The organism is Geodermatophilus tzadiensis (assembly GCF_003002915.1).
Taxonomy (GTDB): domain Bacteria; phylum Actinomycetota; class Actinomycetes; order Mycobacteriales; family Geodermatophilaceae; genus Geodermatophilus; species Geodermatophilus tzadiensis.
Genome location: NZ_PVTG01000005.1, coordinates 172611 through 273651, shown reverse-complemented (window position 1 = coordinate 273651; position 101041 = coordinate 172611). Strand labels below are relative to the sequence as shown.

Genomic DNA, 101041 nt, shown 5'->3' with positions numbered 1-101041 from the left:
ATCTGCGTCACCAGGCGCTGGGTGAACGCCCGCCCGAACAGCGAGAAGTGGATGTGCGCCGGCCGCCACGCGTTGTGGTGGTTGCCCCACGGATACGCCCCCGGCTTGATCGTCAGGAACTCGTACCGGCCCAGGCTGTCGGTGACCACCCGGCCCAACCCGTCGAAGTGCGCATCCAACGGCGCCGGCCAGTTGTCCACCACGTGCCGGTACCGCCCCGCCGCATTCGCCTGCCACACCTCCACCAGCGCACCGGGCACCGGCCGCCCGCCACTGTCGAGCACCCGCCCGTGCACCAGGATCCGCTGGCCGACCGCCTCACCGCCGTTGCGCCACGTGAGGTCGGCGTCGGTGGGCAGCACCCGGTCCTCCCCCAGCACCGGACCGGTCACCTCGGTCAACCGGTGCGGCAGGTCCACCGGCGTGCGCAGCGGCGCCCGCAACCCGGTGCTCCGGTACTCCGGGAAGCCGACGGGGGTCCGCGTGGCGTCGGGTTCGCGGAGGTAGCGCGGTAGCAGCTGCCTGCCCTCGGACGTGGTCCCGGTCATGTCCGGGACCGTACGTGCGGCACACTGACGCCCCAAGCTCCGCTTTCCGTCCAGAGGAAGGACCGCCGTGGCCGGAGGCAGCGCCGGCGCCGGGCGCTCGGTGACCTCGCGTGCGCTGGCCGTCCTCGGGGCCTTCGACGCGAGCTCGCCCCGGCTGACCCTCACCGAGATCGCCGAGCGTTCCGGCACCCCGCTGACCACCGCCCACCGGCTGCTCGCCGAGCTGACCGCCTGGGGCGCGCTGTCCCGGCGGGCCGACGGCCGCTACGAGATCGGCCGGAGGCTCTGGGACCTCGGCCTGCTCGCCCCCGTGCAGCTCGAGCTGCGCCAGCTGGCCGCGCCCTTCCTGCTCGACGTGCACACCGCGACCCGCGACACGGTGCACCTGGCCGTCCGGGAGGGGGCGCACGCGCTCTACGTCGAGCGGATCTCCGGCCGCGAGTCGGTGCCGGTGGTCAGCCAGGTGGGCAGCCGGCTGCCGCTGCACGCCACCGGCGTGGGCAAGGTGCTGCTGGCGGCGGCGCCCGACGAGGTGGTCGCCCAGGTGCTCGCCGCGCCGGAGCGGGCCACCCGGCACACCGTCGTCGACCCGGCACTGCTCTCCCGCGAACTGGCCGAGATCCGCCGCCGCGGCTGGGCGCGCACCGCCGAGGAGATGTCGCTGGGCACCGCGTCGGTCGCCGTCCCGGTGCGGGTGGAGCGGGCCGGCGGGCCGGTGGTGGCCGCGGCGCTGGGCATCGTCGTCCCCAGTCACCGGCGTGACCTCGCGCGGCTGGCGCCGGTGCTGGAGGTGGCCGCCCGCGGCATCGGCCGGGCGCTGGCCCGCACCGAGCCCTTCCGCTGAGCGGGAGCCCGCGGTGTCCGGCTCGGCGTACCCGGGGTCACACTCGGCGGCATGCGCACCCAGGTGGGGATCATCGGCGCCGGCCCGGCGGGCCTGCTGCTCTCGCGGCTGCTGGCCCTGCGGGGCATCGACTCGGTGGTGCTGGAGAACCGGTCCCGCGAGTACGTCGAGGCCCGCATCCGCGCCGGCATCCTCGAGCAGAACACCGTCGACGTGCTGACCGAGGCCGGCATGGGCGAGCGGCTGCACCGCGAGGGGCTCGAGCACCGCGGCGTGTACCTGCAGTACCCGGGCGTGCGCCACCAGCTCGACTTCCCCGAGCTGTGCGGCCGCCGGGTGTGGGTCTACGGCCAGACCGAGGTGGTCAAGGACCTCGTCGCCGCCCAGCTCGCCGGCGGCCCGCCGCTGCTGTTCGACGTCTCCGACGTGGCGATCGAGGACGTCGACAGCGACAGCCCGCGCATCCGGTTCACCGACGCCGACGGCACCGCCCAGGTGCTCGAGTGCGACGTCGTCGCCGGCACCGACGGCTTCCACGGCCCCTCGCGGGCCGTCGTCGCCGAGGGCACCGGCCAGCAGCTGTGGGAGCGCACCTACCCCTACGCGTGGCTCGGGATCCTGGCCGACGCCGCCCCGGCCACCGACGAGCTGATCTACGCCTGGCACCCCGACGGGTTCGCCCTCTACTCGATGCGCTCGCCGTCGGTGTCGCGGCTGTACCTGCAGGTCGACCCGTCGGAGCGGATCGAGGACTGGTCCGACGACCGGATCTGGGAGGGACTGGCGACCCGGTTCGCGCTCGACGGCTGGGAGATCAGCACGGGGGCGATCACCGAGAAGTCGATCCTGCCGATGCGCTCGTTCGTCAGCGCGCCGATGCGCCGCGGCCGGCTGTTCCTCGCCGGCGACGCCGCGCACATCGTGCCGCCCACCGGCGCCAAGGGCCTCAACCTCGCCGTGGCCGACGTCGTCCTGCTCTCCCGGGCGCTGGTGCGGCTGCTGCAGGACAAGGAGTCCGACCTCGCCGACGCCTACTCCGACACCGCGCTGGCCCGGGTGTGGCGGGCCACCCACTTCTCCTGGTGGATGACCTCGATGCTGCACACCACCGGCGACCCCTTCGACGCCCAGCTGCAGCTCTCCCAGCTGCGCCGGGTCTGCTCGTCGGAGGCCGCGGCCCGCGAGCTCGCCGAGAACTACACCGGCCTCCCCTTCTGACCGTCCGCCAGCAGCACGGCGACGCGGTCGGCGGTGCCCGGCGCGAGGTCCAGGTGCGCCAGCACGCCGGTGACCTCGTCGGGCTCGAGGCCCTGCCCGGCCAGCGCGTCGAGCAGCCGGGGGGCGTCGTCCGCCGGCACCGGCGCGGGCAGGCCGGCCTCCCGGACGGCGGCCAGCGCCAGGAACAGCGCGCCGGCGAGGTCCTCGGGCTCGGGCGCGGGGAGGGGGGCGGCGGCGCGGGCGGTGGCCTCCGCGGCGCGCACCAGTGACAGCGGCAACCCCTCGGCCTCCACCTCCAGCAGCGGCGCGGTGCCCAGCGCGGCCAGCACGAGGTGCTCGGCGTCGGTGCGCAGCGGCTGCTCCCACTCCCCCGCGCGGACGACGTCACCGAGCTGCGCCCCGTCCTCGCCGAGGTCGTCGAGCAGCTCGGCCCACTGCCCGGGGCGGGTGCGGCGGGCGCGGTCGGCGGCGAGCACGCAGGTCTCGTGCACGAACGGCTCGATCACCTCGCGGTCGAACCGGTCGGCGAAGACGGTGCCGTCGGCGTCCACGGCGTTGAGCGCGTCCTGGAAGCTGCCGGGGCGGGCGTCGCCGAGCTCGAGCCGGCCGTCCTCCTCCCCCGACAGCGCCTGGCCGGTGGCGGCGCGGTCGCCGATGGTGGAGCCGGTGGCCACCAGCCGGCCGCGCAGCCGCAGGTGGTGCGGCCGGTCGGACAGGCCCACGCTCCACGCGCAGGCCTCGGCGATGAGCGCGGCGCGCCGCTCCCGCAGCACCTCCCGGCCCAGCAGGCCGAACCAGTCGGGCTCGAATCCCAGGCTGTCGAACACCCTCCCCGCCTACCCCCGGCGGGCGGGCACCGGAACCCGCTGCAGGTCCGCGGCGACGACGAGGTCGCCGTCGTACTCGGCACGGGCCTCGTCCTCGAGGCGGCGCGGGTCGCGATAGCGCTGGGAGAAGTGGCTGAGCACCAGCCGCCGCACCCCGCACTCGGCGGCCACCCGCGCGGCCTGCCGGGCGGTCAGGTGGCCGTGGCGCTCGGCCAGGGCGGCGTCCTCGGCGAGGAACGTCGCCTCGACCACCAGCAGGTCGGCGCCCTCGGCCAGCGCCGGGACGCCGTCGCACAGGCGGGTGTCCATGACGAAGGCGAACCGCTGGCCGGGCCGCGGCTCGCTCACGTCCTCGAGCCGCACCGTCCGCTCCCCTCCCCGCAGCACGCCGTCGCGCTGCAGCCGGCCGACGTCGGGCCCGGCGACGCCGGCCGCGGCCAGCCGGTCGGGCAGCATCCGCCGCCCGCCGGGCTCCACCAGCCGGTAGCCGAAGGACTCGACCGGGTGCTCGAGCCGGCGGGCCTCCCAGGTGCCCACCGGGTCCTCGGCGAGCACCCCCTCCCCGGTCACCGGCGCGGCCCGGACGTCGGCGCGGTCGGCGAAGACGCTCGCGTGCCGCAGCCGGTCGTAGAACTCCTGCCCCGACGCCGGGTAGTGGGTGACCACGGGGTGCGCGACGCCGTCGAGCGACATCCGCTGCAGCACCCCGGGCAGGCCCAGGCAGTGGTCGCCGTGGAAGTGGCTGACGAACACCCGGTGGACGGCGCTGCTGGGGACGCCGGCCAGCAGCATCTGCCGCTGGGTGCCCTCGCCGGGGTCGAAGAGGAAGCCGCGGCCGTCCCAGCGCAGCAGGTAGCCGTTGTGGTTGCGGGTGCGGGTGGGCACCTGGCTGGCGGTGCCGAGCACGACCAGCTCCCGCGCCGCAGGTGACGTGCCGGCACGGCCCGGCTGCAGGGGCCCGCCGCGCGCGTGCGAGCGGTGGGGAGCAGCCGGGTCCCTCACCCGAACAGGTCGGAGAGGAAGGACTCCTTGCGCTTCCTGTGCCCGGAGGAGCCGTGCGAGGAGCCGTGGCCGCTGCCGCGCACCGCGCCGAGCACCTCGTTGACCACCGCGCCCAGCCCCGCACCGCCGGCGGCCGGGTACTGCGCGGCGTGCGACTGGCCGTAGGCGGGCTGCCCGTGCTGCTGGTGCTGCGGCGGGGTGCCGTGCTGCTGGTGCTGCGGCTGGGGGCGCGACGGCGCGCCGTGCCACGAGTTCTCCGCGTCGATCAGCCGCTCGAGCTCCCCGCGGTCGAGGAAGATGCCCCGGCACTCGGTGCACTGGTCGACGTGCACGCCGTTGCGCTCGTAGGTGCGCATGACGCCCTGGCACTTGGGGCAGACGAGGTCCATACCGCACGGTACGACGCACGGATGCCTCCCGGCCCGGCGCCGGCCGTGCCACAGTGCCCGCCCGTGACGACCCGCACGGCAACGCCGACCCGCACGGTGACCCTCCGCTTCGGCAGCGCCGCTCGGCGGAGTGCCACCCACACCAACCTCTCCGCGGTGCGCAGCGACGGCCCGGTGCTGTGGGTGGCCGGCGACGAGACCGCCACCATCGAGCGGCTCGTCGCCGACGACCCGGCCGCCCCCACCCGCTACGGCGACCAGACCAGCTCCTCCCTGGCCGACCTCGTCCCCCTGCCCGGCGGCACCGGCCCCGGCGTCGAGGAGGAGGCCGACATCGAGGGCCTCGCCCGCGCCGGCGACGCGCTCTGGGCGGTCGGCTCGCACAGCCTGCGGCGTCGCCGGATCCGCGACGAGCACGACGGCGAGCGGGCGCTGCGCCGGCTGGCGCGGGTCACCGGCCAGCCGCGCCGGCAGGTGCTGGTGCGCATCCCGGTGGTCGACGTCGACGGGCTGCCCACCCTGGTGGCGGACGACGGCACGCACCGCGCGGCCGTCTTCGGCACGCGCGGCAAGGACCTGCGCGACCTGCTCGCCGACGACGAGCACCTGGCGCCGTTCCTGCCCATCCCCGGCAAGGACAACGGCCTCGACGTGGAGGGCATCGCCGTCTCCGGCGACCGCGTCTACCTCGGCCTGCGCGGCCCGGTGCTGCGCGGCTGGGCGGTGGTGCTCGAGCTGCGCCCCGAGGTCGACGCCCACGACCCCACCCGGTTGCGCCTGCGCCGCTTCCCCGACGGGTGCCGCTACCGCAAGCACGTGCTGCGGATGGCCGGACTCGGGGTGCGCGACCTGTGCCCGCAGGGCGAGGACCTGCTCGTGCTCGCCGGCCCGACCATGGACCTCGACGGGCCGGTGCACGTCTACCGGTGGCACGGCGCGTGCGCGGTGGAGGAGCCGACCGTCGTCCGCGGCGACCTGCTCACCCGCGAGCTGGTCCTCCCCTACGGCGACGGCGACGACCACGCCGAGGGCATCGGCCTGCTGGGCCCGCCCGCCGACGGCCGGCTGCTCGTCGTCTACGACAGCCCGGCGCCGGGGCGGCTGACCGCCGACGGCGGCGTGCTGGCCGACGTCGTCGAGCTGCCCCGCACGCCGGTCAGCCGATCCGCACCGGCCGTGCCGCCACTGCCCCGGCCAGCGCCAGACCGAGCGTCACGGCGGCCAGGAGCAGCAGCGGCGCCGTCCAGCCGCCGGTGAGCCCGGACAGCGCGCCGACGGCCACCGGCCCCGCGGCACCGACGGAGTAGCCCACCAGCTGGCTCATGCCCGACAGCCGGCCGGCGACCTCCGCGTCGGCGGCGCGCAGCACCACCAGGGTGACCGCCAGGGCGATGCCCGCGCCCTGCGCCAGCCCGGCGACCACGGCCCACGCCGGCCACGCCACGGGCAGGAGGAGCAGCCCGGCCACCGGCACGACCCACAGCCCGGCGACGCCGAGGGCCAGCCCGGTCTGCCCCGGCCGGCGGGCCAGGACGGCGGGCACCAGCAGGCTCCCCGCGATCCCGGAGGCCTGGTAGACGGAGGCGGCCAGGGAGCCGGCGGCCAGGTCGGTGCCGGCGCGGTCGGCCAGCAGCGTGGGCAGCCACGCGGTCAGCGAGAAGTACAGCGTCGAGTGCAGCGCCTGCACGGCGGTCACCGCCCAGGCCACCGGCGACCGCCACAGGCGGGGGCCGGTCCCGGCCGGGCGGGCACCGGGGACCGCCGCGGCCGCGAGGGCCCCGGCCCGCCGGGCGGCCACGGCCCAGACGGCGGCGGCCAGGACGGCCAGCGCCCCCTCGGCCGCCAGGGCACCGCGCCAGCCCAGGACGCCGGCCAGCGGGGCGGTGAGGGCGGCCGTCGCCGCGGCCCCGGCCACCAGCGCCGCGGTGTAGAGGCCGGTGACCGGGCCCGCCCGCCGTCCGAAGCCGGCCTTGACCACCGACGGCAGCAGCACGTTGCCCACCGTCATGCCGGCGCCGGCCAGGAACGTCCCGGCCAGCAGCACCGGGGCGCCGTCGAGGACGCGCAGCACCTGCGCCGCGGCCAGGAGGACCAGCGAGGCCAGCACGGCCGGCCCGGGGCCGACCCGGCGGCCGGCCGCGGCACAGGCCGGGGCGAGCAGCGCGAAGCAGAGCACCGGCAGGGTCGTCAGCAGCCCGGCGGTGGCCGCGGACAGGTCCAGGTCGGCCCGGACGTCGCCCAGCACCGGCCCCACCGCGGCGATGGCCCCGCGCAGGTTGAGCGCGGCGAGCAGGACGGCGGCCAGCAGCAGCCGGGTGCCCGGCGGTGCGGCGACCGGGCCGGGGTCGGGGCCGGACGCGGGGACCACCTCCTGTCGGGACCGGGACCTGGACCGGGACCTGGACCGGCCCGGCGGCACATCCTGCCGCCGGCGGCCGGAGAGGCGTGCTTACTGACCGGTAACCGGTGTGGGATCGTCGGGGGCACACGTCGAGACGGCACCGCTGCCGTCAGGAGAGAGGTCCCATGCGGTTGCAGCTTTCCCCGGAGATGGAGGCGTTCCGGGATGAGATGCGCACCTTCTTCACCACCCAGGTGCCCGCGGAGATCCGCGACACCCTCGCGGCCCGCCGGCACCTGAGCCGCGAGCAGTACGTGCAGGCCCAGCGGATCCTCAACGCCGCGGGCCTGGCCGTGCCGCACTGGCCGGTCGAGTGGGGCGGCCGGGACTGGACGCCGCTGCAGCGCCACATCTGGCGCGAGGAGATGCAGCTGGCCAACGTCCCCGAGCCGCTCGCGTTCAACACGAGCATGATCGGCCCGGTCATCGCCGCGTTCGGCAACCAGGAGCAGAAGGAGCGCTTCCTGGCGAGGACGGCGAACCTCGACATCTGGTGGTGCCAGGGCTTCTCCGAGCCCGACGCCGGCTCCGACCTCGCGTCGCTGCGCACCACCGCCGTCCGCGACGGCGACGACTGGGTGGTCAACGGGCAGAAGACCTGGACCACCCTCGGCCAGCACGCCGACTGGATCTTCTGCCTGGTCCGCACCGACCCGGCGGCGGAGAAGAAGCAGCGCGGCATCTCGATGCTGGTCTTCCCGATGGACAGCCCCGGCGTGACGCTGCGGCCCATCCAGCTGCTCGACGGCGGCCACGAGGTCAACGAGGTCTTCTTCGAGGACGTCCGCGTCCCGGCCGAGAACCTCGTCGGCGAGGAGAACCGCGGCTGGGACTACGCCAAGTTCCTGCTCGGCAACGAGCGCGTGGGCATCGCCCGCGTCGGCGCCACCAAGAAGCTGATCAGCCAGGCTAAGCAGCACGCCCGCGAGATCACCGTCGACGGCACCCCGCTGTCGCAGGACCCGCGGCTGACCGCGCGGATCGCCGAGCTCGAGAACGACCTGGTGGCACTGGAGCTGACCGCCCTGCGCGTGGTGGCCAACTCCGCCGACGGCAAGCCGCACCCGGCCTCCTCGGTGCTCAAGCTGCGCGGCTCGGAGCTGCAGCAGGCGGCCACCGAGCTGATCGTCGACATCGCCGGCCCGCTCTCGCTCGCCTCGTTCGCCGACGGCGGCTCCGAGGTGCCCGACTGGGCCCGGGTGGCCACGCCGGAGTACCTGAACTACCGCAAGGTCTCCATCTACGGGGGCAGCAACGAGGTCCAGCGGACCATCATCGCCGGCACGATCCTGGGGCTGTGAGGTAACCCGTGGACTTCCAGTACGACAGCGAGCAGAACGACCTGCGCGAGGCCGTCCGCGGCCTGCTGCAGCGGGCCTACGGCGACCCCGAGGTGCGCCGCCGGACGGTCGCCACCGATCCGGGTTTCGACGAGAAGACCTGGGCCCGGCTGGCCGAGATGGGCGTGCTCGGCCTGCCCTTCGCCGAGGAGGACGGCGGCATGGGCGCCGGCCCGATCGAGGTCGGCATCGTCGCCGAGGAGATGGGCCGGGTCATCGCGCCCGAGCCGTTCGTCGAGTCCGTGGTCCTGGCCGGCGGCCTGGTCGCGGCCGTGGGCACCGCCGCCCAGCGGCAGGCGGTCCTCGGGCCGCTGTCCGAGGGCGCGACCGTGCTCGCGTTCGCGCACGCCGAGCCCGGCACCCGGTGGAGCACCACCGCGCGCGGCGTGACCGCCACCGAGGACGGCGGCACCTGGCGGCTGACCGGCGTCAAGGAGCCGGTGCTGCACGGCGCCCGCGCCGACGTCCTGGTGGTCAGCGCGGCCGTCGACGGCGGCACCGCGCTGTTCCTCGTGCAGGGCGACGCCGAGGGGCTCAGCCGCACCGGCTACCGCACCCACGACGGCACCCGCGCGGCGAACGTCACCCTCGCCGGCACCCCCGGCGAGCTGCTCGGGGACGGGACCGCCGACCGCAGCGCCGACGTCGAGCGGGCGCAGGCGCTGGCCCGCATCGCCTACGGCAACGAGGCGGTCGGGGCGATGGACACCGCGCTGACGACCACCGCGGAGTACCTCAAGACCCGCAAGCAGTTCGGCGTCACGCTCAACCGGTTCCAGGCGCTGACCTTCCGCGCGGCGGACATGTACGTGTCCCTGGAGCTGGCCCGCAGCACCGCGCTGTGGGCGAGCATGGTCGCCGACAGCGGGGGCGACGTCGTCGCCGCCGCCGACCGCGCCCGGCTGCAGACCAGCCGCGCCGGCCGGCACATCGGCAAGGAGGCCATCCAGCTGCACGGCGGCATCGGGGTCACCGCGGAGTACTCGGTCGGGCACTACACCAGCCGGCTGACCGCGATCGACCACGTGCTCGGCGACGGCGACTGGGCCGCCGGCCGGCTCGCCGCGACGGTCGACAGCTACCCGACGGTCGACCCGCTGGGCGCCCCCTACACGGGCTGACCCCAGCACGACCGCGGCCGGCGTCCCCTCGGGGCGCCGGCCGCGGCCGTTCCCGGCGGCGCCGAGCCGGACCGGGGTGCGATCCGCGTCACGTTCCGGTACCGGTGGGCGGCGCGGTCGCGGTGGCCTGCCACGATGCAGCCCCGGGGTCGGGCCGCCCGCCTCCCCCGGTGCACCACGCCAGGCCCCGCCGGCGCAGTCCGCCGGCCCCGAGCTGGAAGGGAGTGCGCGTGCTGATCGGTGTGCCCGCGGAGACCCGACGGAACGAGACGCGCGTCGCCGCGACACCCACCAGCGTCGGCCGGCTGTGCGCGCTGGGCCACGAGGTGCTCGTCGAGGCCGGCGCCGGCAGCCGCGCGGACTCCCCCGACGAGGCCTACGTCGCGGCCGGGGCGCGGATCGGCTCGGCGGCGCAGGCGTGGGGTGCCGACGTCGTCCTGCACGTCAACGCCCCCACCCTCGACGAGGTCGCCCTGCTGCGCCCGGACGCGGTGCTGATCAGCCTGCTCGCCCCCGCGCTGGCGCCCGAGCTGCTCGACGCGCTGGTCGCCCGCGGGGTCACCGCGCTGGCGATGGACGCCGTCCCCCGCATCTCCCGCGCCCAGTCGCTCGACGTGCTCAGCTCCATGGCCAACATCGCCGGCTACCGCGCGGTGGTGGAGGCCGCGCACGCCTTCGGCCGGTTCTTCACCGGCCAGGTGACCGCCGCGGGCAAGGTGCCACCGGCCAAGGTGTTCGTCGCCGGCGCCGGCGTCGCGGGGCTGGCCGCGATCGGCGCGGCCAGCAGCCTCGGCGCGATCGTGCGGGCCACCGACGTCCGCCCCGAGGTGGCCGAGCAGGTGCGCTCGCTGGGCGGGGAGTACGTCGGCGTCCCGGCCGACGAGGGCGAGCAGGCCGGCAGCGGCACCGGCTACGCGTCGGTCACCAGCGAGGACTTCAACGCCCGGGCCGCCGTCATGTACGCCGAGCAGGCCCGCGACGTCGACGTCGTCATCACCACCGCGCTGATCCCCGGCCGGCCGGCACCCCGGCTGCTCACCGAGGAGATGGTGGCCGGCATGAAGCCGGGCTCGGTGGTGGTGGACATGGCCGCCGCCCAAGGCGGCAACGTGGCCGGTTCGGTGCCCGACGAGGTGGTCACCACGCCCAACGGCGTGACGATCATCGGCTACACCGACCTGCCCGCCCGGCTGCCGGCCCAGGCCAGCCAGCTGTTCGCCACCAACCTGGTCAACCTGCTCACGCTGCTCACCCCGGGCAAGGACGGGCAGCTGGTGCTCGACCTCGACGACGTCGTCGTGCGCGGCATGACCGTGGCGCGGGCCGGGGAGAAGCTCTGGCCCCCGCCGCCGGTGCAGGTCTCCGCCGCCCCCGTGGCCGCCGCGCCCCCACCGGCGCCGCTGCCCCCACCGGCGAAGGCACCCGCGCCCGGGCGGCGGGCCGCGCTGGTCGGCCTGGCCGCCGCGCTGCTGTTCCTGCTCGCGGCCTTCTCCCCCGACCAGCTGATCGGCAACCTGACCGTGTTCGCCCTCGCCGTCGTCGTCGGCTTCTACGTCATCGGGCACGTGCACCACGCGCTGCACACGCCGCTGATGAGCGTCACCAACGCGATCTCCGGGATCATCGTGGTCGGCGCCCTGCTGCAGCTCGGGCACGTCAGCACGGTGGTGACGGTCCTGGCCTTCCTCGCCGTGCTGCTCGCCAGCATCAACGTCTTCGGTGGCTTCGCGGTGACCCGCCGCATGCTCGGCATGTTCCGGAGGGCCTGACCATGAGCGCCAGCACCGCCGCGTCCGCGGCGTACATCGTCGCCGGCCTGCTGTTCGTCCTGAGCCTCGCCGGGCTGTCGAAGCACGAGACGGCCAAGGCGGGCAACGCCTACGGCATCGCCGGCATGGCCATCGCGCTCGTCGCGACCGTCGGGCTGGCCTGGCGGGACGGCGACGCGCTCGCCGTCGGGCTGATCGCCGTCGCGATGGTGATCGGCGCGGCGATCGGCCTCTGGCGGGCGCGCATCGTCGAGATGACCGGCATGCCCGAGCTCATCGCGCTGCTGCACAGCTTCGTCGGCCTGGCCGCGGTGCTCGTCGGGTGGAACGGCTACCTGTCGGTGGAGGGCGCTGGGAGGGCGGGCGGCAGCGGAGCCGAGGCCGAGGAGCTGGGCCTGCCGGTGGGCATCCACTCCGCCGAGGTCGCGATCGGTGTGTTCATCGGCGCGGTCACCTTCACCGGCTCGATCGTCGCGTTCCTCAAGCTGTCCGGCCGGATCAAGAGCAACCCGGTGGTGCTGCCGGGCAAGAACGCGCTCAACGTCGGCGCGCTGGTCGCCTTCGCCGTCCTCACCGTCGTCTTCGTCGTCTCGCCGGGCCTGGCGGTGCTGTCGGGGCTGACCGTGCTGGCACTGGCGCTGGGCTGGCACCTGGTCGCCTCGATCGGCGGCGGCGACATGCCGGTGGTCGTCTCGATGCTCAACAGCTACTCGGGCTGGGCGGCCGCCGCGTCGGGCTTCCTGCTCGACAACGACCTGCTGATCATCACCGGCGCGCTGGTCGGCTCCTCGGGTGCCTACCTCTCCTACATCATGTGCCAGGCGATGAACCGCTCCTTCCTGTCGGTCATCGCCGGCGGGTTCGGCAACGAGGGCGCCACCGCGGCCTCCGGGGACGTCGAGGGCGAGCACACCGAGGTCACCGCCGAGGAGGTCGCGCAGATGCTGCGCGACGCCGACTCGGTGGTCATCACCCCCGGCTACGGGATGGCGGTGGCGCACGCGCAGAACGCCGTCGCCGAGCTCACCCGCACGCTCACCGACAAGGGCGTCCAGGTCCGCTTCGGCATCCACCCGGTCGCCGGTCGCCTGCCCGGGCACATGAACGTGCTGCTGGCCGAGGCGCGGGTGCCCTACGACGTCGTCCTGGAGATGGACGAGATCAACGACGACCTCGCCGCGACCGACGTCGTCCTGGTCATCGGGGCCAACGACACGGTGAACCCGGCCGCCGCCGAGGACCCGGCCAGCCCGATCGCCGGCATGCCGGTGCTGCACGTGTGGGAGGCCGGGCACGTCGTGGTGTTCAAGCGGTCGATGAGCACCGGCTACGCCGGCGTGCAGAACCCGCTGTTCTTCCGGGAGAACACCCGGATGCTCTTCGGCGACGCCCGGGAGCGGGTCGAGGACATCCTCCGCGCGCTGTAGCCCAGCGGTTGCGCTCCCGGCGGCGGGGGCGCGACGGTTGCCGTCGTGGACCCCTTCCGCCTCGGCATGCCGAAGATCCCCGGCTTCACGGAGCTGCTGACCGCGCTGCAGGCGCAGACCGAGGCGCTGGCGCAGCTGCCGCGCACGCTCACCGAGCTCAACGGCGCGGTCCGCGAGCTGATCGCCGCCACCTCGACGGCGACGTCGGCGATCTCCTCGGCGCAGCGCACCGCCGAGCGGCTGGAGACCCTGGTCGGGGAGCTGGAGGAGCCGGTGCGGGCGCTCAAGCCCGGGCTGGAGCGGGTGGGCCGGGTGCTCGACGACCCGGCGGTGGACGCGGTGCCGGACATCATCCGCACCATCGACGAGGACCTCATGCCGATGATCGCGACCCTGCGCCAGGCCCAGTCACGGGTCGCCGGCGTCACCGGCCTGCTGCGCCGCCGCGGCCGCCCGGAGGACGAGGGGGACCTACCCGCCTGACCGCCTGGGGTGCGGCTCCCCGCCCCGTTCCGCGAGTCCGTTCCGCACGCACCGGACGCGATCGGGCCCGGGAGCTGCGGAACCGTCCCGCGGAGCGCCGCGCGCGGCTCGGCCGCGGGTCACCGCGGGTCCCAGTGCGCCGGGTGCTCGAGGCCGGGCGGGAGGCGGGTGGTGGCGTCGCCGCGGGCGGCGGCCAGCTGGGGCCGGGTGACGAACAGCGCCTCGGAGAGGTCGGCGCCGCGCAGGTCGGCGGCCCGGAGGTCCGCGCCGAGCAGGTCGGTGCGGTACAGGTCCGCGCCGCGGAGGTCGGCACCGATCAGGTAGGCGCCGCGCAGGCCGGCGGCCCGCAGCCGGGTGCGGCGCAGGTCGGCGCCGACGAGGTCGGCCCCCCGCCGGTCCCTGCCCCGCGGCCGCACGCCTGAACGGGCCAGCTCGCTGACCGAGGTCAGCAGTGCGCCGGCCCGCTGACGCAGCGCGGCGGCGTCGACGGCGGCGAGCTCCTGCGCGGTGGCAGCGGTGAGCGCCGCGGTGCGGTCGCGTGCGGCGGCGAGCTCCCCGTGCAGCGGCGCGGCGGCGTCGAGGGCCAGCGCCTCGGTGAGGTACCAGAGCAGCTCGTGCAGCTGCCGCTGGACGCCGAAGGCAGCGAACACCGCCGTCGCCCGGTCCGGGTCCGCCCGCCAGTCCGCGGTGCCGGCGAAGGTCACCTGCACCGTCTGCTGGCCGGCGCCGAAGCAGTCGAACACCGCGCAGCCGGGGAAGCCGCGCTCGCGCAGCTGCGCGTGGATGCCGCAGCGGTCGTCCCCGGCCAGGTTCGGGCAGGCGCGGCCGGCCGGCTTGTCGATCGCGAAGTCGGCCGAGGCGGCGAAGGCCGGGGCCACGCAGCACAGCGCCGCGCAGCGGGCGCAGTCGGCGCGCAGCCCCGCGCGGGCGTCGGCAGCGGCGGCGGTCACGGGAGCCCATGATGCCCGGGTGGACGTGCTCAGCAGCCGGGTCCTGCTCCGCACCGCCGACCCCGTGCGGTCGCAGGCGTTCTACCGCGACGTCCTCGGCCTGGCCGTGTACCGCGAGTTCGGGCCGCCGGAGCACCCGGGCGTCGTCTTCTTCCTGGGCAACGGCCTGCTCGAGGTCTCCGGCTCCGCCGCCGGGCCGCCGCGCGGGCTGGCCCTGTGGGTGCAGGTGCGCGACCTCGCCGCGGAGCTCGCCCGGCTCGCGGCGGCCGGCGTGCCTGTCCTCGAGGAGCCCCGGCGGCAGCCGTGGGGGCTGCTGGAGGCCACCGTCGTCGACCCCGACGGCGTGCACCTCGTGCTGGTCGAGGTGCCCGCGGACCACCCGCTGCGCCGCGACCAGCGCTAGGCGGTGCCGGCCGGCGGCGGGTCGGTGGGCGAGCGGCGCAGCACGTCGCCGAAGGACTGCTCCAGCCGGGCCCAGGTCCGGCTCCACTCCTCCACCGGCTCGAGCACCCGCTCGAAGACGGCGAGCTGCTCGTCGAAGGCCTGCAGCTGCCCGATCAGACCGGCGATGAGCTGCCGCTGACCGCGCACCTGCGAGGCGACCGCCCCCACCTGCGCCGCCGACATCGCCCCGGGCGGGGAGGGCAGCCGCGGCAGCGACAGCCCCGACGGGACCGCGCCGGAGGCCAGCCCCCGCGCCCGGTCGGTGAAGCCGCGCAGCTGCGCGACGAACTCCTCGACGGTCCGGGTGACCCGCGCCTGCGCCCCGCCGTCCCGCGGGCTCTCCGATTCGCTCACCCGCCCAGTCTCGCCGAGTCCGGGCGCCGGCGTGCGGCCGGCGCCGCTCCCGTCCGCGGCGGCGCTCAGTCCAGGCAGTACGTCGTCACCGACGCCGAGCCGACGTCCTGGCGGTCGTAGACGGCGACGAACTCCTGCGCCCGGGCGGCGCTGTCGAAGTACACGGCCACCCGGTGGTCCTGCGGGTCGAAGCCCAGCTGCTCGGCCGCGCCCACGTCGCACGCGACCTCGCCGACGCCCGAGCCGGTGTAGCCGAAGGAGGCGTGCACGTAGTCGGCGGTCTCGGCCAGCATGTGCCGCCCCCACTCGTCGTCGGGGTCGCCGACCGCGAGGTAGACGGCCCACACCTGGCCGCCGTGCACGGGCACGGCCTCGTCGGGGAGGACCGACCCGTCCGGCGCGGGCGCCGGGGACGGGGTGGGTGCGGGCGTGGTCGGCGCGGGCGCGGTGGGCCGGGCGGTGGTCGGGCGGGCCGTGGTCGTCGGCGCGGGGGTCGTCGGCGCGACGGTGGCGGGGGCGGGCGTGGAGGGTGCGGCCGTCGTCGTGGGCGCGTCCGGCGCGGACCTCGTCGTCCCGGCCGGCTGGGACGACACGGCCGGGCGGTCGCGGGCGGCCGTGGCGGTGTCGTCCTCACCCTCACAGCCGGTGAGCAGCACGGCGGTGGTGAGCAGCGACGACACGAGCGCGGAGCGGTACATCAGTGACCTCCTGTGGTGTGGGAGGCACGAGGATCGACCAGCGACGGGTGCTCCGCCAGGGGTCAGAGGTGCACGAATCAGCCCAACTATCCCGCAGGAGTGGGCATAACCTGACCAAGAACCGGGCCGAATCGCGACGCGCCCTCGGCAAGATCACCGCGTGCGGGACGCCGGACACGCTGCGTCACGTCAGGGCAGCCGCCACACCGTCGTCCGGCGGGTGCCCGGGCCCTCCGTCTCGGGGACGTCGAGCGCGGTGACCGGCTCGAGCCGCTGGTGCGGGAGGTAGGGCCGGCCCGGGTCGCCGACGAGGACCTCGCAGCCACGCGCCCGCGCCCGGTCGAGGAAGGGCAGCACCCGCTCGGTCATCTCGCGGTCGTAGCAGACGTCACCGGCGAGGACGACGTCGACCGCGGGCGGGTCCCGGTCGAGCACGTCGCCGGTCACGCTGATGCCGGCGACACCGTTGAGCCCGGCGTTGACGCCGATCGCCGTCCGGGAGAACGGGTCGACGTCGCTGGCCAGCACCCACCGGGCACCGGCGAGGACCGCCGCGACGGCCACCAGCCCGCTCCCGGAGCCGAGGTCGAGCACGGTGCGGCCGGCCACCAGGCCGGGGTCGTCGAGGACGGCGCGGGCCAGCGCCTGACCGCCGGGCCAGGCGGCGGCCCAGAACGGCGGGGCCTCGCCCGCCCCGCCGGCGTCGTCCTCCATCGCCTCCCACAGGGCGACGACGTCGTCGGCGACGTGCAGCCGCACCTCGGGGACGAGAGAGGGCCGGCGCACCTGCGTGTGCGCGCGGACGAAGCCCGCGGGCACCACGCGAGTGGCCGGCCCTCCCGGTGTCATCACGCCCCCAGTGTCACGCGGCGTGCTGGAACGGCGCCGCTACAGGGGCCCGCGACGAGCTGGTGACGTGCTGGAACGGCCCCGGTGCAGGGGCCCGCGCCGAGCGGAGCGAGGCGTGGGGGGCACCGGGGTCCTTCTAGTACCAGCCGGTGGCCTGCGAGTGCGCCCAGGCGTCGCAGGGCGAGCCGTAGCGGCTCTCGATGTAGATCAGGCCCGCGTCGATCTGCCGGTAGCCGTCGGAGGTCTTGGCGATGCCGGTGCTGGCCCAGGTGGAGTCGAGGAACTGCGGGATGCCGTAGGCGGTGCTGGTGGGGTTCTGCGCGTTGGGGTTCCAGCCGCTCTCCTTTCCCCACAGCTTCTCCAGGCAGCCGAACTGCTCGGCGCTGCCGACCTTGGCCAGCGCGTAGTCCTTGAAGGAGCCCTGGCTCGCCGGCGCCGCGGCGGGCGCGGGCTCGGAGCTCTCCTCGGCCGCGGCGGCCTCGGCGGCGGCCCGCTCGGCCTCCTCGGCGGCGGCCTGCTCGGCGGCGACGCGCGCGGCCTCCTGCTCGGCGGCGACACGGGCGGCCTCCTGCTCGGCGGCCACGCGGGCGGCCTCCTCGGCGGCGCGGCGGTCGAGCTCGGCCTGGTCGGCGGCGGCCTGGGCCTGCGCGGCGCTGGCCTCCTCGGCGCTGCGCTCGCTGCGGGAGGCGGCGAGGTCCTCCAGCGGCGCGAGGTCACCGGCCTGCGGGGCGGCCTCGGTGCCGGCGGCCTGCTGGTCGACGATGCCGAGCTGCGCGGCCACGCTCACCGAGGTGCCGGCCGTCTCGGTGCCGGCCTCGGCGGCCGGGCCGCTGGTGGTGACCACCCCGACGACGAGGGCACCGGCCGCGGCGGTGGCCAGCAGGAGGGCCGGGCGGCGGGGACCCAGCGGCGGGCTGCTGCGGCGGGCCCGGGTGCGGGCGGGACGGCCGAACCGGCGGCGGGCGGGCGCCTCGGCGGGGTGCTCGGCGGCCGGGAGCTCGAGCGTCGCGGGCTGCGAGCCGGTCGCCTCGGCGGCGGCGGCCTCGGCGGTCGCCGGGGCGGAGGCAGGCGTGTTCGGGGTGTGGCTGGGCATGAGGGAGGAGGGCTCCGAGGGAGAGTGCGCGCGGCGGCCCGGGTCGCGGGCGTGCGTCGGCGTGCGGCGGTCTACGGGTCCCCGGCGGCGCGGGTCAGCGGCGCCGGGTCAGCGGGGCAGGTGTCGGCCGGGGTCAGGAGGCGCGGGGCGCGCGCCGGCGGCACCTGCGGGCCGCGGGGGCCCGGAGGCGGGGCATGCGGAGACTCTCCGTTCCTTCCGTGAGCCGCCTACCGAGTTAGCTGACGGGTTCGGGCGGGAAGAAGCCCTACGCACTGCGCTCGGCAGGCGATTCACCCCAGGACTGCGGTGGGTCCCCGGCTCGCGCCCGCGGCAGCGGACACGACTCGGCGGCGCCCGGCCAGGCTCCCCGGACGGGGACGAGACGACCAGCCGGACGTCGGCCACCGTACGGGCCGTTATCCGTCCGTGACAACACCCCGACGGCAGGGACCACCGTGACGGCTGTTACGGGCGGGGCGTCCCCAGCGGCCCGCCCGGCGTGTCGGCGCTGTTCAGGACGCCGCGGCGACCGTTCCCCGGCCGGTCCCGTGCAGCGCCGTGACGTCGGTCGCACCCTCGGCGGGAGCGGCGTCCCCACCGGTGCGCCCGTCGGCCTCCTCGCGCGCGGCCTCCCGCCGCTCCGCCAGCACCGGCACCTCGTCGGGCAGGTCGGTGCGGCCGGGCAGGGCCGCGTCGTCGGGCAGCGCGCCGGCGACCAGCTGCAGCGCGTCGCCGATCTGGTGCCCCAGCCGGTGCAGCGACTCGCGGGCCTGGTCGCGCTGGGCGCGCAGCGCGGCGAGCTCCGCCTCGACGGCGGCCCGCTGCTCCTCCGCCCGGGCGGTGATCTGGGCCGTGGCGCGGGCCTGCTCGGCGGCCGTCCTCCGGCGCAGCTCCTCGGCCTCGCCGCGGGCTGCCCCGACCAGCGCGGCGGCCTCCGCCCGCGCCTGCTCGCGCAGCGCGGTCACCGCCTGGCGCATCTCGGCGACCTTGGCCAGCCGGGCCTCGGCCTCCGTGCGGGCGTCCTCGCGGATCCGCTCGGCGTCGGCCTCGGCGCGCTGGATCATCGCGGCGGCGTCCTCCGGTGAGGGCAGCGACTGCCGCTCGCGCACCAGCTGGGCCAGCCGGCGGCGCGCGTTCTGCAGCTCGGCCGACGCCGCGGCGTAGCGGCTGAGCAGGTGGTCGTTCTCCCGGCGCAGCACGTGCAGCTCGGTCTCGGCCCAGGCGACGTAGTCGTCGACCTGCAGGCGGTCGTAGCCCCGGACGGCGTGGGTGAACACCGGGCCGGTGCCCAGCAGGCCGTCGAGCTCGCCCGGCCGGGCGTCGTCGCTGGTCCGGTTGCCCGAGAAGCGGGTGCGCCGCCGGCCCTCGTCACCCGCCGCGTCCGGAGCGCTCTGGTGCGTGTGCTGCGACATCCCGTGCCCCCTCGGTCAGTCGTGCTCCCCCGCGCCTCGTCGAGGTCGACGGGTGGTGAGCGCCAGGTTCCCAGTGCGGCCGGTCCGGTCGTGCACCGCCCAGATCACGGGACGGTCACCGACGGAGTGGTCCGCCGCGCCGTGGCCGGACCGTCACACCGCGCAGTCGGCCACAACGGGAACAGCCGGCCCCTCCGGCCCGTTGCGCAGACCGGTAGTTGTACGCTCAACAAGAGGAGCGGAGATGCAGTTCGGCGTCTTCTCGGTCAGTGACGTCACGACCGACCCCACCACCGGCCGCACGCCCAGCGAGGCGGAGCGGATCCAGGCGATCGTCCGCATCGCGGAGAAGGTCGAGGAGGTCGGGCTCGACGTCTTCGCCCTCGGCGAGCACCACAACCCGCCGTTCTTCTCCTCCTCGCCGACGACCACGCTCGCCTACGTCGCGGCGCGGACCACCCGGCTGCAGCTGTCGACGGCGACCACGCTGATCACCACCAACGACCCGGTGAAGATCGCCGAGGACTACGCGATGCTGCAGCACCTCGCCGGCGGCCGCGTCGACCTCATGATGGGCCGCGGCAACACCGGCCCGGTCTACCCCTGGTTCGGGCAGGACATCCGCAACGGCATCCCGCTGGCGGTCGAGAACTACGCGCTGCTGCGCCGGCTGTGGGACTCCGACGTCGTCGACTGGTCGGGCCGGTTCCGCACGCCGCTGCAGGGCTTCACCTCGACGCCGCGGCCGCTCGACGGCGTCGCGCCCTTCGTCTGGCACGGCTCGATCCGCAGCCCGCAGATCGCCGAGCAGGCCGCCTACTACGGCGACGGCTTCTTCTCCAACCACATCTTCTGGCCCAAGGAGCACACCCAGCGGATGGTGGAGTTCTACCGGCAGCGCTTCGAGCACCACGGTCACGGCTCGGCCGACCAGGCGATCGTCGGCCTGGGCGGGCAGGTGTTCGTGCGGAGGAACAGCCAGGACGCCGTCGCCGAGTTCCGGCCCTACTTCGACGAGGCGCCGGTCTACGGCCACGGTCCCTCGCTGGAGGAGTTCTCCCGGGAGACGCCGCTGACCGTGGGCAGCCCTCAGCAGGTCATCGAGCGCACCCTCGGCTTCCGCGACTACGTGGGCGACTACCAGCGGCAGCTGTTCCTCATCGACCACGCCGGCCTGCCGCTGAAGACCGTGCTCGAGCAGCTGGACCTCCTGGGCGAGGAGGTCGTGCCGGTGCTGCGCCGCGAGTTCGCCGCGCTGAAGCCCGCGCACGTGCCCGACGCCCCCACCCACGCCTCGCGGGTCGCCGCCCGCCGGGCCGCCGAGCAGACCACGCCCGAGGCCACGCCCGAGGAGGTCTCCGCATGACCACACGCACCCTCGCCGTGGTCAGCGCCGGGCTGTCGACGCCGTCGTCGACCCGGCTGCTGGCCGACCGGCTGGCCGCCGCGACCGTGGCCGCCCTGCGCGAGCGGGGCGAGGACGCCACCGTGGAGGTCGTCGAGCTGCGTGAGCACGCCCGCGACCTGGCCGACGCCTTCGTCACCGGCTTCCCGAACGCGGCGCTGCGCGCGGCGGTGGAGACGGTGACCGGCGCCGACGCGGTCCTCGCCGTGACGCCGGTGTTCACCGCGTCCTACAGCGGGCTGTTCAAGTCCTTCGTCGACGTGCTGGAGGAGGACGCGCTGACCGGCAAGCCGGTGCTGCTCGCCGCCACCGCGGGGACCGCCCGGCACTCGCTGGTGCTCGAGCACGCGATGCGCCCGCTGTTCTCCTTCCTGCGGGCGGTCACCGTGCCGACCGCGGTGTTCGCCGCGAGCGAGGACTGGGCCGGCGGCGACGGCGGTGAGCTGGGCCGGCGGATCACCCGGGCCGCCGGCGAGCTGGCCGACGTCGTCACCGGGCGCCCTGCGTCGGCGCGCCCGGCCGACCCGTTCGCCGACGTCCCCTCCTTCGAGGACCTGCTCCGCGGCCAGGCATAGGAGGCTTTCCCCACGTCCGGGCCACCCCGGACGTGGGGAGAGCCTCCTATGCCTGGGCGTCCTCGGACGGGGGCGCGGAGCCGCCCTGGGGTGCCCCGGCCGTCATGAGCTCCACGATCGCGGCGCGGTCGGCGGCCGAGGGCATCCCCCAGCCGGGCTCGTAGCCGTACACCTCCGCCAGCGGCGTGGACGCGCTGCGCCCGGTGAGCACCTCCACCGACTCCGTGCCGATCAGCCCGGGGTGCTCCACGCCGCAGGCCTCCGCCACCTTGAGCAGGTCGCGGCGCAGCGTGGCGAGGTAGCCGGCCAGCCGCACCGACTTCAGCGCCGGGTCCAGGCCGTGCGCCAGCCAGGCGTTCTGGGTGGCGACGCCGGTCGGGCAGGTGTCGGTGTGGCACTTCTGCGCCTGGATGCAGCCGATCGCCAGCATCGCCTCGCGGGCGACGTTGACCGTGTCGCAGCCCAGCGCGAACGCCACGACCGCGTTGTCGGGCAGGCCGAGCTTGCCGGCGCCGACGAAGGTGACCTGCTCGGCCAGACCGCGCCGGGCGAAGACCGAGTAGACGCGGGCGAAGCCGAGCTGGAAGGGCAGCGACACCGAGTCGGTGAAGATCAGCGGCGCGGCGCCGGTGCCGCCCTCGCCGCCGTCGATGGTCACGAAGTCCACGCCGCGGCCGGTGGTGGCCATGAGCTCGGTCAGCTCGTCCCAGAAGGCCATGTCGCCGACGGCGGACTTGATGCCCACCGGCAGCCCGGTCTCGGCGGCGAGCAGCTCCACCCAGTCGAGCAGGCTGTCGGCGTCGGTGAACTCCGCGTGCCGTGACGGGCTGACGCAGTCGACGCCCTCGGGCACCCCGCGGGCCGCGGCGATCTCGGCCGAGACCTTCGCCGCCGGCAGCACCCCGCCGAGGCCGGGCTTGGCGCCCTGGCTCAGCTTGATCTCCAGCGCCCGCACCGGGGCGCCCGCCACCAGGTCGCACAGCCGTTGCAGGTCGAAGCGGCCCTGCTCGTCCCGGCAGCCGAAGTAGGCGGTGCCGATCTGGAACACCAGCTCGCCGCCGTGCCGGTGGTGCACCGACAGGCCGCCCTCGCCGGTGTTGTGCAGGCACCCGGCCAGCGCGGCCCCGCGGTTGAGCGCCTCGACGGCCGCGCCCGACAGCGAGCCGAAGCTCATCGCCGACACGTTGACCACCGACGCCGGCCGGAAGGCGTGCCGCCGCCCGCGCGGGCCGCCGAGCACCTTGGCCGCGGGCAGCCGGACGTCGGCGGCCGACGCCGGGTGCGAGGGCGGGACGGCGCGGCCGAACGTGCGGTGGTTGATCACCGGGTAGCCGGCGGTGTACTCGAGGTCGTTGTCGGTGCCGAACCCGAAGTAGTTGTTCTCGCCCTTGGCCGAGGCGTAGACCCACCGGCGCTGGTCGCGGGTGAAGGGCCGCTCCTCGTTGTTGCCGGCCACCAGGTACTGCCGCAGCTCCGGCCCGATCGACTCCAGCAGGTACCGGGCGTGCCCGAGCACCGGGAAGTTGCGCAGCAGGGTGTGCTCCCGCTGCAGCAGGTCCCGCGCGGCCACCGCCGCCACCGCGCCCACGCCGGCCACCGCCGCCCGCGCCACACCCCTCATGTCGCCCCTCCGCTCGCCGCCAGGGCGTCATCCTGGCGCGGAACGGCCCCGACCGGACCGGTTCGGGTCCCGGGAGGCACGGCACCGCGCCCGGGTCAGGCGGGGGTGTGCGACGGGCTGTCGTCGAGGGCGTCGAGGGTGGTGAGGACGCCGGTGAGCGCCTGCGTGGACTGCTCCACCAGCGGGCGCACCCGCGCGTACAGGGCGGCGGCGGCCGCGTCGGGCACCACCGGGTCGGAGACGCCGACCAGGCCGGTGGCGGCGTCGAGGTCGGGCAGCGCCCCCAGCGTGTGCAGCCCCAGCAGGCAGGCGCCCAGGCCCGTGCCCTCGGGCGAGTCGGCCACCCGCACCGGCAGGTCGAGGGCGGCGGCCAGCGTCCGCACCCACAGCGAGGAGGCCACCGCCCCGCCGGTGGCGCGCACCTCCCGCACCGGCAGGCCGGTGGCCGAGAACGCGTCGCGGACCAGCGCCAGCTGCTGGCACACGCCCTCGACGGCGGCCCGGACCAGGTGCGGGCGGCGGTGCTCGCGGCGCAGCCCGACGTAGGCGCCGCGCAGCCCCGAGCGCCACCACGGCGCGCGCTCGCCGAGCAGGTAGGGCAGGCACAGCAGCCCGTCGCTGCCGGGCGGCACCTCGGCCGCCTCGGCCAGCAGCCGGGCGTCGAGGGCGTCGGCCGCCTCGCCCTCCGGCGGCGGCCCCTCCCCCGCGGCCAGCGCCTGCGCCGCCCAGCGCACGACCGAGCCGCCGTTGTTGACCGCGCCGCCCACCACCCAGTGCTCGTCGGTGAGCGCGTAGCAGAACAGCCGGTGCGCGGGGTCGACCGTCGGCGACGGGACGACGACCCGCATCGCGCCGCTGGTGCCCAGCGACACCGCGGCGACCTCGGGGCGGACCGCGCCGATGCCGAGGTTGGCCAGCACGCCGTCGGCGGCGCCGAGCACCAGCGGCGTGTCCGCGGGCAGGCCGGTCGCGGCGGCCACCTCCGGGCGCAGGCCGCGCAGCACCGCCGTGGTGGGCAGCACCTCGCCGAGCTGGCCCGCGCGGACGCCGGCGACCTCGAGGGCCTCGGTGTCCCAGGCGCCCGAGGCGAGGCCGTAGAGGCCGGTGGCCGACGCGCAGGAGCGGTCGAGCACCTGCGGCCCGCCGCGCAGCGCCGAGACGACGAGCTCCTTGACCCCGCCCCAGCGCGGCACCGCGGCCAGCCGGTCGGGGTCGTCGGCGCGCAGCGCCGCCAGCTTGAGCAGCGGCGACATCGGGTGCACCGGGGTGCCGGTGCGGGCGTGCAGCCCGCCGGCCCGTCCGTCGGCGCGCAGGGCCTCGGCGAACCCGGCGGCGCGGTCGTCGGCCCAGGTCACCACCGGGCCCAGCGGCCGGCCGTCGTCGTCCATCGGCACCAGGCCGTGCATCGCTGCCGACAGGCAGACGCCGACCACCCGGTCGCCGCGGTCGCGGGCTCGGGCGGTGACCGCGGCCAGCGCCTCCACGGCGGCGTCGGCCAGGCGCCGGGCGTCGAGCTCGGCGCGGCCGGGCGCGGGCACCGACAGCGGGTAGCCGACGCTGACCAGGTCGCGGACCCGCCCGTCCACCCCGGCGGTGACCGCCTTGGTGGCCGTCGTCCCGGAGTCCAGCCCGACCACGACCTCCATGCGGGCGATCCTGCCCGCAGCCGTGGAGACCGCGCGAGGTCAGCGCTGGATCTCCACCAGGAGCACCCACGCGGTCAGGCAGGACGCCGCGATCCCGCCGACCAGCGCCCCCACCAGCCAGTAGAGACCACCCCCGGCCCCGAGGGCCAGCGACAGCGCGGCCGCCAGCAGCGCAGCGGCCGGCAGCAGCACCGGGACCGCCGCGCGGACCCGGGGGGCGCGCGGGGCGTCCCCCTCCGCCCGGGCCCGCACCAGCTCGGCCGCGCCGGCGGCGCCGAGCAGCACGCCGGTGCCGGCGAGCTCGGCGGCGAGGGCGGACACCGGCTGACCGGGGACGAGGACGAAGACACCTGCGGCCAGCAGCGCCACCAGCAGCCCCAGTGTGGTCGCGGCCCGGCGGGGGAGCACCGGGAACGCGAGGACCCGGTCGAGGTTGATGGAGACCGCGACGAACAGCAGTCCGGTCAGCGCCGCGGTGGCACCGACGGTCGCCACGGCGAGGTCGTGCCACGCCTCGGGCCGGTAGGCGTCCGGGCTCTCGGCTCCCACGCCCCCCGATCCTGGCGCAGGGGCCGGCGGGACGGCGCCCGGCGGCCCGTCAGCGGTAGGCCGACCCCCCGCGCAGGCGGGCGCCCACGGCCACGTGCAGCGGCGCGAGGACGACGCCGTCGCGGGCCAGCCGTGCCCGCAGCGCCCGCCGGTGCCGCAGCAGGCCGACCAGCCCGACCGCCCAGAACACGTACTGGACGGCGAACGCGGCCCGGAAGGCGCCGAGGTCGTAGGCCGTCGAGGCCCCGGGCGTGAGCAGGTCGAGCACCGCGCCGATGGCCAGGACGGTCAGCAGCGAGGCGACGAAGCCGCCGACGTTGACCACGCCGCTGGCGCTGCCCTGCCGCTCGGCCGGGTTCCAGGTGCGGGCGAAGTCGAAGCCGATCATCGAGCCCGGGCCGTTGGTGCCCAGCACCAGCACCAGCACGACGAGCAGCCACACCGGCGCCCGCCCGGGCCACAGCAGCACGACGGTCCACACGGTCACGGTGGCGGCGAGGATGCCGAGCACGAGCACTGAGCGACGCAGCGGCCAGCGCCCGCACAGCCGGCCGAGCAGCGGGCCCACGCCCATGCCGACGACCACCAGCAGGGTCAGCAGGCCCGCCGCCGTCCCCGGGGCGAGCCCCTGGCCGACGACGAGGAACGGGTACCCCCACAGCAGCGCGAACACGGTGCCGGAGAACTGGGTGACCAGGTGCGTGTAGAGGCCGACGCGGGTGCCCGGCTCGTGCCAGGTCAGCGCCAGGCTGCGACGCACCTCGGCCAGCCCGGCGGGACGGGTGGTCTCCGCGCCCGGTGGCGCGTCGCGCAGCGCGACCAGCACCAGGACGGCGGTGAGCACGCCCACCGCCGCGGCGCCGAGGAAGGTGCTGCGCCAGCCCACGCCGTGCAGCAGCGCGACCAGCGGGTACGCGGCCACGATCTGCCCGACCTGGCCCAGGATGCCGGTGAGCTGGGTGATCACCGGGACGGTGGGCCCCGGGAACCAGAAACCGATCACCCGCAGCACGCTGATGAACGTCATCGCGTCGCCGGCGCCGACGAGCACCCGCGCGGCGACGGCGGTGGGCACGTCGGTGGCCAGGGCGAGCACCAACTGCCCGGCGGCCATGGTCAGCGCGCCCACCAGCACCAGCCGGCGCGAGCCGAACCGGTCCAGCGCCACCCCCACCGGCACCTGCAGCCCGGCGTAGACCGCCAGCTGCAGCACGAGGAACAGCGAGACCGCCGACGCCCCGGCCGAGAAGCGCTCCTGCGCCTCGACGCCGGCCACACCGAGCGAGGCGCGGTGGAACACCGCGACGGCGTAGGCGGCCAGCGCCGTGAGCCAGACGGCGTAGGCGCGCGCGGGAGCGCGGACGGGCGTCGTGGAGGTCACCCAGGTAGCGACAGCACCGCCCCGGCGGTTGTTCCCCCGAGCAGCGGTGAACCCGCTCACCGGCGACCGGACCCCGGCGTCCCTGCGGCGGCGCCTCCCCCGCCCGTGCCTAGGATCGGCCAGGTGAGCGCCACGGTCGTGCCCGAGGACACGACCCAGGACGACGCCGCCCGGCGGGTGCGCATCCTGCTCGCGCTGGCCACCTGCATGGCCCAGAAGGGCTACCGCGCCACGACGATCTCCGACATCGCCCGGGCGGGCCGGGTGTCCAAGACCGTCGTCTACACGCACTTCCGGGACAAGGAGCACTGCCTCCTCGAGCTCTACACCCGCGCCTCGGACACGATGCTGGCCGCGGTCCGGGCCGCGCAGGAGGACGCCGCGGCCGCGGGCCTGCCCTGGCGCGACCGGCTGCGCGCGGCGGTGCGGGCCTACGTGGAGCTGCTGGCCGCCAACCCCGAGGTGGCCTGGGCCGCCCTCGTCGAGGTGCAGGCCGCCGGCCGCCCGGCTCTCACCCTGCGGCGCCGGGTGATCGACCGCTACGTCGAGCTGCTCTGCGGCGTGGCCGCCGAGCTGGCCGGGCGGCACCCCGACGAGGTGCGCCCGGTGGACCGGGCCCTGGTGCTGGCGGCCGTCGGCGGGCTCAACGAGCTGATGCTGGCCCGCGTCGAGCGCGGCGAGGTCACCTGCCTGGCCGACGACACCGACGTCGCCACCGAGGTGCTCGTCCAGCTGGTCGCCCGCCGCTCCTGAGCCGGCGGCTCAGGCGGTCGGACGGGCCGGCCGCAGCGCCAGCACGGCCAGCGCCCCGGCGACGCTCAGCCCCGCCGCGGCCAGCGCCGCGGCGTCCCAGCCGTCCAGCAGCGCGGTGGCCGCGCCCGCGCCGGCCGGTGCCGCGGCGGTGACCAGCAGGACCACCAGGGTCGCTCCGACGGCGGCGCCCAGGTAGCGGGCGGTGTTGTTGGCCCCGCTGCCCATGGCCGCCCGCTCGGCGGGCACGTGCGCGACCGCCTCCCGGCCCAGCGCCGCGTTGGCCGCGCCGTAGCCGACGCCCAGGACGAGCAGCCCGGGCAGCACCGCGGTGCCCCGGTCGCCGACGTCGAGGACGGCGAGCGCGGCCAGCCCCGCCGCCGACACCGCCAGGCCGCCGGCCAGCAGCAGCCGCCCGTCGACGGCCGGCACCCAGCGCAGCCCCCAGGAGGTGGCGGTGGCGACCGCCGACCAGACGACCACCGGCACCGTCGTGGCCAGCAGGCTCTCCCCCAGCCCGCGCTGCAGCACGGTGGCCAGGTAGGACATCAGCCCGACCGTGGCCGCGCCGGTCACCAGCGCCCCGACGTTGGCCGCGACGAAGCCGCGGACACGGAACAGCGCGAGGTCCACCATCGGCGCCCGCACCCGCGCCTCGGCCAGCACGAAGCCCGCGGCGAGCAGCACGCCGGCGACCAGCAGCGCCACCCCGGTCGCCGTCCCCGCGCCGGTGCGCGGCGCCACCAGCCCGACCAGCAGGCAGCACACCGCCGACACCAGCAGCACCGGGCCCACGACGTCCACCCGCGGCCGGCGCGGGCGCGGCGACTCCGGCAGCAGCAGCCGCGCAGCCAGGGCCAGCACGAGGGTCAGGACGGCGGTGACCACGTGGGTGGCCCGCCAGCCGGTGTCGCCGTCCAGGACCACTGCGGCCAGCCCGCCGACCCCGGTGCCCGCGCCGAGGCTGGCACCCCACACGGCCGCCGCCCGCGCCCGCGGCGGGCCGAGCGGGAACACCTGTGCCAGCAGGCCGAGCGAGCAGGCCAGCACGGCCGCGCCGCCGACGCCCTGCACCAGCCGCCCCGCGACGAAGACGCCGGTGGACCCGGCGGCGGCGGTCAGCGCGGCGCCCGCGGCCAGCAGCACCAGCCCGGCGGTGAACACGCGGCGGCGGCCGACGTCGTCGGCACCGGCACCGGCGACCAGCAGGGCGGCGGCCAGCCCGACGCTCATCGCCGAGAGCAGCCACGCCTGCCCGCCGGGCCCGGCGCCGAGGTCGCGGGCGGTGGCGACGGCGGTCGCCAGCGGGGTCACGAAGGCGGCGAGCACGACGAGCGTGCTGGTGGCGACGACGGCGAGCGTGCGGCGCTGCACGGTGCGCGGCGCGGCCGCCGTCGACGCGGGCGCTGCCGGGGCGGTCCGGGTCACCGGCGCCTCCTGCCGGTCGAGTCAGTTCGACTCTCGAACCGACGGTGGGGCGACCGTAGCAGCACCCGGCGCCCCCGATCCACCTCCGCCGGACACGGGGAGGTCGGCGCATGGCCGGGACGGGTCGCGGGCAGGAGGACCGGCGAGAGGGCACCGACCGGGTGCCGAGCGACCAGGGAGGAGCAGCGCCGATGGCGTCCGTCATCCACTTCACCATCGCGACGACCGCGGAGGAGAGCCCCGACTTCCGCCGCGTCCTGTGGACCGGCACGAACACCCAGCTGGTGATCATGACCATCCCACCGGGCGGCGAGATCGGCGAGGAGGTCCACGAGGACATCGACCAGATCCTCACCTTCGTCAGCGGCGTCGGGGAGGCGAAGGTCGGCGGGGCCACCAAGAAGGTGGCGCAGGGCGACCTCGTCGTCGTCCCGGCCGGGACGAAGCACAACTTCCTCAACACCGGCCAGCTGCCGCTGGTGCTCTACACCGTCTACGGCCCGCCGGAGCACGCCGACGGCGCGGTGCACCACACCAAGGAGGAGGCCGACGCGGCCGAGGAGTCGGGCGAGGACGAGCCGCCGACCGAGAGCTGACCCCCGCCCCGGTGCCGTCCACGCCCGGACGGCACCGGGACGCCCTGGGGGACACTGCCCGGGTGACCCTCGTCGACTCCCCGGCCTCGCAGGACACCCCCTCGCAGGACACCGCCGCCCTCACCGCCGCGCTCCGCCGGGCCGGCATCGGGGACGTCGACGACTCGGGCCTGGCCCGGGCGCTGTACTCCTCCGACGGCTCGCTGTACCGGGTGCTGCCGCGGGCGGTCGTCCGGCCGCGGCACGCCGACGAGGTGGTCGCCGCGCTCGAGGTGTGCCGTGACCTCCGCGTGCCGCTGACCATGCGCGGGGCGGGCACCTCCATCGCCGGCAACGCGGTGGGCACCGGGGTCGTCGTCGACACCAGCCGGTACCTCAACCGCGTGCACGCCATCGACCCGGAGGCAGGCACCGCCGTCGTCGACCCCGGTGTCGTGCAGGCCGCGCTGCAGACCGCCGCCCGCCCGCACGGCCTGCGCTTCGGTCCCGACCCGAGCACGAGCAACCGCTGCACCGTGGGCGGGATGATCGGCAACAACGCCTGCGGCTCCCGGGCGCTGGGCTACGGCCGGACGTCGGACAACGTGGCCGGCCTCGACGTCGTCACCGGGACCGGGCAGCGGCTGCGGCTGGCCTCCGGGTCGGCACCGGGCGGCCTCGACGAGCTGCAGGCGCTGGTCGGACGCGAGCTCGCGACCATCCGCACCGAGCTCGGCCGCTTCGGCCGCCAGGTGTCGGGCTACTCGCTGGAGCACCTGCTGCCCGAGCACGGCTTCGACGTCGCCCGCGCGCTGGTGGGCAGCGAGGGCACGCTGGCCGTCGTCCTCGGCGCCACGGTGGAGCTCGTCGCCGACGCCCCGGCCCGCGGGCTGGTCGTGCTCGGCTACCCGTCGATGGCCGACGCCGCCGACGCGACCCCGGGGCTGCTGCGGCACGGGCCGACCGCGGTCGAGGGCCTCGACGAGCGGATCGTGCAGCGGCTGCGGGACGTGCCGGCCGCCGTCGTCCCCGACCTGCCGCGCGGCGCGGGCTGGCTGATCGTGGAGCTGACCGGCGACAGCGTCGCCGAGGTCGAGGCCAAGGCGGCCGGGGTGCTGGCCGACGCCGGTGCCGTGGACACGATGGTGGTCACCGACGTGGCGCAGGCGGCGGCGATCTGGCGGATCCGGGAGGACGGCGCCGGGCTGGCCGCGCGCACCTCCGACGGGCGGCCCGCGCACGCCGGCTGGGAGGACGCCGCGGTGCCGGTGACCTCGCTGGGCGGCTACCTGCGCGAGTTCGAGGCGCTGCTGGAGCAGCACGGGCTGCAGGGCGTCCCGTACGGGCACTTCGGCGACGGCTGCGTGCACGTGCGCATCGACTTCCCGTTCGGCCGCGAGCCCGACCGCGGGCGCGCGGCCTACCGGGCGTTCGTGCAGGACGCCGCCCGGCTGGTGGCCCGCTACGGCGGGTCGGTGTCGGGCGAGCACGGCGACGGCCGGGCCCGCAGCGAGCTGCTCGACACCATGTACTCCCCCGCCGCGCTCGACCTGTTCGCCCAGGTCAAGGCGCTGTTCGACCCCGCCGACGTGCTCAACCCCGGGGTGCTGGTGCGCCCCGCCCGGCTCGACGACGACATCCGGGTGGCCGCCGCGCCCCGCCGCCGTGAGGGCCTGGCGCTGGCCTACCCGCACGACGGCGGCGACCTGTCCAACGCGGTGCACCGCTGCACCGGCGTCGGCAAGTGCCGGGCCGACCCCTCGGGCGTGGCGGTGATGTGCCCGTCGTACCCGGCCACCCGCGAGGAGAAGGACTCCACGCGCGGCCGCGCACGGGTGCTGCAGGAGATGCTGGCGCCCGGCGGCCCGGTGCGGGACTGGCGCTCGCCGGAGGTGCACGAGGCGCTGGACCTCTGCCTGTCGTGCAAGGGCTGCTCGCGCGACTGCCCCACCGGCGTGGACATGGCCTCCTACAAGGCCGAGGTGCTGCACCAGAGCTACCGGCGGCGGCTGCGCCCGCGCTCGCACTACCTGCTCGGCCGGCTGCCGATGTGGGCCGACCTCGCCGCCCGGGCGCCCCGGCTGGTCAACGCGGTGACCCGCTCGCGGCTGGGCGGGCGGCTGGCCCGGTGGAGCGCCGGCGTCGACCAGCGGCGCGACCTGCCCGCCTTCGCCCGGCGCACCTTCCGCCAGGAGTTCACCCCGCGGCCCGGCGGGGGCGCCCCGGTGGCGCTGTGGGTGGACTCCTTCACCGACCACTTCGCGCCGGAGGTGGCGCACGCGGCGGTGCGGGTGCTGGAGGCGGCCGGCTACTCGGTGCAGGTGCCCGGCGACGACACCTGCTGCGGGCTGACCTGGATCACCACCGGCCAGCTCGACACGGCCAGGCGGGTGCTCGGCGACACGGTGCGGCGGCTGGCACCGCTGGTGGACGCCGGGGTGCCGGTCGTCGGCCTGGAGCCGTCGTGCACCGCCGCGCTGCGGGGAGACGCCGTCGACCTGGTGGACGACCCGGCCGCGGGGCGCGTCGCCGCGGGCACCCGGACGCTCGCCGAGCTGCTCACCGCGACCGAGGGCTGGACGTCGCCGTCGCTGGCCGGCGTCGAGGTGGTCGCGCAGCCGCACTGCCACCACCACGCGGTGATGGGCTGGGCGGCCGACGAGCGGCTGCTGCGGCAGGCCGGCGCCACGGTCACCCGGCTGGGGGGCTGCTGCGGGCTGGCCGGCAACTGGGGCGTCGAGCGCGGGCACCACGACGTGTCGGTCGCGATCGCCGAGCAGCAGCTGCTGCCCGCCGTCCGCGGGGCCGGGCCGGACGCCGTCGTCCTGGCCGACGGCTTCTCCTGCCGCACCCAGCTCGACCACCTCGCCGACCGCCCCGGCCGGCACCTCGCCGAACTGCTCGCCGACGCCCTGGACCAGGCATAGGAGGCTCCCCCCACGTCTCCGGGGCCCCGGACGTGGGGGGAGCCTCCTGTGCCTGGCGCGCGGGAATGGGCGGGCCGGCGGCGCGTTGGCGCGAGGCATGACGACTCTCGGCATCATCGGCGCCGGCCACATCGGCACGGCGCTCGCCCAGGCAGCCACCGACACCGGCTACGACGTCGTGCTCTCCAACTCCCGCGGTCCCGAGACCCTCGCCGACCTCGTCGACGCCCTCGCCGACCGCCCGTCGCGCAGGGGCACCGTCCGCGCGGCCACCGCCGCCGAGGCCGGCGCCGCCGGCGACCTGGTCGTCGTCACCGTGCCGCTCAAGGCGGTCGACGACGTCCCGGTCGAGCCGCTGGCCGGCAAGGTCGTCATCGACACCAACAACTACTACCCGGAGCGAGACGGGCACGTCGCCGCGCTGGACGACGAGACGACGACCACCTCGGAGCTGCTGCAGGAGCACCTGCCGACCTCGCGGGTGGTCAAGGCGTTCAACCACGTCCTCGCCGCCGACATCACCGCCCGCCGCACCCCGCCGGGCACGCCGAACCGGCGCGCCCTGGCCATCGCCGGGGACGACGCCTCGGCCCGGGAGACGGTGGCGTCGTTCATCGACGAGCTCGGCTTCGACGTCGTCGACCTGGGGCCGCTGGCCGAGGGCTGGCGCATCCAGCGCGACACCCCCGGCTACGGCGCCGACCTCGACGCCGGCCGGCTGACCGAGGCCCTGGCGGCGGCGAAGCGCTACCGCGAGATGTGAGCCGGCGGTCCGCCGGGCGGGCTCAGGCCGCCCGGCGGGCCCGGCGGGCGCGGGCGGCGGCGAGCACGGTCGGGGCGACGGCGGCGGCGATGCGGGCGTAGCCGGCGGAGGACGGGTGGAACCGGTCGGCGGAGAACAGCGCCGGGTCGTCGGTGAAGGCCCGGCCGACCTCGGCGGACACCGCGGCGACCGTGGCACCCCGGGCCTCGGCCACGGCGGCCTGCTGCCGCTGCAGCAGCGCGCAGGCGGCCTGCACGGCGGGGCGGAACGCCGGCGGGACGAACGGCACGCTGGACATGTCCGGCGCCGGGACGACGACGACGTCGGTGCCCGCGGCGCGCAGGTCGGCCACCGCGGCGCCCAGCGCGGCCGCGGCCTGGTCGGCGGGCAGGAAGCGGGCGAGGTCGTTGGCGCCGATGACGACGACGGCGAGGTCGGCGCCCAGCGGGGCGGCGCGGCGGACCTGGGCGGCGAGGTCGCGGGACACGGCGCCGGGGACGGCGAGGACGGTGAGCTCCACGTCGGTGCCCTCGCTGCGCAGCACCTGCGCCAGCCGCGGGCCGAGGCCGTCCTCGATCCGCGCGGCACCGGTGCCGAAGGCGATGGAGTCCCCGAGGAGGACGAGACGGAACGGTGCGGTCACGATCGGTGCAACGCCGCCGGGGGCGCCGATCTGCCCTCCGGCGACGTGCCGGGGCCCACGGACGGCACGAGGCCGCCCGCCCCGCACGGGGGACGGACGGCCTCGCGGTGGTGCGGTGGCCTCCCTGCAGGGTCCCGCCCCGAGCGGAGCGAGGGGTGGGGGCAGGGAGGTCCTTTCCTCAGGCCTTGGGGCCGCCGGCGGCGTAGACGACTTGGCCGGACACGAAGCCGGCGCCCTCGCTGACGAAGAACGACACGAGGTGGGCGATGTCCTCGGGCTGGCCCACCCGCTGCACCGGGATCTCCTTGGCGGCGTAGGAGATGAAGTCCTCGAACGCGACACCCATGCGCTCGGCGGTCGACTTGGTCATCTCGGTCTGGATGAAGCCGGGTGCGATCGCGTTGGCGGTCACGCCGAACTTGCCCAGCTCGATGGCGAGGGTCTTGGTGAAGCCCTGCAGGCCGGCCTTGGCCGTCGAGTAGTTGGCCTGGCCGCGGTTGCCCAGCGCCGAGGTCGAGGACAGGTTGACCACCCGGCCCCACTTGGCCTCGACCATGTACTTCTGCACGGCGCGGGCCATGAGGAAGGCGCCGCGCAGGTGCACGTTCATGACCAGGTCCCAGTCGACCTCGGTCATCTTGAACAGCATGTTGTCGCGGATGACGCCCGCGTTGTTGACCAGCACGACCGGTGCGCCCAGCTCGGCGGCGATCCGCTCGACGGCGGCCTGCACCTGCTCGGCGTCGCTGACGTCGGCACCCACCCCGAGGGCGCGACCACCGGCGCCCTCGATGGCCTGCACGGTCTCCTTGGTGGCGGTCTCCTCGAGGTCGAGCACGGCCACGGCGAAGCCGTCGGCGGCCAGCCGCTGTGCGGTCGCGGCCCCGATGCCCCGGGCGGCGCCGGTCACGATCGCGACGCGGGGGGTTCCCTCGCTCATTGCGGTTCCTCTCATGCTGGTGGCGGCGTCGTCGCCGGCCTCTCCGGGCACAGGGCGCGACGGGGAGCCCCGCCGTGCGCCCGCGCGCTGCGCCCGACACGTTACGGGTGAGTAGGTTCCCCACCCTCGTGGGCCCGGCGGCGCGTCGCGCGCCGCGGGCTCAGGGCCAGATGGAGGCGACGATGATCGCGGCCACCGACAGCTGGGCCGCGGCGCTGACCAGGCTGGCCGGGTGGAACCCGACCTCGGTGACCAGCGCGCCCAGCTTCCCGGGGGTGAGCAGGTCGAGCAGGACGAAGGCGCCCGCCTGCAGCAGCACGCCCAGCACGCCGAAGACGACGGTGTAGAGCAGCGCCTGCCCGAAGCCGGAGGTGGCGTTGGTCCAGATGGTGGTGAAGGTGATCGCGCCCTGGGCGAGGAAGCCCGCGGCCAGCACGACCGCCGCGCTCACCGACCGCTCCTCGTAGATGCGCCGGCCGAGGTGGCCGGGCGTGAGCAGGTCGAGGGCGAGGTAGCCCAGCGCCAGCAGCACGAGACCGACGGCGGTGTAGGCGACGGCGTAGCCGATGCTGGCCAGCACGAGGGAGACCTCCGGGGTGGGCGGGAACGGGCCTGCAAGGTCTACCGCACCGCTCCCCCGCGCCGCACGCGACGGTCCGCCGGTCAGCTCCCGGGACGGACGACGTCGACGCGGTCGAAGCCCTCGTCCTCCGACGGCGGGCGCAACCGCGCCCGGGCGGCCAGGACGCCGACCAGCGGCACCCGGGCCCGGCCCTCGCGGGCGTCGTTGCGGGACAGGCACTCCTCCACCGGCGTGTCGATCCAGACCGCCCGGACCGGCACGCCGGCGGCCCGGGCCGCGGCGACCAGGGGCGCCCGCTCCGCCGGCGACGGGGAGGTGTTGTCGACGACGACGCTGCGCCCGGCCGCGAGCAGCTCGGCGACCACCCGCTGCTGCCGGGCCTCGCGCCGGCGCGCCCGCGGCCAGTGGTCCTTGCTGACGACGACGTGGGTGGCGGCCAGGTGCCGCGCCACCCACGTCGACTTGCCCGCCCCCTGCAGGCCGACCATCACGACGAGTTCCTGTGTCACCTCAGGCCGACCGGCCGTCGGCCCCGGGCCCCGCCGCGAGGCTGCGCGGGGTGGGGGCAGGTGAGGTGCTGGAACGGCCCGCCTGCAGGGTCCCGCCCCGAGCGGAGCGAGGGGTGGGGGGCCGAGGAACGCTCCTCTCGGCCCCGCTGCAGGGCCCCACCGCGAGCCTGCGAGTGGTGGGGGGCAGCGGGGTCCTTCCTCAGGCGGTGCGCCGCAGCGGGGTCACCGGCTCGTCGTCCTCGAGCACCGGCCGGGCGGCCGGGTGCTCGACGAGGGCGAGCACCCGCCCGGACATGAACCGCGCGGTGCGCACGGGGGTGCCGCCGCGGGTGCTCTCGGTGACCTCCACGACGCCGCGGCCGTGGGTCACGTCCACCCGGCGTCCGGCGCGGGTGGCCTCGATCTCGTAGGTGCGGGTGTCGCCACCGGCGTCGATGACGACCTCGACACGATCGCCCTTCACGGGTCCTCCTCGAAGGTCTCGCCGGACGCGTCGTCCGACACGGGGACAACGTCCCGCAGACCCCTGACATTCCGCGAAAGCGCAGCTCAGCCGCCGGATCCCCGCCGTCCGGGCCAGTGCGGGTGCAGCGCCCGCACCGAGGCCAGCGCCGCCCTCCGGTCGTGCGCGCGCTTGCGGGCGCGGCTGGTCCGCGGCGGCCGCGGCTCCTCGCGCAGCAGCGCGTCGAGCCAGTGCCCGCGCGGGTCGACGTCGACCAGCAGGGCCTTGACCAGGAGGGTCAGCGGGATGGCCAGCAGCGCGCCCAGCGCCCCGAGCACCCAGCCCCAGAACAGCAGCGCGAGGAAGGTGACCGTCATCGACAGGCCCACCGAGTCGCCGACGAAGCGGGGCTGGATGAGGGTCTGGACGACGAAGTTGAGCAGTGCGTAGACGATGATGACGACCCAGAACTCGGTCCAGCCGGCGTCGAGCAGCGCGAGCAGGGCCGGCGGGATGACGCCGAGGACGAACCCGATGTTGGGCACGTAGTTGGTGATGAACGACAGCAGCCCCCACAGCAGGGGCAGCGGCACGCCGAGGATCTCCAGGGCGATGGTGTCGCCGACGGCGACGATCGCGCCGAACACGGTGCTGACCAGCAGGTAGCTGCGGGTGCCGCGGGCGAACAGCCCCAGGGCGATCGGCAGGTGCGGGCGCTCCTCGGCGACCAGCGCCAGCCGCCGGCCGAACCCCCCGGACTCGATGGCGAGGAACACCATGGCCGAGAGCAGCAGCACCAGCGTGGTGGCGGTGTCGGTGACCCGGGCGAGCAGCCCGGTGGCCAGGCCGACGAGCTGCCCGTAGTCGAAGCGGTCGACCAGCCCGGCGATCTGCGACGAGGACATGCCGGCCTCGTCCAGCCGCCGGACGGCGTCGTCGAGCAGGATCTGGAACTGCGGCGCGTAGTCGGGCAGCAGCAGGGCGAACTGGGCGATGGCCACGACCAGCATCGACCCGAGGGCGAGCAGCACCCCCCACACCAGCACCAGGAGCACGGTCGCGGCCATCCACCGGGGCACGTGGTGCCGCAGCAGCCAGCGCTGCACCGGCATGAGCGCGATGACGACCACCAGCGCGAGCATCACCGGCGCCAGCAGCCAGGCGATCTCGCGGACGCCGGCGACGGCGATGGTGGCGGCCGCCCCGCCGACCAGCAGCACCAGCCACCGGGGCAGCCCCGGCCCGCCCGGCAGCTCGGGTGGGGCGCCCGCGACCAGCGGATCGGCTCCCGGCCCGTCGCCGTCCAGCACGTCGACGGCGGGGCCGGCGGTCCCGGGCACGGTCAGGGGCTGGGCGGCCGCGCCGAGAGGGACCTGCAGGTCGCCGGCGTCGGGTGGCGTCAGCCGGGTGGCCCCGGTGTCGGCGCGGTCGCTGCCGGGGTGCGGCAGGTGCTGCTGCGCGGCCATGGTCTGGGTGGGTCCTCCTCCGCCGCCGCCGTGGGTCCTCAGGGTGACACGCCGAGGCCTCCTCCGGGGGGAGGCCTCAGCGGGGAGGCCCCTGCAGCAGGGCCGACATCTCCGGCAGCTCGAAGAAGGCCGCCGTCTCGCGGGCGCTGGGGCTGCCGGCGTCGGGGTCGGCACCGGCGTCGAGCAGAGCGCGGACGATGGGCTCCGAGCGGCGGAACACGGCCGCGGCCAGCGCCGTCTGCCCGCGGTCGTTGGCCCGGCCGTGCTCAGCGCCGCGGGCCAGCAGCGCGGCCACCGTCGCGGGGTGGGCGTGGTAGGCCGCGAGGACCAGCAGCGTGTCGCCCCTGTCGTTGGTGAGCTCCACCGGGACGCCGGCGTCGAGGTAGGCCTCCAGCTCCTCGGTGGAGCCGGAGCGGGCCAGGTCGAACACGCGCGCCGCCAGCGCGATGACGCCGGGGTCGACCGGCTCGCTCACGACGCGGCACCCCCGGCCCGGTCCACGAGCGCGAGCAGCCGCCGCCAGGCGTCCTGGCAGGCGTCGGCCCACTCCGGGGCGGCACGGTCGAAGAAGGAGTGCGGCGCCCCGTCGTAGACGGCGGTCTCGACGTCGGCGCCGGCCGCGCGCATCCGCTCGGCCAGCGCGAGCTGCTCCTCCACCGGGGTGGCCGCGTCGGCGCCGGCCACCAGCATCAGGGTGGGGCGGGTGGCGCGGTCGGCGGTGTCGCCGACCATGGCCGGCCGGCCGTAGAAGCCGGCGCACGCGGCGACGTCGAGGTCCCCGCCCGACTGCCGCCACGAGTGGCTGCCGCCGAAGCAGAACCCGACGGTGACGACCGGCAGGTCCGGCCGGGTGCGGGCGCGCAGCTCGGTGATCGCCGCGGCGAGGTCGGCGTCGACGCCCTCGGGCGTGGTCTGCGGGACGTGCGTCTGCCAGTCGAAGTCGCCGGCGCGGGTGCCGCCGTCGGCCGGGCCCGCGGTGCGGCCGAACCAGTCGATCGCCAGCGCCGGGACGCCGGCCTCGGCGAACCGCTCGGCCAGCGCCACGTAGTAGGGGTGCAGGCCGCGGATGTCGGGGAGGACGACGACACCGGCGGTCGCGGCGGCGGGGTCGGCCGGCCCGGCGAACGCCGCCGAGAACCGCGTGCCGTCGGCCGCCGTCAGGACGGTCAGGTCAGTCGCGCCGACCTCCCCGCCGGTGCGGGGCGGCGCGGGCGGGCGGCTGCTGGGGTCGTGGCACACGGCGACGTTGCTACCAGCCGCCGGCCCCGCCTGCTCAGTGGCCCCGGTCAGTGGCCCCGGTCAGTGGCCCCCGGTGCGCTCCGCCGCCGCCGGCCGGCCGCCGAAGGTCGCCGCGGCGACGTCGCGGCGGGCGTCGGTGAGCCACTCGTACTGCCGGTGCGCCTGGTCGATGAGCCGGTCGAGCTCCGCCGCGTCGATGCGGTCGTCGACCTCGGCGACGATGCGCAGCGTCTCGAACCCGCTGCGCTTGCCGCGCACCGCCGAGGCGAGGAACTCGAACTCGACGAGGTCCGACAGCGGGGACCGCGACAGCAGCCGCCCGTTGAGCTTGGCCCGGGTGACCTTCTCGGCCACCCACACGCCCAGCTGCTTGTACTGGCGCACCGGGATGCCCAGCGCCTGGGTGACCGCCAGCAGCGAGGCCTTCTCGTCGCGCAGCTCGTCGAGCAGCTGCCGCAGCGGGGCCTCCCACCGGGAGCCGGCGTGCACCCGGAGCATGCGGCACACCAGCTCGATGCCGCCGGTGGCCGCCGCCAGGTGGTCGTTGACGTAGATGCCGAGGAGCTCGGCGTTCCGCTGCGGGTGCGCGGGAGCGCTCATGACGGACCTCCGGGAGACGGCGTCGTGCCATTCTCCGGGTGCGGTGATCACCGCGCGCGCCGGGCGCCCTCCGGGGTGACCCCGTCCGTGCGGGCGAGCAGCCGGACGGCGGTGGGCCGCAGCTCCTGCTCGAGGTCCCACAGCCCCGCGGCGAGCCGCTGCGCCACCGCCTGCCGGGACACGCCCAGCGCGGCGGCCGCGGCGGCGCGGGTGTGCCCGGCCGCGACCAGGTCCACGGCGGCCCAGGCCGCCGGGGTGCGCCGGGCGAGCAGCACCGCCAGCGCCGTGAGCACCGCCTGCGCGTCGGCGGCCGCGGCCGGGTCGGGACCGCGGACGGCGAGCCGGGCCGGCCGGCGCGCGGCGGCGGCCAGGGCCCGGCGGGCGGCGAGCAGCACCTCGGCGTCCCCGGCGGGGTCCGGCGCCGCACCGACGCCGACCCGCCAGCCGCCCTGCCGGGCCAGCGTGAGGACGGCGTCCACGGCCGGGGCGGCGTCGTCGAGCAGCGCCGTCCACCCCTCCCCCGCCGGGGCGACCGGCAGCCCGGCCGGCGGCGACCGCGGGGGTCCGCCCGGCGCCCGGGGGACGGCAGCGAGCGCGAGCACCTGCGCAGCGTCGCGCCGGAGCGCCGGGCGGGCAAGCTCCTGGCCTTGCCCGGCGCGTCAGCCGACGGCGAGCCCGGGCGGGAAGCCGCCGGTGGCCACCGGGCCCCAGCGCTCGATGGTGACCCGCAGCAGCGACTTGCCCTGCCGGGCCATCGCGGCGCGGTACTCGTCCCAGTCGGGGTGCTCGCCGCTGATCGAGCGGAAGTACTCGACCAGCGGCTCGAGGGCCTCGGGCAGGTCGAGCACCTCGGCGCTGCCGTCGAGCTGCACCCAGGGGCCGTCGAAGTCGTCGGAGAGCACGCACAGCGAGACGGCCGGCTCGCGGCGGGCGTTGCGCACCTTCGCGCGCTGCGGGTAGGTCGAGACCACGACCCGCCCCTCGGCGTCCACGCCGAAGGTCACCGGCGACAGCTGCGGGCCGCCCTCGCGGCGGCGGGTGAGCAGCACGGCACGGTGCCGGGGGCGGAGGAACTCCAGCAGGGCTTCGCGGTCGACACGGTCGGCGGTGGCGGTCCGGGGCACGGCCCCGACGCTAGCCGCGCCCCCCGGGAGGGGCAGCGCAGTCGGCGCGCCGGGGCCGTGCGGCCGGTCAGGAGCCGGTCTTGGTGACGCCGAACATCAGCACCCGGCGGTCGATGTCGTAGTGCACCGTCTCGGTGTTGGCCAGCAGGTCCTGCAGGTTGTCCGCGTCGTCGGGGTCGAGGGTGAGGATCTCCTCCCACGCACCCTGGTCGAGCACCAGCTGCAGGGTGTAGGTGCCGGGCTTGCCGGGCTCGCCGGCGATCCAGCTGAACTGGTAGTGCGACAGCTGCCGCACCTTGACGCTGTTGTCGGTGACCGGCTGCGGGACGTCGGACATGGCGCTCCTCCGGGACGGGCCGGGGCGGGGTCCCCGGCTCGTCGGTGACTACCCGCTCGGGCCGCCGTCGACCTCGCCCACGGCGGGGAACGGGCCCGTGCGGTGCGCCCTGTCGATCTGTGGTGCGATCGGGGCCATGAAGTTCCGCCTGCCCGGACGCCGGGACGACGTCCCCGCCGCGCGGGCCGGCAGCTCGTCGGCCGCCGCCGGTGCCGGCCGGGCCGACGCCGGGCGCGAGCAGCCGACCCCCGCCCTCACCGGCGAGGGCGGCACCGGCGACCCGCGATCGGGCGACCACGAGGCCACCGCGGCCCCAGCGCCCACCTGGCAGCGCGGTGAGCGCGCCCGCGCCGCGACCCGCGCGCTGGCGATCGGCTCGGCGCAGCTGCTGCTGATCGCCGCCGCGCTGGTGGTGGTCGGCTGGGTGCTCGGCAGGCTGTGGGTGGTCCTGCTGCCGATCATCCTCGGACTGCTCTTCGCCACGGTCCTGTGGCCGCCCACCCGCTTCCTGCGCCGCCACGGCTGGCCGCCGGCCCTGGCCGCCGCGGTCGTGCTGCTGGTCTTCCTCGCGCTCATCGCCGGGCTGATCGCGGTGATCGCGCCGCAGGTGGCCGACCAGGTCACCGAGCTCGCCGACCAGGCCGCCGACGGCCTCGAGCAGGTCCAGCAGTGGCTGCAGGGCCCGCCGTTCAACATCGACGAGGAGCAGATCGGCCAGTACGTCGACCAGGCGATCGACTCGGTCCAGTCCAACGCCTCCAACATCGCCGGCTACGCCGCCACCGGCGCCTCCGCCGTCGGCAACGGCCTGATCAACCTGGTGCTCGCGCTGCTGCTGGCGTTCTTCTTCATCAAGGACGGGCCCCGCTGGGTGCCCTGGCTGGCCGCCCAGACCGGGCCGCGCGCCGCGCCGCACGTGGCCGCGCTGTCGCAGAAGACGTGGTCCACGCTGTCGGAGTTCATCAAGCAGCAGGCGCTCGTCGGCTTCGTCGACGCCCTGTTCATCGGCCTGGGGCTGTGGATCCTCGACGTGCCGCTGGTGGTCCCGCTGGCGGTGCTGACCTTCTTCGGCGCGTTCATCCCGATCATCGGCGCCTTCGTCGCGGGCGCCTTCGCCGTGCTCATCGCCCTCGTGGACGAGGGGTTCACCGTCGCGCTCATCGTCTTCGGCATCGTGCTGCTCGTGCAGCAGATCGAGGGCAACGTGCTGCAGCCGATCATCCAGGGCCGCGGCTTCAACCTGCACGCCGCGGTGGTCATCCTCGCCGTCACCGCGGGCAGCAGCCTGGCCGGCATCATCGGCGCGTTCCTCGGCGTGCCGGTGGCCGCGCTGATCGCCGTGGTCTACCGGTACACCCGCGACGTCCTCGACGGCCGGCACCCCGAGGTGGCCGGCGACGGCACGCACGCCCGGGTCGCCGGGGACGACGACGGCGCGGTGCTCACCCGGGGACCGGCGGCGCAGGCTCCCCCCGCCGGCTGAGCCGGGAATGCGGGGGTCCCCGCCGCCGCTGAGAGGAGGAGACGCCGGACACGGCGCCGTCCACCAGCAGGAGGTCCCCCGTGGCGCAGCGACCGGAGGAGCTCGTCGAGCTGCTCCCCGAGGCCGAGCCGTTCCTCGTCGCCGAGGCGGCCGTCGACCGGCCGGAGCAGCGCCGCGGCCTGGTGCTGGTGCACGCGCTGTCCGGCGACTTCGACTCCGCCTCCTCCGCCGCCCTGGCCGGGGCGCACCTGCTCGCCACGCTGCCGCACCGCACCGTCGCCCGCTTCGACGCCGACGCGCTGGTCGACTACCGCGCCCGCCGGCCGCGGATGACCTTCTCCGGCGACCGCTACGAGTCCTTCGACGCGCCGGAGATCGTGCTGACGGCCCTGGAGGACGACGCCGGCGAGCCCTTCCTCCTGCTGACCGGCCCGGAGCCGGACTACCGCTGGGAGGCGTTCACCGCGGCGGTCGCGCACCTCGTCGAGCGGCTCGGCGTCACCTCGGCGGTGGCGCTGCAGGCCATCCCGATGCCCGTGCCGCACACCCGGCCGGTCACCGTCACCGCGCACGCCACCCGTCGCCAGCTCATCGACGGCTACCCCGTCTACTGGAGCGAGATGCGCATCCCCGGCAGCGCCGCCGCGCTGCTGGAGCTGCGGCTGGGCGAGGCCGGCGTGGACGCGCTCGGCGTGGCCGCGCACGTGCCGCACTACCTCGCCCAGGCCGCCTGGCCGGCCGCGTCCCTGGGGCTGCTCGAGCACCTGGGCCGGCTCACCGGCCTGCTGCTGCCCACCGAGACGCTGCGCGAGGCCGCCCAGGCCAACCGCACCGAGATCGACGAGCAGATCGCCCGCTCGTCGGACAACACCGCGGTGGTGGCCGCCCTGGAGCAGCAGTACGACCAGTTCGCCGCCGCCCGCGAGGGCTCGGACCTGCTCAGCGACGCCGGCGAGGTGCCCAGCGGCGACGAGCTCGGTGCGGAGTTCGAGCGCTTCCTGGCCGAGCAGGACCGCCGCCGCGGCGACTGACGGAGGCACCGCTGCCCCCACCGCTGTCGAGCGGTGGGGGCAGCGGGACCCCGCTCAGGCGAGGACGACGCGCTCGTTCGGCACCGTGTGCGTCATCGTGAGGCCGGTGACGTCGCGCGGGCCGTTCTTGCCGAGGTTGGCGGCGCGCTGCAGCTCGTCCTCGGACAGCGTCTGCGACTGCAGCGGCTCCAGGCCGCGGACGTCGTCCGCGGTGATCCCGAGGCCGTCGCCGACCCGCTGGCCGAGCTCGTCGTCGCACATGAAGAAGTGCCAGACCATCCGCTCCTGCACCTCGCGGACCGCCTCGGAGACGTTGTCGACCAGGTTCTCCACCAGGTCGTCCTTCTCCCACTGGTCCATGAGCTGGTAGCGCTGCCCGGCCTGGGTGTAGTCGTTCGTCCGGGGGATGCGCTTGCGGGTCAGCCGGCCGGTGATCTCCGGGCCCTGCTCGTCGTGGGTCGGGTACTGCGCCTCGCGCAGGCCGCCCATGACCGACGGCTCGTAGTTCACGTGCGGGTTCTGGCCGGGGCCGAGGTCCACGCCGAAGGACATCTGGCCGCCGCGCTGGTTGGTGTGCACCGTCGCGCCCTGCGCCGAGTTGACCGGCAGCTGCAGGTAGTTCGGGCCCACCCGGTAGCGCTGGGTGTCGGAGTAGGAGAACGTCCGGCCGACCAGCATCTTGTCGTCGGAGAAGTCCAGGCCGTCGACCAGCACGCCGGTGCCGAACGCGCTCTGCTCGTTCTCGTTGTGGTGGTCGGTGACGTTCCGGTTCAGCGTCATCGTCCCGACGAGCTTGGGCTCGAAGTCGTTCTCCGGCCAGACCTTGGTGTCGTCGAGCGGGTCGAAGTCGAGCTCGGGGTGCTCGTCGTCGCTCATGAGCTGGACGTAGAGGTCCCACTGCGGGTACTCGCCCCGCTCGATCGCGTCGAAGAGGTCCTTGGAGGCGTGGCCCAGGTCGTTGGCCTGGATGGCGGCGGCGTCGGCCGCCGTCAGCGACCTCACGCCCTGCCTCGGCAGCCAGTGGTACTTGACCAGGTGGGTCCCGCCCTCGGCGTTGACCCACTTGTAGGTGTTCACGCCGAAGCCCTGCATGTGCCGGTAGTCCGACGGGATGCCGCGCGGCGAGAACAGGTTGACCAGCATGTGCATGGCCTCGGGCGTCTGCGACATGAAGTCGAAGATCCGGGCCGGCTCCTGCCGGAAGGTGATCGGGTCCGGCTTGAGCGAGTGGATGACGTCGGGGAACTTGATGGCGTCGCGGATGAAGAAGACCGCGAGGTTGTTGCCGACGAGGTCCCAGTTGCCGTCCTCGGTGTAGAGCTTCACCGCGAAGCCGCGCGGGTCACGGGCGGCCTCGGAGGAGTCCCGGCCGCCGATGACGGTGGAGAACCGGATGGCCAGCGGCGTCTTCTTGCCCGGGGCGTTCAGGAACTTGGCGCGGGTGTAGCGCTCGATCGGCTCGTCGCCCCACCGGCCGGTGGCCTCGAACTCGCCGTAGGCGAGGAAGCCGCGGGCGTGCACCACGCGCTCGGGGATCCGCTCCCGGTCGAAGTGGCTGATCTTCTCGAGGAACTGGTAGTTCTCCAGGGTCGCCGGGCCGCGAGCGCCCACCGTCCGCGAGTTCTGGTTGTCGTAGACCGGGTGGCCCTGACGGTTGGTCAGGACCGGGCGGTCGGCCTCGCTCGGTGCGGGGCCCTGCGATGCGACGTCGGTCATGCTCCTGCTCCTCCTGGGGTCTGGGCGGTCCGGCGCGCTGCCGGGAACGCGCGGACGGATCGGGACCGGCGGCAGGCCGGGCGCCGGGGCCGCTGCTGGGCCGGCGCCGTCCGCGTCGTGTCCCGGGCTCCTACCCGGCCCGGCTCTTCCTGAACCGGTCAAGTCAACGGGGACGTTCCGCCGTCCGGTGCCCTACCCAGCCCGGCCCGCGCCATGGGTCCACCCGGGGTGGGAGTCCGGGAAGACCTCGACCCGAGGTCGAGGCCCACCGCGGCCGGCCCCGGCGGGGTGGGGTCCGTGCGCAGTCGTGCTCTGCCCCCACCTCGTGGGCAGAGCACGACTCCCGGCGGAGGAACCTGTCGTCCGCCGTCCGCGGCGGCCGCCCGTCGCCCCACAGGGCTCTCCTGCGCCCGGGCTAGGCGAAGACGATGGTGCGGTCGCCCTCGACGACGACCCGGTCCTCGACGTGCCAGGTCACCGCCTGCGCGAGCACCTGGCGCTCGACGTAGCGGCCGACCCGGCGCATGTCCTCGACCGTGGCGCGGTGGTCGACCCGGGCCACCTCCTGCTCGATGATCGGGCCGGCGTCGAGGTCGGGGGTCACGTAGTGCGCCGTCGCCCCGATGAGCTTCACGCCGCGGTCGTGCGCCGCCCGGTAGGGGTTGGCGCCCACGAAGGCCGGCAGGAAGCTGTGGTGGATGTTGATCAGCCGCTCGGGGAAGCGGGCGCAGAAGTCGGCCGAGACGATCTGCATGTAGCGCGCGAGCACCACCAGGTCGACGTCGCCGACCAGCTCCAGGGCCCGCGCCTCGGCCTGGGCCCTGGTCCCCGGCGTCACCGGCACGTGGTGGAAGGGCACCCCGGCCCCGCGCGCCACCGGCTCGAGGTCGGGGTGGTTGGAGACGACGGCGGCGATGTCGGCGCGCAGGTCACCGGCCCGCACCCGGTAGAGCAGCTCCTGCAGCACGTGGTCGGTCCGCGACACGAACACCGCCAGCCGCGGACGGCGAGCGGCCTCCGACAGCCGCCAGGTCAGCTGCCACTGCGCGGCGAGAAGCTCCAGCGCGCCCTCCAGCTGCGGCCGGCGCGCGGCCAGCCCGGGCAGCACGAACTCCAGCCGCAGCGGGAACGTGCCGCCCACCGGGTCGGAGGAGTGCTGCTGCGACTCGGTGATGTTCGCCCCGACGTCGGCCAGCAGCCGGGAGAGCACCGCGACGATGCCCGGCCGGTCGGGGCAGCGGACCACCAGCCGCCCTCCGTCGGTGGAGACGGGGTCGTGCGCGAGCGGTGCGGCGGACACGGGCGCATGGTGTCAGGCGCATGGTGTCAAAGGCGCGCGGGAGGCCGCCCGTGCGGGCCGGTCAGACGGCGGGGAGCCGGCCGCGGGTGCGGTCGGCGACGTCGAACAGATCGCCGTACTCCGCCACCCGCGCCAGCACCTCCTCGGTGTGGAACCGCAGCTCGCCGGGGTCGGCGCCGCCCCGGACCGCGTCCACCTCGTCCCAGCCGATCGGCGCCGACACCGTCGCGTCGGGGCGGGCGCGCAGCGAGTAGGGCGCGACCGTGGTCTTGGCCGGGTTGTTCTGGCTCCAGTCGATGAGCACCTTGCCCGGGCGCAGCACCTTCTCCATCCGCCACACCACCCGGTCGGGCGTCTCGGCCGACAGCTCCTGCGCCAGCGCCTTGGCGTAGCGGGAGGGGTGCTCGCGGTCGGTGACCCGGATCGGCGCGTACACCTGCACCCCCTTGGACCCCGACGTCTTGACCACCGGGTCCAGCCCGTCGTCGTCGAGGCGCACGCGCAGCCGCTCGGCGACCTCGCAGCACTCCCGGATGCCGGCGTCCGGGCCCGGGTCGAGGTCCAGCACCAGCAGGTCGGGCAGCGCCGGCTGCAGCTTGCTGCCCACCTGCCACTGCGGCACGTGCAGCTCCAGCGCGGCCAGGTTCGCCGCCCAGGCCAGGTCGGCGACGGTCTCCAGGATCACCATCTCCAGCACCTCGCGGTCCCGGGAGCTCCCGGGGCTGGGCACGGTCACCGTGCGCACCCAGTCCGGCGCGTGCCGGGCGCTGTTCTTCTCGAAGAAGGCCTGCCCCTCGACGCCGTCGGGCCAGCGGGTGAAGGTCACCGGCCGGCCCGACAGGTGCGGCAGCAGCACCGGCGCGATCCGCACGTAGTAGTCGATGACCTGGGCCTTGGTGAAGGAGACCTCGGGGAAGAGCACCTTCTCCAGGTTCGAGACCGACATCTGCCGGCCGTCCACGCGCACCCGCTGCCGGCTCACGGGCTCCACTCCACCACGACGTCGTCCACGTCGAGGTCCTCGCGCAGCCCGCGCCAGGCCGGGTGGCGCAGCCGGCCCTCGGCGGTCCAGGCGGCGAAGGCCACCTCGCCGACCAGGCCGGGCTCCACCCACCGCGCGTCGCGGGCCACCTCGCGCGGGATGGCGTCGGCGAACGGCGACGTCCGCCGCGGGGCGAGCAGCGCGCCGAGCTCGCGCAGCGCCGCGTCGGTGAAGCCGGTGCCCACGTGCCCGGCGTAGACCAGCCGGCCCTCGTCGTCGTGCACGCCGACCAGCAGCGAGCCCACTCCCCCGGCCCGCCGCCCCCTGCCCGGCCGCCACCCGCCGACGACGACGCTCTGCATCCGCAGGTGCTTGACCTTGATCCACTCCTGCGCCCGGACGCCGGGCCGGTAGGGCGAGTCCAGCCGCTTGGCGACCACGCCCTCCAGGCCGTTGTCCCGGCTGGCCGCGTGCACGTCGGTGCCGCCGCCGCGGAACCACGGCGTGGTCGCCCACCTCCGGCCGGCCGCGCCGAGGGCGTCGAGCCGGTCGCGCCGCTCGGCGTAGGGCCGGTCGAGCAGGCTCTCCCCGCCGACGGTGAGCAGGTCGAACACGAGGTAGGTGACCGGCGCGTCCGCGGCCAGCCGGGCGACCTCGCCTCCGCCGGTGCGGTGCATGCGGTTCTGCAGCAGGCCGAAGTCCGGCCGCCCGAGCCGGTCGAGGGCCACCACCTCGCCGTCGACGACGACGTCGACGGCGGCCAGCGCCTCCGGTAGCCGACCCAGTTCGGGATAACGGGCGGTGACGTCGGTGCCGCTGCGCGCCCACAGCCCCACCCTGCCGTCGCGGACCACGGCCAGCGCGCGGACGCCGTCCCACTTGAACTCGTAGCCCCAGGCGGCGTCCTGCCCGCGCGGCGGGAGCTCCCCGGCGACGGCGAGCATCGGCGCCGGCACCGGCGGCGGGTCGGGCAGCGGCACGGGTCAGGCGCTGCGCCGCGAGGTGCGCTTGGCCGGCTCCTTCTTCGCCGGTGCCTTCGTCGCCGCTGCCTTCGTCGCCGGTGTCTTCGCCGCGGTGACCTTGCGCGCCCGGGGGCGGGCCGGCTCCTCCTCCGCGGCGGCCGCCGGCTTCTCCGCGGCGGCCTTCCTCGCCGGGGCCTTGGCGGCCGGCGTCCGCTTCGCCGGTGCCGCCTCCTCGGTGCGGCCGGCCCGGCGGGCGCGCGGCGCGGGCGCCTCGTCCTCCTCCGCGGCTCCTCCGCGCGCGCGCTCGACGCTGCGCCGCAGCGCGCTCATCAGGTCGACGACGGCCGCGCCGGGGTCGGCGGTCTCGGGTACCGGCTGCACCTCGCCGCCGGTCTGCTTGGCCTCCAGCAGCGCGGTCATCGCCTCGCGGTAGTCGTCGGTGAACTCGCCGGGGTCGAAGTCGCCGGCCATCGAGGTGATCAGCGCCTCGGCCATCTGCAGCTCCTGCGGGCGCACCGACACGTCCTCGTCGAGGAAGCCGAAGTCGGGACGGCGGATCTCGTCGGGCCAGCGCATCGTGTGCAGCACCAGCACGCCGTCGCGCACGCGCATCGCGGCCAGCGACTCACGCTGCCGCAGGGCGATCTTGGTGATCGCCACCCGGCCGGTGTTCTCCAGCGCGTCGCGCAGGAGCACGTAGGGGCGGGTGGCCGGGCCGTCGGGCTCGAGGTAGTAGGTCTTCTCGAAGTGGACCGGGTCGATCTCGGCCTGGTCGACGAACTGCAGGACCTCGATCTCCCGCCGCGTCGACAGCGGCAGCTCGGCGAGGTCGTCGTCGGTGAGGACCACCAGCTGGCCGTCGGGCAGCTCGTAGCCCTTGGCGATGTCGCCGTACTCGACCTCCTCGCCGTCGATCGAGCAGACCCGCCGGTACTTCACCCGGCCCCCGTCGGCGGCGTGCACCTGGTGGAAGCGGACGTCCTTGTCCTCGGTCGCCGAGTAGAGCTTCACCCCGATGCTGACCAGGCCGAACGAGACCGCGCCGCGCCAGATCGAGCGCATGTCCACTCCCCTTCCCCGGGCTCCGGGCCGCCGGCCGGCCGGTCCCGCAGGATAGGTGCGGGCCCCGGCCGCCGGCACGCGCTGGGCCGACGGTCTCCTCCGCCCGGGGGAAGCGGGCTGTGCTGCTGGACGGTGCTGCTGGACGGTGCTGCTGGACGGTGCTGCTGGATGGTGCTGCCGGACGCGTCTCAGGCCGACTCGGCGTGCCGGCCGGCGACGTCGGCGTCCTCGCCGTCGCCGGCTCCATCGTCCTCCTCCTCGCCGCCGGTGACGCTGCTCTGCAGCGCGTCGTAGGCGAACTGCAGGACGTCGGACCCGGCCACCATCGTCATGGTCAGCGCGGCCAGGCGGGTGGCCCGCGGCGCGGCGACGTAGCTGAAGACGAACGCGGTGCCGACCCACTGCGCCAGGCAGAACGGGCAGGTGACCAGCTCGCCGACGGCGTGCTTCCAACCGTGCTCGGCGCGCACCTGCTCGGCCAGCTCCGCCTCGCCGGAGGCGCCGTCGAAGCGGGCGAAGGGGGCGCGCAGCGGGCTGGTCACGGGGTCCTTGGCGATCCGCCGGGCCAGCCGGAAGGTGCCGACGGTGAGCAGGACGGCGTCGCCGAGCGGGATGCGGGTGGGCAGCTCCCGGCCCGACGCCCGGACGACGGCGGCGCCGGTGGCCACGGCGGCGCTGTAGACGCTCATCGCGCCCAGGAAGCCGCCCAGCGGCCGGTCCTGGCCGCCGTCGTAGGCCCGCCCCTGCTCCTCCGCCCAGCGGCGCACCGGCCCACTGATCCGCTGCACCTCGTCTGGAATCGCCATGCGCAGCCCGCTACCCGGCGGTGCCCCACCTCATGCCGCCGGCGGGCGTGGTGCACGTCCCCGCATGGGCGGCCGGGTGTCGGGTAGGCGGAGGGCAGTCCGCCGCCGCGACCCCGGTCCCGGCGGCCCGAGAGGAAGGGAACCCGTGAGCGAGGACCAGAGCGGTGCGCTGCACTCCGCCCAGAACGACGCCGACTTCCCCGACGACGAGCGCGGCCTGACCGGCGTCGCCGACGACGCCGGGACCCCGCGCCCGGAGGGCCAGACCGCCCGGGACGTGTTCCCCGAGGACGAGGGCATCCCGGAGGTGGCGCAGGACGACTCGCCCACCATGCAGTCCGCGGAGGACCCGGAGTTCGCGCCGATGCCCGGCGAGGACCCCGGCGCGGTGACCGACTTCGGCACCACCGCCCGCGAGCAGTCCGACGGCGAGTCGCTCAGCGGCCGGCTCGACCGCGAGGTGCCCGACGTGCAGCCCGGTGTCCGCGTGGCCGAGGACCCGCAGGCCGCGCAGATGCAGCTCGAGCAGGACACCTCGACGTCCTTCGACACCGACTCGGGCACCAACAAGACCGCCGACGACGTCGAGGCGACCGCCGACCGGCGCGCCGGCGGGGAGGGCCCCGAGGAGGCCGCCGTCCACGCGATCGACCCCTGACCCGGGTCGCACCCACCGCCGGCCGGCCCGGCGGGACGCCCCGGTGGCGCCCCGCCGGGCCGGTCGCACGTCCGTGGCGCCGGTTGGCGGACCGCCATCCGGTTGTCTACGTTGGGGCACGCGGTTGAGCAGGCAGCCGTGCGCCCGGCCGGCCGACCGCCGCCGGAGCGCCTTCGACCACACCGCGCCGCCGGGGGCCAGACGGCCCCGCGGGTGCGCGGCGGTAGATTGACCGGTGGCCGCGCCGCTCGGCGCGACCACTGAGAGGAGCTCCGTCCGTGACCGCATCCGACCTGCCCGCCGGCGGTCAGCCCGACGTGTCGACCGACGGCACGGAGGCACCCTTCGACGACGTGATCACGCTCTCGACCTCCACCGGTGAGGACGGCGCGGTCACGGTGACGGTCGTCGGCGAGGTCGACACGTTCACCGCCCCGGTGCTGCGTTCCTCGCTCGACACCCAGCTCGAGCAGCAGCCTCGCGAGCTGGTCATCGACCTGTCCGGTGTCCAGTTCCTGGGCTCGGCCGGGCTGGCCGTCCTCGTCGAGACCCAGAAGTCGGCCCGCGCGCGCGACGTCGACCTGCGACTGGTCGCCACCACCCGGGCGGTCACCCGCCCGCTGGAGGTCACCGGCCTGATCGACCTGTTCACCATCGTGGACAGCAGCGCGCGCTGACCCCGGCCGCGACCGCGCCGTGAGGCCCCGCCCTGGCGGGGCCTCACGGCGTTGCGGCGCCGCTCAGGCGGAGAGCAGCCGGCACACCGCCTGCTCGAGGGCCTTCTGGGCCTCCCGGTCGTCGTCGGCCTGCGCCACCGCGCCCAGCGCGTCGGCGACGGTCTCCCCGTGCTCGTACCGGTCGACCACCCGCGGGTCGACGTAGCTGGCCTTGCACACCGCCGGGGTGTTGCCCAGCTGCTCCGACACCCGCACGTAGGCCGCCCGGATCGTCTTGTTCCGCGCCGTCTTGTTCCGCGGCGGGGGCTGCTCGGCCAGCGTGGCCGCCATCAGCACCGTCGCGTTCCAGGTCCGGAAGTCCTTCGCGGTGATCTCCGCGCCGCTGACCTCCTTGAGGTAGGCGTTGATCTCGTCGCTGGTGACGTCGCGCCAGGTGCCGTCGGCCAGCTGGTAGGCCAGCAGCTCGTCGCCGGTGTCGTCGGGCCGCTCGAGCAGGTGCCGGACGACGGTGGCCGTCGGCCGGTCGGTGATCTCCACCTCGCGCTCGATGCCGCCCTTGGCGGTGTAGCGGAAGTACGTCCGCTCCCCGCGCACCGTGACGTGCTCCCGCCGCAGCGTGGCCAGGCCGTAGGTGCCGTTCTCCTCGGCGTACTCCTCGCTGCCGATCCGGAACGTGCCCAGGTCCAGCAGGCGCAGCGCGCAGGCCAGCACCCGCTCCCGGTTGAGCCCGCGGGTGCGCAGCGCCGCCGCCACCTGGTCGCGGACGTCGGGCAGCTCCTGCGCGATGGCCAGCACCCGCTCGTGCTTCTCCGCGTCCCGCCGCGCCCGCCAGGCGTCGTGGTAGCGGTACTGGCGGCGGCCGGCCGCGTCGAGACCGGTGGCCTGGATGTGGCCGTTGGGCCACGGGCAGATCCAGACGTCCTTCCAGGCGGGCGGGATGGCGATCGACCGGATGCGGTCGAGCCGGTCGGCGTCCCTGATCAGCTCCCCGCGCTCGTCGCGGTAGGAGAAGCCACGGCCGACCCGGCGACGGGTCCAGCCGGGCCCGTGGACGTCGCTGCGCCTCAGTCTCACGCCCTGTGGATGCGCACCGGGCGGGTCCGCCAAACGGTGTGGTCACCCTCCCGGGCGCTCAGCGCAGCTCGACCAGCCGCTCCAGCCCGCTGACCTCGAGGATGTGCCGGGTCACCCCGCCGTCGGGGGCGTGCACCACGAGCCGCCAGCCCTCGGCCTCGGCGATCGCGGCCACCGCCAGGACCACCCGCACGGCGGCGCTGCTGAACAGGGTGACCGAGGTGAGGTCGAGCTCCACGCGGACCGTGCCGCCGTGGCTGGCCTCCAGCAGCCGGATCCGCAGCTGGTCGGCGCTGACCATGTCGACGTCGCCGGAGGCGCGCACCACCGGGCTGCCGCCCTCCCGGTCGACGACGACGGTCGCGCTGGTGCCGCCCGTGGGGTGCTCGGGCTCCTCGTCGGGCGACTGACGCAGCCGGGTGCGCAGGGTGACCGTGGTGCCGTGCTCGCCGCGCACCACCATGCCGTCGACGAGCTGCCGCATGATCAGCAGCCCGCGGCCGCGGTCGCCGGGGTCGCGGTCGGGTGGGCGCCAGGTGCCCTCGTCGTGCACGGTCACGGTCAGCACGCCGTCGACGTCGACCGCCGCGGTCACCTGCACGGGCCCGGGCTCGGTGTCGCGGTAGGCGTGCTCGGCGGCGTTGGCGCAGGCCTCCCCGACGGCGACCATGACGCCGACCCGGTCCTCCTCCCCCATCCCGAGGGCGGTGAGCCACGCGCCGAGCCGCCGGCGCACCGCCGGCAGGGACGCCGGGACGGCGAGCAGGTCCATCTGCAGCGGCTGGACCGAGTGCGCGCGGCGGTGCGCGACCAGGACGGCGATGTCGTCGGGCTGGGCCCCGCCGGTGAGCAGCCCGCCGGCGATCACGCCCGCGAGGCCGGCCATCGCCTCGCCGTCGAGGGCGGCAGGGTCGGCCAGCGCGGCGCTCGCCGCCTCCACGAGCCGGGCCATGCCCTGGGCCGGCGGGGGGCCGGGGGCGGCGACCGCGCCGTCGGAGTAGAGGACGAGCGTGGCGCCGGGTTCCAGCTCGGCCCGGGCCACCGGTGTCGGGGCGCCGGGCATCGTGCCCAGCGGCGGGCGGGCGGTGACCGGCAGGTAGCCGCTGCTGCCGTCGGCGTGCACCAGCAGCGGCGCGGGGTGCCCGGCGGCGGCGTAGCTGATCGCGCCGGTGGCGGCGTCGAGCACGGCGTAGAACACCGAGGCGCCTTGCACGTCCTCCATCTGGGCGGCGAAGTCGTCGAGGGCGGCGAGCACCGCCGCGGGCGCCGGGTCGCGCAGCGCGCTGGAGCGCAGCGCGCCGCGCAGCCGGCTCATCGCCGCCGCCGCGGGCACGCCGTGGCCGACGGCGTCCCCGATGACCAGCGCCAGCCGGCCGTGGCCGATCGGCACCGCGTCGTACCAGTCCCCGCCGGCCGCCCGGACCGAGCTGGCCGGGTGGTAGCTGCCCGACAGCCGCACGTCGGGCAGCAGCGGCAGCGACGGCGGGAGCAGGGAGTGCTGCACCGGGTCGACGACGACGCCGCCCGTCGCTCCCTGGGTCACCGGGGCCGGCCGGTCGTCGGCACCCTCCACGACCAGCACGACGCCGGGGTCCCCCGCGGCCGGCAGGGGGCTGAGCGTGACGGTGACCGAGGGGCCGTCGGCGTCGAGGACGCCGGTGAGCGTCTCGGGGCGGCCCGACCGGAGCACCGCGGCGACGACGTCGGCGACCGCCCGCCCGCCCACGACCGGGAGGGCCGCGGGGTCACCGCCCAGCTCCCGGGCCCGGGCGTTGGCCCACAGCGTGCGCGGGCCGGGCCCGGAGAGGAACCACAGCGCCGAGGGAGCGTGCTCCAGAGCCGCGACGAGTGCGGCCGGGCCCGCGTCCTCGACGGGACGGGGCCCCGGCGGCAGGCTGCCCTGGCTGGCGTTCATCCGGGCCTAGCAGACAACAGGGCGGTGCCCTCGGCAACCGCGCGCGGGCGGGTCGGCGGCGGGCCACCGGGACGGGGAGCCGCGGAGTTTGGCGACCCGCCCAGGCCGGGTATGGCGGCTCGCTGGCACGGATCCGGTCGGGGGTCTGCACCCACGCGCGGCCCGGGTCGCGCGACGGGGCAGACTGGAGTCCGGACACCGGGCCCACAGGCGAGGCCGGTACCGAGCCGGCCCCCGGAGGGGGACCCCCGCGGGCAGCCGGCGCGACGGACCTGAGGAGCAGACGACGGATGGCGGACCCGAGGAGTGCCCACGCCCAGGTCGGGCGGCGCGCCGAGCGACTGGAGCTGCGCGTGCCCACCACGCCGAGCCAGCTCCCGGCGGTGCGCGCGATGGCCGGTGACCTGGCGATCCGCATGGACTACGACCTCGACTCGGTCGAGGACCTGCGCCTGGCCGTGGACGAGGCCTGCGCGACGCTCTCGGCGATCGCCGACGGCGACTCCCCGCTGACGGTGGTCTTCGAGACCACCCGCGCCGGGCTGCACATCGACGCCTGGGTGCCGGTCGCGGAGGGCACCGCGGTGCCCCGCGACGGCTTCGGCTGGGCGGTGCTGCAGACGCTGGCCGACAACGTCGACGGGCGCACGGCGACGCAGGCCGACGTCCCCGCCGGCGACGGCGGCGGCGACCCGGTGGGCGTCATCTCCATGGACAAGTACCTGCCCGGCCAGCGGCCGGGCGAGCTCGTCGGCGGCGCGGGCCAGAACCGCTCGGTCGCCCCGTGACCCCGGCGGCCGCCAGCCGACGGGCCGTCGAGGAGGACCCCCTGCACGACGACACGTCCGGGACCCCGGAGGGTCCGGTCGAGGAGACGCCCGCGCCCGCGGCCCGTTCCGCCACGACCGGCAGCAGTGCCGACGCCGACACCGAGGACAGCGCCGCCGAGGACACCGACGCCGAGGACACCGACGCCGAGGACACCGGCACCGAGGACACCGGCACCGAGGAAACCGGCACCGAGGACACCGGCACCGAGGACACCGGCACCGCTCGCGAGCCCGACGCCGCGCCGGTGTCGGACAACCGGCGCCGGGCCGAGCGGACCGCCCCGCTGTTCGCCGAGCTCGCGACGCTGGAGAAGACCGACCCCCGCCGCGAGCGGCTGCGCGAGATCCTGGTCGAGGAGCACCTGCCCCTCGTCCGGCACTTCGCCCGCCGCTTCAGCAACCGCGGCGAGCCCTTCGACGACCTGCTGCAGGTGGGCACGCTCGGCCTGATCGCGGCCATCGACCGGTTCGACCCGACCCGCGGGGTGGAGTTCCTCTCCTTCGCCGTCCCCACCATCACCGGGGAGATCAAGCGGCACTTCCGCGACCAGGGCTGGTCGGTGCGTGTGCCGCGGCGGCTGCAGGAGCTGCACCTGTCGCTGAACTCCGCCGTCGGCGAGCTGGCGCAGAAGAACGGCCGCGCGCCGACGCCCTCGGAGCTGGCTGAGCACCTGGGCATCCCGCGCGAGGAGGTGCTCGAGGGCCTGGCGGTGGCCAACGCCTACCGCAGCAGCTCCCTCGACGAGCGGCTCTCCGGCGAGGACGACTCCCCCACGCTGGCGGCCACGCTCGGCGAGGAGGACGCGGCGCTGGAGGGCGTGGAGTACCGCGAGTCGCTGCAGCCGCTGCTGGCCACCATCCCGGCCCGCGAGCGCCGCATCCTCATCCTGCGGTTCTTCGGCAACATGACCCAGTCGCAGATCGCCGCCGACATCGGCATCTCGCAGATGCACGTGTCGCGGCTGCTGTCCCAGACCCTGGCCAAGCTCCGCGAGGGCCTGCTCAAGGACTAGCTCGTCAGGCCGGCGCGGGGTTGCCGTTCTGGTGCTGCACCTCGGCGGCGATCTGGGGCAGCGGCGGCGGGGTCGGCAGCGCCGGGTCGTCGTCGGCGATGCTGCGCAGCTCGATCTTCGCCTCGGGCTGCTCGGCGGCCGGCGGCAGCTGCGACTCGAACCAGCCGCTGGTGTCGATCGGGCGGGCCGGCGCGGCGCCGTCGCCCGGGGCCGGGACGTCGAGGAAGGACCGCTCGCCGTCGGCCCCGCCGAGCCTGCCCAGGCCCTCGAGCGCCCGGCTGAACTCGCTGGGGACGATCCACATCTTGTTGGCGTCGCCCTGCGCGATCTGCGGCAGCGTCTGCAGGTACTGGTAGGCCAGCAGCCCCTGGTCGGGCCGGCCGTCGTGGATGGCCTGGAAGACCGTCTCGATCGACTTGGCCTGCCCCTGCGCCTGGAGGAACAGCGCCGCGCGCTCGCCCTCGGCCCGCAGGATGCGGCTCTGCCGCTCGGCCTCCGCCTGCAGGATCGCCGCCTGCTTCTCACCCTCGGCGGACAGGATCGCCGCGGCCTTCTGCCCCTCGGCCGAGGTGATCGCGGCCTGCCGCTGACCCTCGGCGGTGAGGATGATCGCCCGCTTGTCGCGGTCGGCGCGCAGCTGCTTCTCCATCGAGTCGCGGATCGACGGCGGCGGCTCGATCGCCTTGATCTCCACCCGCGCCACGCGCAGCCCCCACGGGCCGGTGGTGCCGTCGAGCACCTCGCGCAGCTGGCTGTTGATGCCGTCGCGGCCGGTCAGCGACTGCTCGAGGTTCAGCCCGCCGACGACGTTGCGCAGCGTCGTGGTGGTCAGCTGCTCCATGCCGGTGATGTAGTTCGCGATGCCGTAGACGGCCAGTCGCGGGTCGGTGACCTGGAAGTAGACGACGGTGTCGATGCCCACCTGCAGGTTGTCGGCGGTGATCACCGGCTGCGGCGGGAAGGAGACCACCTGCTCGCGCAGGTCCACCGTCGCGCGCACGCGGTCGATGAACGGCACGAGCAGCGAGAGGCCCGGCGAGAGCGTGCGGCTGTAGCGACCGAGCCGTTCGACCACCTTGGCCTGGGCCTGCGGGACGATCGTGACCGCCTTGACCACGACCAGCACGAACACCAGCGCCACGACGACGAGGGCGATGAGGGCGGCGTCCACGGGGTTCCTCCTGAGCTGGTCGGTGGTGCTCGCCCCCGATCCTCCCGTGCGCGGGGCCGCCGGTCACGCCCCTGCGGCGCGGGTCACCCCAGTTCGAGGGCCTCGCCGACGACGGCGGTGGCGCCGTCGACGTGGAGGATGCGCACGGTGCTGCCGACGTCGAAGACCTCGTCGCCGAACTGGGTGCGGGCGCTCCACTCGTCGGCGCCCACCTGGATGCGGCCACTGGAGCGACCGACCGGCCGGGTGACCGTGGCGGTGCGGCCGACCAGGGCCTGCACGCCGTCGACGTGCCCGGGCACCCGGCTGTCGAGGCGGGCCCGGGCGGCGGGCCGGGCGACGGCCAGCAGGATCGCCGACACCACGATGAAGGCCACCACCTGGACCGCCAGCCCGGCCCCGAGCAGCGCGACGGCGCCGCCGCCGAGCGCGCCGCCGGCGAGCATCAGCAGCACCAGGTCGCCGCTGGCCACCTCACCGGCGACCAGCAAGCCCGAGGCGACCAGCCAGAGCACCCACGCAGCCATGCCCCCAGTCTCCCAGGTCGGCCCGCGGCGGCGGGGTCCCGCTCGCGCCGACGTAACCTCGCCGGGTGCACGACCTCCCCGCCGGCCGGTTCGCGGTCTGGGCGACCGCCTGGCTCTCCGGCCGCACGCCCTACGACACCGCGCTCGACGCGCTGACCGACGACCGCGCGCACCGGGTCACCGGGCTGCCCGGCACGTCGGACGCCGTCCCCCTCGGGTGGGCGCTGAGCGCGCTGCGCGGACTCGGCGAGCGGCGCGTCCGGCTGGTGCTGCCGGTGCCCGGCGACGTCCGCGGGCTGCCGCGCGCGCCGGGGCTGGCCGCGCTGGCCACCGAGGCCGGGCAGGCCGCCGTCGGCGAGCACGTGGCGCTGGTGCCCGAGGAGCTCGGCCCGGAGGTCACCGCCTGGACGGCGTTCCCGCTGGACGGCGTCCCGCCCGCGCCGCCGCCGGTGGAGGGCTCGCTGCGCGCGGTGTCCGGCGCGCTCGACCTCGCCGTCGGCGACGCGGCGCGCACGCTGGCCGCCCTGGACCTCGCCCGCTGGAACCCCGAGGTGCCGGCGCTGCTGGCCGGGCTGGGCAGCGCGCAGGCGCCGGGCCTCCCCCCGGACACCGACCCGCTGGCGCTGTCGGTGCTGGCCCGCGCGCGGCGGCTGGCGCGGGTGCTCGACCTGGCGACGGCCGACGCGCCGGGCGCCGCGGTCACCCACGCCCAGGCCGCCGCCCGCGACGACGCGCTGCGCCCGCTGGCCACCGCCGTCCGCGAGGCCACGGTCGCCGCCTGCAACGCCGTCCCCCGCTGACCGCCCCCTCCTCAGGGACGGCGGGCGGTGACCAGCCAGGCCGCGGAGCCGAGCTCGACGCCGTCCGGGCCGGTGTGGGCCTCGAGCCGCCGCCGCAGGTCGGCCACCGCACGCTCCCGGGCGGCGTCGTCCAGGCCCTCGAGCAGCCAGCCGGCCAGGCCGAGCACGAACGTCAGCGCGTCGTCGGCGTCGGTCCCGAACCACTCCGGCTCGCGCAGACCCTCGACCTCCACCTGACGGTGACCCGCGGCGGCCAGCACCTCCCGCACCCGCCCGGGGTCGGCGAGGGAGAACGGGCCCGGGGCGCCCGGGGGCGGCGCCGGCAGCGGGCGCCCGGCGGCCAGGGCGCCCAGGATCTCGGTCATCCACTCGTTGGCCTCGAGCGCCTGCCACACCAGCAGCACGAGCCGGCCGCCGGGCACCAGCGCCCGGCCGACGTTGGCCAGCGCGGCGACCGGGTCGGCGAAGAACATCGCGCCGGTGCGGCTGATGGCCACGTCGAAGGCGGCCGGCGGGAAGGCGGCCACCTGGGCGTCGGCCTGCTCGAACCGGACGCCGGTCAGCCCCTCGTCGGCGGCGCGCCGGCGGGCGACCTCGAGCATCGCCGAGGACAGGTCGACGCCGAGCGCGTCCCCGGTGCGGCGCGCCGCCTCCCGGGTCGTGCGGCCGGTGCCGCAGCCGACGTCGAGGACCCGCTCCCCCGGCCGCAGGTCGGCCGCGGCGAGGAAGGCGGCGTCGTAGCGGGCCACGGCCCGGTCGAAGCGGTCGGCCTGGGCGGCCCAGTACGCCCCCTGCGCGCCGTCCCAGGCGCCCAGCTGTGCGGCGTTGGCGGGGTGGACGTCGACCACGGCTCACCGTCCTCGGCAGGCCCCCGGTCTACTCGCGGCACGGACCCGCGTCAACGCGCCGCGGCGCGGCGGCTCAGGCGGGGCGGGCCGCCGGGCGCTGGACGAAGCAGCACGCGGCGGGGCAGTTCGTGCCCAGGCGCGGCTCGGCGCCCGCGCGCCGCTCCTCGAGCAGCTCGCGCACCATCGCCACGAACGCCGGGTGGGTGCCCGCGGTGCCGGCCCGGACGAAGACCAGCCCGAGCTCCCCGGCGGTCTCCTCCGCCTCGTGGTCGAGGTCCCAGACCACCTCGAGGTGGTCGCTGACGAACCCGACCGGGAACAGCACGACCGCCGTCTCGCCGTTCTCGTGCAGCGCCCGCAGGTGGTCGTTGACGTCGGGCTCGAGCCACGGCACCGAGGGCGGGCCGCTGCGGCTCTGCCACACCAGGTCGACGGGCCGGCCGGGCTCGACGGCGTCGACGACGGCGCGCGCGGCGGCCTGCAGCTCGGCCTCGTAGGCGTGCCCGTCGGGCCCGGCGACGGCGGCCATCGAGACGGGGATGGAGTGCGCCGTCGCCACCAGCCGCGCCGTCGCGCGGTGCTCCTCGGGCAGCTGCGCCAGCGCGGCGGCCAGGGCGTCGGCGTTGGCCCGCACGAAGCCCGGGGCGTCGGAGTAGTGCGGCAGCTTCTCCGCCGTCGGCCCTCCCCCGGTGGCGATCCGGGCCCGGGCGACGTCCTCGTGGTACTGCCGGCAGCCGGAGTACGAGGCGTAGGCGGAGGTGGCCAGCACGTAGACGTGCTCGATGCCGTCGTCGGTCATCTGCTGCCAGACGTCCTCGACGTAGGGGTCCCAGTTGCGGTTGCCCCAGTAGACGGGCAGGTCGACGCCGTGCGCGGCCAGGTCGGCCGCGACGGCGGCGACGAGCGCCTCGTTCTGCTCGTTGATCGGGCTGACGCCGCCGAAGTGGTGGTAGTGCTCGGCGACGTCGAGCAGCCGCTCGGGCGGGACGCCGCGGCCGCGGGTGACGTTCTCCAGGAACGGCATGACGTCGTCGGAGCCGCGGGGACCGCCGAAGGAGAGCACCAGCAGCGCCTCCCGGCGGCCGGCCGGTGCGGGGGACGCCGCCGGCGGCGTCCCCCCGTTGTTGCGGACGGCGAGCGAGGGGTCCTCGTCGGGTCGCTGGCCGGGGTGCAGGTCGACGGTGGCGCGGGGCACGGACTTCCTTCGGGAGGACGGGGTCGATCGGATGCGCTCACACGCCGACGGCGTGGCTCTGTGACCCTTCACACGCCGACGGCGTGGAAGCCCCCGTCGACGTGGACGATCTCGCCGGTGGTGGCGGGGAACCAGTCCGACAGCAGCGCGACGACGGCCTTGCCGGCGGGCTCGGTGTCGGTGACCGACCAGCCCAGCGGGGCGCGGCCCTCCCACGCCTCCTCGAACTGCTTGCTGCCGGGGATCGACTTCATCGCCATGCTGCGCAGCGGGCCGGCGGCGACCAGGTTGACCCGCACCCCCTCCGGGCCCAGCTCGCGGGCCAGGTAGCGGGAGGTGGACTCCAGCGCCGCCTTGGCCGCGCCCATCCAGCCGTACACCGGCCAGGCGACGGTGGCGTCGAAGGTCAGCCCGACCACCGACGCCCGCTCGCCGAACAGCGGCCGGCAGGCCTGGGTGAGCGAGGCCATCGACCAGGTGGACACCTGGAAGGCGGTGGCCGCGTGCTCCCAGGCGACCTCGGGGAAGCCCTCGCCCATCGCCTCCTGCGGCGCGAAGCCGATGGAGTGGACGACGCCGTCGAGGGAGCCGCCGACGTGCTCGCGCAGCCGGTCGGCCAGCGTGGCCAGGTGCTCGGTGTTCGTGACGTCGAGCTCGACGACGGGCGCCTCGGCGGGCAGCCGCTTGGCGATCCGCTGGCACAGCGACAGCGCGCGGCCGAAGTTGGACAGCACCACGGTGGCGCCCTGCTCCTGCGCGATCCGGGCGGTCGCGTACGCGATCGACGCCTCGGTGAGGACGCCGGTGACCAGGACCGTCTTGCCCTCGAGAATCCCCATCAGTGCCCCATCCCCAGTCCGCCGTCGACCGGGACGACCGCCCCGGTGATGTAGCCGGCCGCGTCGCTCGCCAGGAAGCGCACCACGCCCGCGATCTCCTCCGCCGAGGCGTACCGACCCAGCGGCACCTGCCCGAGGATCTCCTGCTGCCGCTTCTCCGGCAGCGCCGCCGTCATGTCGGTCTCCACGAAGCCCGGGGCCACCACGTTGGCGGTGATCCCGCGGCTGCCCAGCTCGCGGGCGACGGAGCGGGCCAGCCCCACCAGGCCGGCCTTGGACGCCGCGTAGTTGGTCTGGCCGGCCGAGCCGAGCAGCCCCACCACGGAGCTGACGTACACGATCCGGCCGCTGCGGGCGCGGACCATCCTCGCCGCGGCGCGCTTGGACACCCGGTAGGCGGCGGTGAGGTTGGCGTCGAGGACGTCGGTGAAGTCGGCCTCCTTCATCCGCATGAGCAGCCCGTCGCGGGTGATCCCGGCGTTGCTCACCAGCACCTCGACCGGGCCGTGCGCCTCCTCGACCTCGCCGAACGCGCGGTCGACGGCGTCGGCGTCGGTGACGTCGCACTGCACGCCCAGCAGCCCGTCGGGGGCGCCGCTGCCGCGGTGGGTGACCGCCACCCGGTCGCCCTGCTCGGCGAAGGAGCGGGCGATGGCCAGCCCGATCCCCCGGTTGCCGCCGGTCACCAGCACCGACCTGGCCACGTGCACCCCCTGAGCCGCCGACTCGTCCGGCTGTCGAACCTAGTCGCTGGGCGCGGGTCACACCTCGCGGCGGTCGGCCGCGGCCCGCAGCAGCCCGGCGACGTCGGGCCGCGCGGCGTGCACGCCGGCCTGCAGGAACGACTGCTGCAGGACCTCGTGGACGCGGTCGCGCGCCATCATGTCCGCGCCCATGACCTCCTGCTCGGCCGGTCCCGGGGTGAACACGACCGTCCGGACGCCGGCCGCCTCCAGCGCCCGCACCTCCCGGTCGAGCTGCCGCTGCGAGTACCGGCGCATGGCCGCGGTGAAGTCCTGGCGCCAGCCCGGCGACCCGCTCATCGGCGCCACCACGACGACGACGTCGACGCCGGTGCCGCGCAGCACGGCGGCGTTGGTGGCCGAGTGCACGCCGCCGTCGACGTAGGTGTGCCGGCCGATCGCGACCGGCGTGAAGTACCCGGGCACCGCGCACGAGGCGGCCACGGCCAGGTGCAGCGGCGCGGGCGGGGAGCCCGGACGGCCGAAGACGACGCGGCGCCCGTCGCTGCGGCGCACCGCGGTGACCCACAGGTCGCGCTCGGGCCAGGCGTCCCCCTCGACCTCGCGGAGCGCGGCCAGCTGGGACACGATGTCGTGCCGTCCGGGGGCCAGCAGCGTCATGCCCGCGGCCAGGGGGCGGAACCGCCACGGGCGGGCCAGGGCGCGCGCGACCAGCGGCGGGCCCGGCAGCCGCATCGGCCGGCGGAACACGTCGAGCGGGCGGAAGGGCGCCAGCTCCGGGACGTCGGTGGCGGCGATGGTGCGCAGCACGTCGTCGTCGCCGGACAGCGGCGCCTTCACCGTCCAGGCGGCGAGGTCCTCCGGGGAGACGCCGGCCCGCAGCAGGCTGCCGGTGATCGACCCGGCGGAGGTGCCCACGACGACGTCGGCGGTGCGGGCGTCCCACCCGGTGTCGTGCTGGAGCACCGCCAGCACGCCCGCGTGGTAGGCCTGCCCGACGACGCCACCGCCACCCAGCACCAGACCGACCCGGACCACCCCACGAGCCTGCCACGCCCGGGACGCCGCGTCCCCGGCCCCCGCGCCGCACCTACGCTGACCGGGTGTTCCTCCTCTTCGGGTTCGGTACCAAGCAGAAGCACCTGGGCCCCGGGGCGGTCCGCACCTGCCCGCGCTGCTCGAACACCACGCAGTGGACGCGGATCCGGCAGTTCCGCCAGTTCTCCCTGTTCTTCGTGCCGGTCGCGCGGTGGCGGCGGCAGACACTCGAGGTCTGCGGGGTGTGCGGCACCGCCGTCGAGGTCTGAGCCCGGCGGTCCTCAGCCGATGCGGACCGGGAGCGTGCGCGGGCCGCGGATCTGCCCGGTCGACCACCGTACGGCGTCCGGGTCGGCGAGGGTGAACTCCGGCACCCGGTCGAGCCACACGTCGAGGGCCACCCGCAGCTCCATCCGCGCCAGGTGCGAGCCGACGCAGCGGTGGATGCCCAGGCCGAAGGCGGCGTGCCGGTTGACCTGCCGGTCGACGAGCACCTCGTCGGCGCGCTCGAACTGCGCCGGGTCGCGGTTGGCCGCCGGGAAGGACAGCAGCACCCAGTCCTCGGCCTTCATGTCCACCCCGCGCCAGGGGAGGTCCTCCTTCACCAGGCGGGCCATGGTCACCGGCGCGTAGGCGCGCAGGAACTCCTCCACCGCCGTCGTCCGCACCCCGGGCTCGGCCACCAGCCGGCGCCGGTCGTCGGGGTGGCCGGCGAGGTGCCACAGCGAGGCGCCGATCGCGCTCCAGGTGGTGTCGATGCCGGCGATGAGCAGCAGCGCCATGCTGCCCGCGACGTGCGCGGGCTCGAGCCTGCGGCCGTGCAGCTCGGCCTGCAGCAGGTGGCCGGTGAGGTCGTCGCGCGGGTGCTCGAGGTGGTCGCGGATCTGCACCAGCAGGTAGTCGAAGAGGGAGCTGCTGCGGGCCAGCCGCTCCTCGGGCGGCAGGTCGATGCCCTCGAGCGCGTTCTCCACGAAGTGCCGGAACCGCGGCCCGTCCTCCGGCGGGAACCCCAGCATGTCGGCCATGACCCGCACCGGGACGTGCTGGGCGTAGTCGGCGGCCGCGTCGACGACGTCGCGGCCGGCCAGCGCGTCGACCAGCGAGGAGCAGAACGCGCGGGTCGACTCCTCGTACCGGGCGACGGCGGTCCGGGTGAACGCCGGCAGCAGCAGCTTGCGGGCGTCGTGGTGGAACGGCGGGTCCGAGGAGATCGGCGGCGCGGTCCCGACCGGTGCGAGGGAGCGCGGCGGCCGGACGTTGCTCGCGATGATCGCGCGGGAGGAGAAGTGCTCGGTGTCGTAGGCGACCGCGGCGACGTCGTCGTAGCGGGTGGGCAGCCAGGCGCCGCCGAAGCGCTCGGTGTGCGCGATCGGGCAGCGCTGCCGCAGGTCGTCCCAGATGCCGATGGCGTCCTGCGCCCACTCCTCCCCGGTGTGGGAGAAGTCGGTGGCCCAGTCGGTGACCGGGCCGGTGACCACCTCGCTGAAGGTGGAGAGGGACGGGTCGGCGCGCAGCGCGCCGGCGCCGGCGGCGAAGCGGTCGTCGACGGTCACGGTGCCGCCTCCCCCACCACGCGGTCCTCGGCCACGGTGTCCCCGTGCACCAGCACGGCGGCCTCGGGACAGTTGTCGGCGGCCAGCCGGGCGTCGTCCTCCCCGTCGGCGGGCACCTCGCCGTCGGGGACGAGCACGGTGCCGTAGCCCTCGTCGTCCTCGCCGAAGAGGTCGGGCGCGAGGTCGTAGCAGCGGCCGTGTCCCTGGCACAGGGACGGGTCGATCGAGATCCTCATGGACGCGGTCCCCTCGGTCCTCCGGGCGTGGGTGCGGCCTCCGCCCCGAGCGAACCGCCGTCCGGCCGGTGCCGTCAAGGACCGCGGCCCCGGCGGGCCGGCCGCTCGCCGCCGGGGCAGGATCGCGGCGTGCTCACCGACGTCGACCTGGTGCACCTGCGCCGCTGCGTGGAGCTGGCCACCGCCGCGCTGGAGGCCGGGGACGAGCCCTTCGGGTCGCTGCTGACCGGTCCCGACGGCGCCGTGCTGTTCGAGGACACCAACCACGTGGCCGGGGGCGACGCCACGCAGCACCCGGAGTTCGCCATCGCCCGCTGGGCGGCCGCGCACCTGTCCCCGGGGCAGCGGGCGGGCAGCACCGTCTACACCTCGGGCGAGCACTGCCCGATGTGCGCCGCGGCGCACGGCTGGGTGGGCCTCGGCCGGATCGTCTACGCCAGCTCCTCCGCGCAGCTGACCGGCTGGCTGGCCGACCTCGGCGTCCCGCCGGCGCCCGTGCGGCCGCTGCCGGTCCCCGACGTCGCGCCCGGCGTGCCCGTCGACGGCCCGGCGCCGGGCCTCGACGAGCAGGTGCGGGCGCTGCACGAGCGCCTGCACCGCCGCTGAGGGACGCCGGTCAGACCCGGAACCGCCCCACCAGGCCGCGCAGCTGCCCGGCCAGCGCGGCCAGCTCGTCGGAGGCGCGTCGGGTGCTCGCCGCCTCCTCCTGCGCGGCGTCGGCCGCCGCGGCCAGGCCGCCCACCGTCGCGGTGATCGCGGTCGCGCCCCCGGCCACCTCGCCGACGCTGCGGCTCATCTCCGCGGTGGTCGCGGTCTGCTCCTCGACGGCGGCGGCGATGGCCGACTGGAAGGAGTTGATCCGGTCGATGGTGTCGGAGACCTCGGCGATCGCCCGGGTCGCCTGACCGGTGTCGGCCTGGATGGCCTCGACGCGGCGGGCGATGTCCTCGGTGGCCTTCGCCGTCTCCTGGGCCAGCTCCTTGACCTCGTTGGCCACGACGGCGAAGCCCTTGCCGGCCTCGCCCGCGCGGGCGGCCTCGATGGTGGCGTTGAGGGCGAGCAGGTTGGTCTGCTCGGCGATCGAGGTGATCACCTTGAGCACGTTGCCGATCTCGGCCGAGGACCCGCCGAGCTTCGCCACCGTCGCGCTGGTGTCGCGGGCGGTCTCCACGGCGGCGGCGGCGACCTGCGCGGCCTGCTGGGCGTTGACCGAGATCTCGCGGATGGAGGCGCCCATCTCCTCGGCGCCGCCGGCCGTCGTCCGCACGCTGCGGCTCACCTCCGCGGCCAGCCCGGCCGAGCCCTGGGCCTGCTCGGAGACCTGGGCGGCGGAGGAGGACAGCCGGGTGGCGACGTCGGACAGGCCGGTGGAGGCGGCGCCGAGCGTCTCGACGCTGCGGCCGATGTCGGCCACGGCCTCGCGCATGCCGCTGCCTGCCTCGTTGAGCGCGGCGGCCATCTCGCCCATCTCGTCGCGGCTGCGCAGGTCGAGGCGGGCGGAGAGGTCGCGGCGGCCGAGCGCGCGCAGCGCGGCCACGCAGCGCTGCAGCGGCCGGGTCACCGACACCTGGACGGCGCGGGCGAGGACGAGCGCGGCCACCAGCGCGAGGCCCAGGGTGACCAGGGTCGCGGTGCGGTAGGCGGTCGCCTCCGCCGCCGCGTCGGCCGCCGTCCGGGCGGCGCGGTCCTGCACGTCGGTGACCATCGCCGTCGAGACCTCGGTGAGCTCGAGGAAGGCCGCGAGCTGTCCCTGCTGGTCGTCGTTGAGCCAGGCGACGAGCTGCAGCGGCGCATCCAAGGCGCCCGAGGAGAGGATGGCGCGCATCTGGTCGGCCGTGGCGAGGAAGCCCTCCCACTTCTCGGTCAGGACGGCGAAGTCGTCGCGCTCGGCCGGCGTCATGTACTCGGTGTGGACCGCGTCGAGCATCTCGCGGGCCGCCGCGAGCTCGCCCTGCAGGCCCTGCCAGTTGGGGCCGTCGGCGGACACCGCCTGCCGGGGGCCGAGGGAGAAGGCGTCCATGCCCACGCCCATCTCCCAGGCGCCGATGTCGGCCGTGTAGTACGCCGAGGAGTCCATCTCCTGCACCAGCACGCGCAGGTGGTCGGCCTCGACCGCCGCGGCGTGCTGCCGGCCCAGCCCGACCAGGCCGACCACCGTCGCGGCCGAGGACAGGCCGAAGACCAGCAGGAAGGCGAGGAACAGGCGGGGGCCGGTGCGCAGGCGGCTGAGCAGACCCATGGGGTGGCACCTCTCGGGACGGGGCCACTCCGGGCCGGGACGGGATCCGGTCAGACCATCGGCCGGTCCGGTCTCGCATCCAGCCGAGCGGGCCGGCTCCCGGGCCGCCGGCTCAGGCCGCCGGCGGCTCCAGCACCCGGTCGGCCACGTACTCGCCGATCGCCAGCGACGAGGTGGCCGCCGGCGAGGGCGCGTTGCGGACGGTGACCACCGGGCCGACGCGGTGCACGCGGAAGTCGTCGACGAGGCCGCCGTCGCGGTCGACCGCCTGCGCGCGGACGCCGGCGGGGGCGGGCACCACGTCGTCGTCGGACAGGGTGGGCACGAACTCGCGGGCCGCGGCCAGGAACACCCGGCGCGACAGCGAGCCGTGGAACTCGGCCAGGCCCGTCCGCCAGTGCTTCCGGGCCAGGGGGCGCATGCCCGGCCAGGTGAGCGTGCGCAGCAGCTCGGCGGGCCGGACGTCGCGACGCCGGTAGCCCTCGCGCGCGAAGGCCAGGACGGCGTTGGGCCCGACGTCCACCCCGCCGCCGACCCGCCGGGTGAAGTGCACGCCGAGGAAGGGGTACCGCGGGTCGGGCACCGGGTAGACCAGGCCGCGCACCAGGTGCTCGCGCTCGGGGACCAGCCGGTGGTACTCGCCGCGGAACGGCACGATCGCCGGCCCGGCGTCGTCGCCGACCAGGCGCGACACCCGGTCGGCCTGCAGGCCGGCGCACACGACCAGCCGGTCGACGGCGAACGCCTCGCGGCCGCTGGACACCACCACTCCCCCGCCGAGCTGCGGCAGCACGGCGGTGACCTCGAAGCCCAGCCGCACGTCGTGGCCCTTGTCGCGCAGGTCGCCGGCCAGGGCGCGGGCGACGGCGCGGAAGTCGACGATCGCGGTGTGCGGCGAGTGCAGCGCCGCGACCCCCACGGCCTCGGGCTCGACCTGCGCGATCTCCTCGCCGGGCAGCCACCGCAGTCCGGGGACGCCGTTCTCGGTGGCCCGCCGCTCGATCTCCCGCAGCGCCGGCAGCTCCTCGTCCCGGCGGGCGATGACGAGCTTGCCGCACTCGTCGTACGCCAGGCCGTGGTCGGCGCAGAAGTCGCGCAGCAGGCCGCGGCCACGGGTGCACAGCCGCGCCTTGAGCGAGCCGGGCGCGTAGTAGAGCCCGGCGTGCACGACACCGCTGTTGTGGCCGGTCTGGTGGACGGCGACGTCGTCCTCCTTGTCCACCACCGTGACGTGCAGGTCCGGCCGGAGCTCGGTCAGCCGGCGGGCGACCGCCAGCCCGACGATGCCCGCGCCGACGACGCCGACGCGGTCCACGGTCCCTGCGGCCATCGGGCCTCCCCGTTCCCCGGGCAGGGCCGCGCACCCCGCCGTCGGCAGGGATGGTGCCCGTCGCGGCGCGGCGGGGACAGGCCTGCCGGCGTCGTGCGGCTACCCGCGCCCGCGCCGGGCGCGGACGGCCCCGGCGAGCTCGGCGAGCATCGCCTCGGTCGTCGCGGGGTCGACGCAGGAGTCGGTGACGCTCACGCCGTAGGCCAGCCGCTCGGGGTGCTCGCGGTCGAGGTCCTGCCGGCCCTCGACGAGGGAGCTCTCCACCATGACCCCGCGGACGGCCCGCTCGCCGCCGGCCACCTGCCCGGCCAGGTCGGCCACGACGCCGGGCTGGCGGCGGTGGTCCTTGCGGCTGTTGCCGTGCGAGGCGTCGACGACGACCACCTCCGGCAGCCCGCGGGCGGCGAGCTTCCGCCTGACCTCGGCGACGTGCTCCGCGGAGTGGTTGGGGCCGTCGGCGGTGCCGCGCAGGATGACGTGGGCGGTGTCGTTGCCGGTGGTCGACAGCTGGGCGCTCACGCCGTGGGCGTCGACGCCGAGGAACTCGTGCGGGGCCCGGGCGGCGACGACGGCCTGCACGGCGGAGTCGATGCTGCCCTCCGGCGAGTTCTTGAACCCGACCACCGACGAGAAACCCGACACCCGCTCACGGGCGGTCTGGTCGGTGACGTTGCGCGCCCCGACGCCGTTGTAGGTGACCAGCCCGTTGACGTACTGCGGGGTGAGCGCGTTGAGCGGCTCGGCGGCCACCGGCACGCCCATCGCGGTGATGCGGCACATGAGCATCCGGGTGGCCACCAGCCCGACGCTGATCCGGCTGGACCCGTCGAGGAACGGGTCGTAGGCGAACCCCTTCCAGTCGACCTCGGTGCGGGGCTTCTCGGTGTAGGTCCGCATGAGGACCTCGAGGTCACCGGCGTGCCGCTGCCGCACCCGGGCGAGGAACGCGGCGTACTCCAGCGCGGCCTCGGGGTCGTGGATCGAGCAGGGGCCGGCGATCACCACCAGGCGGTCGTCCTCGCCGCGCAGGACGCCGGTCACCGCCCGGCGCGCGGCCGCGGTCGTGGCGGCGGACTCCTCCGGCAGCGGCACCACGGCGGCCACCGAGGCCGGGGTGACGACGACGCTGAGCCCGGTGATCCGGGTGTTGACCAGCCCGGAGACGTCGACGGCGTCGTCCGGGGAGACGCCGAGCCGGCGCTGGACGTCGGGCAGCAGCTCGGCGAGCGTGTCGTCGATCTGCCCGTTCACCCGGGTCTGGACCTCGAGCAGGAGGTCGGCGACCCGCGCCGCCTCGTCGAGGAGCTGGTGAGCCGGCACGGGCACTCCCTGTCGTCGTCGGCCCCGCGAGCCAACCACAGGCGCCCCGGCCGACCGGGGCCGGGCCGGGCCCCGGGCGTGCTCCGGCTACGCGGTGAGCAGCCCGGCGAGCACGCCGACGTCGGGGAGGTCCAGGTGGGGGCGGACGTCGTCGGGCAGGCCGGTGAACGACCCGGCGTGCCCGATGCCGGTGTGCACGGCGACGGCGAGGGCACCGCCGGCGTGCGCCATCGGCACCTCGAGGTCGGGGTCGTCGCCGACGACGGCCAGGTCGGAGGACGCCAGGCCCAGCCGCCGGCCCGCCGTCTGCAGCGCGAGGAGGGAGGGCTTGCCGACCACCGTCACCGCGCACCCGGTGATGTCGCGGACGACGGCGCTGATCGCCCGCGACGAGCCCAGGGCGCGCCCCTCCGACGTCGCGAAGTACGGGGACTGCGACGCGCTGTAGAACGCCGCCCCGGCCGAGACGGCCTCGACCGCGACCTCCAGGGACTCGAAGGTCAGCTCCTGCCGGTACCACCCGGCCATCACCGCGTCGACCGGCTCCCCGCGCACCGGGGGCAGCGTCTCGATCCCGGCCGCCTCGAGCGGCTCGGTGATGCCCCGGCCCCCCAGGACCATGACCCGCCGGTAGCCGCGCCGCTGGAACTCCTCGGCGGCCGACGAGGCGGGGGTCAGCGCCCCGTTCTCGGGCACCGGGATGCCGGCCTGCCGCAGCGCGTCCGCGCACTGCTCCGGGGTCTTCACCGTGCCGTTCGTGTACGTGCAGTACGCCAGTCCCCGGTCGGCCAGCGCGGTCACGAACTCCACCGCGCCCGGCAGCGGGGCCAGGCCCCTGTTGTCCCGGTCGCCGAGCACCAGCGTGCCGTCCATGTCGAGGACGAAGCCGCGCACGGCGCGCAGCCGGTCGACGACGGCGGGGGTGGGTTCAGGCACGGACGCCCCCTGCCGGGTGCCGGTGCACCGACAGGCGCAGGCCGGGCTTGCCGATCGCCAGGTCGTGGACGGTCGTGCGCTCGCCCAGCCCGCGCAGCAGGTCGAGCACGGGAGCCAGGGAGGGGTTGTGGTGCCGCGTGGCGGGGCCGGCGGCGATCATCGCGTCGACCTGCTCGGCGGGCATGTGCGCCCGCAGCAGCAGCTCCTCGTCGCTGACGGCCGGGCCGAACCGGCGGCGCAGCTCGCCGGGGGTGGGCGGCGGCGGCTCGTCGCGCAGCTCGCGGGCGCGCGGCCGGTCGAGGACCCGGTCGAGCACGTCCGGGTCGATCGGGGCGGTGGGCCGGCCGAAGCTGCCCAGCGCATAGCGGATGACCTGGTCCGGCACGGTGGACCAGCGCTCCCCGACCACGTTGAACAGCGCCTGCGAGACCACCATCTGGGGGAACGGCGTGACCATGATCGGGTGGCCGAGCTCCGCCCGGACCCGGCCGACCTCCTCGACCAGGCTCCCGAAGCGGTCCTCCATGCCGATCTCCCGCAGCTGGCGGCGGGTGGTGGTCAGCACGCCCCCGGCGATCTGGTGGTGCAGGAAGGCGGCGTCGAAGTCCTGGGGCCGCCCGACGGGGAGCCGCTCGGCCGCGGCGAGGCGGTCGACGTAGTCGCACGCCAGGCCGAGGGCGCGGTCGTCGACGTCGACCCGGTGGCCCATCTCGCGCAGGTTGGCCACGGTGCGCCGCACCTCGGGCAGCGACGAGCCGTTGCCCAGCGCACCGCAGCCGGTCTGCACGACCTCGACGCCCAGCTCGGGGGCGATCGCGTAGGTCGCCGGCGACAGCCCGATGGTGGCGTGGGAGTGCAGTTCCAGCGGGGTGTCGCCGAGCTGCGCCTTCACCGCCGGCAGCAGCGTGCGGGCCCGCTCCGCGGTGAGGATGCCGGCGGGGTCCTTGACGTAGACGCGGTCGACGTCCGGGCACGCGCGCATCTGGCGGGCGAGGTCGGCGTAGAAGGCGTCGTCGTGCACCGCGCTGATGGTGAACGTCAGCGCGCCGACCACCTCGTCGACGCCGGCGGCCTTCAGCCGCCGGGCCGTGGCGCGGGCGGCGTCCATGTCGTGCATGGGGTCCAGGACGACGACCCGGTCGATGCCGTTGGCCACGAGCCGGTCGTAGACCAGCTGCATCGTGTCGGGGTGGGAGTTCTGCCAGGAGATGAAGCGGAACCCCGTGCCGATGAACTGCAGCTTCGTCCTCGGCATCAGCGCCCGGGTGCGCCGGAACAGCTCCCAGGGGTCCTCCCGGTGGGTGCGCACCAGCATGCCCATCGCGGTGCTGGAGCTGTAGTCCAGCGCCCGGAAGCCGACCCGCTCCAGGAGGGGTGCCACCTGCAGCACGTGCGCGCTGCGCAGGCCCGCGGCTCCCCACAGGCTCTGGTTGCCGTCGCGCAGCGAGACGTCGACGAGCCCGACGTCGGCCATCAGGACACCTCCACCAGGTCGGGGTGCCGCGTCCGCAGGAAGCGCTCGAAGAAGGCGGTGTCCACGCCGCCGGCGGCGAACTCGGGGTCGTCGAGCAGCGCCCGGTGCACCGGGACGGTGGTGGTCACCCCGTCGATGCGCAGCAGGTCCAGCGCCGCGCGGGCACGGGCGAGCGCGTCGGCGCGGTCGCGGCCGTGCACCACCAGCTTGGCCAGCAGCGAGTCGTAGTGCGGCGGGACGACGGAGCCACCCTGCACGTGGGTGTCCACGCGGATCCCGTCGCCGACGGGGAGCACCACGCGGTCGATCCGCCCGGGCGAGGGGCGGAAGTCGTGCGCCCAGTCCTCGGCGTTGACGCGGCACTCCACCGCGTGCCCGGTCACGACGACGTCCTCCTGCCGGATGCGCAGCGGCAGCCCCTCGGCCACGGCGAGCTGCTCGGCGACGAGGTCCAGGCCGGTGACCATCTCGGTGACCGGGTGCTCCACCTGGATGCGGGCGTTCATCTCCAGGAAGTAGGAGGTCCGCCGCTCGCGGTCGTACAGCAGCTCGACGGTGCCCAGGCCGCGGTAGCGGAGGTGGGTGGCCAGTGCCAGCGCCGCGGCGGCCATCTCCGCGTGCACCCCGGCGGGGAGCAGCGGCGCCGGAGCCTCCTCGAACAGCTTCTGGTAGCGGCGCTGCACCGAACAGTCGCGGTCGCCGAGGGCGACGGCGCGGGTGCCGTCCCCGAGCACCTGGACCTCGACGTGCCGACCGGAGGCGACGTATCGCTCCAGGTAGACGCGCGGGTCGCCGAACGCGGCGGCGGCCTCGGAGACGGCGAGGTCCAGGGTGCGCGGCAGCTCGCCGGCGGAGCGGACCAGCTTCATCCCCCGGCCGCCGCCGCCGCCGACCGCCTTGACCAGCAGCGGGTAGCCGACCTCCGCCGCGACCGCCCGCGCCGAGGCCAGGTCGCCCGCCTCGCCGCCGGGCACGACCGGCAGCCCGGCGGCGACCGCGTGCGACCGGGCGGTGAGCTTGTCGCCGACCGCCTGCAGGGACTCCACCGTCGGTCCCACGAAGACGATCCCGGCGTCCGCGCAGGCCCGCGCCAGCGCCGGGTTCTCCGACAGGAAGCCGTAGCCGGGGTGCACCGCGTCGGCGCCGACCGACCGCGCCGCACGGACGACGGCCGCGGGGTCGAGGTAGGACTGCGCCGCGGGCGCCGGCCCGAGCCGCACGACCCGGTCGGCCAGCCGGGCCGGCAGCGAGTCGAGGTCGGCGTCCGAGGCGGCCAGCACCGACTCGATGCCGAGCCGGGAGCAGGTGCGGACCACCCGGGCCGCGATCTCCCCCCGGTTGGCCACGAGCAGCCGGCGGATCCTCACCGCGACCCCTCGACCGGCCCGGTCGCGTCCCGGGCCGGGTCCACCACGAGCAGCACGGCGTCGGTGCCGGTGAGCTCACCGTTGCCGGCACGGACCTCGACCACCGTGCCCCGGACGCCGGCGTGCACCGGGGTCATCATCTTCATGGTCTCGACGATGCCGACGACGGTGTCCTCCCCCACGCCGTCCCCGACCTCGACGAAGGGTGGCGCACCCGGCTGGGGCGCCCGGTAGAAGGTCCCCACCAGCGGCGGGTGCACGGCGACCATCCCCTCGGGCACGGCGGCGCGCGGCCGTTCCGGCTCGGCCGCGACCGCGGCCCCGCTCTCGACGACCGGACGGCGGAGCACCTGCTGCTCGGCCGTCCAGCCGGTCGCGCCCTCCCGCCGCACCGTCAGGGTCAGGTCGGCCAGCTCCAGGTGCAGCTCGTCCAGTCCGCTGGAGTCCAGCACGCGCAGCACGTCGCGGACGTCGTCCGGCGTGAGGTCCACGGCGCTCAGGACTCCGTCGGGCGCTTGCCGCCCAGCAGGTTGAACACGTGGTCGAAGGCGCGGGGCGTCGGCGCGGCCACCCGCTGCCCGGCGGCCGCGGCGTCCTTCTCCGCCCACACCGTCTCGGGCCGGCTCTGCAGCACGAACACGCTCTCCCCGGGCGCCGCCGTCCGCGACACCGCCCACTCGATGTCCTGGGGGCAGCCGTAGTGCGCCTCGACCCGGCGGGCGATCGCGGTCAGCTCGGCGATCTCGTCGTCGCTGATCGACGGGACGTCCCGCAGGTTGGCCGGCACGTCGCTCTCCACGACCCCCGAGCCCCGGGGGTCGGGCTGGTGCCAGCGGGTCTTGGTCGACACCGTGCGCCGGCCGATCTCCCCGGTCACCTTGCTCACGACGAAGGAGTCCGGGGTGACGTCGCCGCTGACGACCGCGGAGCCGAGGCCCCAGCTGGCGTCGATGGCGATCACCGACCGGTCGCCGGTGAGCGGGCTGCGGGTGAACATCACCCCGGAGCTGCGCGCACCGACCATCTCCTGCACCACGACGGCCATCGCCAGGTCCGTCTCGGGGATGCCGCGGCGCAGCCGGTAGGTCACCGACTCGACGCTGTAGAGGCTCGCCCAGCAGCGGCGGACGTGGTGCAGGACCGAGTCCGCACCGCGCACCCACAGGTAGGTGTCCTGCAGGCCGGCGAAGCTGGCCTCGGCCGAGTCCTCGCTGGTGGCACTGGAGCGGACGGCCACCGGCAGGTCGGACCGGCCGCACTCGGCGGCCAGCCGCACGTAGCCGGCGGTGACCGCCTCGACCACGGGGGGCGGCAGCGGCGCCGACTCGACGACGGAGCGCAGCTCCGCGCACGCGGCCGCGACGGCGTCGCCGTCGGCCGGGTCGAGGGACGCCACCCGGGAGCCGAGGTCGAGGGCGGCCACCGCGGACCGGAAGGCCGCGGTGGCCACCACGAAGCCGTCGGGGACGCGGATGCCGGCCCGCATCAGCTCTCCGAGGCTGGCGCCCTTGCCGCCGGCGACGGGCACGTCGTCCCGGCCGACGTCGGCGAAGCGGAGCACGAGCGGGAGGGGGGTCACGACGGTCCCCGTCACCGGAGGACGGTGACGACGCCGCGGTCGCCGTCGACCCGGACCCGGTCACCCGTCCTGATCTTGGCGGTGGCCTGGCCGGTGCCCACGACGGCCGGCAGGCCGTACTCGCGGGCCACGATCGCCGCGTGCGACATCGTGCCGCCGATGTCGGAGACGGCAGCGGCGATCTTGCCGAACACCGGGCCCCAGCTCGGGGCCGTCACCGGGCAGACGAGGATCTCGCCCTCGCGGATCTGGCCGATGTCGTTGGCGTTGAGCAGCACGCGGGCCACCGCCTCGACCACGCCGGGAGAGGCCGCGTACCCGCGGACGGTGTCCTCGTCGAGCTCCTCGTCCCCCAGCCAGGTCTGCACCGTCTCGTCGGTGATGCCCCAGAGCATCTTCACCGCGGGGTCGTTGAGGGACTCGGGCACCGGACCCAGCGCCGGCGGAGGGGACCAGCCGGCCAGCGCCGCGACGATCTCCTTGCGGCGGGCGACGATCGGCCGCCAGTGCCGGGCACCGAGCTCCGTGCCACCCGACGCCCAGGCCAGCTGGACGTCGGCCAGGGCGTCCTCGATCTCGACGTGGCGCAGGTGGAAGACGTCCTCGGCATCGGCGAGCACGCCGCGGTCGGCGAGCAGCTGCCCGAAGGCCCGGATCTTCTGGAAGAAGCGGGTGCTGAACCAGTGCTCGCAGTAGAACTTGTGCGACTCGATGTACGGGAACACCTGCCGGCACAGCCCCAGCATCTGGTCGAAGGCGGCCCGCTCGTCCTCGGAGCCGAGCAGGGCCCGGTACTCGTCGGCGATCCGCTCGCGCTCCGCGGCGAGCCGGTCGGTCGGCCGGGAGAGGTCCTCCCCCGCGCGGACCTGCTCGACGTAGCGCGGCAGCGCGGCGAACGGCACGGTCAGGTCGTCGGCCCAGGACAGGTGGTGGTGGTAGAAGCCGTCCCCGACCGAGACGTTGAACCACGGGTCCTTCGCCTCCTCGAGCGCAGCCAGCCAGCGGCGGCCGGCGTCCCCGCGCTCCTGGAGCGCGCCGAGCACCTTGTCCGGCTCGTTCCCCTCGACGAAGAGGTCCGCCAGGTCGAGGTCCACCGCGAGCGCGGCGAGCTTCTTCAGCTCGTCGTCCGGGCGGTACATCGTCACGTCGATGCCCGCGACCATCCGGGCCACCATCTGGTCACCCATCTCCGGGAACGCCTGCTTGCAGAACTCGAAGAAGACGACGTAGGCGCCGTAGCCGAGCATGAGGAACTCGGTGTGGTGGTGCCACATCTTCGAGTAGAGGTCGATGCAGCGGTGGAACTCCTCCCGCAGCAGGTGGTTGCTCGCGTACCCGCGCGAGGAGGTGACCACCTCGAGGTCGTCGAGCTCGCCGAGCCGCGGCACCTCGACCGCCTCGATCTCGGCGATCAGCGCCTCGATCCGCTGCTGCCAGCCGTCGTAGAGGCGCTGCCAGTTGGCGTAGTAGTGGCCGGCCCGCTCCTGGAAGTGCACCAGCCGCCGCTCGACCTGCGCGGGGTCGGTCACCGGGTTGGCCGTGATGTACACCCGCCCGTTGACGATCCGGTACTCGATGCCCAGCGTGGTCGGGAAGCTGAACAGCCGGGCGGTGTTGGCACCGATCGCGGTGTAGGGGATCTCCGAGGTCAGTCCGTCGAAGGCCGGGACCACCTCCGGGAAGTGCATCGAGTTGTAGAACCAGAACCGGCCGTCGTCCTCGGGCTGGAAGCGGGAGAAGAACGGGTACATCTCCTCCCACCCCTCGGCGCCCGGGACGGTGGCGATCTGGGACGGCAGCGGGAAGGACCGCTCGCCTGCTGGCTGGGACATCGGTGTCTCCTCTGCTCGGGGGTTCAGGCGAGCGAGTAGTCCCGCTGGGTGCGGGCGTACTCGACGAACTCGGTCAGGGCGTCCGGATCGGCCATCGCGCTGGGGTCGGCCACCGTGGCCGGGTCGGCGCCGAGGAGCAGCCGGCGGACCGGCACCTCCATCTTCTTGCCGCTGCGGGTCAGCGGGATCGCGTCGACGGCGATGATCCGGTCGGGGACGTGCCGGGGGCTGTACTCCTCGCGCAGCCGCCGTCGCATCCGCGCCTCCAGGTCGGCGTCCAGCTCCGCACCGGGGGCGAGCCGGACGAACAGCGGCATGAAGAACGCGCCGCCGGGCAGGTCGAGGTTGACCACCAGCGAGGAGAGCACGGCGGGGTCGTCCTCGACGACGCGGTAGACCTCCGCGGTGCCGATCCGCACGCCCTGCCGGTTGAGCACGGCGTCGGAGCGGCCGCGGACGAAGCAGCCGCCGCGCTCGTTGACCTCGAGGAAGTCCCCGTGCCGCCACACCCCCGGGAAGGTGTCGAAGTAGCTGGCCCGGTACCGGGCGCCGTCCTCGTCACCCCAGAAGAACAGCGGCATCGAGGGCATCGGCGCGGTGACGACCAGCTCGCCGACCTGCCCGACGACGGGCCGCCCGGCGTCGTCCCACGCCTCGGCGGCGACCCCGAGCGAGCGGGCCTGGATCTCCCCCGCCCGGACCGGCGACGTCGGCACGCCGCCGACCAGCCCGGTGCAGACGTCGGTGCCCCCGCTGCCGGTGGCGACGGACAGCTCGTCCTTGACGTCGGTGTAGAACCACGCGGTGATCCGCGGGGACACGGGGGACCCGGCCGGCATGACCACGTCCAGTGCGGAGAGGTCGAAGCGCTCGCGGGGCACCACCCCGGCCTTCTGCATCAGCTCGACGAAGGTCGGGCTGGCGCCGAACAGTCGCGCCCGGCTGTCCTGCGCGATGCGCCAGAGGACGTCGACCTCGGGGTGCGCGGGGTTGCCGTCGTAGAGCACCGGCACGGCCCCGACCAGCGGCATCGTGACCAGGGAGTTCCACATCATCCAGCCGGTGGTGGTGAAGAAGAACGCCCGGTCGCCGGGACGCAGGTCGTGGTGCAGCGCGTGCAGCTTCAGGTGCTCGAGCAGGATGCCGCCGTGCCCGTGCACGATCGGCTTGGGCAGCCCGGTCGTCCCCGAGGAGAACAGCACCCACAGCGGGTGGTCGAACGGGACCTGCTCGCAGACGAACTCCTCGGCGGGCACGGACGGCCCGTCGAGGACGTCGGCCCACGTGGTGCCCGCCGCGCCGAGGCCGAGCACCGGCACGTGCACCACCTCGCGCAGGCTCGGCAGCCCGGCGACGAGGTCGGCCACCTCGCCGCGCCGGTCGAAGTCCCGGCCGCCGTAGCGGTAGCCGTCGGTCGCGAACAGGACCGTCGGAGCGAGCTGGCCCAGCCGGTCGAGGGCGCCCCGGGCACCGAAGTCCGGGGAGACGCCGGCCCACACCGCACCGACGCCGGCGGCGGCCAGCGCGGCGATCATCGTCTCGGGCACGTTCGGGAGGTAGGCCGCGACCCGGTCCCCGGGGCGGACGCCGACCGAGCGCAGGTGCGTGGCGACCGTGCGGACCCGGCCGGCGAACTCCTCCCACGGCAGCTCGTGCACCGGCGTGCCCTCGGCGGCGTGCACCAGGGCCGCCGTACCGGGCCGTTCGCTCCGCAGCACGTGCTCGGCGAGGTTCAGCCGGGCGCCGGGGAACCAGCGGGCCCCCGGCATGCTGCGGTGCTCGAGCACCGCGGTGTGCGGTGCCGACGAGCGGACGTCGAAGAAGTCCCAGACCGCCTGCCAGAACTCCTCCAGCTCGGTCGTCGACCACTGCCACAGGGCGGTGTAGTCGGCGAGGGTGCGACCGGCGCGTTCCTCGGCGAAGCGGGTGAAGGCCGTCAGGCGGGTCCGCTCGACCCGCTCAGGGGAGGGCGTCCACAGCAGGTCGCCCTCCTGGACCGGGCGCTGACCCGCTCCCTCGGGGACCGCCGTGTCGGGCATCCCGGAACCGTCGCGGAGCCGTCCGTGTGAGGCAACGCACGGTTCTCACTGGGCGGAAGACTTTCCGTCGCCGCCACGACCGCCGGCCGGGGGTTCCTCGGGGGACGGTGCCGCCAGCCCGCTCCGGAGGAGGTCCGCGCTCACCGACGCGGCGGCGGCCCGGAGGTGCGGCAGGGCGCCGGTCAGCCGTGGTCCCGTGAGGGACGCCAGCAGACCGATGGCCGCCGTCACGCCGTCGGTGCCGTGCACGGGGACGGCGACGGACGACACGCCGAGCCGGTGCTCCTGCGCGCTGCGGGCCAGGCCGGTCCGCCGGATCTCGTCGAGCTGCCGGTGCAGCACCCGGACGTCGGTGACCGTGTACGCGGTGTGCCGTCGGAGGTCCCCGGTGACCTCCTCGACCACCGGCCCGGGCGCGAAGGCCAGGAGCACCTTGCCGACCGCGGTGCAGTGCAGCGGGAGGCGGGCTCCGGGGTTGTGCCGGGTCGGGGTGCTCCGCGTCCCGCTGAGCCGCTCGATGACCAGCGCGCCGGCACCGTCGGGGACGACGAGGTGCACCGTGTGACCGGTGGCGACCACGAGGTCCTGGAGGTGGGGCAGGGCCAGCTCGCGCAGGTTCGTGGCCGGCGCGAGCAGCCCCAGTCGCCACAGGCGGGCGCCGATCTCGTAGCGCCCGTCGCCACGCCGGACGAGCAGCTGCCCCTCCACCAGGTCGGCGGCGAGCCGGTGGACCGTGGCCAGGGGCAGCCCGCTGCGACGGGACAGCTGGGAGAGGTTCAGGGTGCGGTGCTCGGCGTCGAAGGCCCCCAGGACGGCGGTCGCCCGGAGGGTCACCGACCTGCTCCGGGGGCTGACGTCAGGCGACCGCATCGCGCCTCCTCCACCGATCGGGGTCCCCGCCCGGTGTCCCACGGCCGACGTCCTCACCCGGGTTTCCGGTCACCGGGAACCCGTGGCGACCCCGCCGTCCGGCCGCACCGTACCGCTGTCGTCAGCGGCCGACGGTGAGCGTCGTCAGCCAGGCCGCCAGCCCGAGCGCCAGGCAGCCGGCGACGACCGGGAGGTAGGAGCCGGTGGCGTCGATCGCCGCGCCGGCGAGCGGGGCGCCCACCGCCGACCCGAGCCCGGCGCTGGTGTAGAGCACCCCGAGCAGCCCACCGAGCCGGGTGGTGCCGAAGCGCTCGGCGACGACGGCGGGGCCGATGGCGACGAAGCCGCCGTACCCGACCCCCAGGACGACGGCGAAGACGACCAGCACGCCGTACCCGCCGCCGAGGCCCCACAGCGCGAAGCTCGCGCCCATGACCAGGAAGCAGCCCTGGAAGGCGCGCAGCGCACCCGTCCTCGCCGCCACCACCCCGAGCACCAGCCGCCCGGCGGTGCTCGCAGCGCCGATCACCCCGACCAGGGCCGCCGCCGCGACCCGGTCGGCCCCGGCCTGCTCGGCGTACCCGGGCAGGTGCACGAACGGCACGAACAGCGCGACGGTCAGCAGCCCCGACGCCAGGTACAGCCGCCGGTAGTCGCCGTTGCGCACCGCCTGCTCCAGCGTCAGCGCCGCCGGCCCGGGCCGCACCGGTGGGCGGGGCACGACCAGGGCGCAGACCACGAGGACCGCGGCGCCGCCCACCCCGAGCACGAGGTGGGTGGTCCGCCAGCCCAGCTCGTCGATCATCGCGGCGGCCAGCGGCGCGACGGTGAGCGTGCCCAGGCCGATCCCGGTCACCGCCACCCCGATCGCGAGCGTGCGCCGCCGCTCGAACCAGCCGCCGACGACGGCGACCATCGGGACGTAGGCACAGGCCACCCCGATGCCGACCCCCAGGCCGTAGGTGACCAGCCCGATCCACAGCTCGCCGGCCTGCGACGTCGCCGCCAGCCCCGCCCCGAGGGCGGCGCCACCGGCGAGCAGCACCCGGCGGGGGCCGTAGCGGTCCACCGCGACGCCGCTGAGGGCGCCGAGGCCGAAGTAGGTGAGCGAGGTCAGGGCGAAGAACGTCGACGTGGCACCGCGACCGGTGCCGAACTCCGCCGCCATCGGCTCGAGGAACGCGCCGAAGGAGTAGGCGATCCCGAAGGAGGCGAACATCGCCGCGAACGCCGCGGCGACCACCACCCAGCTCCGGGCGGAGTCGACCGAGGCGGCGGGGCGCATGCCGGAGGACGATACGAGTCCGCCGTCCGGCCGCCGGGCGGCTGCCCGGCCCCGTGCCCGGGGACGGTCAGCCGGTGCTCCTCAGGGACGGCGGTCCACCCCGTCCCAGGAGGTGCATCAGCGCCGCGGCCTCGTCCGTGATGATCGCGTCGACCCCCAGGGACACCGCGAGGTGCATGTCGCGCGGGCGGTTGACGACCCACACGTGGACCTGCAGCCCGGCCCGGTGCAGGCGTCCGACGAGGCCGGGGTCGTGGCGCAGCATCGCCAGGGACGGACCGATCGCCGTGCCGGCAGGGAGGACGGGTCGCGACCGGGACCGCGACCGCGGCAGCACCTGGCGGACCAGGTGCACGGTGGGGAGGTCCGGCGCCAGGAGCCGGACCCGCCGCAGCGCCGTCGGCGAGAAGCTCATGACCCGGACCGCCGGACGCCCCGACCACTCCAGCGGACGCCCGCCGGACAGCAGCCCGAACCGCCGGAGACTGGTCAACAGGGCCGCCTCGACCTGCCCGGCGTGGCGGGTCGGGTGCTTGGTCTCGATCGCCAGCCGCACCCGGCCGGGGGTGGCCGTCACGTAGTCCAGCAGGCGGTCGAGGGTGAGCACCCGCCCGGCGTCCTCGTCGGGCTCCACGTCGTCCTCCGCGACGGCGGGACGCGACGGGCGGCCCCGGATCCCGGCGCGCCGGGGTCGCCGGTGGACGACGCGGTGGCGCTCCAGCTCGGCGAGGTCCAGCGCCGACACGACGCCGCGGCCCGTGGACGTCCGGTTGATGCGGCGGTCGTGCACGCACACGAGCACGCCGTCGCGGGTCATCCGGACGTCGCACTCCACGGCGTCCGCCCCCAGGGTCAGCGCCTGCTGGTAGGCGGTGAGGGTGTGCTCGGGGGCCTCGGCCGACACACCGCGGTGCGCGACGACCTCGATGTCGGACGGCGCGCGCGGCGGCAGGCTCACGGCGAGCTCACCTGGGTCGTACCGGTCCCCGTACGGGACACGCGATCTCCTCGATCGGTGCGAGGACCGGGGCGCGAGCACCGGGTCGCTGTCGTCCGGCGGCAGGACCCCCCGCCGCCGCTGGCCTGGCCTCCTACCCGCCGGTCGCCGGGCGACACGTGCACCGGTCGTGCGGCAGGCTGGCCGGGTGGGCGAGGCGGAACTGCGTGACCTGGTCGGGTGGACGGTCGAGGACGCCCCGCCCGAGGCCCGCGCGGGACGGGTGCTCGGCGCCGTGCTGCACGCCGTCTCCGCCGTGGTCACCCTGGGCGCGGACGCCGCCGGCGGCGCCCGCCGCCCGGCCTGGACCGTGCCCGCCGACCCGGCCGCCTACCTGGACCTCGGCGCCGTCCGGCTGCACTGGCCGCCGTCCGCCCCGGGCGAGGCGGTGGCGGCCTCCCGCGTGGGCGTGTGGGCGCTCGCGCCGGGACGCCCGCCCCGGGCGCTGCCGGTCGAGGCGTGGCGGGTGCTGCGCGCCGTGCCGGCCACCGGCTCCCGGCGACCCCGGCAGGCGGCCGCGCCGTGGCGGCTCGAGGTCGGCGACGGCACGGGCAGCGGGACGCTCACCGGCGCCTGGCTGGCGCTCGCCTGGATCGGCACGCTGGCCGGCTGGCCCGAGCCGACCGGACCCGGGCCGGACGGCGGCGACCGGGCCGATCCCCACCGGCTGTAGTAGGACCCACCTCGTCCCCGACGTCACCCCGACCCGGTCGACGTCGACCGCGACGACCAGGGAGCTCCGGCATGCAGGCGACCCACCCCGACCACCTCCGTGGCACCGCCGGCCCGGGCACCTGGACGCTCGTCGTCGCCGACCGGGTACACACGCTCGCCGGTCCGCCGGCGGAGGCGCTGGTGCTGCTCGACGACCGGGTGGCGGCCGTCGGAGATACTCGCGAGCTGCGCGAGAGGTTCCGCCCCGACCGCACGGTCGAGCTCGACGGCGTGCTCGTCCCGGGCCTCAACGACGCGCACGCCCACCCGAGCATGACCGCGGAGAACCTGCTGCACGTCAACTGCTCACCGGAGGTCGCCACCGACGGGGACGTGCTCGTCCGCCTGCTCCGCGACGAGGCCGCCGTCGTCGGCGAGGGGCAGTGGGTCCTCGGCTCGCGCTACGACCACACCAAGACGACCGGCGGCCGGGTCGTGGACCGCGAGTTCCTCGACCGCGCCGTCCCCGACCGGCCGGTGCTGCTGACCCACGTGGCCGCGCACTGGGGGGTGCTCAACTCCGCCGGACTGGCGGCCGCCGGCCTCACGGGTGACAGCACGGACCCGCCGGGCGGCGCGCTGGGCCGCGACGCGGCCGGGGAGCTCAACGGCGTCGTGTACGAGCAGGCCCTGTTCGACGTCTCGTACCCGTCGCTGGCGCGGGGCAGGACCGTCGTCCCCCCGTCGACGCCCGAGGCCCGCCTGCGCGGACTGGCCCGTGCCCAGCAGATGTTCCACGCCGCCGGGATCACCTCGATGGTGGACGCGCTCTGCGGGCCCGACGACGTGGCGCTGCTGTCGGAGGCCGCCCGCTCCGGGCAGCTGACCCTGCGCGTGGCGGTGCTGGTCGCCTTCCCGCACTACGACCGCATCGCCGCGCTCGGGCTGCACAGCGGCTTCGGGGACGAGCGGCTGCGCCTGCTCGGGGTCAAGGCGTTCGTCGACGGCGCCTGCGCCGGCGGGAACTGCCTGGTGGACGAGCCGTTCGAGGGCACCGACGACCACGGCATGCAGACCATGGCCGACGCCGATCTGCGGGACCTGGTCGAGCGGGTGACCGGCGACGGCGTCGTCCTGGCCGTGCACGCCAACGGCGACCGCGCCATCCGCAAGCTGCTCGACGCCCACGAGCGGGCCCGGGCGCTGGGAGCACCGCCCCGACGGCACCGCATCGAGCACTGCTCGCTGGTCGACGCCGACATCGTCGGCCGGATCCGCGCGCTCGGGCTCGTCGTCGTCCCGTTCGGTTCGTACGCGCGCTTCCACGGCGACAAGCTGGTCGGCTACTACGGGCGGGACCGGCTCGAGCGCATGTTCGCCCACCGGACGCTGCTCGACGCCGGCATCCCCGTCGCCGGGTCCAGCGACTACCCGTGCGGGCCCTACGAGCCGCTGGCCGCGATCACCAGCTGCGCCGAGCGGCGGGCGCTGGACGGGACCCTCATCGGCCCGAGCCAGCGGATCACCGTGCGGGAGGCGTTCGGCCTGTACACGACCGGGGCCGCGTACGCCGCGGGCGAGGAGCGCGTGAAGGGCACGCTGGCCCCGGGCATGCTCGCGGACTTCGTCGAGCTCGGCCGCGACCCGTTCGAGGTGCCGGCCGACGAGGTCGTCGACATCCCCGTCCGCTCGACGTGGGTCGGTGGCCGGCTGGTCCACGCGCTCTAGCCCCAGCCGCGTGCGGGCCGTGCAGATCACCCGCATCGGCGGCCCCGAGGTCCTCGACGTCGTCGACCTCCGCGATCCCGTCCCCGACGAGCGACGGCTCCCGAGCCACGCCTCGCGGACGGTCACTGCTGAGCGGCGTACCGCTCCTCGAGCAGGCGGTTCACGCAGCTCTCCGCCTCGTCGACGGCGGAGGCGTTCTCCCCGCTCGGGCACCGGTCCCAGGCGCTGCGGGCGACGCCGAGCGCGATGTAGGCGACCGAGATGTCGAGGTCGAGCTGGTCGGTGCTGGTGATGGTCGGGCTCATGACGACCTCCGGGCGATCGGTGCCTGTGAGCTGCACGGTAGGACGCAGGTGTGACGGTCCTGCTGCGCCGAGGTCATCGGCGGATGTCGATCCGTTCCGTCCGGCACTCCCTCCCCCTAGCGTCGGCACCGACCCACCGGAGGACGACGGAAGGGGATCCCATGACCGGCTCGACCACCCTCACCCGAGAGCGCGCCGACCTGATCGAGTCGCTCCGGCGGCACCGGTCCTTCCTGCGGTTCACCGTCCGCGACCTGACCGACGAGCAGGCGGTGCGGCGGCCGACCACCAGCGCGCTCGACCTGGCCGGGCTGATCAAGCACGTGGCGGCCACGGAGGCCGGATGGGTGCGGTTCGCCGAAGGCGGGGCCGAGGCGATGCACCGCAACTGGGGCCCGGATGCCGCGACCCGCCACTGGCACCTCGAGCCCGGGGAGACGCTGGCCGGTGTGCTGCTCCACTACGAGGAGGTCGCCCGGCACACCAACGAGCTCGTGGCCACCCTGCCCGACCTGGACGCCGAGCACGCGCTGCCGGAGGCACCCTGGTTCGAGCCGGGCGCCCGCTGGTCGGTCCGGCGGGTGTTCCTGCACGTCATCGCCGAGACAGCGCAGCACGCCGGCCACGCCGACATCCTGAGGGAGTCGATCGACGGCCAGAAGACGATGGGCTGACCCGTCGTTCGCCCGACGACCGCCCCGACGGCTCGGCGGTCGGTGCAGCGGTCGGCCTCGACGACGAACCGGCCGGTGGCGGTGTCGGCGTCGACGAGCTCCGGAAGCCAGGACGGATCCGCGACCAGGGGTGCGGCCGGACGGCCGGCCACCTGGCCGAGGGCCGGCGTGCTCAGAGGGACGGGTCGCCCTCCGGCACCTCGGTGGCGACCACCTCGGCCACCTCCGCGTCCTCACCGGACAGCCCCTCGGCCTGCTCGTGCTCGTCGTGGAACGCCAGCCAGCGCATCCCGAGGGCCTCGCGCTGCTCGTCGTCGACGGCCTCCTTGAACGGGGGGAAGAAGTCCGTCTCCTCCTCGGCCATGTGGTCGGCGTTGACCTGCCGGGCGTTGCGCACCGCCTCCCACCACGCCTCGCTGCCGACCTCGTGCTCCACGACAGCGGCCGCGGCGTGCCGGATCTCGTTGTGGTCGTGCACGCCCTCCGCCGTCTCCTGCGCACCGTCCGCCTCCTGGGCGAGCAGCGGGTAGAACAGCTGCTCCTCGGCGACGGCGTGCACCTCCAACTTGGCGTGCAGCGCCTCCCACGCGGCGGCGAGCTCCTGGCCGGACAGGTCCTCGAGCGCCGAGAACTCCCGCCGGAAGACCTCGTGCTCGGCCAGGACGAGGGCGGTGATCTCGAAGTCGGACACGTCGGACCCCTACCCGTACCGCGGGGAGGTAGGCCGGGCCCACGCCATAGCCTCAGCTGCATGCGAGCCGTGCAGATCACCCGCTTCGGCGGCCCCGAGGTCCTCGACGTCGTCGACCTCCCCGATCCCGTCCCCGGCGACGGCCAGCAGCTCTACGAGGTCTCCGCGGCCGGCGTGAACTACGCCGACACCCACCAGACGGAGGACAGCTACCTCGCCCCGCAGCAGCTGCCGCTGATCCCGGGGGCGGAGTTCGTCGGCCGCCCGGTCGGCGGCGGTGAGCGGGTGGTCGGGCTGCTCGAGGGCGGCGGCTACGCCGAGCGGGTCGTCGCCCACCCGCGGCTGACCTGGCCGGTACCGGACGCGATCACCGACGAGCAGGCCCTCGCCGTCGTGCTGCAGGGCGCCACCGCCTGGCACCTGCTGCGCACCAGCGCGCACCTGGCCGCCGGGGAGTCGGTGGTGGTCATCGCCGGCGCCGGCGGGGTCGGGTCGCTGGCCGTCCAGCTGGCCAAGCGCTGGGGTGCCGGCCGGGTGATCGCGACCGCTTCCAGCGCGGAGAAGCGGGCGCTGGCCGAGGAGCTCGGCGCCGACGCCACCGTCGACCCGGCGCTGGCCGACGACGACCCGAAGACCTTCGCCGACGCGCTGCGGGAGGCCAACGGCGGCAGCCGCGTCGACGTCGTCCTGGAGATGACCGGCGGCAACGTCTTCGACGGGTCGTTCTCCGCCCTGGCGCCCTTCGGCCGGCTGGTCTCCTACGGCATGGCCGGCCGCCGTCCCCCGAGGCCGGTGCAGGCGCCCGCGCTCATGGGCACCAGCCGCGCGGTCGTCGGCTTCTGGCTGGCCCACTGCATGAGCCGCCCGTCGATGATGGACGACGCCATGACCGAGCTGCTGCCGCTCGTGGCCGACGGCGCGCTGCGCCCCGTCGGCGGCGGCCGCTACCCGCTGTCGGCCGTCCGCGAGGCGCACCAGGACCTGCTCGCCCGCCGCACCACCGGCAAGCTCGTCCTCGACCCCACCCGCTGAGGCACTCCGGCCGGCCGAGCGGTCGCGCGCGGCCGGCCGTCCTCCGAGTGTGTCGAGGCGCTTCGGGGATCTGTGGACAAGCGTCTGACCTGCGGATTCGTGCTGCGCGACTGGCTGCGTTCGCTTAGACTTCGTACGTGTGTTCGGACGCCTCGTTGACCGGTGACGCGCTGGAGGACGTCGCCGCGCTGGTCGCCGAGCGCAACCGGATCGACGCCCTGCTGGCCCGGCGGGTGCGGGCCGCGGAGCTGTCCGGCGCGCCCGAGCGGGACGGCGCGAAGAGCATGCGCTCGTGGCTGCCCGGGCACTGCCGGCTCTCGGCCGCGGCGGCCGCCCGGATCGTGGGGAACGGCCGGGTGCTGGAGCACATGCCGGCGCTGGCCGAGGCGCACGACGCCGGCCTCGTCGGCGCCGAGCAGGTCGCGGTGGCGGCCACGGCGCTGACGCCGGAACGCCTGCAGACCGCCGCCGAGCACGGTGTGGACCTGGCCGAGATCGATGCGGTGCTCACCGGTGCCGCGATCGAGCAGCGGTACGCCGACTTCGTCGCCGTCGTGCGCCACTACCTCGCCCAGCTCGATCCCGACGGGCCCGAGCCCGACCCCACCGAGGGCCGGCGGTTGACGCTGACGAAGCACGCCGACGGGTCGCTGTCGGTGCGCGGGGAGCTCGACGCGGTGGGTGGGGAGAAGCTGCAGGCGGCGCTGGAGTCCTTCGTGCAGGCCGACCGGCCCGCCGGCGACGAGCGCAGCCGCGCGCAGCGCCTCGGCGACGCGCTGGTGCAGCTGTGCGACACCGCCCTGGCCGCCGGGGGCCTGCCCACCCTGCGGACGGTGAAGCCCCACGTCGCCGTCGTCATCGACCTCGCCGATCTCGCCGATCCCGCCACCGGCCCGGAGGCGGGACGGATGGGGTTCGGCGCGACCATCTCCGCCGCCCGGGCCCGCTGGCTGGCCTGCGACGCGACCGTCTCCCGGGTGGTGTTCGGTCCCGACGGGGCGCCGATCGACCTCGGCCGCGAGCAACGCGTCGCCGATCGCTACCTGCGGCGCGCGGTCGAGCTGCGCGACGGCGGCTGCGTCTTCGCCGGCTGCGCAGCACCGACCTGGTGGGCGGAGGTGCACCACCTCGTGCACTGGCTCGACGGCGGCGAGACCACCCTGACCAACTCCGCGCTGCTGTGCGAGCGCCACCACACCAAGGTCCACCACGGGTTCCGGGTCGAACGCCAACCGGATGGTCGGTGGCGCACCTGGCGACCCGACGGCACCGAGATCACCGTGCCGACACCCCTGGCTCCCGCAGCAGCCTGAGCTGCGCAGCGTCACCTCCGGCCTGGTCGCCCGTCCGGGTGGGTCACGCCCCTCCCCCGTCCGGGTTGCAGGGGCTGATGGGGACGCACCCGTCCGATCTACGTTTCCCCCGTCGCAGCTGGACGTGGGCAACGGAGCCGGTCCCCTGCGGTCACCCGATCGCCTCACGAGGGGGAACCCGTGCCTCCAGGTACACCCGTGCTCCGCGCCCGCGCCGCCGGGGCCGCAGCACTCGCACTGTCGGCGGCGCTGCTGACCGGCTGCCAGCTGCCCGACGTCAGCATGAGCCCCGACCTCACCGCCGGGGAGGAGACCGCCGCCCCGACCCGGGCCGCGAGCACCCAGGCCGCCGTCCGCACCGAGGCCGCCCCGGCCGCCCCGAGCACCGAGGTCGCACCGCCCACGCCGGCCCGCCCGGCCGGTGACCTCGACACCGGCGCGCTCACCCACGCCCTGCCCGCCGGTGACCGCACCGTCGTCGTCGACTACTGGACCACCGGGCAGGCGGTCACCTGGACGGCCGAGGACGACAAGACCGTCCAGCTGTCCGCGCACGTCGAGGGCGGTGACGAGGACACCGAGGTCCTGGTCACCCGCTTCGCCCTCACCGTCGACGACGGCACCACCCGGGCACTGGCCGCGGAGGACCGCGGCGAGTTCGCCCTCATGCCGCCCTACAGCTACTCGACCGCGCTCACCCTGCCCGGCGCCGACTCCGCCGCCGAGGCGCTGACCCTCGAGGTCCAGTTCGACCTGCTGGTCGAGACCGAGCCCGGCTCGCAGCGCTGGTTCCGCCAGACCGTGCTCGACACTCTCCAGCTCCCGCTCCTCCAGGAGGACCCCTCGTGACCCAGCTCGTCGTCCCCGGCATGCGGCGCTCCACCGACCGCGTGCACCTGCTGGCCCGGGGTGGCCAGGAGATCCCCGACATCAGCTCGCTGGTGCCCGAGGAGTTCGGCGGTCCCGCCGTCCGCGACGAGCGGCGGCACGCCACGATCAGCTGCATCATCCCGGCCTACAACGAGGAGTCGACGATCGCCGACGTCCTCACCTCGCTGCTGTCGCAGACCCGGCCGCCGGACGCGATCCACGTCGTCATCAACAACACCGACGACGACACCCCGGAGATCGCCGGGCAGTACGCCGGCGAGCACAGCCGCGTGGTCAAGGGCGAGACCTACACGACCGTCGTCCACGTGCACGACATCGGCGACAACCCCGACAAGAAGGTCGGCGCGCTGAACTTCGGCTACTTCGTCAGCCGCGGCTACGACTACATCCTCGGTGTCGACGGCGACACCACCCTCGACCGGCGCTGCGTCGAGTGGATGGAGAAGGAGATGGTCACCGACCCGCGCATCGGCGGGCTCTCGGCCATCTACACCTTCGACAAGGGCCGGGTGCACGGCGGGATGGCGCGCTTCCTCGTGGCCGGCCAGCGCGCCCAGTTCGCCGGGTTCAACATGGACAACCTCGTCCGCGGCCGCAACATGGCCGTCCTCGGCGGGCAGTGCAGCCTGTTCAGCGTCCGTGCGCTCGAGGCCGTCATGTACCGCCACCACCAGTCCGCGCCCTGGGTGCGCGACTCGGAGGTCGAGGACTCCAAGCTCTCGCTGCAGATCAAGGACGCCGGCTTCAACACCAAGATCAGCGCCCGGGCACGGGCGTTCGTCGGCCCGATGACCACGCTGCGCGCGCTGCACGGCCAGCAGGTGAAGTGGAACTTCGGCGGCATCGACCTGCTGTGGCCGGGTCAGCGCGGCGACACCAAGGGCCAGCCGCTGCACCCCAACCTGCGGCTGCGCTGGTACGAGAACATCGCGATGCTGTTCAACATCAGCGCGCGGATGGGCTTCCTGCTGCTGCTGGCCGCGGCGCTGTCGATCGACGCGTTCGTGTTCAACCCGATCTGGCTGATCCCGCCGGTGGTCGCGACGCTGCTCAACCTGCGCATCGCCCTGTCGATGCACGACAAGAGCGCGATCGACATCTTCTACGCGCTGCTGGTCGCACCCGCCGAGCTCTACATGTGGGTCCGCATGGGCCACTTCGTCACCGCGTGGGTGCAGTTCTTCGCGCGGGTGGAGAAGGACAACTGGGCGGCCCAGGCGGCGGCCGAGCGGGGCCGCGGGTCGGCCTACGTCATGCCGGCCGTGTGCGCGGTCGTCACCTTCGCGGTGCTGATCTTCGCCTGGAGCCAGCAGAGCATCGGCGTGCAGTCGGCGATCCTGTCGATCGGCTGGCCGGCGCTGTACCTGCTGACCATCCTGCAGACGGTGTTCATGGTGAAGAAGCTGGTCCGCCGCCAGCGCGGCTTCACGGTGTGACCGCACCGCACCGAGACCCGGGGCCGCCGGGGGACGACGAGGTCCCCCGGCGGCCCCGCCGTCTCCCCGGTGCTCAGCAGCGGACGGCGACGGGAGCCGAGACCACCAGGTGTGGCAGGTGGGCGCTCTGCCTCTCGTGCCCTAGAAGAGCCGCTGCAGGCGCCAGGCGGCCAGGCCCAGCCCGCAGGCGAGGAGCAGCGTGGACACCCGCACGAACCAGTGGGAGACGTCCTGCGGCTCGGTGGTGTAGCCGATCTGGCTGCCCAGGTCGTCGTAGACGGCCTCCAGCTCGGCGCGGGTGCGCGCCTCGTTGTACTGCCCGCCGGTCTCCTCGGCGATCTGCCGCAGCGCCTCGCGGTCGATGGGCACCGGCGTCACCTCGCCGCCGATCTCGATGGAGCCGTAGTCGGTGCCGAAGGCGATGGTGGACACCTCGACCCCGGCTCCCTGCGCCGCGGCGATCGCCTGGGTGTTCTCCCGGCCCACGGTGTTGTAGCCGTCGGAGAGCAGCAGGATCCGCGCCGGCGGCAGCTCCTCCTCGTCCGCCACGTCGAGCGAGGACTGGAAGGTGCTGATCGTGGTCAGCGAGGTGAAGACCGCCTCACCGATCGCGGTGGCCTCCGACAGCTCCAGGTTGGCGATCGCGCCGCTGACCTGCTCACGGTCGGTGGTCGGCGCCACCAGCGTCGAGGCGGTGCCGGAGAACGACACGAGCCCCAGGTTGATCCGCGGCGGCAGGATCTCGACGAAGTCGGTGGCAGCGTCCTTCATCGCCTCGAACCGGCTCGGGTCGATGTCCTCGGCCTGCATCGACAGCGACACGTCCAGCGCCAGGACGACGGTGGCGGTCTCCCGCGGCACCCGCACCTCGGTGCTCGGCCGGGCGAGGGAGAGCACCAGCCCGAACAGCGCGGCCAGCGTCAGGCCGAACGCGACGTGCCGCACCCAGCCGGCCCGCTTGGGCAGCAGGCTCTGCGCCAGCCCGGTCTGGGAGAAGCGCGCCGCGTACACCCTCCGCCGCAGCTGCTTGACCACGTACAGCGCGGCCAGCGCGAGCACGGGGACGAGCGCGATCAGCCACAGCGGTGACTGCAGACTCACGGGCGGGCCTCTCCTCTACCGCGGGTGGGGGCGCTCACCGGGACGCGCCGCCGCTGCCGGCGCGCCGCCGGTCGGCGACGAACCGCACGACGTCCATCAGCCAGTCGCGGTCGGTGCGCAGCTGCAGGTGCCCGGCACCCGCGCGGCGCAGTCCCGCGGCGACGGCCCGGCGCTGCTCGGCCGCCCCCGCGGCGAACCGCGCCCGGAACTCCGCGTCGCCGGTGGGCACCTCGAGGGTCTGCCCGCTCTCCGGGTCGACGACGGTGAGCAGGCCGACGTCGGGCAGCTCCAGCTCCCGCGGGTCGACGACCTCGATGCCCAGCAGCTCGTGCCGGGCACCCAGGCCGCGCAGCGGTCGCTCCCAGTCGGTGTCCCCGAGGAAGTCGCTGACCACCACGACCAGGCCGCGGCGGCGCGGCGGGCGGCGCAGCGTCTCCAGCGCCGCGGCGAGGTCGCCGCGCCGTCCGCTGGTGGCCCGCGGGGTGGCCACCACGGCGCGCAGCAGCCGGTCGGCGGCGAGCCGGCCGGCCTGCGCCGGGTAGCGGTCGACCCGCTCGCCGGTGGTGACGACGGCGCCCAGCCGGTTGCCGCCGCGCACGGTGAGGTGGCTGACGGCGGCCAGCCCGGCGATCGCCAGGTCGCGCTTGTCGCACAGCCCGGTGCCGAAGTCCAGGCTGGCCGACAGGTCGACCACCGCCCAGGTCTCCAGCTCGCGGTCGGCGATGGTCTCGCGGACGTGCGGCACCTGGGTGCGCGCGGTGACCGGCCAGTCCATCCGCCGGACGTCGTCGCCGGGGTGGTAGGTGCGCGAGTCGCCGGCCTCGGAGCCCGAGCCGGGCACCAGGCCGAGGTGGTCGCCCTGCAGCAGCCCGTCGAGGCGCCGCCGCACGGTCAGCTCCAGGCGCTGCAGGAGGATGTCGGCGGGACCCTCGCCGAAGTGCGGCGGCGCGCCGTCGTCGCCGGCGCCCGGGGCGACGCCCGAGCCCGGGGTGGGTGCGGTCGCCGTCCCCGTCGCCGGCCCGCCGCCGTCCGCGGGGGGTGCCGGGTCCGCGGCAGCGCGGGACCGGCCGCGACGCCGGATCACGCCTGGGGGGTGCCGGGGACGTGCCCGTTGCCGCCGGCCTGGCCGTTCTGCGCGGACGGCGGCAGCTGCTGCGGCACGGGCTGCCCGTTCGGCACGGGCGCGAAGCCGGGGCCGTAGGGCGCGCCCTGCGGCGGGCCGTACTGCGGGGCGAGCGGGGGCGGGACGGCGGGGCCGCCCGGCGCCGCGGGACCGTACCCGCCGGCGCGCTGGCGGGGGGTGACCTGCGGCAGCGGCACGGTCTGCAGGATCCGCTTGACCACGTGGTCGGCCGGCACGCCGTCGGCCAGCGCGTCGTAGGAGAGCACCAGCCGGTGGCGCAGCACGTCGGCGGTGACGTCGAGGACGTCCTGCGGGAGCACGTAGTCGCGGCCGCGCACCAGCGCCAAGGCACGGCCGGCGGCGATCAGGCCGAGCGAGGCGCGCGGGCTGGCGCCGTAGGAGACCCACGAGGCGACGTCGTCCATGCCGTGCTCGCGCGGCTGGCGGGTGGCCACGACGAGCCGGACGACGTAGTCGACCAGCGCGTGGTGCACGAACACCTGCGAGGCGGTGCGCTGCATGCGGCGCAGGTCCTCGGGACCGAGCACGGTCTCGGCCACCGGCGGGGTCGAGCCCATCCGGTAGATGATCTCGCGCTCCTCCTCCGGGCTCGGGTAGTCGACGAGCACCTTCATGAGGAAGCGGTCGCGCTGGGCCTCGGGGAGCGGGTAGACGCCCTCGGACTCGATGGGGTTCTGGGTGGCCAGCACCAGGAACGGGTCGGGCAGCGGGTGGGTGACCCCGCCGATGGACACCTGCCGCTCGGCCATGACCTCCAGCAGCGCCGACTGCACCTTCGCGGGGGCGCGGTTGATCTCGTCGGTCAGCACGAAGTTGGCGAACACCGGGCCGAGCTCGGTGTCGAAGGCGTCCTGGCCGGCCTTGTAGATGCGGGTGCCGAGGATGTCGGCGGGAACCAGGTCGGGCGTGAACTGCAGCCGGGCGAACCTGCCGCCCACGACGGTGGCCAGCGTCTCGACCGCGAGGGTCTTGGCCACCCCGGGCACGCCCTCGAGCAGCACGTGGCCGCGGGCCAGCAGGGCGACCAGCATCCGCTCGACCAGCCGGTCCTGACCGACGATCACCCGCTTGATCTCGAACAGCGCCCGCTCCAGCCGGGCGGCGTCCGCCGACGGGGGCACCGGAGCGCCGGAGCCCACCGCGGAGGAGCCGGTGGTCTTCTCGAGCGGGGTGCTGGCAGCGCTGGTCACGGGGCTCCCTGTCGTGCCGGTCCGTGGCCCTCCGTCGGTCCACGGGGAGGCCGGGCGCGGGCTCGCTGCCCGTCCCCTCGCCAGTGTCCCACCACGACCTGGGGGGACGTCCGCGGCGCGGGACGCCGCGCCGGGGCCGTCCCGGAGCACTCGCCGGGGATCCGCGAACTCTCGGCGAGCCGTGCCCCGGACACTGGGTCCGGGGTGCTCCGGCTGCTAGCGTGGACCCTGCGTCGGGCAGCTCCCCCCGTGGCTGCCCGACGCCCCACTCCTCCGGTCCGCTCCCGTCCGCGGGCTCACGCCGTCGGCCGGACCGCCCCGAAGTAGTCGCTGCCGAACCACATCGGCGCCACCTTCACCACGTCGCCGCTCTGCGGGGCGTGCACCACCCTGCCGTCGCCGAGGTAGAGCGCGACGTGGTAGATCGACGTGTACGCGCTGCCCGAGCCCCAGAAGACCAGGTCACCGGCGCGCAGGTCGGCGCGCGCGACGGTCGACCCGCGGAAGCGCCACCACTGGTCGCGGCTGGTGCCGCCGATCTGGACGCCGGCCCGGGCGTAGGCGTACTGGGTCAGCCCCGAGCAGTCGAAGCCGAAGACGCCGGAGTCCGGCGGGATGCCGTAGCTCGGGCCGCTGCTGCCGCCGCCGCCCCAGCTGTAGGGCAGGCCGCGCTGGGCCAGCGCCGCGTCGGTCGCCGTCTCCACCGCCGAGACCGTCGGCGTGCCGGCCGTGGTGACCGACGGCGGGGTCGGCGCGGACGGCGGGGCGCTGGAGACCGGCGCGGGCGCCGGCGTCGGGGTGCCACCCGCGCCCGATGAGGACGACGGGGACGAGGAGGACGACGAGCCGGACGGCGCCGGGGCCGGCGCGGGTGCGGCCGCGGGGGCCGGCGCCGACGGGGCGGCCGGCGGGGCGGCGCTCGCCCGGGCAGCGGCCGCGGCGGCCGCCTCGGCGGCGGCCTGCTCCTGCTCCATGCCGGCGACCTGCTGCTCGGCGGCGGCGGCCTGCGCGGCGACGGCGTCGCGCTGCTCGGCGAGCGCGGCGGTCTGCTCCCGTGCCGAGACCTCCTGGGCCTGGGCGCCGGCGAGGCTGGCGGCGGCCTCGGCCTGCAGCGACTCCGCCCGCGTGGCCGCGGCGCCGGCCTCGTCGTGGGCGGCGGCGGCCTGCTCCCGCAGGACGGTCAGCTCGGCGACGACGTCGACCCGGTGGGTGCCGGCGGCCTCGAGCAGCGCGGCGCGCTCGACCAGCTGCGCCGGGCCGTCGGCGCTGAGCAGCGCGGCCGCGCCCGGGGCGGTGCTGCCGCGCACGTAGCTGTCGCGGGCGAAGGCGGCCACCTGCGAGCGGCCGGTGCCGAGATCGGCCTCGGCCTGCGTCGCGGCGGCCGCGGCGGCGTCGGCGGCCGCGTGGGCGGCGTCGGCGGCGGCCTGGGTCTCCTCGTAGTCCTGCAGGGCGATCTGGGCGTCCTGGCGCGCGGTCGCCGCGGCGGCCTCGGCCTCGGCCAGCTGCGCGCTGAGCACGCCGACCTCCGCCGCGGCGGCGTCGCGCGCGGCCTCGGCGGCGGCGATCTCGTCGTCACTGGGCGCGGCCGACGCGACGCCGGGAGCCAGCCCGAGCACGACCAGGGCGGCGAGCACCGTCCCGGCCGTGCGGGCGGCCCGGCGGCCTCGTCGGTGCCGGGTGCGCGTCGCCGTACCCACGTGTCGACCCCTCCCGGTGCGGTGACGCCCGGGGCGCCGTCCACACGTGTTCGCCGGACGCCCCCTCGGACGCCTCCGCACGGGGCATCGACCCGGTCGGGGAGCCCGTTGAGAGGGCCTCCCCCTGGAGGGTGAGGACAGCGCCCGGCGCGTCGGGAGGGGTCGAGCGCTCAGTGCACCTGTCGTTCCCCCGGCTGCCAGAAGGCCTCGCGCAGCTTGAACTTCTGGATCTTGCCGGTGGCGGTGCGGGCCAGGGCGTCGCGGAACTCGACCCGCTTGGGCGCCTTGTAGCCGGCCAGCCGGCTCTTGCAGTGGGCGATGATCTCGTCCTCGGTGGCGCTCTGGCCCTCGGCGAGCACGACCAGCGCGGTGACCAGCTCGCCCCACTTCTCGTCGGGGATGCCGATGACGGCGACCTCGGCGACGGCGGGGTGGCTGAAGACGGCGTCCTCGACCTCGATGGAGGACACGTTCTCCCCGCCGGTGATGATCACGTCCTTCTTGCGGTCGGAGATGGTGAGGTAGCCGCCCTCGTCGAGGCTGCCGCCGTCCCCGGTGTGGAACCAGCCGCCCTCGAGCGCCTCGGCGCTGGCGTCGGGGTTGTCCCAGTAGCCGGCCAGCACGGTGTTGCTGCGCACCAGGGCCTCGCCGGACTCGCTGACCTGCAGCCGGGTGCCCAGCGCCGGGACGCCGGCCCGCGACAGCCGCCGGGCGCGCTCCTCCGGGTCGAGGTCGTCGTACTCCGCGCGCGGCCGGTTGATGGTGACCAGCGGCGCGGTCTCGGTGAGGCCGTAGATCTGGTTGAACTCCCAGCCGAGCTCGGCCTCGACGCGGGCGATGGTGCGCGAGGGCGGCGGGGCGCCGGCCACGATGATCCGCACCCGGTCGCGCCCGGGCACCTCGCCGTCCCAGTCGGCCGCGGCGTCGAGGACGGCGTTCCACACCGCCGGCGCCCCGGCCATCACGGTCACGCCGTGCCGCTCGACCCGCCGCAGGATCTCCGCGCCGTCGATCTTGCGGATCACGACCTGGCGGGCCCCGACGCCGGCCGCGCTGAACGGCAGGCCCCAGCCGTTGCAGTGGAACATCGGCAGCGTGTGCATGTAGACGTCGCGGTCGCCCAGCTGCATGTGCATGGCGAAGGTGACCGCGTTGACCCACTCGTTGCGGTGGGTCATCTGCACGCCCTTGGGCCGCGCCGTCGTCCCGCTGGTGTAGTTGATCGTGGCGGTGGCGTCCTCGTCGGGCTCGCTCCACGGGCGCGGCTCGGTGTCGAAGGCGAGCAGCTGCTCGTACTCCTCGCCGGTGCCGAACCGGTGCTCGGCCTGCACCCGCTTCAGCGAGGTTTCCAGCTCCGGGTCGACCAGCAGCACGCGGGCGCCGCAGTGGCCGACGATGTAGGACACCTCCTCCGGGTTGAGCCGGAAGTTGACCGGCACCGCGACCCGCCCCGACGACGGGACGGCGAGCAGCACCTCGAGCAGCCGGGCGGCGTTGTGGCTGACGATCGCGATCCGCTCGCCCTCCCCCACCCCGAGCGCGTCCAGGCCGGCCTGCAGCGCACGCCCGCGGCGGGCCACCTCGCGGTAGGAGACCTCCCCCAGCGACGGCGCGGGCTGGTCCGGTTCGTCGACGATGCCGACGCGGTCGCCGTAGACGAGCTCGGCGCGGTCGAGGAAGTCGCGGGTGGTGAGGGGGACGCGCATGCCGGGCTCCCGGTTGCCAGGCTGCCCGGCCCGCCCGGTCAGCCGCTCGACGTGGTCCAGCTCACGCTAGCGGTGTCCGCCGGGATCAGGTCACCTGATCGTGCAGCGTCCTCCCCGACGGTGGGCGGTCAGGTCGGACGCGCCGCGGTGCGGTCGGACGCGCTGCGGTGCGGTCGGACACGCTCCGGTGCGGTCGGACGCCCTCAGCCGAGGACCAGCCACCCGGCCGCGAGGGTGCCCGCGGTGGCGGCGAGCGCCCGCACCGTGTCCACCCGCAGCAGCGCGCGGAACGCGGCGTCGTCGAACCCGGCGTCCAGCCGCCGGTGCAGCGGCACGGCCAGCAGCCCAGTGACCCCGAGGACGACGGCCAGGCACCCCGCGCCGGCGAGCACCGGGAGCAGCGGGGCGCCGTCGGGGCGGGCCAGCAGCAGCCACAGCGTGGTGACCCCCTGGCCGGCGAACAGCGGCCCGACCACCCGGCTGACCCGCCGCTGGTGCGCCCGCTCGTACGCGGCGAACGCCGGGCGCGGGACCATCGCGAACTGCGGGTACACCAGCCCGCGCACCGTCCACTGGAAGCCGGCGTAGGCCGCCGTCAGCGCCAGGTGGACGACGACGAGCGTCACCGCTGCGTCGTCACCGGCTTGGGCGGCTTCCCGCGCCAGGTGAGGCTCTGGGCGTCCAGCTCGCGCAGCAGCGGGTCCCGCTCGGCGAGCACCCGCTCGGCCAGCGCCACCGCACCGGCCAGCTGCTCGTCGGAGAGCTGGGCGAACGCCGGGGAGCGGCGCCGGTCGAGGTGGTCGTACCAGCGGCCGCCCACCGCGTGGTCGAGCACGATCCGGCCGAAGCAGTGGTCGGTGGTCACCACCCAGCGCCCGGCCCGCGCCCGCCGGGGCAGCTCGCCGAGCACCAGCTCGCGGTAGCGCGCCTCGAGCTCCGCGCGGCTCACCCGGCGCCGACCAGCCGCGGCAGCGCCGTGGAGATCGGCTCGCGGACGACGAGGTCGGCCAGCCCGTCGAACGGCGTCGGCTCGGCGTTGACGATGACCACCCGGGCGCCGTGCGCGGCGGCCACCTCGACCAGCCCGGCGACCGGGTAGACGACCAGCGAGGTGCCGACGGCGAGCAGGACGTCGCAGTCGGCGGCGGCCTGCGCGGCGGCGTCGAGCACGCGCTCGTCGAGGGCCTGCCCGAAGCTGACCGTCGCGGACTTGAGGATCCCGCCGCACACCAGGCAGGCCGGGTCCGGGTCGCCGGCGTCGATCCGCGCCAGCGCGTCGTCCATCGACGTCCGGTCGCCGCAGGAGAGGCACTCGACGGCGTGCACCGTGCCGTGCAGCTCGAGCACGTGCTCCGGGGAGGAGCCGGCCGCCTGGTGCAGCCCGTCGACGTTCTGGGTGAGCAGCGCCCGCAGCCGGCCCTGCCGCTCGAGGTCGACCAGCGCGCGGTGGCCGGCGTTGGGGGCGACGTCGGGCGCGCGGACGTCGGCCCGCATCCGCCAGGCCCGGCGCCGGATCTCCGGGTCGGCCACGTAGTAGGACAGCGTGACGAGCTTCTCGGCGTCCGGGTCGCGGGTCCACACGCCCTGGGGACCGCGGTAGTCGGGGATGCCGCTGTCGGTGGAGACGCCCGCGCCGGTGAGCACGGTGACCCGCCGGGCGTCGCGGAGCCAGTCCGGCAGCGGGTCGGGGACGGCACCGGTCACGCGTCCCACCGTAGGTCGCAGGTGAGAGCGACGTCACGGGGGAAGGGAAGGGTCGCCTTCCCAGCAGCCCACTGGCGTGGCCTGGGAGGATGGCGGGTGGCAAGCAAGCCCGATGGACACTCGAGGGTGAGGCGCACGCAGTGGCAGCCAGCAAGGACAGCTTCGGAGCCCGGTCGACGCTCAGCGTCGAGGGCACCGACTACGACATCTACCGGCTCGACGCGGTCGAGGGCGCAGACCGGCTCCCCTTCAGCCTGAAGGTCCTGCTCGAGAACCTCCTGCGCACCGAGGACGGCGCGGACATCACCGCCGACCACATCCGCGCGATCGCGAACTGGGACCCCTCGGCCGAGCCGGACCAGGAGATCCAGTTCACCCCGGCCCGCGTCGTCATGCAGGACTTCACCGGCGTCCCCTGCATCGTCGACCTGGCCACCATGCGCGAGGCCATGGCCGACCTCGGCGGCGACCCGAACCGGATCAACCCGCTCGCCCCCGCCGAGCTGGTCATCGACCACTCCGTGATCGCCGACGTGTTCGGCACCCCGGAGAGCTTCGAGCGCAACGTCGAGATCGAGTACGAGCGCAACGGCGAGCGCTACCAGTTCCTCCGCTGGGGTCAGGGCGCCTTCGACGACTTCAAGGTCGTCCCCCCGGGCACCGGCATCGTGCACCAGGTCAACATCGAGCACCTGGCGCGCGTGGTCTTCCCGCGGCAGGAGGGCGACCGCGTGGTCGCCTACCCCGACACCTGCGTGGGCACCGACAGCCACACCACGATGGTCAACGGCCTGGGCGTGCTCGGCTGGGGCGTCGGCGGCATCGAGGCCGAGGCGGCCATGCTGGGCCAGCCGGTGTCGATGCTCATCCCGCGCGTGGTCGGCTTCAAGCTGACCGGCGAGCTGCCCGACGGCTCCACCGCCACCGACCTGGTGCTCACCATCACCGAGATGCTGCGCCGGCACGGCGTGGTCGGGAAGTTCGTCGAGTTCTACGGCGAGGGCGTCTCCGCCGTCCCGCTGGCCAACCGCGCCACGATCGGCAACATGAGCCCGGAGTTCGGCTCCACCGCGGCGATGTTCCCCATCGACGGCGAGACGATCGACTACCTGCGGCTGACCGGCCGCTCTGCCGAGCAGGTCGCGCTGGTCGAGGCCTACGCCAAGGAGCAGGGCCTCTGGCACGACCCGTCGCGCGAGCCGGCGTTCTCCGAGTACCTCGAGCTCGACCTGTCCACGGTCGTGCCCTCGATCGCCGGCCCGAAGCGGCCGCAGGACCGGGTCGCCATCACCGACGCCAAGCAGGCCTTCCGCGCCGCGCTGGCCGACTACGTGTCCGCCGACGAGACCGGCGGCGACGACCGCAAGCCCGGCGTCCCGCAGAACACGCAGCCCTACGGCGTCGAGTCCCGCGTC

General features: G+C 75.7%; 100 protein-coding genes and 1 riboswitch (1 of these 101 running past the window's edge). Of the genes, 32 read left to right on the top strand and 68 right to left on the bottom strand.

Going from position 1 to position 101041, the window contains the following annotated elements; all coding sequences use genetic code 11:
* The coding region (locus LY71_RS09650) for a dioxygenase family protein (protein ID WP_106276739.1) at positions 1-548 on the bottom strand (548 nt) is incomplete at its 3' end.
* 67 nt (positions 549-615) lie between these two features.
* On the opposite strand from LY71_RS09650, the gene LY71_RS09645 reads away from it, so the two are divergent.
* Positions 616-1392, top strand: coding sequence for an IclR family transcriptional regulator (locus LY71_RS09645; protein ID WP_106276738.1), 777 nt, complete (start codon positions 616-618; stop codon positions 1390-1392).
* Between the two features lie 51 nt (positions 1393-1443).
* Positions 1444-2610, top strand: a complete 1167-nt coding sequence (locus LY71_RS09640; protein WP_106276737.1) for a 4-hydroxybenzoate 3-monooxygenase — start codon at positions 1444-1446, stop codon at positions 2608-2610.
* On the opposite strand, the gene LY71_RS23085 is transcribed toward LY71_RS09640, so the two are convergent.
* Genes LY71_RS23085 through LY71_RS09625 form a run of 3 tightly spaced genes read right to left on the bottom strand, consistent with a single transcriptional unit; the run spans position 2589 to position 4828 of the window.
* On the bottom strand, positions 2589-3437 hold the full coding sequence (locus LY71_RS23085; protein ID WP_245887794.1) for a hypothetical protein: 849 nt from the start codon (positions 3435-3437) through the stop codon (positions 2589-2591). The two genes, LY71_RS09640 and LY71_RS23085, sit on opposite strands and share 22 nt — an antisense overlap.
* A gap of 9 nt (positions 3438-3446) precedes the next feature.
* Positions 3447-4391 carry a ribonuclease Z gene (locus LY71_RS09630; RefSeq protein ID WP_106276779.1) on the bottom strand — a complete coding sequence of 315 codons (945 nt, stop codon included), beginning with the start codon at positions 4389-4391 and terminating at the stop codon, positions 3447-3449.
* 44 nt (positions 4392-4435) lie between these two features.
* Complete coding sequence (locus tag LY71_RS09625) at positions 4436-4828, bottom strand: TFIIB-type zinc ribbon-containing protein (RefSeq protein ID WP_106276736.1); 393 nt, start codon at positions 4826-4828, stop codon at positions 4436-4438.
* 63 nt (positions 4829-4891) lie between these two features.
* Here LY71_RS09625 and LY71_RS09620 point away from each other — a divergent pair, with 63 nt between their 5' ends.
* A complete protein-coding gene (locus LY71_RS09620; protein WP_245887792.1) occupies positions 4892-6085 on the top strand; it encodes a DUF3616 domain-containing protein in 1194 nt (397 codons plus the stop codon).
* On the opposite strand, the gene LY71_RS09615 is transcribed toward LY71_RS09620, so the two are convergent.
* A complete protein-coding gene (locus LY71_RS09615; protein ID WP_170121289.1) occupies positions 5985-7196 on the bottom strand; it encodes an MFS transporter in 1212 nt (403 codons plus the stop codon). The two genes, LY71_RS09620 and LY71_RS09615, sit on opposite strands and share 101 nt — an antisense overlap.
* A gap of 158 nt (positions 7197-7354) precedes the next feature.
* On the opposite strand from LY71_RS09615, the gene LY71_RS09610 reads away from it, so the two are divergent.
* From LY71_RS09610 to LY71_RS09590, 5 genes are all read left to right on the top strand, one after another.
* Positions 7355-8530, top strand: a complete 1176-nt coding sequence (locus LY71_RS09610; RefSeq protein ID WP_106276733.1) for an acyl-CoA dehydrogenase family protein — start codon at positions 7355-7357, stop codon at positions 8528-8530.
* A gap of 8 nt (positions 8531-8538) precedes the next feature.
* A complete protein-coding gene (locus tag LY71_RS09605) occupies positions 8539-9690 on the top strand; it encodes an acyl-CoA dehydrogenase family protein (protein WP_106276732.1) in 1152 nt (383 codons plus the stop codon).
* Positions 9691-9920: 230 nt separating this feature from the next.
* Positions 9921-11459 (top strand): Re/Si-specific NAD(P)(+) transhydrogenase subunit alpha, encoded by a 1539-nt coding sequence (locus LY71_RS09600; RefSeq protein WP_106276731.1) that lies wholly within the window; start codon positions 9921-9923, stop codon positions 11457-11459.
* 2 nt (positions 11460-11461) lie between these two features.
* Positions 11462-12886: a Re/Si-specific NAD(P)(+) transhydrogenase subunit beta gene (gene pntB, locus LY71_RS09595; RefSeq protein WP_106276730.1), complete on the top strand. Its 1425-nt coding sequence runs from the start codon at positions 11462-11464 to the stop codon at positions 12884-12886.
* A 45-nt stretch (positions 12887-12931) separates the two neighbouring features.
* Positions 12932-13369, top strand: a complete 438-nt coding sequence (locus tag LY71_RS09590) for a hypothetical protein (RefSeq protein WP_106276729.1) — start codon at positions 12932-12934, stop codon at positions 13367-13369.
* Positions 13370-13488: 119 nt separating this feature from the next.
* Here LY71_RS09590 and LY71_RS09585 read toward each other — a convergent pair whose 3' ends face one another.
* Entirely contained in the window at positions 13489-14319 is an 831-nt protein-coding gene (locus tag LY71_RS09585; RefSeq protein WP_106276728.1) for a pentapeptide repeat-containing protein, read from the bottom strand.
* 19 nt (positions 14320-14338) lie between these two features.
* Here LY71_RS09585 and LY71_RS09580 point away from each other — a divergent pair, with 19 nt between their 5' ends.
* Positions 14339-14722 carry a VOC family protein gene (locus LY71_RS09580; protein WP_106276727.1) on the top strand — a complete coding sequence of 128 codons (384 nt, stop codon included), beginning with the start codon at positions 14339-14341 and terminating at the stop codon, positions 14720-14722.
* On the opposite strand, the gene LY71_RS09575 is transcribed toward LY71_RS09580, so the two are convergent.
* The 5 genes from LY71_RS09575 to LY71_RS09555 form a co-directional block, all read right to left on the bottom strand.
* Positions 14719-15117 (bottom strand): hypothetical protein, encoded by a 399-nt coding sequence (locus LY71_RS09575; protein ID WP_106276726.1) that lies wholly within the window; start codon positions 15115-15117, stop codon positions 14719-14721. The two genes, LY71_RS09580 and LY71_RS09575, sit on opposite strands and share 4 nt — an antisense overlap.
* 65 nt (positions 15118-15182) lie before the next feature.
* Positions 15183-15815, bottom strand: a complete 633-nt coding sequence (locus LY71_RS23405) for a hypothetical protein (RefSeq protein WP_170121288.1) — start codon at positions 15813-15815, stop codon at positions 15183-15185.
* 189 nt (positions 15816-16004) lie between these two features.
* Positions 16005-16664: a class I SAM-dependent methyltransferase gene (locus LY71_RS09565; protein WP_106276777.1), complete on the bottom strand. Its 660-nt coding sequence runs from the start codon at positions 16662-16664 to the stop codon at positions 16005-16007.
* 136 nt (positions 16665-16800) lie between these two features.
* On the bottom strand, positions 16801-17028 hold the full coding sequence (locus LY71_RS24650) for an aggregation-promoting factor C-terminal-like domain-containing protein (RefSeq protein WP_483866715.1): 228 nt from the start codon (positions 17026-17028) through the stop codon (positions 16801-16803).
* A 937-nt stretch (positions 17029-17965) separates the two neighbouring features.
* Positions 17966-18103, bottom strand: a riboswitch (cyclic di-AMP (ydaO/yuaA leader).
* Positions 18104-18269: 166 nt separating this feature from the next.
* A complete protein-coding gene (locus LY71_RS09555; RefSeq protein ID WP_106276725.1) occupies positions 18270-19169 on the bottom strand; it encodes a DivIVA domain-containing protein in 900 nt (299 codons plus the stop codon).
* Between the two features lie 244 nt (positions 19170-19413).
* Here LY71_RS09555 and LY71_RS09550 point away from each other — a divergent pair, with 244 nt between their 5' ends.
* Together LY71_RS09550 and LY71_RS09545 are read left to right on the top strand one after the other, a co-directional pair.
* Entirely contained in the window at positions 19414-20535 is a 1122-nt protein-coding gene (locus LY71_RS09550; RefSeq protein ID WP_106276724.1) for an LLM class flavin-dependent oxidoreductase, read from the top strand.
* On the top strand, positions 20532-21149 hold the full coding sequence (locus tag LY71_RS09545) for an FMN reductase (RefSeq protein WP_106276723.1): 618 nt from the start codon (positions 20532-20534) through the stop codon (positions 21147-21149). The genes LY71_RS09550 and LY71_RS09545 overlap by 4 nt, the downstream gene beginning before the upstream one ends.
* Positions 21150-21195: 46 nt before the next feature.
* Here the strand turns inward: LY71_RS09545 and LY71_RS09540 are convergent, their stop codons facing one another.
* From LY71_RS09540 to LY71_RS09525, 4 genes are all read right to left on the bottom strand, one after another.
* On the bottom strand, positions 21196-22770 hold the full coding sequence (locus tag LY71_RS09540) for an FMN-binding glutamate synthase family protein (protein ID WP_106276722.1): 1575 nt from the start codon (positions 22768-22770) through the stop codon (positions 21196-21198).
* A gap of 95 nt (positions 22771-22865) precedes the next feature.
* Positions 22866-24416 carry a gluconokinase gene (locus LY71_RS09535; protein ID WP_106276721.1) on the bottom strand — a complete coding sequence of 517 codons (1551 nt, stop codon included), beginning with the start codon at positions 24414-24416 and terminating at the stop codon, positions 22866-22868.
* A 39-nt stretch (positions 24417-24455) separates the two neighbouring features.
* Complete coding sequence (locus LY71_RS09530) at positions 24456-24965, bottom strand: hypothetical protein (RefSeq protein WP_106276720.1); 510 nt, start codon at positions 24963-24965, stop codon at positions 24456-24458.
* 49 nt (positions 24966-25014) lie between these two features.
* Positions 25015-26346 (bottom strand): MFS transporter, encoded by a 1332-nt coding sequence (locus LY71_RS09525; protein ID WP_106276719.1) that lies wholly within the window; start codon positions 26344-26346, stop codon positions 25015-25017.
* A gap of 123 nt (positions 26347-26469) precedes the next feature.
* On the opposite strand from LY71_RS09525, the gene LY71_RS09520 reads away from it, so the two are divergent.
* Positions 26470-27099: a TetR/AcrR family transcriptional regulator gene (locus LY71_RS09520; RefSeq protein WP_106276718.1), complete on the top strand. Its 630-nt coding sequence runs from the start codon at positions 26470-26472 to the stop codon at positions 27097-27099.
* A gap of 9 nt (positions 27100-27108) precedes the next feature.
* Here LY71_RS09520 and LY71_RS09515 read toward each other — a convergent pair whose 3' ends face one another.
* On the bottom strand, positions 27109-28524 hold the full coding sequence (locus LY71_RS09515; RefSeq protein WP_106276717.1) for an MFS transporter: 1416 nt from the start codon (positions 28522-28524) through the stop codon (positions 27109-27111).
* Between the two features lie 191 nt (positions 28525-28715).
* On the opposite strand from LY71_RS09515, the gene LY71_RS09510 reads away from it, so the two are divergent.
* The 3 genes from LY71_RS09510 (at position 28716) to LY71_RS09500 (ending at position 32789) form a co-directional block, all read left to right on the top strand.
* Positions 28716-29120 carry a cupin domain-containing protein gene (locus tag LY71_RS09510; RefSeq protein WP_106276716.1) on the top strand — a complete coding sequence of 135 codons (405 nt, stop codon included), beginning with the start codon at positions 28716-28718 and terminating at the stop codon, positions 29118-29120.
* A gap of 62 nt (positions 29121-29182) precedes the next feature.
* Positions 29183-32026 (top strand): FAD-binding and (Fe-S)-binding domain-containing protein, encoded by a 2844-nt coding sequence (locus tag LY71_RS09505; protein ID WP_106276715.1) that lies wholly within the window; start codon positions 29183-29185, stop codon positions 32024-32026.
* A gap of 97 nt (positions 32027-32123) precedes the next feature.
* Positions 32124-32789, top strand: a complete 666-nt coding sequence (locus tag LY71_RS09500) for an NADPH-dependent F420 reductase (protein ID WP_106276714.1) — start codon at positions 32124-32126, stop codon at positions 32787-32789.
* Positions 32790-32811: 22 nt separating this feature from the next.
* Here the strand turns inward: LY71_RS09500 and LY71_RS09495 are convergent, their stop codons facing one another.
* From LY71_RS09495 to LY71_RS09440, 12 genes are all read right to left on the bottom strand, one after another.
* Positions 32812-33432, bottom strand: coding sequence for a GDSL-type esterase/lipase family protein (locus tag LY71_RS09495; RefSeq protein WP_245887791.1), 621 nt, complete (start codon positions 33430-33432; stop codon positions 32812-32814).
* 178 nt (positions 33433-33610) lie between these two features.
* On the bottom strand, positions 33611-34372 hold the full coding sequence (gene fabG / locus LY71_RS09490; RefSeq protein ID WP_106276713.1) for a 3-oxoacyl-ACP reductase FabG: 762 nt from the start codon (positions 34370-34372) through the stop codon (positions 33611-33613).
* A gap of 160 nt (positions 34373-34532) precedes the next feature.
* Positions 34533-34952: a DUF350 domain-containing protein gene (locus LY71_RS09485; protein WP_106276712.1), complete on the bottom strand. Its 420-nt coding sequence runs from the start codon at positions 34950-34952 to the stop codon at positions 34533-34535.
* Positions 34953-35035: 83 nt separating this feature from the next.
* The gene (locus tag LY71_RS09480) at positions 35036-35464 is read right to left on the bottom strand and encodes an ATP-binding protein (protein WP_245887790.1); all 429 of its coding nucleotides are present in this window, start codon (positions 35462-35464) and stop codon (positions 35036-35038) included.
* 199 nt (positions 35465-35663) lie between these two features.
* Positions 35664-35927, bottom strand: coding sequence for a hypothetical protein (locus LY71_RS09475; RefSeq protein ID WP_106276711.1), 264 nt, complete (start codon positions 35925-35927; stop codon positions 35664-35666).
* Positions 35928-36013: 86 nt separating this feature from the next.
* Positions 36014-37372, bottom strand: coding sequence for an AI-2E family transporter (locus tag LY71_RS09470; protein ID WP_106276710.1), 1359 nt, complete (start codon positions 37370-37372; stop codon positions 36014-36016).
* Between the two features lie 76 nt (positions 37373-37448).
* Positions 37449-37847, bottom strand: coding sequence for an ankyrin repeat domain-containing protein (locus LY71_RS09465; protein WP_106276709.1), 399 nt, complete (start codon positions 37845-37847; stop codon positions 37449-37451).
* Positions 37844-38611, bottom strand: a complete 768-nt coding sequence (locus LY71_RS09460; RefSeq protein WP_106276708.1) for a dienelactone hydrolase family protein — start codon at positions 38609-38611, stop codon at positions 37844-37846. The genes LY71_RS09465 and LY71_RS09460 overlap by 4 nt, the downstream gene beginning before the upstream one ends.
* Positions 38612-38671: 60 nt before the next feature.
* Positions 38672-39211 (bottom strand): hypothetical protein, encoded by a 540-nt coding sequence (locus tag LY71_RS09455; protein WP_106276707.1) that lies wholly within the window; start codon positions 39209-39211, stop codon positions 38672-38674.
* Between the two features lie 47 nt (positions 39212-39258).
* A complete protein-coding gene (locus tag LY71_RS09450) occupies positions 39259-39813 on the bottom strand; it encodes a hypothetical protein (protein WP_106276706.1) in 555 nt (184 codons plus the stop codon).
* Positions 39814-39870: 57 nt separating this feature from the next.
* A complete protein-coding gene (locus tag LY71_RS09445) occupies positions 39871-40335 on the bottom strand; it encodes a PPOX class F420-dependent oxidoreductase (RefSeq protein ID WP_106276705.1) in 465 nt (154 codons plus the stop codon).
* Between the two features lie 67 nt (positions 40336-40402).
* A complete protein-coding gene (locus LY71_RS09440; RefSeq protein ID WP_106276704.1) occupies positions 40403-40672 on the bottom strand; it encodes a hypothetical protein in 270 nt (89 codons plus the stop codon).
* Positions 40673-40808: 136 nt separating this feature from the next.
* On the opposite strand from LY71_RS09440, the gene LY71_RS09435 reads away from it, so the two are divergent.
* Both LY71_RS09435 and LY71_RS09430 read left to right on the top strand, forming a co-directional pair.
* Positions 40809-42155: an AI-2E family transporter gene (locus tag LY71_RS09435; RefSeq protein ID WP_106276770.1), complete on the top strand. Its 1347-nt coding sequence runs from the start codon at positions 40809-40811 to the stop codon at positions 42153-42155.
* A gap of 80 nt (positions 42156-42235) precedes the next feature.
* Positions 42236-43186 carry a proteasome assembly chaperone family protein gene (locus tag LY71_RS09430; RefSeq protein ID WP_106276703.1) on the top strand — a complete coding sequence of 317 codons (951 nt, stop codon included), beginning with the start codon at positions 42236-42238 and terminating at the stop codon, positions 43184-43186.
* 54 nt (positions 43187-43240) lie between these two features.
* Here the strand turns inward: LY71_RS09430 and LY71_RS09425 are convergent, their stop codons facing one another.
* From LY71_RS09425 to LY71_RS09400, 6 genes are all read right to left on the bottom strand, one after another.
* The gene (locus LY71_RS09425; RefSeq protein WP_106276702.1) at positions 43241-44902 is read right to left on the bottom strand and encodes a catalase; all 1662 of its coding nucleotides are present in this window, start codon (positions 44900-44902) and stop codon (positions 43241-43243) included.
* 415 nt (positions 44903-45317) lie between these two features.
* Complete coding sequence (gene purU / locus LY71_RS09420; protein WP_106276701.1) at positions 45318-46202, bottom strand: formyltetrahydrofolate deformylase; 885 nt, start codon at positions 46200-46202, stop codon at positions 45318-45320.
* Between the two features lie 61 nt (positions 46203-46263).
* On the bottom strand, positions 46264-47184 hold the full coding sequence (gene ligD / locus LY71_RS09415; protein ID WP_245887789.1) for a non-homologous end-joining DNA ligase: 921 nt from the start codon (positions 47182-47184) through the stop codon (positions 46264-46266).
* Positions 47181-48164: a non-homologous end-joining DNA ligase gene (gene ligD, locus LY71_RS09410; RefSeq protein ID WP_245887788.1), complete on the bottom strand. Its 984-nt coding sequence runs from the start codon at positions 48162-48164 to the stop codon at positions 47181-47183. The genes ligD (LY71_RS09415) and ligD (LY71_RS09410) overlap by 4 nt, the downstream gene beginning before the upstream one ends.
* Before the next feature lie 3 nt (positions 48165-48167).
* A complete protein-coding gene (gene ku, locus LY71_RS09405; RefSeq protein WP_106276700.1) occupies positions 48168-49208 on the bottom strand; it encodes a non-homologous end joining protein Ku in 1041 nt (346 codons plus the stop codon).
* 188 nt (positions 49209-49396) lie between these two features.
* The gene (locus tag LY71_RS09400) at positions 49397-50014 is read right to left on the bottom strand and encodes a DUF1360 domain-containing protein (protein WP_106276699.1); all 618 of its coding nucleotides are present in this window, start codon (positions 50012-50014) and stop codon (positions 49397-49399) included.
* Positions 50015-50159: 145 nt separating this feature from the next.
* On the opposite strand from LY71_RS09400, the gene LY71_RS09395 reads away from it, so the two are divergent.
* Together LY71_RS09395 and LY71_RS09390 are read left to right on the top strand one after the other, a co-directional pair.
* Positions 50160-50672 carry a hypothetical protein gene (locus tag LY71_RS09395; RefSeq protein WP_170121287.1) on the top strand — a complete coding sequence of 171 codons (513 nt, stop codon included), beginning with the start codon at positions 50160-50162 and terminating at the stop codon, positions 50670-50672.
* A gap of 278 nt (positions 50673-50950) precedes the next feature.
* Positions 50951-51349: an STAS domain-containing protein gene (locus LY71_RS09390; protein WP_106276698.1), complete on the top strand. Its 399-nt coding sequence runs from the start codon at positions 50951-50953 to the stop codon at positions 51347-51349.
* A 63-nt stretch (positions 51350-51412) separates the two neighbouring features.
* On the opposite strand, the gene LY71_RS09385 is transcribed toward LY71_RS09390, so the two are convergent.
* Entirely contained in the window at positions 51413-52423 is a 1011-nt protein-coding gene (locus LY71_RS09385) for a DNA topoisomerase IB (RefSeq protein ID WP_106276697.1), read from the bottom strand.
* 58 nt (positions 52424-52481) lie between these two features.
* Complete coding sequence (locus LY71_RS09380) at positions 52482-54338, bottom strand: SpoIIE family protein phosphatase (protein WP_106276696.1); 1857 nt, start codon at positions 54336-54338, stop codon at positions 52482-52484.
* A 290-nt stretch (positions 54339-54628) separates the two neighbouring features.
* Here LY71_RS09380 and LY71_RS09375 point away from each other — a divergent pair, with 290 nt between their 5' ends.
* Positions 54629-55126, top strand: a complete 498-nt coding sequence (locus LY71_RS09375; RefSeq protein ID WP_106276695.1) for an ATP-binding protein — start codon at positions 54629-54631, stop codon at positions 55124-55126.
* Positions 55123-56181 carry an RNA polymerase sigma factor SigF gene (locus LY71_RS09370; protein WP_106276694.1) on the top strand — a complete coding sequence of 353 codons (1059 nt, stop codon included), beginning with the start codon at positions 55123-55125 and terminating at the stop codon, positions 56179-56181. The genes LY71_RS09375 and LY71_RS09370 overlap by 4 nt, the downstream gene beginning before the upstream one ends.
* 4 nt (positions 56182-56185) lie before the next feature.
* On the opposite strand, the gene LY71_RS09365 is transcribed toward LY71_RS09370, so the two are convergent.
* Positions 56186-57352, bottom strand: a complete 1167-nt coding sequence (locus LY71_RS09365; RefSeq protein ID WP_106276693.1) for an SPFH domain-containing protein — start codon at positions 57350-57352, stop codon at positions 56186-56188.
* A gap of 83 nt (positions 57353-57435) precedes the next feature.
* Entirely contained in the window at positions 57436-57879 is a 444-nt protein-coding gene (locus LY71_RS09360) for an NfeD family protein (protein ID WP_106276692.1), read from the bottom strand.
* 65 nt (positions 57880-57944) lie between these two features.
* Here LY71_RS09360 and LY71_RS09355 point away from each other — a divergent pair, with 65 nt between their 5' ends.
* Complete coding sequence (locus tag LY71_RS09355; RefSeq protein ID WP_106276691.1) at positions 57945-58679, top strand: hypothetical protein; 735 nt, start codon at positions 57945-57947, stop codon at positions 58677-58679.
* A gap of 11 nt (positions 58680-58690) precedes the next feature.
* Here the strand turns inward: LY71_RS09355 and LY71_RS09350 are convergent, their stop codons facing one another.
* The 5 genes from LY71_RS09350 to LY71_RS09330 form a co-directional block, all read right to left on the bottom strand.
* Positions 58691-59527: a class I SAM-dependent methyltransferase gene (locus LY71_RS09350; protein ID WP_106276690.1), complete on the bottom strand. Its 837-nt coding sequence runs from the start codon at positions 59525-59527 to the stop codon at positions 58691-58693.
* Positions 59528-59600: 73 nt separating this feature from the next.
* A complete protein-coding gene (locus LY71_RS09345; protein WP_106276689.1) occupies positions 59601-60722 on the bottom strand; it encodes a ferrochelatase in 1122 nt (373 codons plus the stop codon).
* A gap of 68 nt (positions 60723-60790) precedes the next feature.
* The gene (gene fabI, locus LY71_RS09340) at positions 60791-61561 is read right to left on the bottom strand and encodes an enoyl-ACP reductase FabI (RefSeq protein ID WP_106276688.1); all 771 of its coding nucleotides are present in this window, start codon (positions 61559-61561) and stop codon (positions 60791-60793) included.
* Positions 61561-62265 carry a 3-oxoacyl-[acyl-carrier-protein] reductase gene (fabG, locus tag LY71_RS09335; RefSeq protein WP_106276764.1) on the bottom strand — a complete coding sequence of 235 codons (705 nt, stop codon included), beginning with the start codon at positions 62263-62265 and terminating at the stop codon, positions 61561-61563. The genes fabI and fabG (LY71_RS09335) overlap by 1 nt, the downstream gene beginning before the upstream one ends.
* Before the next feature lie 57 nt (positions 62266-62322).
* A complete protein-coding gene (locus tag LY71_RS09330; RefSeq protein ID WP_106276687.1) occupies positions 62323-63303 on the bottom strand; it encodes a patatin-like phospholipase family protein in 981 nt (326 codons plus the stop codon).
* 65 nt (positions 63304-63368) lie between these two features.
* Between LY71_RS09330 and LY71_RS09325 the strand changes: the two genes are divergently transcribed.
* Positions 63369-63572 carry a zinc-ribbon domain-containing protein gene (locus tag LY71_RS09325; RefSeq protein ID WP_106276686.1) on the top strand — a complete coding sequence of 68 codons (204 nt, stop codon included), beginning with the start codon at positions 63369-63371 and terminating at the stop codon, positions 63570-63572.
* Between the two features lie 12 nt (positions 63573-63584).
* Here LY71_RS09325 and LY71_RS09320 read toward each other — a convergent pair whose 3' ends face one another.
* Both LY71_RS09320 and LY71_RS09315 read right to left on the bottom strand, forming a co-directional pair.
* Positions 63585-64856 carry a cytochrome P450 gene (locus LY71_RS09320; RefSeq protein WP_106276685.1) on the bottom strand — a complete coding sequence of 424 codons (1272 nt, stop codon included), beginning with the start codon at positions 64854-64856 and terminating at the stop codon, positions 63585-63587.
* The gene (locus LY71_RS09315) at positions 64853-65092 is read right to left on the bottom strand and encodes a ferredoxin (protein WP_106276684.1); all 240 of its coding nucleotides are present in this window, start codon (positions 65090-65092) and stop codon (positions 64853-64855) included. The genes LY71_RS09320 and LY71_RS09315 overlap by 4 nt, the downstream gene beginning before the upstream one ends.
* A 129-nt stretch (positions 65093-65221) precedes the next feature.
* Here LY71_RS09315 and LY71_RS09310 point away from each other — a divergent pair, with 129 nt between their 5' ends.
* Positions 65222-65698, top strand: coding sequence for a nucleoside deaminase (locus LY71_RS09310; RefSeq protein ID WP_106276683.1), 477 nt, complete (start codon positions 65222-65224; stop codon positions 65696-65698).
* 10 nt (positions 65699-65708) lie between these two features.
* Here the strand turns inward: LY71_RS09310 and LY71_RS09305 are convergent, their stop codons facing one another.
* The 13 genes from LY71_RS09305 to LY71_RS09245 all read right to left on the bottom strand — a co-directional run bounded on the left by LY71_RS09305 (position 65709) and on the right by LY71_RS09245 (position 82321).
* A complete protein-coding gene (locus LY71_RS09305; RefSeq protein ID WP_106276682.1) occupies positions 65709-67331 on the bottom strand; it encodes a methyl-accepting chemotaxis protein in 1623 nt (540 codons plus the stop codon).
* A gap of 112 nt (positions 67332-67443) precedes the next feature.
* On the bottom strand, positions 67444-68661 hold the full coding sequence (lhgO, locus tag LY71_RS09300; RefSeq protein ID WP_106276681.1) for an L-2-hydroxyglutarate oxidase: 1218 nt from the start codon (positions 68659-68661) through the stop codon (positions 67444-67446).
* Positions 68662-68760: 99 nt separating this feature from the next.
* Positions 68761-69981, bottom strand: a complete 1221-nt coding sequence (locus LY71_RS09295) for a 3-deoxy-7-phosphoheptulonate synthase (RefSeq protein WP_245887787.1) — start codon at positions 69979-69981, stop codon at positions 68761-68763.
* 87 nt (positions 69982-70068) lie between these two features.
* On the bottom strand, positions 70069-70917 hold the full coding sequence (locus tag LY71_RS09290) for an HAD-IIA family hydrolase (protein ID WP_245887786.1): 849 nt from the start codon (positions 70915-70917) through the stop codon (positions 70069-70071).
* Positions 70910-72391, bottom strand: coding sequence for a biotin carboxyl carrier protein (locus LY71_RS09285; RefSeq protein WP_106276679.1), 1482 nt, complete (start codon positions 72389-72391; stop codon positions 70910-70912). The genes LY71_RS09290 and LY71_RS09285 overlap by 8 nt, the downstream gene beginning before the upstream one ends.
* A complete protein-coding gene (locus tag LY71_RS09280) occupies positions 72391-73758 on the bottom strand; it encodes an acetyl-CoA carboxylase biotin carboxylase subunit (RefSeq protein ID WP_106276678.1) in 1368 nt (455 codons plus the stop codon). The genes LY71_RS09285 and LY71_RS09280 overlap by 1 nt, the downstream gene beginning before the upstream one ends.
* The gene (locus tag LY71_RS24040) at positions 73755-74249 is read right to left on the bottom strand and encodes an acetyl-CoA carboxylase biotin carboxyl carrier protein (RefSeq protein ID WP_245887785.1); all 495 of its coding nucleotides are present in this window, start codon (positions 74247-74249) and stop codon (positions 73755-73757) included. The genes LY71_RS09280 and LY71_RS24040 overlap by 4 nt, the downstream gene beginning before the upstream one ends.
* Positions 74250-74254: 5 nt before the next feature.
* On the bottom strand, positions 74255-75352 hold the full coding sequence (locus LY71_RS09270; RefSeq protein ID WP_106276677.1) for a PEP/pyruvate-binding domain-containing protein: 1098 nt from the start codon (positions 75350-75352) through the stop codon (positions 74255-74257).
* Entirely contained in the window at positions 75349-77169 is a 1821-nt protein-coding gene (locus LY71_RS09265) for a PEP-utilizing enzyme (RefSeq protein WP_106276676.1), read from the bottom strand. Before LY71_RS09265 ends, LY71_RS09270 begins: the two co-directional genes overlap by 4 nt.
* Before the next feature lie 23 nt (positions 77170-77192).
* On the bottom strand, positions 77193-79208 hold the full coding sequence (locus LY71_RS09260) for an acetoacetate--CoA ligase (RefSeq protein ID WP_106276675.1): 2016 nt from the start codon (positions 79206-79208) through the stop codon (positions 77193-77195).
* 45 nt (positions 79209-79253) lie between these two features.
* Positions 79254-80042, bottom strand: coding sequence for an IclR family transcriptional regulator (locus tag LY71_RS09255; RefSeq protein WP_245887784.1), 789 nt, complete (start codon positions 80040-80042; stop codon positions 79254-79256).
* A 157-nt stretch (positions 80043-80199) separates the two neighbouring features.
* Positions 80200-81363, bottom strand: a complete 1164-nt coding sequence (locus LY71_RS09250; RefSeq protein ID WP_106276673.1) for an MFS transporter — start codon at positions 81361-81363, stop codon at positions 80200-80202.
* Between the two features lie 67 nt (positions 81364-81430).
* Complete coding sequence (locus tag LY71_RS09245) at positions 81431-82321, bottom strand: glycerophosphodiester phosphodiesterase (protein ID WP_211297232.1); 891 nt, start codon at positions 82319-82321, stop codon at positions 81431-81433.
* 187 nt (positions 82322-82508) lie between these two features.
* Here LY71_RS09245 and LY71_RS09240 point away from each other — a divergent pair, with 187 nt between their 5' ends.
* Together LY71_RS09240 and LY71_RS09235 are read left to right on the top strand one after the other, a co-directional pair.
* Positions 82509-83033, top strand: a complete 525-nt coding sequence (locus tag LY71_RS09240; protein ID WP_106276672.1) for a hypothetical protein — start codon at positions 82509-82511, stop codon at positions 83031-83033.
* Between the two features lie 71 nt (positions 83034-83104).
* Positions 83105-84742, top strand: coding sequence for an amidohydrolase (locus tag LY71_RS09235; protein WP_106276671.1), 1638 nt, complete (start codon positions 83105-83107; stop codon positions 84740-84742).
* A 122-nt stretch (positions 84743-84864) separates the two neighbouring features.
* On the opposite strand, the gene LY71_RS09225 is transcribed toward LY71_RS09235, so the two are convergent.
* Positions 84865-85047 carry a hypothetical protein gene (locus tag LY71_RS09225; protein ID WP_106276760.1) on the bottom strand — a complete coding sequence of 61 codons (183 nt, stop codon included), beginning with the start codon at positions 85045-85047 and terminating at the stop codon, positions 84865-84867.
* Positions 85048-85208: 161 nt separating this feature from the next.
* Here LY71_RS09225 and LY71_RS09220 point away from each other — a divergent pair, with 161 nt between their 5' ends.
* Positions 85209-85721, top strand: a complete 513-nt coding sequence (locus LY71_RS09220; protein WP_106276670.1) for a DinB family protein — start codon at positions 85209-85211, stop codon at positions 85719-85721.
* A 172-nt stretch (positions 85722-85893) separates the two neighbouring features.
* Here the strand turns inward: LY71_RS09220 and LY71_RS09215 are convergent, their stop codons facing one another.
* Positions 85894-86412 (bottom strand): hemerythrin domain-containing protein, encoded by a 519-nt coding sequence (locus LY71_RS09215; protein ID WP_106276669.1) that lies wholly within the window; start codon positions 86410-86412, stop codon positions 85894-85896.
* Between the two features lie 60 nt (positions 86413-86472).
* On the opposite strand from LY71_RS09215, the gene LY71_RS09210 reads away from it, so the two are divergent.
* The 4 genes from LY71_RS09210 (at position 86473) to LY71_RS09195 (ending at position 91084) form a co-directional block, all read left to right on the top strand.
* Positions 86473-87444, top strand: a complete 972-nt coding sequence (locus tag LY71_RS09210; protein ID WP_106276668.1) for a quinone oxidoreductase family protein — start codon at positions 86473-86475, stop codon at positions 87442-87444.
* A 137-nt stretch (positions 87445-87581) separates the two neighbouring features.
* Positions 87582-88757: an HNH endonuclease signature motif containing protein gene (locus LY71_RS09205; protein WP_106276667.1), complete on the top strand. Its 1176-nt coding sequence runs from the start codon at positions 87582-87584 to the stop codon at positions 88755-88757.
* A gap of 198 nt (positions 88758-88955) precedes the next feature.
* Complete coding sequence (locus tag LY71_RS09200) at positions 88956-89606, top strand: hypothetical protein (protein WP_106276666.1); 651 nt, start codon at positions 88956-88958, stop codon at positions 89604-89606.
* Positions 89603-91084, top strand: a complete 1482-nt coding sequence (locus tag LY71_RS09195) for a glycosyltransferase family 2 protein (RefSeq protein WP_106276665.1) — start codon at positions 89603-89605, stop codon at positions 91082-91084. Before LY71_RS09200 ends, LY71_RS09195 begins: the two co-directional genes overlap by 4 nt.
* Before the next feature lie 141 nt (positions 91085-91225).
* Here the strand turns inward: LY71_RS09195 and LY71_RS09190 are convergent, their stop codons facing one another.
* The 8 genes from LY71_RS09190 to LY71_RS09155 form a co-directional block, all read right to left on the bottom strand.
* Positions 91226-92185, bottom strand: a complete 960-nt coding sequence (locus LY71_RS09190; RefSeq protein WP_106276664.1) for a VWA domain-containing protein — start codon at positions 92183-92185, stop codon at positions 91226-91228.
* 34 nt (positions 92186-92219) lie between these two features.
* Positions 92220-93269, bottom strand: coding sequence for a DUF58 domain-containing protein (locus LY71_RS09185; RefSeq protein WP_245887783.1), 1050 nt, complete (start codon positions 93267-93269; stop codon positions 92220-92222).
* Entirely contained in the window at positions 93266-94519 is a 1254-nt protein-coding gene (locus tag LY71_RS09180) for an AAA family ATPase (RefSeq protein WP_245887782.1), read from the bottom strand. The genes LY71_RS09185 and LY71_RS09180 overlap by 4 nt, the downstream gene beginning before the upstream one ends.
* A gap of 296 nt (positions 94520-94815) precedes the next feature.
* On the bottom strand, positions 94816-96153 hold the full coding sequence (locus LY71_RS09175; RefSeq protein ID WP_245887781.1) for a C40 family peptidase: 1338 nt from the start codon (positions 96151-96153) through the stop codon (positions 94816-94818).
* Positions 96154-96386: 233 nt separating this feature from the next.
* Positions 96387-97922, bottom strand: a complete 1536-nt coding sequence (locus tag LY71_RS09170) for an AMP-binding protein (protein WP_106276663.1) — start codon at positions 97920-97922, stop codon at positions 96387-96389.
* 203 nt (positions 97923-98125) lie between these two features.
* Complete coding sequence (locus LY71_RS09165; protein WP_106276662.1) at positions 98126-98548, bottom strand: DUF1772 domain-containing protein; 423 nt, start codon at positions 98546-98548, stop codon at positions 98126-98128.
* Entirely contained in the window at positions 98545-98871 is a 327-nt protein-coding gene (locus LY71_RS09160) for a hypothetical protein (protein WP_106276661.1), read from the bottom strand. Before LY71_RS09160 ends, LY71_RS09165 begins: the two co-directional genes overlap by 4 nt.
* Positions 98868-99626: an SIR2 family NAD-dependent protein deacylase gene (locus LY71_RS09155; RefSeq protein ID WP_106276660.1), complete on the bottom strand. Its 759-nt coding sequence runs from the start codon at positions 99624-99626 to the stop codon at positions 98868-98870. The genes LY71_RS09160 and LY71_RS09155 overlap by 4 nt, the downstream gene beginning before the upstream one ends.
* 140 nt (positions 99627-99766) lie before the next feature.
* Here LY71_RS09155 and LY71_RS09150 point away from each other — a divergent pair, with 140 nt between their 5' ends.
* Positions 99767-101041: the 5' end (the start) of an aconitate hydratase gene (locus tag LY71_RS09150; protein ID WP_211297231.1), read on the top strand. Its footprint extends 1596 nt past the window's final position; 1275 of the gene's 2871 nt are visible here — the first part of the coding sequence; the start codon lies at positions 99767-99769; the stop codon falls past the right edge of the window.

Coding starts and splice junctions, on each gene's coding strand:
- LY71_RS09640 (WP_106276737.1), top strand. CDS start 1,444: ATGCGCACCCAGGTGGGGATCATCGGCGCCGGCCCGGCGGGCCTGCTG.
- LY71_RS09625 (WP_106276736.1), bottom strand. CDS start 4,828: ATGGACCTCGTCTGCCCCAAGTGCCAGGGCGTCATGCGCACCTACGAG.
- LY71_RS09610 (WP_106276733.1), top strand. CDS start 7,355: ATGCGGTTGCAGCTTTCCCCGGAGATGGAGGCGTTCCGGGATGAGATG.
- pntB (WP_106276730.1), top strand. CDS start 11,462: ATGAGCGCCAGCACCGCCGCGTCCGCGGCGTACATCGTCGCCGGCCTG.
- LY71_RS23405 (WP_170121288.1), bottom strand. CDS start 15,815: ATGTACCGCTCCGCGCTCGTGTCGTCGCTGCTCACCACCGCCGTGCTG.
- LY71_RS09565 (WP_106276777.1), bottom strand. CDS start 16,664: ATGACACCGGGAGGGCCGGCCACTCGCGTGGTGCCCGCGGGCTTCGTC.
- LY71_RS09555 (WP_106276725.1), bottom strand. CDS start 19,169: ATGTCGCAGCACACGCACCAGAGCGCTCCGGACGCGGCGGGTGACGAG.
- LY71_RS09550 (WP_106276724.1), top strand. CDS start 19,414: ATGCAGTTCGGCGTCTTCTCGGTCAGTGACGTCACGACCGACCCCACC.
- LY71_RS09545 (WP_106276723.1), top strand. CDS start 20,532: ATGACCACACGCACCCTCGCCGTGGTCAGCGCCGGGCTGTCGACGCCG.
- LY71_RS09540 (WP_106276722.1), bottom strand. CDS start 22,770: ATGAGGGGTGTGGCGCGGGCGGCGGTGGCCGGCGTGGGCGCGGTGGCG.
- LY71_RS09535 (WP_106276721.1), bottom strand. CDS start 24,416: ATGGAGGTCGTGGTCGGGCTGGACTCCGGGACGACGGCCACCAAGGCG.
- LY71_RS09510 (WP_106276716.1), top strand. CDS start 28,716: ATGGCGTCCGTCATCCACTTCACCATCGCGACGACCGCGGAGGAGAGC.
- LY71_RS09500 (WP_106276714.1), top strand. CDS start 32,124: ATGACGACTCTCGGCATCATCGGCGCCGGCCACATCGGCACGGCGCTC.
- fabG (WP_106276713.1), bottom strand. CDS start 34,372: ATGAGCGAGGGAACCCCCCGCGTCGCGATCGTGACCGGCGCCGCCCGG.
- LY71_RS09470 (WP_106276710.1), bottom strand. CDS start 37,372: ATGGCCGCGCAGCAGCACCTGCCGCACCCCGGCAGCGACCGCGCCGAC.
- LY71_RS09455 (WP_106276707.1), bottom strand. CDS start 39,211: ATGAGCGCTCCCGCGCACCCGCAGCGGAACGCCGAGCTCCTCGGCATC.
- LY71_RS09440 (WP_106276704.1), bottom strand. CDS start 40,672: ATGTCCGACGTCCCGCAGCCGGTCACCGACAACAGCGTCAAGGTGCGG.
- LY71_RS09435 (WP_106276770.1), top strand. CDS start 40,809: ATGAAGTTCCGCCTGCCCGGACGCCGGGACGACGTCCCCGCCGCGCGG.
- LY71_RS09425 (WP_106276702.1), bottom strand. CDS start 44,902: ATGACCGACGTCGCATCGCAGGGCCCCGCACCGAGCGAGGCCGACCGC.
- ku (WP_106276700.1), bottom strand. CDS start 49,208: ATGCGCTCGATCTGGCGCGGCGCGGTCTCGTTCGGCCTGGTCAGCATC.
- LY71_RS09400 (WP_106276699.1), bottom strand. CDS start 50,014: ATGGCGATTCCAGACGAGGTGCAGCGGATCAGTGGGCCGGTGCGCCGC.
- LY71_RS09380 (WP_106276696.1), bottom strand. CDS start 54,338: ATGAACGCCAGCCAGGGCAGCCTGCCGCCGGGGCCCCGTCCCGTCGAG.
- LY71_RS09375 (WP_106276695.1), top strand. CDS start 54,629: ATGGCGGACCCGAGGAGTGCCCACGCCCAGGTCGGGCGGCGCGCCGAG.
- LY71_RS09360 (WP_106276692.1), bottom strand. CDS start 57,879: ATGGCTGCGTGGGTGCTCTGGCTGGTCGCCTCGGGCTTGCTGGTCGCC.
- fabI (WP_106276688.1), bottom strand. CDS start 61,561: ATGGGGATTCTCGAGGGCAAGACGGTCCTGGTCACCGGCGTCCTCACC.
- LY71_RS09315 (WP_106276684.1), bottom strand. CDS start 65,092: ATGAGGATCTCGATCGACCCGTCCCTGTGCCAGGGACACGGCCGCTGC.
- LY71_RS09305 (WP_106276682.1), bottom strand. CDS start 67,331: ATGGGTCTGCTCAGCCGCCTGCGCACCGGCCCCCGCCTGTTCCTCGCC.
- lhgO (WP_106276681.1), bottom strand. CDS start 68,661: ATGGCCGCAGGGACCGTGGACCGCGTCGGCGTCGTCGGCGCGGGCATC.
- LY71_RS09285 (WP_106276679.1), bottom strand. CDS start 72,391: ATGGCCGACGTCGGGCTCGTCGACGTCTCGCTGCGCGACGGCAACCAG.
- LY71_RS09265 (WP_106276676.1), bottom strand. CDS start 77,169: ATGTCCCAGCCAGCAGGCGAGCGGTCCTTCCCGCTGCCGTCCCAGATC.
- LY71_RS09260 (WP_106276675.1), bottom strand. CDS start 79,208: ATGCCCGACACGGCGGTCCCCGAGGGAGCGGGTCAGCGCCCGGTCCAG.
- LY71_RS09250 (WP_106276673.1), bottom strand. CDS start 81,363: ATGCGCCCCGCCGCCTCGGTCGACTCCGCCCGGAGCTGGGTGGTGGTC.
- LY71_RS09235 (WP_106276671.1), top strand. CDS start 83,105: ATGCAGGCGACCCACCCCGACCACCTCCGTGGCACCGCCGGCCCGGGC.
- LY71_RS09225 (WP_106276760.1), bottom strand. CDS start 85,047: ATGAGCCCGACCATCACCAGCACCGACCAGCTCGACCTCGACATCTCG.
- LY71_RS09220 (WP_106276670.1), top strand. CDS start 85,209: ATGACCGGCTCGACCACCCTCACCCGAGAGCGCGCCGACCTGATCGAG.
- LY71_RS09210 (WP_106276668.1), top strand. CDS start 86,473: ATGCGAGCCGTGCAGATCACCCGCTTCGGCGGCCCCGAGGTCCTCGAC.
- LY71_RS09170 (WP_106276663.1), bottom strand. CDS start 97,922: ATGCGCGTCCCCCTCACCACCCGCGACTTCCTCGACCGCGCCGAGCTC.